89 protein-coding genes and 3 pseudogenes are annotated in these 97,534 nt (G+C 34.6%); 41 read left to right on the top strand and 51 right to left on the bottom strand.

The genetic code is table 11. The features are described 5' to 3' along the window. Positions 1 to 20 precede the first annotated feature (20 nt). A pseudogene (locus tag CJF42_RS00005) lies at positions 21 to 506 on the bottom strand (tyrosine-type recombinase/integrase); the annotation flags it as partial. A 630-nt stretch (positions 507 to 1,136) separates the two neighbouring features. On the opposite strand from CJF42_RS00005, the gene CJF42_RS00010 reads away from it, so the two are divergent. Beyond that, positions 1,137 to 3,026 carry a DEAD/DEAH box helicase gene (locus tag CJF42_RS00010; protein ID WP_095364700.1) on the top strand — a complete coding sequence of 630 codons (1,890 nt, stop codon included), beginning with the start codon at positions 1,137 to 1,139 and terminating at the stop codon, positions 3,024 to 3,026. A gap of 94 nt (positions 3,027 to 3,120) precedes the next feature. Further along, positions 3,121 to 3,411, top strand: a complete 291-nt coding sequence (locus CJF42_RS00015; RefSeq protein ID WP_095364701.1) for a DUF1244 domain-containing protein — start codon at positions 3,121 to 3,123, stop codon at positions 3,409 to 3,411. A 61-nt stretch (positions 3,412 to 3,472) separates the two neighbouring features. Here CJF42_RS00015 and CJF42_RS00020 read toward each other — a convergent pair whose 3' ends face one another. Beyond that, positions 3,473 to 4,003 (bottom strand): YehS family protein, encoded by a 531-nt coding sequence (locus tag CJF42_RS00020; RefSeq protein WP_095364702.1) that lies wholly within the window; start codon positions 4,001 to 4,003, stop codon positions 3,473 to 3,475. Positions 4,004 to 4,309: 306 nt separating this feature from the next. On the opposite strand from CJF42_RS00020, the gene CJF42_RS27055 reads away from it, so the two are divergent. Beyond that, entirely contained in the window at positions 4,310 to 4,492 is a 183-nt protein-coding gene (locus CJF42_RS27055; protein ID WP_095364703.1) for a hypothetical protein, read from the top strand. Here the strand turns inward: CJF42_RS27055 and bamJ are convergent. From bamJ to CJF42_RS00060, 7 genes are all read right to left on the bottom strand, one after another. Then, entirely contained in the window at positions 4,482 to 4,952 is a 471-nt protein-coding gene (bamJ, locus tag CJF42_RS00030; protein ID WP_095364704.1) for a BamJ family beta-barrel-assembly machinery protein, read from the bottom strand. The genes CJF42_RS27055 and bamJ overlap by 11 nt on opposite strands. A gap of 114 nt (positions 4,953 to 5,066) precedes the next feature. Further along, complete coding sequence (asd, locus tag CJF42_RS00035) at positions 5,067 to 6,179, bottom strand: aspartate-semialdehyde dehydrogenase (protein WP_095364705.1); 1,113 nt, start codon at positions 6,177 to 6,179, stop codon at positions 5,067 to 5,069. A gap of 140 nt (positions 6,180 to 6,319) precedes the next feature. Next, a complete protein-coding gene (locus tag CJF42_RS00040; protein WP_095364706.1) occupies positions 6,320 to 8,017 on the bottom strand; it encodes a sensor domain-containing diguanylate cyclase in 1,698 nt (565 codons plus the stop codon). Further along, positions 8,017 to 9,441, bottom strand: a complete 1,425-nt coding sequence (locus CJF42_RS00045; RefSeq protein WP_095364707.1) for an ABC transporter substrate-binding protein — start codon at positions 9,439 to 9,441, stop codon at positions 8,017 to 8,019. Before CJF42_RS00045 ends, CJF42_RS00040 begins: the two co-directional genes overlap by 1 nt. A gap of 326 nt (positions 9,442 to 9,767) precedes the next feature. Beyond that, complete coding sequence (locus CJF42_RS00050; protein WP_095364708.1) at positions 9,768 to 10,274, bottom strand: RNA methyltransferase; 507 nt, start codon at positions 10,272 to 10,274, stop codon at positions 9,768 to 9,770. Positions 10,275 to 10,307: 33 nt separating this feature from the next. Then, positions 10,308 to 10,817 (bottom strand): YcgN family cysteine cluster protein, encoded by a 510-nt coding sequence (locus tag CJF42_RS00055; protein WP_095364709.1) that lies wholly within the window; start codon positions 10,815 to 10,817, stop codon positions 10,308 to 10,310. Between the two features lie 28 nt (positions 10,818 to 10,845). After that, positions 10,846 to 11,130, bottom strand: coding sequence for a YcgL domain-containing protein (locus tag CJF42_RS00060; protein ID WP_095364710.1), 285 nt, complete (start codon positions 11,128 to 11,130; stop codon positions 10,846 to 10,848). A gap of 110 nt (positions 11,131 to 11,240) precedes the next feature. On the opposite strand from CJF42_RS00060, the gene minC reads away from it, so the two are divergent. The 3 genes from minC to minE are packed head-to-tail and all read left to right on the top strand — an operon-like array spanning position 11,241 to position 13,028. Then, positions 11,241 to 11,954, top strand: coding sequence for a septum site-determining protein MinC (gene minC, locus CJF42_RS00065; protein ID WP_095364782.1), 714 nt, complete (start codon positions 11,241 to 11,243; stop codon positions 11,952 to 11,954). A 5-nt stretch (positions 11,955 to 11,959) separates the two neighbouring features. Beyond that, the gene (minD, locus tag CJF42_RS00070; protein WP_095364711.1) at positions 11,960 to 12,769 is read left to right on the top strand and encodes a septum site-determining protein MinD; all 810 of its coding nucleotides are present in this window, start codon (positions 11,960 to 11,962) and stop codon (positions 12,767 to 12,769) included. A 1-nt stretch (position 12,770) separates the two neighbouring features. Beyond that, positions 12,771 to 13,028 carry a cell division topological specificity factor MinE gene (gene minE, locus CJF42_RS00075; RefSeq protein ID WP_095364712.1) on the top strand — a complete coding sequence of 86 codons (258 nt, stop codon included), beginning with the start codon at positions 12,771 to 12,773 and terminating at the stop codon, positions 13,026 to 13,028. A 53-nt stretch (positions 13,029 to 13,081) separates the two neighbouring features. Here the strand turns inward: minE and rnd are convergent, their stop codons facing one another. From rnd to CJF42_RS00090, 3 genes are all read right to left on the bottom strand, one after another. Then, positions 13,082 to 14,224 carry a ribonuclease D gene (gene rnd, locus CJF42_RS00080; RefSeq protein WP_095364713.1) on the bottom strand — a complete coding sequence of 381 codons (1,143 nt, stop codon included), beginning with the start codon at positions 14,222 to 14,224 and terminating at the stop codon, positions 13,082 to 13,084. Between the two features lie 62 nt (positions 14,225 to 14,286). Further along, positions 14,287 to 15,948 (bottom strand): AMP-binding protein, encoded by a 1,662-nt coding sequence (locus tag CJF42_RS00085; RefSeq protein WP_095364714.1) that lies wholly within the window; start codon positions 15,946 to 15,948, stop codon positions 14,287 to 14,289. A gap of 194 nt (positions 15,949 to 16,142) precedes the next feature. Continuing rightward, entirely contained in the window at positions 16,143 to 17,009 is an 867-nt protein-coding gene (locus tag CJF42_RS00090; protein ID WP_095364715.1) for an alpha/beta fold hydrolase, read from the bottom strand. 110 nt (positions 17,010 to 17,119) lie between these two features. Between CJF42_RS00090 and CJF42_RS00095 the strand changes: the two genes are divergently transcribed. Further along, positions 17,120 to 18,427, top strand: a complete 1,308-nt coding sequence (locus tag CJF42_RS00095) for an alkaline phosphatase (protein ID WP_095364716.1) — start codon at positions 17,120 to 17,122, stop codon at positions 18,425 to 18,427. 91 nt (positions 18,428 to 18,518) lie between these two features. Here the strand turns inward: CJF42_RS00095 and CJF42_RS00100 are convergent, their stop codons facing one another. Next, a complete protein-coding gene (locus CJF42_RS00100; RefSeq protein ID WP_095364717.1) occupies positions 18,519 to 19,274 on the bottom strand; it encodes a class I SAM-dependent methyltransferase in 756 nt (251 codons plus the stop codon). Between the two features lie 109 nt (positions 19,275 to 19,383). Between CJF42_RS00100 and gloB the strand changes: the two genes are divergently transcribed. Continuing rightward, positions 19,384 to 20,151, top strand: coding sequence for a hydroxyacylglutathione hydrolase (gloB, locus tag CJF42_RS00105; protein ID WP_095364718.1), 768 nt, complete (start codon positions 19,384 to 19,386; stop codon positions 20,149 to 20,151). Positions 20,152 to 20,282: 131 nt separating this feature from the next. Beyond that, positions 20,283 to 21,875 (top strand): lytic transglycosylase, encoded by a 1,593-nt coding sequence (locus CJF42_RS00110; protein WP_095364719.1) that lies wholly within the window; start codon positions 20,283 to 20,285, stop codon positions 21,873 to 21,875. A 113-nt stretch (positions 21,876 to 21,988) separates the two neighbouring features. On the opposite strand, the gene CJF42_RS00115 is transcribed toward CJF42_RS00110, so the two are convergent. The 4 genes from CJF42_RS00115 to CJF42_RS00130 all read right to left on the bottom strand — a co-directional run bounded on the left by CJF42_RS00115 (position 21,989) and on the right by CJF42_RS00130 (position 25,481). Further along, positions 21,989 to 22,327: a hypothetical protein gene (locus CJF42_RS00115; RefSeq protein WP_095364720.1), complete on the bottom strand. Its 339-nt coding sequence runs from the start codon at positions 22,325 to 22,327 to the stop codon at positions 21,989 to 21,991. A gap of 85 nt (positions 22,328 to 22,412) precedes the next feature. Further along, on the bottom strand, positions 22,413 to 23,105 hold the full coding sequence (gene tsaB / locus CJF42_RS00120; protein ID WP_095364721.1) for a tRNA (adenosine(37)-N6)-threonylcarbamoyltransferase complex dimerization subunit type 1 TsaB: 693 nt from the start codon (positions 23,103 to 23,105) through the stop codon (positions 22,413 to 22,415). Positions 23,106 to 23,201: 96 nt separating this feature from the next. Further along, positions 23,202 to 25,142 (bottom strand): DNA repair helicase YoaA, encoded by a 1,941-nt coding sequence (gene yoaA, locus CJF42_RS00125; RefSeq protein ID WP_095364722.1) that lies wholly within the window; start codon positions 25,140 to 25,142, stop codon positions 23,202 to 23,204. A gap of 120 nt (positions 25,143 to 25,262) precedes the next feature. After that, positions 25,263 to 25,481 carry a hypothetical protein gene (locus CJF42_RS00130; RefSeq protein ID WP_095364723.1) on the bottom strand — a complete coding sequence of 73 codons (219 nt, stop codon included), beginning with the start codon at positions 25,479 to 25,481 and terminating at the stop codon, positions 25,263 to 25,265. Positions 25,482 to 25,865: 384 nt separating this feature from the next. Here CJF42_RS00130 and hisG point away from each other — a divergent pair, with 384 nt between their 5' ends. The 17 genes from hisG (at position 25,866) to ilvN (ending at position 43,156) form a co-directional block, all read left to right on the top strand. Beyond that, positions 25,866 to 26,765 (top strand): ATP phosphoribosyltransferase, encoded by a 900-nt coding sequence (gene hisG / locus CJF42_RS00135; protein ID WP_095364724.1) that lies wholly within the window; start codon positions 25,866 to 25,868, stop codon positions 26,763 to 26,765. Between the two features lie 5 nt (positions 26,766 to 26,770). Beyond that, positions 26,771 to 28,072, top strand: a complete 1,302-nt coding sequence (hisD, locus tag CJF42_RS00140) for a histidinol dehydrogenase (protein ID WP_095364725.1) — start codon at positions 26,771 to 26,773, stop codon at positions 28,070 to 28,072. Next, positions 28,065 to 29,159 (top strand): histidinol-phosphate transaminase, encoded by a 1,095-nt coding sequence (hisC, locus tag CJF42_RS00145; protein WP_095364726.1) that lies wholly within the window; start codon positions 28,065 to 28,067, stop codon positions 29,157 to 29,159. Before hisD ends, hisC begins: the two co-directional genes overlap by 8 nt. 2 nt (positions 29,160 to 29,161) lie before the next feature. Beyond that, complete coding sequence (gene hisB, locus CJF42_RS00150) at positions 29,162 to 30,223, top strand: bifunctional histidinol-phosphatase/imidazoleglycerol-phosphate dehydratase HisB (RefSeq protein WP_095364727.1); 1,062 nt, start codon at positions 29,162 to 29,164, stop codon at positions 30,221 to 30,223. Positions 30,224 to 30,233: 10 nt separating this feature from the next. Then, a complete protein-coding gene (gene hisH / locus CJF42_RS00155) occupies positions 30,234 to 30,824 on the top strand; it encodes an imidazole glycerol phosphate synthase subunit HisH (protein ID WP_095364728.1) in 591 nt (196 codons plus the stop codon). 14 nt (positions 30,825 to 30,838) lie between these two features. Continuing rightward, positions 30,839 to 31,564 carry a 1-(5-phosphoribosyl)-5-[(5-phosphoribosylamino)methylideneamino] imidazole-4-carboxamide isomerase gene (locus CJF42_RS00160; protein ID WP_095364729.1) on the top strand — a complete coding sequence of 242 codons (726 nt, stop codon included), beginning with the start codon at positions 30,839 to 30,841 and terminating at the stop codon, positions 31,562 to 31,564. Further along, positions 31,554 to 32,330, top strand: coding sequence for an imidazole glycerol phosphate synthase subunit HisF (gene hisF / locus CJF42_RS00165; RefSeq protein ID WP_095364730.1), 777 nt, complete (start codon positions 31,554 to 31,556; stop codon positions 32,328 to 32,330). The genes CJF42_RS00160 and hisF overlap by 11 nt, the downstream gene beginning before the upstream one ends. Then, the gene (gene hisIE / locus CJF42_RS00170; protein ID WP_095364731.1) at positions 32,324 to 32,935 is read left to right on the top strand and encodes a bifunctional phosphoribosyl-AMP cyclohydrolase/phosphoribosyl-ATP diphosphatase HisIE; all 612 of its coding nucleotides are present in this window, start codon (positions 32,324 to 32,326) and stop codon (positions 32,933 to 32,935) included. Before hisF ends, hisIE begins: the two co-directional genes overlap by 7 nt. Positions 32,936 to 33,173: 238 nt before the next feature. Next, on the top strand, positions 33,174 to 33,374 hold the full coding sequence (locus CJF42_RS00175; RefSeq protein WP_095364732.1) for a DUF1289 domain-containing protein: 201 nt from the start codon (positions 33,174 to 33,176) through the stop codon (positions 33,372 to 33,374). Between the two features lie 93 nt (positions 33,375 to 33,467). Continuing rightward, a complete protein-coding gene (locus CJF42_RS00180; protein WP_095364733.1) occupies positions 33,468 to 35,003 on the top strand; it encodes a GGDEF domain-containing protein in 1,536 nt (511 codons plus the stop codon). Between the two features lie 57 nt (positions 35,004 to 35,060). Further along, on the top strand, positions 35,061 to 36,413 hold the full coding sequence (ppnN, locus tag CJF42_RS00185) for a nucleotide 5'-monophosphate nucleosidase PpnN (RefSeq protein ID WP_095364734.1): 1,353 nt from the start codon (positions 35,061 to 35,063) through the stop codon (positions 36,411 to 36,413). A gap of 129 nt (positions 36,414 to 36,542) precedes the next feature. Then, positions 36,543 to 37,322, top strand: coding sequence for a flap endonuclease Xni (xni, locus tag CJF42_RS00190; RefSeq protein WP_095364735.1), 780 nt, complete (start codon positions 36,543 to 36,545; stop codon positions 37,320 to 37,322). 7 nt (positions 37,323 to 37,329) lie between these two features. Next, a complete protein-coding gene (locus tag CJF42_RS00195) occupies positions 37,330 to 37,719 on the top strand; it encodes a DUF3192 domain-containing protein (RefSeq protein WP_095364736.1) in 390 nt (129 codons plus the stop codon). A 55-nt stretch (positions 37,720 to 37,774) separates the two neighbouring features. Next, the gene (locus tag CJF42_RS00200; RefSeq protein WP_212668759.1) at positions 37,775 to 39,457 is read left to right on the top strand and encodes a hypothetical protein; all 1,683 of its coding nucleotides are present in this window, start codon (positions 37,775 to 37,777) and stop codon (positions 39,455 to 39,457) included. 91 nt (positions 39,458 to 39,548) lie between these two features. Continuing rightward, positions 39,549 to 40,556, top strand: a complete 1,008-nt coding sequence (locus CJF42_RS00205) for an isocitrate dehydrogenase (RefSeq protein ID WP_095364738.1) — start codon at positions 39,549 to 39,551, stop codon at positions 40,554 to 40,556. 375 nt (positions 40,557 to 40,931) lie between these two features. Next, on the top strand, positions 40,932 to 42,656 hold the full coding sequence (locus CJF42_RS00210) for an acetolactate synthase 3 large subunit (RefSeq protein WP_095364739.1): 1,725 nt from the start codon (positions 40,932 to 40,934) through the stop codon (positions 42,654 to 42,656). Then, positions 42,656 to 43,156 (top strand): acetolactate synthase small subunit, encoded by a 501-nt coding sequence (gene ilvN / locus CJF42_RS00215; RefSeq protein ID WP_095364740.1) that lies wholly within the window; start codon positions 42,656 to 42,658, stop codon positions 43,154 to 43,156. Before CJF42_RS00210 ends, ilvN begins: the two co-directional genes overlap by 1 nt. Positions 43,157 to 43,218: 62 nt before the next feature. Here the strand turns inward: ilvN and CJF42_RS00220 are convergent, their stop codons facing one another. The 4 genes from CJF42_RS00220 to CJF42_RS00235 all read right to left on the bottom strand — a co-directional run bounded on the left by CJF42_RS00220 (position 43,219) and on the right by CJF42_RS00235 (position 48,014). Continuing rightward, positions 43,219 to 43,494: an HU family DNA-binding protein gene (locus CJF42_RS00220; protein ID WP_095364741.1), complete on the bottom strand. Its 276-nt coding sequence runs from the start codon at positions 43,492 to 43,494 to the stop codon at positions 43,219 to 43,221. Between the two features lie 774 nt (positions 43,495 to 44,268). Further along, complete coding sequence (locus tag CJF42_RS00225) at positions 44,269 to 46,338, bottom strand: GumC family protein (protein WP_095364742.1); 2,070 nt, start codon at positions 46,336 to 46,338, stop codon at positions 44,269 to 44,271. 3 nt (positions 46,339 to 46,341) lie between these two features. Next, positions 46,342 to 46,866 (bottom strand): polysaccharide biosynthesis/export family protein, encoded by a 525-nt coding sequence (locus tag CJF42_RS00230; protein ID WP_095364743.1) that lies wholly within the window; start codon positions 46,864 to 46,866, stop codon positions 46,342 to 46,344. Then, entirely contained in the window at positions 46,860 to 48,014 is a 1,155-nt protein-coding gene (locus CJF42_RS00235; protein WP_095364744.1) for a hypothetical protein, read from the bottom strand. The genes CJF42_RS00230 and CJF42_RS00235 overlap by 7 nt, the downstream gene beginning before the upstream one ends. Positions 48,015 to 48,396: 382 nt before the next feature. On the opposite strand from CJF42_RS00235, the gene CJF42_RS00240 reads away from it, so the two are divergent. After that, positions 48,397 to 51,372: a TonB-dependent receptor gene (locus CJF42_RS00240; RefSeq protein WP_095364745.1), complete on the top strand. Its 2,976-nt coding sequence runs from the start codon at positions 48,397 to 48,399 to the stop codon at positions 51,370 to 51,372. Between the two features lie 114 nt (positions 51,373 to 51,486). Here CJF42_RS00240 and rimO read toward each other — a convergent pair whose 3' ends face one another. Continuing rightward, positions 51,487 to 52,893 (bottom strand): 30S ribosomal protein S12 methylthiotransferase RimO, encoded by a 1,407-nt coding sequence (rimO, locus tag CJF42_RS00245; protein WP_095364746.1) that lies wholly within the window; start codon positions 52,891 to 52,893, stop codon positions 51,487 to 51,489. A 1,061-nt stretch (positions 52,894 to 53,954) separates the two neighbouring features. Here rimO and CJF42_RS00250 point away from each other — a divergent pair. Further along, positions 53,955 to 54,413 (top strand): hypothetical protein, encoded by a 459-nt coding sequence (locus CJF42_RS00250; protein ID WP_095364747.1) that lies wholly within the window; start codon positions 53,955 to 53,957, stop codon positions 54,411 to 54,413. Here CJF42_RS00250 and CJF42_RS00255 read toward each other — a convergent pair. Both CJF42_RS00255 and CJF42_RS00260 read right to left on the bottom strand, forming a co-directional pair. After that, positions 54,410 to 56,491, bottom strand: a complete 2,082-nt coding sequence (locus tag CJF42_RS00255; protein ID WP_095364748.1) for a tetratricopeptide repeat protein — start codon at positions 56,489 to 56,491, stop codon at positions 54,410 to 54,412. The genes CJF42_RS00250 and CJF42_RS00255 overlap by 4 nt on opposite strands. A gap of 152 nt (positions 56,492 to 56,643) precedes the next feature. Further along, the gene (locus CJF42_RS00260; RefSeq protein ID WP_095364749.1) at positions 56,644 to 57,156 is read right to left on the bottom strand and encodes a hypothetical protein; all 513 of its coding nucleotides are present in this window, start codon (positions 57,154 to 57,156) and stop codon (positions 56,644 to 56,646) included. A gap of 310 nt (positions 57,157 to 57,466) precedes the next feature. On the opposite strand from CJF42_RS00260, the gene CJF42_RS27060 reads away from it, so the two are divergent. Further along, complete coding sequence (locus CJF42_RS27060) at positions 57,467 to 57,631, top strand: hypothetical protein (protein ID WP_170940409.1); 165 nt, start codon at positions 57,467 to 57,469, stop codon at positions 57,629 to 57,631. A 45-nt stretch (positions 57,632 to 57,676) separates the two neighbouring features. Continuing rightward, positions 57,677 to 57,979 (top strand): GNAT family N-acetyltransferase, encoded by a 303-nt coding sequence (locus CJF42_RS00270; RefSeq protein ID WP_095364750.1) that lies wholly within the window; start codon positions 57,677 to 57,679, stop codon positions 57,977 to 57,979. A gap of 183 nt (positions 57,980 to 58,162) precedes the next feature. Here CJF42_RS00270 and CJF42_RS00275 read toward each other — a convergent pair whose 3' ends face one another. The 3 genes from CJF42_RS00275 to CJF42_RS00285 all read right to left on the bottom strand — a co-directional run bounded on the left by CJF42_RS00275 (position 58,163) and on the right by CJF42_RS00285 (position 60,288). Continuing rightward, positions 58,163 to 58,564, bottom strand: a complete 402-nt coding sequence (locus CJF42_RS00275) for a hypothetical protein (RefSeq protein WP_252097482.1) — start codon at positions 58,562 to 58,564, stop codon at positions 58,163 to 58,165. 322 nt (positions 58,565 to 58,886) lie between these two features. After that, positions 58,887 to 59,582 (bottom strand): alpha/beta fold hydrolase, encoded by a 696-nt coding sequence (locus tag CJF42_RS00280; RefSeq protein WP_095364752.1) that lies wholly within the window; start codon positions 59,580 to 59,582, stop codon positions 58,887 to 58,889. 52 nt (positions 59,583 to 59,634) lie between these two features. Further along, entirely contained in the window at positions 59,635 to 60,288 is a 654-nt protein-coding gene (locus tag CJF42_RS00285; RefSeq protein WP_095364753.1) for a DUF2063 domain-containing protein, read from the bottom strand. A gap of 795 nt (positions 60,289 to 61,083) precedes the next feature. Here CJF42_RS00285 and CJF42_RS00290 point away from each other — a divergent pair. Both CJF42_RS00290 and CJF42_RS00295 read left to right on the top strand, forming a co-directional pair. Beyond that, entirely contained in the window at positions 61,084 to 61,359 is a 276-nt protein-coding gene (locus CJF42_RS00290) for a hypothetical protein (RefSeq protein ID WP_095364754.1), read from the top strand. 67 nt (positions 61,360 to 61,426) lie between these two features. Beyond that, positions 61,427 to 61,960: a hypothetical protein gene (locus CJF42_RS00295; RefSeq protein WP_141235444.1), complete on the top strand. Its 534-nt coding sequence runs from the start codon at positions 61,427 to 61,429 to the stop codon at positions 61,958 to 61,960. Positions 61,961 to 61,997: 37 nt separating this feature from the next. Here CJF42_RS00295 and CJF42_RS00300 read toward each other — a convergent pair whose 3' ends face one another. From CJF42_RS00300 to CJF42_RS00345, 10 genes are all read right to left on the bottom strand, one after another. After that, complete coding sequence (locus CJF42_RS00300) at positions 61,998 to 62,237, bottom strand: hypothetical protein (protein ID WP_095364756.1); 240 nt, start codon at positions 62,235 to 62,237, stop codon at positions 61,998 to 62,000. After that, positions 62,238 to 62,438 (bottom strand): hypothetical protein, encoded by a 201-nt coding sequence (locus CJF42_RS00305; RefSeq protein WP_095364757.1) that lies wholly within the window; start codon positions 62,436 to 62,438, stop codon positions 62,238 to 62,240. It abuts the gene before it with no gap. Further along, complete coding sequence (locus CJF42_RS00310; RefSeq protein WP_095364758.1) at positions 62,435 to 62,806, bottom strand: HvfC/BufC N-terminal domain-containing protein; 372 nt, start codon at positions 62,804 to 62,806, stop codon at positions 62,435 to 62,437. Before CJF42_RS00310 ends, CJF42_RS00305 begins: the two co-directional genes overlap by 4 nt. Before the next feature lie 142 nt (positions 62,807 to 62,948). Next, entirely contained in the window at positions 62,949 to 63,134 is a 186-nt protein-coding gene (locus tag CJF42_RS27065; RefSeq protein WP_170940410.1) for a hypothetical protein, read from the bottom strand. Between the two features lie 173 nt (positions 63,135 to 63,307). Further along, complete coding sequence (locus CJF42_RS00325; RefSeq protein WP_141235445.1) at positions 63,308 to 63,721, bottom strand: multinuclear nonheme iron-dependent oxidase; 414 nt, start codon at positions 63,719 to 63,721, stop codon at positions 63,308 to 63,310. Positions 63,722 to 63,796: 75 nt separating this feature from the next. Then, complete coding sequence (locus CJF42_RS28960) at positions 63,797 to 63,925, bottom strand: hypothetical protein (RefSeq protein WP_286203456.1); 129 nt, start codon at positions 63,923 to 63,925, stop codon at positions 63,797 to 63,799. Between the two features lie 38 nt (positions 63,926 to 63,963). Beyond that, positions 63,964 to 64,416: a hypothetical protein gene (locus CJF42_RS00330; RefSeq protein WP_141235446.1), complete on the bottom strand. Its 453-nt coding sequence runs from the start codon at positions 64,414 to 64,416 to the stop codon at positions 63,964 to 63,966. Positions 64,417 to 64,614: 198 nt separating this feature from the next. Further along, the gene (locus CJF42_RS00335; RefSeq protein ID WP_095364761.1) at positions 64,615 to 64,800 is read right to left on the bottom strand and encodes a hypothetical protein; all 186 of its coding nucleotides are present in this window, start codon (positions 64,798 to 64,800) and stop codon (positions 64,615 to 64,617) included. Between the two features lie 175 nt (positions 64,801 to 64,975). After that, on the bottom strand, positions 64,976 to 65,266 hold the full coding sequence (locus CJF42_RS00340; protein WP_095364762.1) for a ferritin-like domain-containing protein: 291 nt from the start codon (positions 65,264 to 65,266) through the stop codon (positions 64,976 to 64,978). A 36-nt stretch (positions 65,267 to 65,302) separates the two neighbouring features. Then, positions 65,303 to 65,506, bottom strand: coding sequence for a hypothetical protein (locus tag CJF42_RS00345; RefSeq protein ID WP_095364763.1), 204 nt, complete (start codon positions 65,504 to 65,506; stop codon positions 65,303 to 65,305). A gap of 268 nt (positions 65,507 to 65,774) precedes the next feature. On the opposite strand from CJF42_RS00345, the gene CJF42_RS00350 reads away from it, so the two are divergent. Continuing rightward, entirely contained in the window at positions 65,775 to 66,791 is a 1,017-nt protein-coding gene (locus CJF42_RS00350; RefSeq protein ID WP_095364764.1) for a heme-binding protein, read from the top strand. Positions 66,792 to 67,026: 235 nt separating this feature from the next. Here the strand turns inward: CJF42_RS00350 and CJF42_RS00355 are convergent, their stop codons facing one another. Continuing rightward, the gene (locus CJF42_RS00355) at positions 67,027 to 68,391 is read right to left on the bottom strand and encodes an FAD-binding oxidoreductase (RefSeq protein WP_252097483.1); all 1,365 of its coding nucleotides are present in this window, start codon (positions 68,389 to 68,391) and stop codon (positions 67,027 to 67,029) included. Positions 68,392 to 68,399: 8 nt separating this feature from the next. After that, on the bottom strand, positions 68,400 to 68,558 hold the full coding sequence (locus tag CJF42_RS27070) for a hypothetical protein (RefSeq protein WP_170940411.1): 159 nt from the start codon (positions 68,556 to 68,558) through the stop codon (positions 68,400 to 68,402). 416 nt (positions 68,559 to 68,974) lie between these two features. Between CJF42_RS27070 and CJF42_RS00360 the strand changes: the two genes are divergently transcribed. The 3 genes from CJF42_RS00360 (at position 68,975) to CJF42_RS00370 (ending at position 74,483) form a co-directional block, all read left to right on the top strand. Then, positions 68,975 to 71,098, top strand: a complete 2,124-nt coding sequence (locus tag CJF42_RS00360; RefSeq protein WP_095364766.1) for a LodA/GoxA family CTQ-dependent oxidase — start codon at positions 68,975 to 68,977, stop codon at positions 71,096 to 71,098. A 3-nt stretch (positions 71,099 to 71,101) separates the two neighbouring features. Beyond that, positions 71,102 to 72,214 carry an NAD(P)/FAD-dependent oxidoreductase gene (locus CJF42_RS00365; protein WP_095364767.1) on the top strand — a complete coding sequence of 371 codons (1,113 nt, stop codon included), beginning with the start codon at positions 71,102 to 71,104 and terminating at the stop codon, positions 72,212 to 72,214. Between the two features lie 319 nt (positions 72,215 to 72,533). After that, positions 72,534 to 74,483: an FAD-dependent oxidoreductase gene (locus CJF42_RS00370; RefSeq protein ID WP_095364768.1), complete on the top strand. Its 1,950-nt coding sequence runs from the start codon at positions 72,534 to 72,536 to the stop codon at positions 74,481 to 74,483. A 277-nt stretch (positions 74,484 to 74,760) separates the two neighbouring features. On the opposite strand, the gene CJF42_RS00375 is transcribed toward CJF42_RS00370, so the two are convergent. After that, entirely contained in the window at positions 74,761 to 74,949 is a 189-nt protein-coding gene (locus CJF42_RS00375; RefSeq protein ID WP_095364769.1) for a hypothetical protein, read from the bottom strand. Between the two features lie 579 nt (positions 74,950 to 75,528). Here CJF42_RS00375 and tnpA (CJF42_RS00380) point away from each other — a divergent pair. After that, positions 75,529 to 75,768 (top strand): annotated as a pseudogene (gene tnpA, locus CJF42_RS00380) (IS200/IS605 family transposase); the annotation flags it as partial. A 232-nt stretch (positions 75,769 to 76,000) separates the two neighbouring features. Here the strand turns inward: tnpA (CJF42_RS00380) and tnpA (CJF42_RS00385) are convergent. The 5 genes and pseudogenes from tnpA (CJF42_RS00385) to CJF42_RS00405 form a co-directional block, all read right to left on the bottom strand. After that, positions 76,001 to 76,417 (bottom strand): annotated as a pseudogene (tnpA, locus tag CJF42_RS00385) (IS200/IS605 family transposase); the annotation flags it as partial. A gap of 459 nt (positions 76,418 to 76,876) precedes the next feature. Further along, positions 76,877 to 79,033 carry a YcaO-like family protein gene (locus CJF42_RS00390; protein ID WP_095364771.1) on the bottom strand — a complete coding sequence of 719 codons (2,157 nt, stop codon included), beginning with the start codon at positions 79,031 to 79,033 and terminating at the stop codon, positions 76,877 to 76,879. Positions 79,034 to 79,035: 2 nt separating this feature from the next. Beyond that, positions 79,036 to 80,187 carry an amidohydrolase family protein gene (locus CJF42_RS00395; protein ID WP_095364772.1) on the bottom strand — a complete coding sequence of 384 codons (1,152 nt, stop codon included), beginning with the start codon at positions 80,185 to 80,187 and terminating at the stop codon, positions 79,036 to 79,038. An 85-nt stretch (positions 80,188 to 80,272) separates the two neighbouring features. Then, the gene (locus tag CJF42_RS00400) at positions 80,273 to 81,037 is read right to left on the bottom strand and encodes a hypothetical protein (RefSeq protein WP_095364773.1); all 765 of its coding nucleotides are present in this window, start codon (positions 81,035 to 81,037) and stop codon (positions 80,273 to 80,275) included. Positions 81,038 to 81,090: 53 nt separating this feature from the next. Then, entirely contained in the window at positions 81,091 to 85,074 is a 3,984-nt protein-coding gene (locus tag CJF42_RS00405) for a TOMM system kinase/cyclase fusion protein (RefSeq protein WP_095364774.1), read from the bottom strand. A 197-nt stretch (positions 85,075 to 85,271) separates the two neighbouring features. Between CJF42_RS00405 and CJF42_RS00410 the strand changes: the two genes are divergently transcribed. Further along, the gene (locus tag CJF42_RS00410; RefSeq protein ID WP_095364775.1) at positions 85,272 to 86,258 is read left to right on the top strand and encodes an FHA domain-containing protein; all 987 of its coding nucleotides are present in this window, start codon (positions 85,272 to 85,274) and stop codon (positions 86,256 to 86,258) included. Positions 86,259 to 86,365: 107 nt separating this feature from the next. Here the strand turns inward: CJF42_RS00410 and CJF42_RS00415 are convergent, their stop codons facing one another. From CJF42_RS00415 to CJF42_RS00425, 3 genes are all read right to left on the bottom strand, one after another. Beyond that, positions 86,366 to 87,967 (bottom strand): N-acyl-D-amino-acid deacylase family protein, encoded by a 1,602-nt coding sequence (locus tag CJF42_RS00415; protein ID WP_252097484.1) that lies wholly within the window; start codon positions 87,965 to 87,967, stop codon positions 86,366 to 86,368. Position 87,968: 1 nt separating this feature from the next. Further along, positions 87,969 to 89,105: a M14 family metallopeptidase gene (locus CJF42_RS00420; RefSeq protein ID WP_095364784.1), complete on the bottom strand. Its 1,137-nt coding sequence runs from the start codon at positions 89,103 to 89,105 to the stop codon at positions 87,969 to 87,971. 246 nt (positions 89,106 to 89,351) lie between these two features. Further along, the gene (locus tag CJF42_RS00425) at positions 89,352 to 92,186 is read right to left on the bottom strand and encodes a TonB-dependent receptor domain-containing protein (RefSeq protein WP_095364776.1); all 2,835 of its coding nucleotides are present in this window, start codon (positions 92,184 to 92,186) and stop codon (positions 89,352 to 89,354) included. Positions 92,187 to 92,592: 406 nt separating this feature from the next. On the opposite strand from CJF42_RS00425, the gene CJF42_RS00430 reads away from it, so the two are divergent. The 3 genes from CJF42_RS00430 (at position 92,593) to CJF42_RS00440 (ending at position 95,774) form a co-directional block, all read left to right on the top strand. Beyond that, positions 92,593 to 93,474, top strand: coding sequence for a LysR family transcriptional regulator (locus CJF42_RS00430; RefSeq protein WP_095364777.1), 882 nt, complete (start codon positions 92,593 to 92,595; stop codon positions 93,472 to 93,474). A gap of 108 nt (positions 93,475 to 93,582) precedes the next feature. Continuing rightward, positions 93,583 to 94,308 carry an integrase repeat-containing protein gene (locus CJF42_RS00435; RefSeq protein ID WP_095364778.1) on the top strand — a complete coding sequence of 242 codons (726 nt, stop codon included), beginning with the start codon at positions 93,583 to 93,585 and terminating at the stop codon, positions 94,306 to 94,308. Positions 94,309 to 94,574: 266 nt separating this feature from the next. Further along, complete coding sequence (locus CJF42_RS00440; protein ID WP_095364779.1) at positions 94,575 to 95,774, top strand: pyridoxal-phosphate-dependent aminotransferase family protein; 1,200 nt, start codon at positions 94,575 to 94,577, stop codon at positions 95,772 to 95,774. Positions 95,775 to 95,954: 180 nt separating this feature from the next. Here CJF42_RS00440 and CJF42_RS00445 read toward each other — a convergent pair whose 3' ends face one another. The 3 genes from CJF42_RS00445 to CJF42_RS28965 form a co-directional block, all read right to left on the bottom strand. Next, positions 95,955 to 96,347, bottom strand: coding sequence for a GFA family protein (locus tag CJF42_RS00445; protein WP_095364780.1), 393 nt, complete (start codon positions 96,345 to 96,347; stop codon positions 95,955 to 95,957). Between the two features lie 127 nt (positions 96,348 to 96,474). Further along, positions 96,475 to 96,984: a GNAT family N-acetyltransferase gene (locus CJF42_RS00450; protein WP_170940413.1), complete on the bottom strand. Its 510-nt coding sequence runs from the start codon at positions 96,982 to 96,984 to the stop codon at positions 96,475 to 96,477. Between the two features lie 339 nt (positions 96,985 to 97,323). Continuing rightward, positions 97,324 to 97,534 (bottom strand): histidine kinase (locus CJF42_RS28965; protein WP_286203457.1); only part of this gene is annotated, 211 nt, incomplete at its 5' end.

Consider the following 97,534-nt stretch of genomic DNA (forward strand, 5'->3'; position numbering starts at 1 on the left):
TCAAAGTCATGTTATTACGCAGCAAACTTATAAAAAACATTCAGCGCTGTAAATAATGAAGAAAAACTTTGTTGACTAAGGCATTGTTCTTTATCTATAAAAGGGCGCCAATTTTCATTTTGGATTCGAGTTCCATTAATATTTTTATAACGCCATTGAACTGAACTTGCAATCCATTTATCTCCTGGCTTAACAACAAATTCTACATACTCTTCTAAGTCGACACGTTTTAAATCAAATACCGATATATCCTTTATATGCCAAGACCAAAGGTAAAATCTTTCGATTTCGCCTCTAAACCGATTAAATGTGCCTTCGGATTTCCTTCCGTATACAAACAAAAATTGATATAAAAAATTAAGATCACTATGAATATGTAAAATAGTTTTACTTTTTTTTGCTATAAACCGAGATAATTGAGGGTAGTCTAGATGAAGCGTATTATTTTCAAGGTGTGAAATTTGAAGACGGAGCTGTTTTAATGTATCAACTAATGCTATCAGCATATATTTTTAAACTGTATATTTAATTTTTAGGTATATTATATTTTATCTGTATAAATGTACAGTAAGCACTTTAAGTCCGATACCTGTTAGTACTGGACATTGGTGGTTTTACAATAATTCAAGTATAAAAATCAAACAATAAATGCAACGTTAATTTATATATTAACGATAAGCACTATATTAATAATAATTTAACACCCCATTTAACATAATATCATTTATGGGCTATAAAGGTTTGAGATAGCCAAACAACTTAAGTAAATACCATTAACAATCGTTGCATTTCATCGATCATTACTTTTATTTATTCTTGTATTTATTATTTATATCTGTATAGTACGCAATTCTCCGACAGGTGCTAGAGATTTTTTAATAATCCAACTTAAACTAAATTTAAGTTCAGCCAAGTTCGGTAAGTCATCTAACAGTTTGTAAAACGACTAGATGAGTACATAAACTGAGGTTGAAAGCATCTGTGAAAATTTATTGTTCAAATAAATTTAATTCACACTAAGACTGAGATTAAACATTTGTATGAAAGTCGATTAGACTTTTATCACGTATTTTGGATCAAAGGGATGTCTTCTCAGCTTTTGCCTCATTCTTTAGAAGAATAGATAAGAGACATACATGACTGATAGCACAAACATTACATTTGAATCATTAAATTTAAACTCTGCTGTTTTACAATCAATTACAGAAATGGGCTATACAACACCAACACCAATACAAAAGCAATCTATACCAATACTATTAGAAGGTGGCGACGTATTAGGTGAAGCACAAACTGGTACTGGCAAAACAGCTGCATTTGGTTTACCAATTATATCTAGATTAGATGCAAATTTACGAGCACCACAAATGCTAGTAGTGTGCCCTACCCGCGAACTTGCAATACAAGTAGCTGAAGCATTAACAGATTTTTGTAAGCATATGCGTGGCATGTTTGTAACAACTGTTTATGGTGGTCAATCATATACTCCTCAGTTACGTGATTTAAAACGTGGTCCACAAATCGTTGTTGGAACACCTGGCCGTATGATGGATCACATCAAAAAAGGTCGACTGAATTTAGATAACTTAAAAGCATGTGTTTTAGATGAAGCTGATGAAATGCTTAACATGGGTTTTTTAGAAGATATCGAGTGGATCTTAGAACATGTTCCAAGTGAAACTCAAATGGCATTTTTCTCAGCAACAATGCCAGCTCCTATTAAAAAAATTACACGTCAATTCTTAACCGATCCAACACACATAAAAATTGAATCTATTAAAGAAAATAAAGCAAAAATCACACAAAAAGCATGGCGTGTTGGCCGTATAGGTAAAAATACTGGTTTAGAAAGAATCGCTGAAATTGTTGATTATGATGCAATGATTGTTTTCGTCAGAACAAGAAACGATACAATCGTTTTAGCTGAACACCTTAATAGTAAAGGTTTTTCTGCATCAGCATTAAACGGTGATCTACAACAACAAGATCGTGAACGTATTGTTGATCAACTTAAAACTGGAAAAATAGATATCTTGATTGCAACAGATGTTGTTGCTCGAGGACTAGATGTTCCGCGAATTTCTCATGTAATTAACTATGATTTACCACATGATCCTGAGTCGTACGTTCACCGTATTGGTCGTACTGGTCGAGCAGGTCGTGAGGGTGAAGCAATATTATTTGCAACTGGCCGAGAAATGCGTAGTTTACACCGCTTGGAAAGAGTTACTGATGGTCAGATTGGATCTTTTGATATGCCAACATCGGAACAGCTTGGTGAAAAACGTGTTGCCAAAACACAAGAAAAATTACAAAAAATTATTGAAGATAATGATTTAGCACAATTCACTGAAATTCTTGAAAATGTTGCAGAAAAAACCCAATTGTCACCACTTGAACTTGCTTCTGCATTGTTATTTGAAAGACAAATTAACATGCCATTTTTTCCAAAATCTGACCCTGTAGAACGTGCATTTGATAAAAATGAGCGTGGTTCTAGAAATGATAAGAACTCTAGAAATGACCGTAACGGCCGAGTAGATCGTGGCGAACGTAGACCTCGTCGTGATAATGGTGAATTCAATACTTACCGCTTTAATGTTGGTCGTAGTCAAGGTGTTCGACCTGGCGATATCGTCGGTGCTGTTGCAAATGAGATTTCAATTAGCGCTAGTGATATTGGTCAAATTCGTCTATATGGTGACTTTACACATGTTGATTTACCAAAAAATATGGATAAGCAAGCTTTTGATAGATTGAAAAACGTTCAAATTCGTAGGCAAGATATTTCACCAAGTTTAGCGAGTGCAGAACAAATTCAAGAAGCCAAATCAGCTGATCAAAATAGTCAAGAGCGAAGAGGTAATGATCGCGGAAATAGAAACGATTCGCGTAGAAACCAATCACGCGGTCGTAACGATTCTCGTGGTCGCAGTGATTCACGAAACCGTGATGATGTTTGGTCTAAGAAACCTAGAGCTAATAGTGGTAATGATTCAGGTCGTATCATCCGTCAATTTTCATAATCATTTTATAAATTAAAAAAGGTAGCTAAGCTACCTTTTTTTATTGGCCTTAGTTAAAATGTTTTATAATAAATATTAGTCATATGGAATAAACATGAATAAGCAAACCCAAATTGAATTAGAAGCGGCAGCTTTTCGAAAGCTATTGTCACATTTAGATAATAATAAAGATGTACAAAACATTGATCTAATGATCATTGGTAACTTTTGTCGTAACTGCCTAAGTAAATGGTTAGTTTCTGAAGCACAAGAGCGAGATGTAAATTTAGATATGGATGAAGCTAAAGAATGGGTTTATAAAATGCCATATAAAGAATGGAAGGAAAAGCATCAATTACCAGCTACAGATGAACAAATGGCAGCTTTTAATGCTCGTAAAAAATGACATCTGTGGCATAAATTAAAGTTTAGCCTTAAAAAAGGCTAGACTAGTATCGCCTTTTTTACTATTTCTTAATCTGATTCCATGGTGAATTGTCTGAAACGACATCTTTTTTCTCGGAAGGTCTAAATTTCTCACACAAACCAATTAAGAAATTTCTTAATAATTGATCGCCACAAGGCTTAAAGTTTCGTGTTCCGCGCTTTCTAAATAGTGCGGTTAATTCTGTTTTAGAGAATCTAAATCCTGCTTTTTTCATTACATCAAGCATATCATCATCTTTAAATTCTAATGCGATTCTTAATTTTTTCATTATAATATTATTATTAAGCCTTACAACTTCAGTAGTGCTTTTAGCAGGATTTGAAGCGTTATCTTCTCTAACACCACGATTTTTTATAATTAAACCATCTAAAAATTTTTCTAATACAACGTCAGTACATTCCACAAAAGCTTCATCGTCATCTTTTTTAAGAAGGCAGCTAATCGAAAATTTAGTTATTTTATGTGCAGACAATGCGAAAATATCCACCATTGACTCTTCACGTAAATTAAGTGCATAACGTAAACGGCGTAATACTAGGTTATTAATCATAGAAACTCCAAAATAAGGTCGGATAAAATAGCATGAATTAGGAAAATAGTCATGTTTGAATAAATGAAATTATTAAATAATGCGGTCAATAATGGAATCATTGATGGTTTATAAAAAATATTTTCATGAGTCAGTAGGCGCTAATACTCCTACTATACCCAAACCACTTCAAGATGCAGGATTCAGTTGGAATTAGAAATGCTTTAGGCAAGGCATTGATTGAAGAACATGGTTATTCCTTTTCAAAATCAATAACGCTGCATAAAGTATTTATAAACCAACCTTACAGGGACTTCTGAGCAAATCATGCTCGTTGTTGCCTGCATGGATGTAGGTACTAGAGCAATGCAGGAGCATATTGCCGGTCCATCTTTTTTTAAGGGAGTAACCATTAATGCAAAGATGCGCCTAGATCATGAATTGCTCAGCAGTCCTGAATCTCACATCTTGAAGTGGCTTGGGTATAACATGAGAGCTTCTATTCAATAGCTATTAACTCTACTTCAAAAATTAAAGTAGAACCTGCAGTAATTTTCCCTGCATTACGATTACCGTATGCTAATTGACTTGGGATCACAAAACGTACTTTATCGCCCTCTACCATCAATTGAACACCTTCACTCCACCCAGAAATGACTTGGTTTAACCCAAATGAAATTGGCTGACCACGATCTACTGAACTGTCAAATACAGAGCCGTCGATTAAAGTACCATGATAATGAACTTTAACTTTACTGGTAAGAGTTGGATTGATTTCTCCTTGCCCTTTAGAAATAAATTTATACTGTAGACCTGAGCCTGTCTCTAAAACCCCCTCTTGTATCTTATTAAATGCTAAATATTCTTTTCCTAACTTAATATTTTTTTGAGATATTTTTTTTACACTTACTTTATTATAAAAATAAAACACAATAAGAATAATAGCGCTTATCGCTATAATCATTTTCATATAAAATCCTTAGAAAATCTAAATTAATTGTTAAAACTGTCGTATCATAGCTGATATTGATTATCAGTGAGTAATCCAAGATATAAAAAAACCCGATTAAATCGGGTTTTCTTATCATTGCTCAGTAATGATACGCAACATGCGTCGTAGCGGCTCTGCAGCGCCCCATAGCAATTGGTCACCAACAGTAAAGGCACTGATATACTCAGGCCCCATTGCTAGTTTACGAATACGCCCTACCGGGATATTTAATGTACCTGTCACATTTACCGGAGTTAAATCCGTTGAAGTAATATCTCTATCATTTGGAATAACTTTAACCCAAGGATTATGTCCTGCAAGTATAGATTCAATCTTTTCTACTGAAATATCTTTTTTAAGTTTTATTGTCATCGCTTGCGAATGACAACGCATAGCACCTACCCTGACACATAAACCATCAATAGGGATCGGCTGCTGTGATGAACCCAATATTTTGTTAGCTTCAACTTGTGCTTTCCATTCTTCTTTACTTTGCCCTGATGGCATAGGTACATCAATCCAAGGGATCAAACTACCTGCTAATGGTACACCAAATTGCTCTGTTGAAAGCGATTCTGATTGTATTTTTTTACTTACAATTCGATCTATTTCTAAAATAGCAGATTGAGGATCATCAAGTTTATCAGCAACACTCTTATGAACTTCACCCATTTGTTTAATTAGTTCTTTCATATGTCTTGCACCAGAACCTGACGCTGCTTGATAAGTTTGTGGACTCACCCATTCAATTAGGTCTTGTTCAAACAAACCACCTAATGCAAGCAACATTAACGAAACGGTGCAATTACCGCCAACAAAAGTTTTAACTCCTTGCTCTAAACCTTGAGAAATGACGTCTTTATTAACAGGATCAAGTACAATAATACTATCATCTTTCATACGTAGACTAGATGCAGCATCAATCCAGTAACCATCCCAACCAATTTCTTTTAGGTGTGGGTATACAGCATTAGTATAATCTCCACCTTGACAGGTTAAAATAATATCCATTTGAGCTAACGCATTTAAATCATTTGCATCCAATAACGGTCTACTGATACCTGCGAAATCAGGCCCCATCTGTCCAGATTGTGATGTGGTAAAAAAGGTAACATTTAAGTTATCAAAATCATTTTCTTTTTGCATTCTATCCATAAGAACAGAACCAACCATACCGCGCCAGCCTACAAGCCCTACTTTTTTCATAGTTAAAAACCCTAAAAATTATTCATTAAGAACCAATTACAAATCGCGTGAGTTTTTTAGATAAATTGGTATATTTGATTTGTGAATTTAGCATTGTAAAGAAGATAAAACTAGCAACAAATTAACAACTTTAATTTTTTTCATTTAAGTTTATTATGCTGTATTACGATTGTATTTTTTTGTTTTTTCGCCTTATAAAGTGCAATATCAGCTTTACTATAAAAATCTTCAAAAGAGTCATTTTTTTTAGGACTCTCACTATATATTCCAACAGAGACAGTTAAGTAATCAGATGTTGTAGATTTTTCATGCTGTATTTCTGCTTTGTGTAAAGCTAATTGTAACGATTCAATTTTTGCTTTGTGAATTTCAGCCTTAGTATTTATCATTAAAATTGCAAATTCTTCTTCCCCAATTCTATAAGCTGAATCTCCGGTACGTTTAAACACATTTTTTATTATTGTAGTGACTTGTTTTAAGCACTTATCTCCTTGCGGATGTCCATGTGCATCATTGTACTCTTTAAAATAGTCTATATTTATAATCGCTAAGCTAATTGGCATGTTTTGACGTGCATTCTTTTTTATTTCAACAGTTAAATTTTGTTTAAACTGAGCATGATTAAGTAATCCAGTTAAAGAATCTCGAGTTGAAAAGTTTTTCGCTTTTTCTACATAGTGTTTTAGTTGTGATAAAGCATCTTCCATATCTCCTAACTCGTCATCCTTATGAACTTCGATCTGAATATCGACATCTCCTTCGGATAACTTAAGTATTTTTTTTCTTATTTCAGTTAACCTAATTAAAAGGCTTTTATTGACAAAAATCCACATTAAAATAAAAGAAAGACTGATACTTAATATAATCAATATTAGAAATACATAGTTAATATTGCTTACTGTATTTAAAGTCTCTAGATTTTTTGATTCCATAATATATTGTAACTTAATACTTAAGCTGTTGGATGTTTTTCCGATTGCCTTCACGATATCTTTTTGTTGCTCAATTAGCGCATTCAATACTCCACCTAAGCGAATAACGTCGTATCGGATCTTGAATATAGAATTATTACCCGCGTATAAATCTCTTTGTTTTTCAAGCCAAGTATCTGCAAATTTTCGGTACTTATATTGCGATTCACTTGAAACTTCCATTGCGTTAAACACATTAACAGTATCTACCTTTAACGAATTAATGATATTTACATCGTTACTTGTATTTGCTTTTTTTAATAATGTTATGAACTTTATGCTATTTTTATAAAATTGATAGGCGAATTTGAGCTCAGATTGAGCATTGTCCGATGCTGGTGAAGACACCATTTTTTTTGCAAGATATTCCATTTTAACTAATAAAGTATTCTGACTATATTCAGAAAGGCTATTAATTCTTAAGTTAAACTGGTCACTGTATAGATCTGCTTGTTTTTTTAAGTAAACTTGTCTTTTAAACTGTGGTGCAAACTTTTTATATAGTGTAATTAATCGTTGTTGTTTTTGTAATAAAATATATTCTTCATTTGGAATATTTTCATTTAATATAGTGAGTATCAAATGATCTATCTTACTCCATAATATGATAATTTTATCTATACTTTTATCGAGTTTTATTTGATCTTGCTTTAGTGCCATCCCCTCTAATTCTGTAGAAACCTCTTTACTTAAAACCGACAAATTTGAAGTTTTTTTCATAATGGGCAAAGTATTATCAATCACATCTTCATATGAATGACTTACTCTGTCCACCAATAAGTTTGCTGCAAAAATACTAATAAGTACCAAAGTTAAGCTTAATAAAAGGGAAGTATTTAATTGGCTTTTAATTTTCCTTGGAAACATTAATGGAAAACCATCGCTTTTTCACCAACTTCATTTTGAGCCTGTAATATTTTCAACATTAACTCATCAACTCCTTTTTGTATTTCAATTTTTTCATTGGATATTAAGTAAGTGTAATGCTGTAATAAGGTATAAATTGTTCCCATAGCAGTGCTCATATAATGTCCATGACGCTCAATAATACCAGACCAAGCCATACTCGCTTTAAAAGTTGACTTGTATGCAGAGTATTGTGAACTTGCTTTATCTAATGCATTTGTGAGTTCTAAATTAACATCTTTTCTGGTTGAGTTCCCTCCCCCTGAAGCATAGTTTAACTGCCCTTTTTTTGATGTCATATACCGTATAAACCAAAATGCAGCTTCTGGATTTTTACTATTATACGCCACAGAAAAAGCATAAGCGCCATGATATGGTTTCCCACCAGGTGTACCGTATACAGCAAATTTTTGTTCTTTGTCAGTACTATTTTTTTCAGATGATTTAATCCACAAGTTATTATAGGCGAAGGGCCACATAGCGACTTTTCCATGAGATAATGCCTGAGCTGCCTCAATATATGCAAATTCATCATTTGCAGGTACCGCATACTTTTTTAGATCAATGTAGTATTTTGCCGTTTCATGTAACAACTCATAGTTTTCTGGAAGACTAAAATTTGCTAATTGATTATTTATATAATTTGGCTGAAACCACTTTCCCCCTTTAGCCCATAAAATAGAGGACCATTCATCATTAATATGAGGTTTATTACCGGACATTAGCGCAACACCATAAAAATCATTATTTAGTGGTTTGCCTTTAAGTAATTCACCTTTTTTTCTTGTGAAAAACAGAGCGATATCTTTGAGTTGTTCTAATGACTTAGGCGGATTCAGCTGATAATTAAAACGCCCATAAAACGCTTTTTGCTCACTTTTATCTTCAAATAAATCTAGTCTATAATGATTGCCCATTACATAAGTGTTATAAGGAATACTATATAAAACATCTTTATAACTTAATATTTCTACAAGTGAAGGGAAAAATGGAGCAAGAAAATTATTCCAATCTTTTTTTGTTGAGTCGAATTTATTAGCGAGTGTATTTAATGGTCTTGTATAACCTTTAGCAGCCCACTCTTTAGCCCAACCAGCCTCTAAAGTCACTACATCATATTTTGCACTCGCATTAACAAAACTTTCAACTTGAACTTCTAACATATCGGCCAGTTTCAATTCAATGATATTAACTTTAACACCAGTTTGCTTAGTAAATTCAGGCGCTAAGTTTTTTTTTACATATTCGGTCCAATGACCTTTTTCAAGAACAACATTTATTATTCGTTTATTTGATATAATCGGGAAATCACTTACACCAGCATGAGCTTGTAAACACACGTTCGCAAGTAGGACTGCAATAATACATTTGATAATAAAGTGCATATGAATCGATAAATAATGAGTGATTTATCGCTAAGGTTAGCAAAACTTATTCTTCAAAGAAATAAATACCTAAAAAAGAAACTCATTTATATTCCAATTGATTTATAGCTTTCAGTTTAAGTGAGAATTAGCAAATAAAAGTAACTTTGCTGTGCTAATATATCGGTGCTTCTTGAAAATGCAGGTTTCAGAGCTTGGGTTGGATACGAGTGAAAGGCATTATTTGTAATTCATGGTATTGCCTGATTAACAATCATAGCGCCGTAATCGTTTTCTACCCAAACTCCCGTAGGCCAAGATTTATCCTTGTATTAAAATATAAATAACTAAATTTTTACTTTATTATTGTTATCTCGACTTCCTCGAATCACATCGTCACCTAGCTGGATATTAGCTGATTTAGCCATTCTGTCGTATAAAACAACGTTCACTGTGGCGGCAAGATTCATACAACCTTGAGTTGGGATATAAATAACATCTTCACACCAAGATAATACTTCTTTATTTAGAGAGCCATCTTCTGGACCAAAAACATAAAAAGCACTTTTAGGGTGTATGTAATTAGTTAAAGGTTTCGCCCCTTCGATGAGTTCAATCGCAACGGGTGTGGCGCCTAATGGGATCACTTTTTTTAAATCTTCAGTACCTATCAAAGGAATGTCTTGATGTACCTTTTTAGTATCAGTAACAAACTTTTTCGCATGCTCATATCTATTACCAGTATAAAATACAGAATTTGCACCATAACAACCAGCAGCTCGCATTACAGCACCTACGTTACTTGGGCTTTTAGGATTAAATAAACCTAGACAAGCGAATCCATCTTTTTTCATGTAAATCTCTTTTATTAACTTATGTTATTGTTGCTAATCACAATCATGCTCAGGCCAATGTGAAATATAATTTTCAAAGTTCTCTAAATTAACTTCATTGTCTTTAACTACTTTACCTACAACACTTATATCTGAATCATGCATCGATTGTTTACTTCCATTATTTAATAATGGATGCCAACTTGCTAAGCCCCTACCTTCATATAACCTTCTATAACTGCAACTTTGTGGCATAAAGAAAATATCTTTTACATTCTCTTTAGTCAATTGTACGCACGAAGGGACAAATTGCGTCCGTTTCTCATATTCTGTACAAAAGCAAGATTGAGTATCTAAATATTGACAAACAATATTGGTATAGATTAATTCCTCACCTTCTCTAAGAGAGTCCGTTGGTTCGAAATCATCCTCATCTTCACTATCTATAAAACTATTTAAACAGCACTTTCCGCAACCATCACAAATAGCCTCCCATTCTGCGTTGTTCATTTGCTCAAGAGATTTACTTCTCCAGAATTGAGATTCTATTAAACTTTTATTCATATTAATTTTAATTCAACTAGATAGATTATTAAGTTAAACTATTTGCCCCGTTTTCGTTTCTAAATGTTTCTAATAAATTCTCAATTGGTGGTGGAATTTGTAAGTAATAACCTTGTTCAGTTAAATTTTCTTTTACTTTATTTATATCGGCGCCCGCTAAAGAGTCTCGTTTACTGATATTGATTAACATTACAAAAACAGGTTTTCCAAAAGTGTCTAATAACACTTCAGGAACCTTTGAAAAATCATCTCTTTTCTCCACAAAAAGGTATGTGTCAGCTTTACGTTTACTTTTATATATAGCAGATAACATTTGGTGCCTATAGAACTTGCTTAACATTGGCGCGCATTATAACATGGCATGACAAGAAAGTGAGGCGTTTTGCTGTCAGAGCGCTGATAAAGAATAATTATAAAGCGCCTATGTCTGAACAAATTTTTGAACTCAAAGGAAATCTTTTCACGTTATCTGTTTTAAACTTGTATAAAAATGATTTACAAGCCTTAGGCAAACAACTTGACGAGAAAATATCACAAGCACCCAAGTTTTTTTATGGTGCTCCCATAGTGATCAATCTACAGTCTATTTCTGAACAAAGAATAGATTTTGCTGAACTCAAACAAATATTGACTGGATTACAGCTTAATCCAGTTGGTATATGTAATGGAAGTGACAGTCATAATACCTTAGCAAAAGAGAATATGCTTTCGGTTTTGACTTATTCACAAGACATAAAACCTCAACCCAAAATACCCAAGAACTCAGCACATAACACTTCAGTTATTGAAAAAGATGTATATCTACCTGCTAAAGTTATCAATGGTACAGTAAGATCTGGTCAGCAAGTCTATGCTAAAGATCGTGATTTAATAGTTTTAGGAGCTGTCAGTCATGGTGCAGAAGTGATTGCTGATGGCAACATTCATATTTATGGTGCTCTTCGTGGTCGTGCTATAGCAGGCGCTAAAGGTAATATTGATTCACAAGTATTTTGTCAAAGATTAGAAGCTGAATTAGTTTCTATTGATGGCAATTATTGGATAAGTGATTCTCTTCAAGGAGAGTTATGGGGCAAGTCTGCAGCAATAAAGTACAAAAACGATTCGTTAGAAATTACAGCATTGGTTAAAGGATAAATATCATGGCAAAAGTGATTGTTGTTACATCAGGAAAAGGTGGCGTTGGTAAAACGACATCAAGTGCTGCTATCGGTACCGGTTTAGCACTTAAAGGTTATAAAACTGTTATAGTAGATTTTGACATTGGCTTAAGGAACCTTGATTTAATCATGGGTTGTGAACGTCGAGTTGTATATGACTTTGTCAATGTTATTAATGGTGAAGCGAACCTTAACCAAGCGCTTATAAAAGATAAACGAGTTAACAAACTCTCTATCTTACCTGCCTCTCAAACTAGAGACAAAGACGCATTAACTAAAGAAGGCGTAGAACGTGTTTTAAACGAATTAAAACAAGATTTTGACTTTGTTATTTGTGACTCTCCAGCAGGTATTGAAGCCGGTGCGATGATGGCACTTTATTTTGCTGATGAAGCAATTGTAACAACAAACCCAGAAGTATCTTCAGTACGCGATTCAGATCGTATATTAGGAATTTTACATAGTAAATCAAAGCGCGCAGAAGAAGGTTTAGATGGTGTGAAAGAGCATTTATTGTTAACTCGCTATAACCCAGAACGAGTTGAAAAAGGTGAAATGCTTTCAGTAGAAGATGTACAAGATATCTTAGCAATTGATTTATTAGGTGTTATCCCTGAATCACCATCAGTATTGAGTGCATCTAATTCAGGCCAGCCTGTTATATTAGATATAGAATCGGATGCAGGAAAAGCATATCAAGATGCAATTGATAGACTGTTAGGGGAAGATATAGATTATCGATTTTTACAAGTGCCTAAAAAAGGTTTATTAAAAAGAATCTTTGGAGGATAACATGTCATTATTAAGCTATTTTCGTTCACCCAAAATTAAAACCGCTTCATTAGCTAAAGAGCGTTTACAAATAATTGTTGCCCATGAAAGATCACAACGAGATACACCCGATTATCTACCTCAATTAAAAAAAGATATTTTAGAAGTTATCCGTAAATATGTTCCGATTTCATCGGATCAAGTTTCTGTACAGCTTGAGCAAAATGAAGATGATTTAGCAGTTTTAGAACTTAATGTTACATTGCCTGATGATAAATAACTGATATTAAAAAGGGCTATATGGCCCTTTTTATATTTAATGAACGGCTATATTTATTCCCACTCTATTAATTTACCTTTCAAAATTTTATATCTCCAACAACTTAATAGATCTGGAGTGAGTTTTTTCTTTTTTTGCTCTTTATCACATTTCCAGTGCCAGCTCAGTAATTGATTAATTTGCTTTTTACTAGAAATAACTTCTGTTGGTATCCCCTGAGTTTTTGCCACAGCATCAATTCGATGTTTAATTAATTTTACTTCTGTTTTATAACTAGGGTAATCAACCAGTCGAACAATTTTTTGTGGGTAGTGTTCTTTTTCTAATAAAGTGAATTTCTCTATGCATTTAAGAATTTCTTTACCTGACTTATTTACTGTCATAACCTCTATACCCGGAAGTTTTCTTAAAGCTGTGATACTCGCTGGTTTTGATTTTGCAATTTCAATCATATTGTGTTCTTTTAAAATAAAACCTAATGCGAGGTTTTTAATTCTTGCTTTATCACGACGCCATACCGCTAATTCTTTTAATACAGCTAAATCAGATGAATTAAGCTGCCATGCATTTTTTATCTCCAAATATAACTTTTCATCTGGTACTTGATATTGACGTTTCTTAGCCATTAAAGCACTTTCACTTAAAATAATATCCAACCAGTTTTTATCATCAATTTGTTTTTTAATAATTTCAAAACAAGGTAAAAGATGAAGAACATCTCCAGCAGCGTAATCAAGCTGTCTTTGTGTTAATGGCCTTTGCAACCAATTTGTACGAGATTCGCTTTTATCAATTTCTAATGAAAGTAACTTATTTACCATCATTGCAAAACCAACACTATTACCAAAGCCAAGCAACCCCATAGCAAACTGAGTATCGAACAATGGTTTTGGTACACATTGACCATGTTTCATGAAAACCTCCAAATCTTCTGAAGGGGAATGCAATACTTTTAATATAGATTCATCAGATAAGATTAACCAAAACTTTGATAAATCTAATTCATAACAAGGATCAATAAGTGCCAGATTTTTGCCATCATATACTTGAATCAATGCTAATTCAGGATACAAAGTTCGACGGCGCATAAATTCAGTATCTATTGCTAATATCTTACTTTCTTTAATAGCTAACAAATAAATATCTAATTGTTCTTGTGTTTTAATGTACTGATTTTCTAAGCATAAAGAATGCAATTGAATATCCTAATAATTAGGTATAAAAAAACCGGCTATGCCGGTTTTATAAAAAGTAAAATTTAACTGGCTTCTTTTAGAGCGCGCCTTAAGATTTTTCCAACATTTGTTTTGGGTAGTTCATCTCTGAACTCTACAAATTTTGGCACCTTATAATTCGTTAAATTTTTACGGCAGTGTTTTATTATATCTTTTTCTGTCAGTAAAGGGTCTTTTTTCACAACAAAAATTTTGACCTGCTCGCCACATACGTCATGTGGAACACCCACAGCAGCCACTTCTAATATACCCTCATGCATTGCCACGACTTCTTCAATCTCATTTGGAAATACATTGAAACCAGAAACAATAATCATGTCTTTTTTACGATCGACAATAAAAAAGAAACCTTGTTCATCATACTTTGCAACATCACCAGTGGCAAACCAACCATCAGTCATACACTCTGCGGTTTCGTCATCTCTGTTATAGTAACCTTTCATTACCTGTGGACCTTTGACCCACAATTCACCGGACTCCCCTACGGGCATATCTTGACCATTATCACCTACGATTCTTAATAATGTACTTGGTGCAGGTAGACCAATTGAACCATTATAACTTTCGAGATCATAAGGGCTAATAGTGACTAATGGAGCACATTCGGTTAAACCATATCCTTCCATTAATTTGCTTTTCGTCATTTTTTGCCAACGTTCTGCAACAGGCCTTTGTACAGCCATACCTCCACCAAGTGAAAACTTTAATGCGCTAAAATCTAAGTCACTGAAGCCAGGAGTATTAAGTAAACCATTAAAAAGTGTATTTACACCTGTGATTGCCGTAAATTTATTATTAGAAAGATCTTTAACAAAAGCTTTCATATCTCTTGGGTTGGTAATTAGTAGGTTCAAGCCACCGTATTTCATAAAAGTGAGGCAATTAGCCGTTAAAGCAAATATATGATACAGAGGCAACGCAGTGACAACTATTTCTTTACCTCTAACTAAAATTTTATCCAAACACCCTGACACTTGCTCTAAATTTGCTACCATATTGCCATGAGTCAATATAGCACCTTTTGAAACGCCAGTAGTACCGCCAGTGTATTGTAAAAAAGCAAAGTCCTCATGGGTTAAATTTGGTTTTCTATACTGTGATATATTTCCTTGAGATAAAACATCATTAAAAGCAATTGTATTTGGTAAATTAAAAGGTTTGACCATTTTTTTAACGTGTTTTACAACAAAATTTACCACATACTTTTTAACACCACCGCATAGATCACCCACTTCTGTCAGTACAATATTTTTAATGTTAGTTTGTGGTAATGCTTGCTCTAAGGTATTAGCAAAATTTTGTAATAAAATGATTGATTGGGTTTCGGAATCATTTAATTGATGTACTAATTCTCTGACTGTATAAAGTGGATTCACATTTACGACAACACAACCAGCTCTAAGCGTACCTAAAATAGCGATAGGCGTTTGCAATAAGTTAGGCATCATTACAGCCACTTTATCACCTTTAACTAACCCTAAATCATTTTGTAAATAAGACGCAAATTGTTTTGTAGCCTTATCAATTTCTTTATAAGTTAATTGTTTACCCATATTTGAGAATGCAGGTAAATCAGCATAATCGCTAAAGCTACGTTCAAAAACTTCAAGTAGTGAGTCATAGTGATTTGGATCTATTTCTTCAGGCATGCCTTCTGGGTACCTATTTAGCCAGATTTTGTCCACTTGTTGCTCCCGTTTTTATAATTTATTTTTATATACCAATTATTTAAATTCATAAATCTAAGTATTTTGTTTGTTCTTATCTTAAACCTTAATTCAACTAAGGTTATTTCACAACTGAGTAAATGCTCTAATCAAGAGGATATCATCACATATTTAAAATAAAGTTACAAATCTATGCTGAAAATCTTTATTTTCTACTTGATAAACTGACTGATTATTTTAGCTGCATCTTTAGGGTTTTGCATATGGCAATGATGACCCCCAGACATTTTAATTACTGTTAACTCTCTGTAATAACAAGAATATTTACTAATAGCTTTTTTTATTTGTTTAAACCCTTGATTGCCAATTATTAATTTTACAGGTACATAAACTTGCTTACAAACCATAATTGCTTGTGTTTCATTAAAACGAAAACCGGAATGATGTTTTAATTTTGGATCAATTCGCAATTTTATTCCTGATTCAGTTTTTTCACTATTTCTTTTCATTAATGACTCACAGTGAACATAATCTAAATCACTTACTGACATTCTCGCTCTAACTAAAATATCAAGCGTTTTATAATACTTTAATTTCTGAACTGAAATATTTGAGCTATTTTTATATCTATCTAAAATAGCACCTCTTAGCTGTGAAACAACTTCTTCATCAGGAGTACTTACGAGTCCTACACCCTCTATCAATACAACTGAATGAACAAGTTCTGGAAAACAGGCACAAAATAATGTCGCAGCCATTGCCCCCATTGAATGTCCTATAATATGAACGGGCTGTTCAAAGTTTGTAACAATTACTTGGTAAATATCATCTATATAATCAATAAAATAATAATGTGCTTCACTATGGCGCCATTGTGAATGTCCATGACCTGGAAAATCAAATGCTAACCAATTATATTGTGGTAGTAACTTGATTAATGGGTAAAAGCTAGCGCAATTATCTTGCCAGCCATGCAGTGCTACAATATTAACGTTACCTGCTTTATGTTCATTAACTACCCCCGCAATTGTCGGTGTTTTATCACGGACTGTTATATGTTTCAAATTATACTTATTCATATATTCCTTTCAAAAATGATTAACGTTGAGTCTCATTTATCGCAAGTTAGTACCATTAGATTTAATATTCTGGTATGTATATGTTTATATAAAAAAATACATTAATAAAAATGAAAAAATCACTAATTTTAGTATCAATTGCTATATCAATTTCAGCTTGCGCCCAACTGAATAAATATCCTGTTAAGCAAACACCAAAAAATATCATCTATATGATCGGTGATGGTATGGGACCAGCGTATACAACTGCTTACAGATATTATAATGACGATATAAAAACTAAAAAAATAGAAAAAACCGTTTTTGACACTATATTAACAGGTACTGCCCGTACATATCCTGACGATGATACCTATGTTACAGATAGTGCTGCAAGTGCAACAGCACTCAGTAGCGGAATTAAAAGTTATAATGGCGCAATTGCTGTAGATAGTAACAAAAAACCCGTAAAAACAATGCTTGAAATCGCAAAAGAAAAAGAAATGCTCACAGCTCTTGTTGTAACTTCTCAGATTAACCATGCAACACCTGCTAGCTTTACGGCCCATAATGAAAGCAGAAGAAACTATGACCAAATTGCTAATGATTACATTGATAATAAAATAAATGGCCAATTACCCGTTGACCTTTTGTTTGGAGGTGGTACTGATTATTTTATTCGAGAAGATAGAAATTTAGTAAATGAATTTATTGATTATAACTACCAATATATAGATAAATTGAGTGATATTGAAAAGATAACACAACTTCCTGCTTTAGGTTTATTTGACAGTATAGGTCTTCCTTTCACCATAGATTCAGCAAAAAACCATTTGGAAATAATGACAAAAAAAGCTTTAAACTTAGTAAATAAACAATCTAAAAATGGTTTTTTTATGATGATTGAAGGAAGCCAAATTGATTGGTGTGGTCATAATAATGATATCACCTGTGCAATGGCTGAAATGCACGATTTTGCTAATGCAATTGAAATTGCCAAACAGTATGTTGATAATAATCCAGATACCATACTAGTTGTCACTGCAGATCACTCTACAGGAGGTCTTACAATAGGCGCTAATGATATATATAAATGGGAAGCCCAGGTAGTAAAAGGTTTTAAATTGAGTGCGATGAAATTAAGTCAAAACCTTTTTAAAAAACAAAACTTAATTCAGGAATGGAATAAACATTCAAATATATCATTATCAACTGTAGAGCTTGAGTCTCTTAAAACTGCAAAGAATATTGATGAAGCTAGTCTATTTATTGCTGTTAAAGAAATCATAAATACAAGAAGTTATACAGGGTGGACAACAAATGGTCATACGGCCATAGATGTTCAAGTATTTTCTTATGGTAAGGGTTCAAATCATTTTACTGGAAATTTAAATAATACAGATATTGCGAAACAATTAATCAAATTTATTGAAGGTTAAATAAGCTAAACAGTAAGAGGCAGTTTGAATAATACCAAACTGCCTGAGCATGTTATTAATTATTAACACCGTACAATAGGCTAACATCAAATTAATGAGAGTTAGGGTTAGTATTCCCTCTTTGCACACCAACACCTTTAACAACAGGGGAGAACTGTGGGCGTGCATGCCATTTAGGTTTAATTGGGGTGAGAGGAGAAACTCTTTTACGAGCCACCAGCATATAAACACTTCCCATAGGTTTTAAATATTGCTGACAAAAACTTTGCCAAGGACCAAAACGTGACAACCTACTGCCTCTAGCCAAAGAGGAATATATAAATCTTTCATCATTAATGACTTCAAAACCAAGCAAATTAAGCCAATCTTTAACTCTTGCTGGTGTAAAAAAGCGCCCACTCCAAGGGAGTTTTTGTCTACTAAAAGGTAATAACCTTGCCATGCCACATAAACTAAATGGATTAAAACCAGTAAGAATAATATAGCCTCCAGGTAGAAGCACCCTTTGAGTCTCTCTTAAAATATGGTGAGGATCACTATAATATTCTAAACAGTGACTTAATAAACAGGCATCAACTGAATGTTCCATAAAAGGCAGTTCATCTATTTCAGCCAGTACACCTGCACGATTACATTCTGGCGCCACACAAATTTGATGTTTTATACAGCAAGCTTGCGTATTTAATTGTCCGCTTAAATCTCCTAGTTTTAAAAAATGATAACCAAACACACGGGGTAACCACTTTGAAATTTTATTTTCAATTTCTTGTTGTAGATAATCCCCATGAGGAAACTCTTGCCAACTTTGCGGTTTAGGGGCATCTCGAAAACTTAATGCGGGTTTCAATTATACAGTCCTCCCTATCTTGAAAATAGACATTAAATATTAAATGAAGTCTTAATTTATCTGATATATTGATATAATTAAAGCAAGTAAAAATAAAAACAGACAATTTATGTTAACTATATTCCCTATACAGGCATTTTCAGATAATTATATATGGGCTATTACAATTAATGGCTCAAAAGATCTCTACGTAGTTGACCCTGGTCAGTCTGAACCTGTTGTCAATTATATTGCACAACATAATTTGTCGCTCAAGGGTATTTTAATCACACATCATCATTGGGATCACACTGATGGTGTTACAAAATTAAAACAGTTCTATCCAGATATAACAGTATATGGTCCTCAAAATAGTATTTTTACCGATTCAGATATTACACTAAAGCAAGACGATAGCATTAATATTTTGGGTGTTACATTTAATATACTATCGACACCAGGTCATACCTTAGATCATATCTGTTATTATAATTGTGATATATTATTTTGCGGAGATACTTTGTTTAGCGCTGGTTGTGGTAGGTTGTTTGAAGGTACACCTAAACACATGTTTCACTCATTGCAAAAAATAGCTCAGTTGAATAAAAATTGTAAGGTATATTGTACTCATGAATATACAGAGGCAAATATTGCTTTTGCACAACAAGTAGATCCTAAAAACCTAGAGATCCAAAATTACAAACAGCTTACTAGTTCAAAAAGAAACAACCAACTTGAAAGTTTGCCTTCAACGATTGCTCAAGAATTAAAAGTTAATCCATATTTAAAAAGTTTGGATCCAAGTAACCATTTTGAAATACCAAAGCAATATATAAAAAGTATAAACAAGCCTGAATCTAACTTAGCTAACCTGAGGTCATATAAAGACAATTTTTAATAGTTAAATTGTCTTTATATGAAAAATCAATGTCAAAACAGTACCCATAACAATACTTGAGCCACACAGATAGAAAAGTTACTATCTGTTTAATTATGTTTCCTTAATAAAAAATTAATAAAAATATAAAAATGAATAAACCACATATAATTGGTTTTACAGCGCTTATGTTAGTAGGCTGTCAAATCACAGAAACTGATAAAGATCAGTTAAACCAAATACAGCAACCTGCCGAACATGCAACAGCACAACCAAACGATATAGTTGACGCATTAACATTATTAGCGCTTTCAGATAATCAAAATGAACAACAAGAGGTAGAGTCTACACCAATATTTGATGATGTGTGGCAGAGAATTAATTATCAATTGTCAATACCTGTTCCCCAAAATCGTGCTGTCGTTACTGAAAGAAATTATTACGCTAAACATCAACGATATCTAGATAGAATTTCAACACGAGGTGCCCCCTATCTATATTACATAGTTGAAGAAGTAGAAAAAAGAAAAATGCCAATTGAACTTGCGCTACTACCAATTGTAGAAAGTGCATTTGACCCATTTGGATACTCCCATAGAAGTGCTTCTGGTATTTGGCAATTTATGCCTGTTACTGGAAAACGTTTTGATTTAAAACAAAACTGGTGGTATGACGGCCGTAGAGACATAGTACAATCTACTCGCGCGGCTCTGGATTACCTTTCCTATCTTCATAAAACATTAGAGGGAGATTGGCTAAATGCCATTGCTGCTTATAATTCAGGAGAAGGACGCGTATTAAAAGCGATAAAAAAAAATAGAAATAAACATTTACCAACTGATTTTTGGTCATTAGACTTACCTGCAGAAACAACAGCTTACGTACCTAAACTATTAGCACTTGCAGATCTACTTAAGAATCAAAAAGAATTTAATGTCACCTGGAAAAAAATTGTCAATGCGCAAGTAATAGACAGTGTCGATATTGGTTCACAAATAGATTTGGCACTTGCCGCACAAATGGCTGATATCAATATTACAGAGTTATATCGTCTTAATCCTGCTTTTAATCGCTGGGCAACAGATCCTGATGGACCATACAATTTATTATTACCAATCGATAAAATTGATGGTTTCAATAAAAAATTAGCTAAAACTAGTATGAAAGACCGTATTAGATGGCAAAGATACCAAGTTCAAAAAGGCGATAGTTTATCTGTCATTGCTAATAAATTTAGTACAAGTACGGACTCAATCAAAACATTAAACAAACTAAATTCAAATATGATCAAATTAGGTCAGCAATTATTTGTTCCTTTAAGTAACGACCAAATTGATAATAAAAACTTATCAAGGAAGATGAGGTTTGCTTCTAAAAGCTCGGATAAAAAGACGCAACAAAAAAGTACTTATATTGTGCGTAAAGGCGATACTCTTTGGGATATTAGCCATGCGCAAGGTGTCACGATACAGCAACTCAGTAAATGGAATAAACTAAAAACCAGTGCAATGATAAAACCAGGTCAGAAATTATTAGTTTATAAAAAACAAAAAAATATAAGTACATTAAAAACGGTTAATAGAACTATCACATACAAAGTCAGAAGTGGTGATTCATTAGCTAGAATTTCAAATCAGTTTAACGTATCTATCTCAGAAATCATAAAATGGAATAACATAAGTAAAAATAAATACTTACAACCAGGACAGAAGCTAAAATTAATTGTAGATGTTAAAAAAACATAGCAATTATCATTAAATAAGATTTAACATGGATGTTAAAAAAACTAAAAAGAAAAACTGTATGTTGTTATTTTCACACTTTCCTATTGTATTAAGTTTTACGACATATATATCTTTTAAGCAAAAGTATCAATTCCAATCAAATTTTGTACTTCGTTTCTTCGCTCTTGATGGGCTAAAGTATTATATGCAGCAATTGCATTACTGGTTTTGTGGTTGGGCTGATCATAAATCGTGCTGTACTTTTCATTTTTTAAACTACTTTCAAATACTTTTATCGCTTCTTTACTGTTAATAAAGCGCGTATCTGATTCATTTCGGTTATTAATAGATCGTTGAGCAAACAATGTTTGCTCAGTTAGTTCTTTTTTAAAGTATTGATTCGATGCTACTTTTAATGGCTTAGAGTATATTAAGTTATCTAATCCATTATTGAATCCGTTTATTACTGACATTGACACCTAACTTATACATGTTTTAAACAATTTTAACTATAATATTTTTTAAGTATATACCTTACACTGAAAAGACTCTAATATACTACCCTTTACGAGGTAGTTTTTTCCAAGTCACTGTATCACGTACATACATAGGTTGTGCTTGTGACGCACTAACACATCCACCTTTGTTATACATATCTGACGCTATTTTTAACATGTACTTGGCATTTGGTAGCGTAATATCAGCTAAAAATTTAATATTATCTGCTTCGTAAAGCTTAGGATAAGTCGCAAACCCAGTACCAACTGCAACAACTTCACTAGAATCTAGCTTTAATAGTTCAGGTTTGATCACAATTTCTTTATCTATTAATCTTGCAATTCCATTTTCATCAGCACAATAATACGCAAAATAAACCTCTGACATACGTGCATCTATTGCAGCATACACATTTTTAGCACCTGTTTCATCAATCGCTTGTTGCGCCATAGTTTGTAGAGTCGAAATCCCAACAACGGGAAGGTTAGCTGAAAATGCTAACCCTTGTGTAATTGCAACACTGATCCTAACGCCAGTAAAACTACCTGGACCACGGCCAAAAGCGATGACATCAAGATCTTTAAGTTTTATATTATCTTTGGTTAATAAAGACTCTATTAATGGTAATATCTTTTGACTGTGTTCTTGTGGGCAGACTTCAAAGTGGCTTACTATATCTTTATTTCTGTGTGCTGATATTGCAGCAGAAAGTGATTCTGTCGCCGCATCAAGAGCTAGTACTTTCAAACTCATTAATTTATTCTCGCTATATTCTTTACTATGTGTGTATTAAAAATAATCATTTATATTCAAATTACACTATAACCTTCATTTAACTTACACTGAATTTTAATCTATATGACTTAAAAACTCAGCTGCTTTATTTAAATCTCTTGTACGTGTCATGTTCGGTAAACTCGATATAAAAACTTCACCATAATTTTTAGTTACTAGCCTATTATCGCAAATAACTAACACACCTTTATCTGTATGGTCTCTTATTAACCTACCTACCCCTTGCTTTAAAGTGATGATAGCTTGAGGTAATTGGATTTTTTCAAATGGGTCTTCGCCTACTTGTTTACACGCTTTCATTTTTGCTTGTAATAAAGGATCATCAGGCGAAATAAATGGTAATTTATCAATAATAACACAACTTAGTGTACTACCTCTAACATCAACCCCTTCCCAAAATGAGGCTGTTCCTAGTAAAACAGAGTTGCCATGGTGAACAAATTTTTCAAGCAGAATACGTTTTGAAGTTTGGCCTTGAACTAAAATTGGATAAGCTACAGTAGAAGCAATTCCTTGGGCAACTAATTCCATCATCCGATAACTGGTAAATAAAATAAAACAACGCCCTTTTGCTGCTTCAATTAATAGTTTAGCAACTTTCACTAAAGCGTGTGCCATATCTTGAGAATTAACTTCCGGTAAATAACGTGGTAAACACAATAAGGCTTGTTTTTTATAATCAAACGGACTTTGTACTATTAAACTTTGTTTAGGCTCTAAGCCTAATGAATTATTAAAATGTGATAATGACTCATCCACTGATAAAGTTGCAGAGGTAAAAACCCAAGATGCATCTAGTTTGTTCATTAAAGCATTAAATTTTTCGGCAACATCTAGCGGTGTAATGTTAATGCTGACATGCATTCTCGTAGTTTCAAACCAATAGCTTAACCCTTTATCATTGGTATCAAACATTAACTCTAATAAAGCTTTAAATGCAATACAACGCTCGAAACAGTGCTCAATTTTAGTGCTTCTTTCTAGGGCAAGTTTAATCACCTGATATAAAAAGGTGATATCGTTAATAATACGATCAGCCGCAAATTTAACACCCGAATGTTTTAAAATTTGGCACCAATCCCCTTTTCCTGAACCTATTGGAAACTCAAGTCTAAAGTCTTTTAAACTAGATTCTAATTTATCTATAGCTTTTCCTAACTGAATCATATCAAATAATTCGGATCTATATATCAGGCGTAGATCTTTTATAAGTGCTAATAAAACGCGCGTACTGACACTTTGACCAAAATAATTACTTGCGATTTCTGATAATTGATGTGCTTCATCAAATATATAGCCATCGGCTTTGGGCATCAATTGCGCAAAACCACTATTTTTTACAGACATATCTGCAAAAAACAAATGGTGATTGACTACTATTACGTCTGCTTCCATGGCTTTCATTCGTGCTTTTTTTATATAACAATCATCATAATCAGGACAAGATTGTCCAAGACAATTATCCGAGGTAGAAGTGACATATGGTAAAACTTTTGCACCTTCTTCTATACCAATACAGTCAGCCATATCTCCTGATTGAGTATTACTGGCAAATTTTGCAACCATTGCAAGTTGATGTAATACATCGGGATCATCTGTTGGTACATGTGATATGTGTTGGTTAAGTCTTAACGGACATAAATAATTCGCTCTACCTTTTAATAAAGCTGTTTTTTTTCCAATTTTTAAGGCCGATAGTACATTGGGTAAGTCTCTATGGAAAAGTTGCTCTTGTAAAGCTTTAGTACCCGTTGAAATTATAATCTTTGTGATGGATTGTGAATTTTCATGCATTAATGCAGGAACAAGATAAGCGAAAGTTTTACCAATACCAGTACCTGCCTCTATCACTAACTGGGATTTATCTTTGAGTGATTTTTCTATTTCGGTAGCCATTTCAATTTGTGCTTCGCGTGGTTTATAACCATCAACTTTGGCTGATAAAGGACCATCTTTAGAGAAAAATGACGATACTTTACTAATTGTTTTTGACATGAAATTACCCAAATTGATTTGAAATCACATTTTACATTTTTTCAGATCAATATCAGATAAAAAATTAATATTTTAGAAGATTAAATGTGAATTTAGCATATTCAATTTTGAATTATTAGTTTATGCCCATGTATCGAGTATATTTTCATCAAATCCTGCTTCTGATTCGCCTTTTTCCGAATTTTCTTCAACTGCATTTACTTTATATTCATTTATTGTTTTATTTTGGTCATTTAGAGACTTTATTTTTGCGTCTTTAATCCCTGCAACATAAATCAAACGCTTTTTTAACGGTTCAATATGTGCAATCCTTGGTAAAAATGGTAGTAAATTATCCATATGCACCTCTACAATAGCATCTTATATAAGCTTATTATCGGCAGGAATAACTTATTCTTTATAATGTAATAAAAAATACTTGTATACAATTACGTTCCATGTTTTTATATAAACACTTTTAAAAAGGAAATATTTATTCAATATTATCCTTAACATAAATTGAATTGGAAAAATTATGCTTTTAATAAACCTGAACATTATTCATCATCATACGAACGAATAACCTTTCAGGTTTTCGCTGGAAGGGTATTCCTAAAAGGAACCCGAGGCGAATAAACACTATATTCATTTTCTCCCCGAGGTCTCCTCGGGGTTTTTAGTTTTAAGCCCCTAAACTTTTTGATATATCGCTTAACAAATACTAAAAATTAACGGGAAATGAAAATGACAGATCAAACTCGCTTACGCATCGCAATTCAAAAATCAGGCAGATTATCTACTGACTGCCAAAACTTATTTAAACAACTTGGTATTAAACTCAATTTAAGAGAGCAAAAATTAATAGCACACTCTACAAATATGCCAATTGATATTTTACGTGTTCGTCACAATGATATTCCAGGGTTAGTTATGGATGGTGTTTGTGACTTAGGTATCGTTGGTGAAAATGAATTAGTTGAAATGCAAGCAGAGCGTGAACAGCAGTCTTTGCCATTTGAAACAAAAAAATTAGCACAACTGGATTTTGGCTATTGTCGTCTTGCACTTGCTTGGCCACAAGAACTAGGCACGGTTGATTCGAATTGGTTTCAAAATAAAAAAATTGCCACAACTTACCCTGCAATCTTAAGTCATTACTTAAAAAGAGAAAACATAAATGCAAGCTTAGTTAACTTATCAGGCTCTGTTGAAGTTGCACCAAGAGCAGGCCTAGCAGATGCTATTTGCGATCTGGTATCAACAGGTGCCACCCTTGAAGCAAACGGTTTAAAGCAAGGTAAGACTATTATGGAGTCTTATGCCTGCCTAATACAAAATCCAGCATTAGATTGCCCAGATAAAGCAGCATTAATTGAAAAATTATTACCTCGCTTAAAAGCGGTCAAACAAGCAAAAGAAAGTAAATACATCATGCTTCACGCGCCAAAATTACGTTTAAAAGAAATATGTGATTTATTGCCTGGCACAGGTCAGCCGACGATGCTCTCTCTAGCTGGCTCTGATGAATTAGTTGCTTTGCACATGGTGAGCCAAGAAACCTTATTTTGGGAAACAATGGAATCACTTAAATCATTAGGCGCTAGTTCGATTTTAGTAATGCCTATTGAAAAAATGATGGAGTAAAGCACGTGTTTAATTGGAATGAGGAAACATGTGCTTCACAAGAATCTATTTTACAACGCCCTGCAATTGCGATTAGTACTGACATCAAATCAGCGACTCAAGCAATATTAGAGCAAGTAAAATCAGATGGAGATGATGCACTCATAAAATTAGCAAAAAAGTTTGATAATGTATCAGAGCTTGATTTATTAGTGACAAGTAATGAAATTAATCAGGCTGAGTTTTTGCTTTCAACACAATTGAAAACAGCAATTGATAGCGCATATAAAAATATCTTAGCTTTTCATGAAATACAACAACCTAAAGATATCATGCTTGAAACAGTACCAGGGGTTTTATGTGAGCTTAAATACCAGGCGATTGAATCTGTTGGTATTTATGTACCAGGCGGAAGTGCGCCATTACCATCATCAGTATTAATGCAAGGAGTACTTGCTCAATTGAGCGGTGCTAAAACAGTTGTATTAGCAACCCCGGTAAAAAATGAAAATAAATTGAACCCTGCAATTTTATATGCAGCAAAATTATGTGGTATTAAAAAAATATTAAAATCAGGCGGTGCAGGTGCTATTGCAGCACTCGCATTTGGTACAAAAAGTATCCCGAAGGTAAATAAAATATTCGGTCCAGGTAATGCGTTTGTCACTATGGCAAAACAACTGGTATCACAACAAATACCTGGACTAGCAATTGATATGCCTGCGGGTCCCTCTGAACTAGTTGTTATTGCAGACCAAAGAGCTAATTCTGACTTTGTTGCAGCAGACTTGTTATCTCAAGCTGAACACGGAGCAGATTCTCAAGTTATTTTAATATCTAATTGTGAGCAAACAATTGAAAAAACAAAAATCGCATTAAGTGAGCAATTAAAAACGCTTTCCAGAGCCGATACTGCAATGGCAGCGCTTGAGAATTCAGCTTTTATTCTAGTCGATTCTATTACGCAAGCCTTCGAAGTATCTGCTAATTATGGCCCTGAGCACTTAATCTTACAATTAGGTGTTTGTGATGAATATTTATCATTAGTTAAAAATGCGGGCTCTGTTTTTGTCGGTGACTATAGCCCAGAATCAGCAGGCGATTATGCCTCTGGAACAAACCACGTATTACCAACATACGGGTATTCAAAGGTTTACTCTAGTTTAAATTTATTAGATTTTTACCGAACTTACACAGTGCAAACAATTACTAAACAAGGATTAAGTAATTTATCTTCAGCAATTTTGCCTATCGCAGAATCTGAAGGCTTAGATGCACATGCCAGAGCTGTCAGTATTAGATTAGAACAAGGAGAAAGTAATGTCTGAATTAATACCTGATCAAACAACTAAGCTATTACCTGATTATATTGATAAATTAACAGCATATAGCTCAGCAAAAAGTGAAAAACTGACTGGTACTACTTGGTTAAATGCCAATGAAAATCCTTATGTAAAAAATATCACGCTAAGTGTTGATAATTTAAATCGATATCCAGAACCACAACCTGAAGATGTGATATCTCGATATGCTAATTATGCTCAGGTAAATACAAATCAAGTTTTAATGACCCGTGGCGCAGATGAAGGTATTGAATTATTAATTCGTACCTTTTGCAGGTCAAGAAAAGACAGTATCACGATATTTCTGCCTACTTATGGAATGTATAAAGTCAGTGCTCAAAGCCACAATGTCGGCTTAAATTCATTAACGCAAGATGATTTACAAACAAGTACAATCAGCCAATTAGTTGAAAAAATCGGTCATTCAAAATTAGTCTTTATTTGTAACCCTAATAACCCGACAGGAGCTTTAGTCGGTACGAAGAGAATAGAAATGTTATCAGATGCATTGCCTACTAATGCGATTTTGGTTATTGATGAAGCATATATTGAATTTTGTAGTGATTATTCAAGTACGAAATTAATAAATAATAACAGAAACATCGTTGTTTTGAGAACATTATCTAAAGCTTTTGCATTAGCGGGACTCAGATGTGGATTTACTTTAGCCTCACCGATTATTTTAGCTGCGATAAAAAAGGTATTAGCGCCCTATCCTGTTTCGACCGTTGTCGCTTTGATTGCAAAAAATGCCCTTGTGAATGACGCTATTACCAGTATGCGTCGACAGGTTAATATATTAAATAAACTAAAACTTGAATTAATCGATTGGCTTGATTCCTCACCTCAGGTTGACAAGGTACTCGTTGGCTCAGGTAACTTTGTTACTTTAAAACTTAAAAGTGCAGAGTATATTCAAGTCGCCAGTGAAATAGGTTTGATCATGCGGCCTTTAAACCTGTTTGATAGTGATACATGGTTAAGGATCAGCATTGGCAGTAATACTGAGTTAGCTCAAGTAAAAATTTGGCTTAATACCATAAATAATAACAATTTCAGTAGTAAGAGATAATCATGCAAAAACCATATTTATTCATTGATCGTGACGGTACTTTAATTGATGAACCGAAAGAAGATAAACAAGTTGATACACTTGCTAAAGTGAAATTAGAGCCAGGAGTCATCACAGCTTTACTACAACTGCAACAAGCTGGATATACTCTTGTCATGGTATCAAACCAAGACGGCTTAGGCACTGATAGTTTTCCAACAGCTGACTTTGCCCTTGCACAAGATAAAATGATGGAGATTTTTACAACCCAAGGCATTACTTTTGAATCAGTATTAATTTGTCCACATTTTAATGATCAAAATTGTGACTGTAGAAAACCTAAAACGGGCTTACTTACCAACCTAATGCAATCAGGAAAAGTCAATTTAGCGAAATCCTTTGTTATTGGTGATAGAGAAACAGATACTGGACTTGCTAAAAACTTATGTTGTAAAGGCCTTCTTTATGACGGAGATTGGCCAAAAATCGTCACACAATTAACGACCTTAAACCGTAAAGCGAGTATTAGTAGAGATACTAAAGAGACACAAATTTCAGTTAAGTTAAATTTAGACGAAATTGCAAAAGGTAATATAAACACTGGCTTGGGCTTTTTTGATCACATGTTAGATCAAATTAAAACTCACGGTAACTTTATGTTAGATATTCAAGCAAAAGGTGATTTGCATATAGATGAACATCACTTAGTAGAAGATATTGGTATTGCGTTAGGGCAAGCACTTAAAAAAGCATTAGGTACTAAGTCTCAAATTGCCAGATATGGCTTTGCACTACCTATGGACGAATGTTTAGCACAAGCACAAATTGATCTATCAGGTCGTGCGTCATTTGTATTAAATGCCAACTTCAGCCGTGAAAAGATCGGTGATTTAGATGTACAAATGGTTGAGCATTTTTTCAAAAGCTTAACTGATAACGCAAATTTAAGTTTAATTTTGAGCGTCAGTGATGGAAATTGTCATCACCAAGTCGAAGGTTTATTTAAGGTATTTGCTAGAGCGCTACGTATGGCAATAACAACAGATAAAAGTCAAAGTTTAGCTAGCTCTAAAGGCTGTTTGTAAGGAGATGTCAGTGTTAGCAATTATAGATACCGGATGTGCCAATATAAATTCCGTCAGGTTTGCCTTTGAACGTTTAGGTGTCACACCCAAAGTGATCACAAACGTAGATCAAGTTCAAAGCGCTGAGCGTATTATCTTACCGGGTGTCGGTCATGCATCAGTTGCTATGGATAGATTAATATCTGGAAACTGGCTTGATGCCATAAATGAATTTGAGCGCCCAATAATGGGTATTTGCTTAGGTATGCAATTACTATGTGAGCAATCATCTGAAGGCAACATAAAAACCTTAAATAAAATTAAAGGCAACGTTTCACAGCTAGATGTAGGTCAACTAACTAGCCCACATATGGGTTGGAATAATTTAAATGTATTAAAACCACATGCTTTAACAAAAGGCATTACAAGTGAAGACCAAGTTTACTTTGTACATAGTTTTGCACATCAGATAAATGAGTGTACTTTCGCAACAACTAAATATGGACAAAGTTTTTCAGCCATAATTGCGCAAGATAATATCGCTGGTATGCAATTTCATCCAGAACGTTCAGCTAAAGTCGGTGCACGGCTATTACAAAACTTTTTAGATTGGCAAATATAGGCTTATAAAAAATTATGATTATTCCAGCATTAGATGTATTACAAAACAAAATTGTACGTTTATATCAAGGTAAATATGAGACTGCGCAGTTCTACCCTTTTAAACTTGCACAGCGATTAAAACAATATGCAGGTTCAGGTGCACAACAATTACATTTAGTTGACTTAGAAGGTGCACGTGATCCGAGTAAAAAACAATGGCAACATATACAAAACGCATTAAAAGAGCTCAAAGTACCTTTTCAAATCGGCGGCGGTATACGAAGCGAATCGGATATTTTTACTTGGCTAGACGCAGGAGCATCCCAAGTTGTGATTGGCTCTATGGCTGTAGAGAAACGTCAAATAGTCAGTGAATGGATAGCTAAGTTTGGTGCAGATTGCTTTGTTATTGCATTAGATGTTAACAAAACAGATTTTGGTTGGTTACCCGCAACACATGGCTGGTTAGAGACATCAAAATATAGTTTATTTGAATTAGTTGCCTTTTACTTATCAATTGGGATTACTCACTTTCTATGCACGGACATCAGTAAAGATGGCACTATGACAGGGCCTTCTTTTGCACTATATGAAGATCTACTCAATGAGTTTCCCCAAATAAAAGTCCAAGCATCTGGTGGTGTTAGTTCACTCGAAGACATAAAGAAACTCAATGCGATAGGTGTATCTGGTATTATTTTAGGTAAATCATTATTAGATAATGCCTTTACCGTTGAGGAGGCGATTGATGCTAAGTAAACGCATTATACCTTGCTTAGATGTAAAAAATGGTCAAGTAGTTAAAGGCGTTAAGTTTAAAGGTCATGAAGTGGTTGGTGATATATTAGATTTAGCTAAAGCCTATAGTGATGCAGGCGCTGATGAATTAGTATTTTACGAAATCAGTGCTAGTGTAGAACAGCGCCTACTTGATTTAACTTGGGTCGAGACTATCGCAAAAAATATTGATATTCCATTTTGTGTTGCTGGAGGCATTAAGTCTGTTGAAGATGCAGGAAGAGTTTTAAAGCAAGGCGCCGATAAAATTAGTATCAATAGTCCGGCAATTGCCAGGCCTGAGCTCATTACAGAACTACATGATGAATTTGGTAAGCAATGTGTTGTTGTGGGTATTGACAGCTTTTATGATGAAGTAACAAACGAATACCTTGTTTATCAATTAACTGGTGACCCAAATGCAACAAGCAGAACGCGTTACAATACATTAGACTGGGTAAAAAAAGTGGTAGACTTAGGTGCAGGAGAAATCGTTCTTAACTGTATGAACCAAGATGGTGTTAGAAATGGTTATGATATTGCGCAATTAAAAAAAGTCCGCAATATTTGCTCATTACCTATCATTGCATCAGGAGGTGCAGGTTCAGTGGTTGATTTTAAAAATGTATTTGAGCAAACCAATGTTGATGGTGCCCTTGCTGCCAGTGTTTTTCATAAAGACATTATAAAAATCCCGGAACTTAAACAATATTTGGCTCAAAATAAAATAGCGACAAGATTATGTTAATAAATACGAGTAATACAAAAGAAATAGATTTTACGAAATGTGAACTTATTCCAGCAATTGTGCAAGACAAATATACGGGTGTGGTTTTAATGCAAGGGTTTATGAACTATGAAGCATTAGAAAAAACATTGGCATGCAATATGGTTACTTTTTACAGCCGTTCAAAAAAAAGGTTATGGACAAAAGGCGAATCATCAGATAATTATTTAATAGTAAAAGAAATTCACACAGATTGTGATTTTGATTCAATTTTGATTTTAGCTGAGCCTAAAGGGCCAACTTGCCATTTAGGCTCACAGAGTTGTTTTGAAAATGCAAAACCTGATCTCGCTTTTATTGCACAACTTAATCGAGTTATCTCCAAGCGCAAAAAAGATGATCCTAATGAAAGTTACACGGCATCTTTATTTGCAAAAGATATTAGCCGCAGTGCTCAAAAAGTTGGAGAAGAAGGTGTTGAAGTTGCCTTAGCTGCGGTGAAGCAAAATATAGATGAACTAAATAATGAATCTGCTGATTTAATATATCATTTATTAGTATTACTTCAACACAGTAAAACTGATATTAGTCAGGTAGTCCAAGTATTAGAACAACGACATAAATAGCTTTTTACTTAGCTAGATCATAAAAGGCATCAAGTTTGATGCTTTTTTGTTATTTATATCCAAGTGACTTGGTATACATAAAAGGTATTCTTATTTAGCAAAATTACCAAGCAAAGGTTGAATAAATGATATTAACCAAATTAGTCGTTTGATATTTCCCTTTAATATATTATAACTCTCTTAATAATAATGATAACATAATCGTTAATTATGTAACTCAGATAACAGTTATTATTTCATGAAATCACACACTGCAAAAACTAAAAAAAAGCAGTACAAAACCGCGTGCATTGGTCAATGCCATCGTTTAAAAGGCTTTTGTGAAGGATGTGGAAGAACTATCACAGAAATACAAGATTGGATTTTGTTAACTCAAAAAGAAAAAGAGACTATACTAAACACACCTATTTTTTTTGATAAACCGAAATTAGGGAATTAATGATAATTTTTCTTTGATTGTTCAATTTTTATTATTTTACGTACACTATGATGCAATCATTTTGTCAAAGTTAGAAAAGGAAGACATAAGTTAGTGACAAATCAATTAGAAATCTTACAAAAGAAACTAAATAAAGCAATCAAAAACAGAGATCTTATTGAAACAACAAGACAATCTCAACTTGGTGCGCTAACACAGTTTGTAGCAAAACTTTCCTTAGTTTGTAAAGGACAAGATTTGGAGCTTGATAATAAACTGGCTAAATTCCGCGCTTTGTTAAATAAAGGAGTTGACTTTGAAATTCTATTCCCTTTTATAGATGAAATTACAAATATTTTAAAATCACAAGAAACAAAACAAGATACAAATATTCGTAAGTTACAGCAAAGTGTGAATAATGCAGGTAAAAAATTGCAACAAACAAAAGGCGTACCTGATGAACTTCGCAGAAGTTTAAGGAGCATCTTATCAAAAGATTTACATGGCATAAAAGCAACTTCTGACTTCATTCCTTTATTATCTAAATTAGTCGAGATTTACCATAAAGTATTAAATAATAAAAATGATAAATTAAACTCTTCTGGATCAGACATAGCACCTAAACTCGCTCAGGAATTATTAAATTTAACCAGTGAGCTTGCATTTGAAGGTGAAAATGCAATATTTTTTGAGGAAATAAAACTACAGATCAGTAAAGACTTTAAACTTGAAGCTTTACTAGATGCTTGCATAAATATTATTCGAATAATTATATCGAACATTTCTCAAGAAAGAGATACTGCTCAACAATTCCTGGTAAATGTAAATGAAACACTTAATCTACTTCACCAAACACTTTTAGACTCAGTACAACGCTCAAAAGACGTTGGCCATAAAATGGCAAGTCTAAATCAAAAAATTGAAGATAAAATCTCACAACTTGCAAGTGAAACTGAAGAAGCTTCTACGATAGATTCTTTAAAAATTGTAGTTGGACAAAAACTTGAAGCATTAACTCTTGATATTAAATTTAAAGAGGATATTGAATTATCTGAAAGAGAATCTTTAGCCAACACATTAAAAAAAATGCAATCTCGTATTAATTCTTTAGAAAGTGAAACTAAAAACTATAAAGAAAAATTGGCAGAGCAAAGATTTAAAAGCCTTCAAGATAGCTTAACTAAATTACCTAACCGTGCAGCTTACGATGAAAGAATCGCTTTAGAATTTAATACATTTGAACGAAGCCAGCACGACCTATGCCTCGTTGTCGTAGATATAGATCACTTCAAACGTGTTAATGATACGTTTGGACATAGCGCTGGAGATAAAACTCTGCAAGTTCTTGCAAATGCTCTTAAAAAGTCAGTGAGAGTGACAGACTTTATTTCACGATTTGGTGGTGAAGAGTTTGTTATTATTATGCCTAATTCAGATCTAAAACAAATTTTAGGTCCACTTGAGAAAATAAGAAAAACAATTAAAAGTATCCCTTTTAAATTTAAAGACAAAAACATAAGAATTACAATTTCAATAGGCGCAAGCCAATTTAAAAAATCAGATAGTATTCTTGAAGTTTTTGACCGTGCAGATTCAGCCCTTTATGAAGCTAAAAATTCAGGTCGCGATCGTATAATTTTAAAAAAATAATCGCATTTATTAAATTAAAAACTATATTTAAATTATATAGTTATTTAAGGAATGCTTATGAGTACACAATTAAACCCAATTGGAATTTTAGATCTTCTTTCTCAATTAGAAGTTGACTCACTAAAAAAATCATCTACGAGTAATCTCTATCATTTATTTAGAAACTGCTCACTAGCCGTACTTAATGTGGGTAGCCATACAGATTCCAGCTCTGAAATATACGAGAAATATAAAAGTTTCGATATCAATTTATTATGTCGTGAACGTGGAATAAAAATAGAGCTACATAACCCGCCTGAAACAGCTTTCGTAGATGGAAAAATCATCACCGGTATCCATGAACATTTGTTTTCCGTTATACGTGATATTCTGTTTATACAAAGTAAATATGATAATAATCGCATTAATTTAACAGATTCGAACCATATTACTCATGTTGTATTTGACATGTTACGTAATGCAAATGCCTTACCTATAACAAAAGAACCTAATATGATAGTTTGCTGGGGCGGTCACTCCATTGCAGACAATGAGTATAGATATACTAAGGAAGTTGGTTATCAATTAGGCTTAAGAGGACTAAATATTTGCACTGGATGTGGACCTGGAGCAATGAAAGGGCCAATGAAAGGTGCTACGATCGGGCATGCCAAACAAAGAATACGTGATAATAGATACGTTGGACTTACTGAGCCAAGTATTATTGCAGCAGAGCCGCCCAATCCGATTGTAAATGAATTAACCATTTTACCTGATATAGAAAAAAGATTAGAAGCTTTTGTCAGGATCAGCCACGGGATCATTATTTTTCCAGGAGGTGCTGGTACTGCGGAAGAATTACTATATCTTCTAGGGATTTTGCTCCACCCTGAAAATGAACAACAATGCTTGCCTGTTATTTTAACTGGCCCAAAAGAAAGTCAAGCTTATTTCGATGAAATATCACTGTTTATTCAAAAGACACTAGGAGATTCGGCGTTAAGTAAATTTAAAGTTATTATTGACGATCCAAGTGCTGTCGCGGCGTATTTTAAGCAACAAATGATTAAAGTGAGAGAATATAGAAAAGAAAAAGGTGATGCCTACCATTTTAATTGGACATTAAAGATAGAGCCTGAATTCCAGCTGCCTTTTGCACCAACACACGAAAATATGTCGAGCTTAAATTTACATTTATCTCAACAACCACAACAACTTGCTGCCAATTTGAGGCGAGCATTTTCAGGTATTGTAGCTGGAAATGTTAAAGACGAAGGTATACAAGAAATTAAACGAAATGGTCCATTTGAATTACAGGGTGATGTTGATTTAATGAAATTTATGGATACTTTGTTACAAGCTTTTGTAAAACAAGGACGAATGAAATTACCTAGTTCAACCTATATCCCTTGCTACAAAATTAAAGTCTAAAATTATTATTAAATAAATTGTATAGGTTTTACTGTAAAAATAGTTAAAATGATAAGTAAAGAGCTAAAAACTAGCCCTTTACTTATCACATTAATATTATTCATCATAATGAAGGCTTAATATAAACTGATGTCAACAAATGTATTATTAATAGACGCTTTAAATTTAATTCGGCGCATCTATGCTGTAGATAGTAATCATAAACACTTAACAGATGAGCAAATTATTAATTCAGCCCATCAACGAGTTGTAAATGCAACAAAGAAGCTTCTAAAATTGTCACAAGCAACACATGCAATTGCAGTCTTCGATGGTGACAAAAGTTGGCGATATACTTATTTTGAAAATTATAAACAAAATAGAAGTGAAATGCCCATAGCACTTAAAAATGCATTAAATACTTTTAAACAAGGCTTTAATGAATCTGGAATAATGTCATTTTCTCCCGAACAAGATGAAGCAGATGATATAATAGCAACACTTGCGAGTAAGATATCTAATCAAGATATTGCGTGTACGATTGTGTCGACTGATAAAGGTTTTTTACCTTTACTTAATCAGCATATCACTATTTATGATTATTTTTCTCAAAAAAGAATAACGCCTGATGACGTACAAGAAAAATACAATTTGCCAATTAATAAATTAGTAGAATTTTGGGCTTTAGCAGGTGATCATACCAATGATATCCCTGGTGTTAAAGGCATTGGTAAGAAAACAGCTTTAAACATATTGACTAACAATGCTTCTGTAGAAGCCGCCTTAGCAAATAATGACCTACCAGAGAAGGTAAAATCAAAACTAACCTCATCAATATCTGATTTCATAACGGCAAAGGTTCTAGTGACATTACGCAATGATATTAATTTAGGTTTTTCATTAAAACAATTGAGAGTGAAGTTGAGTTAAAACACTTATGATAAAAAAAATATTTCACTATATATTATTGGGCTTAGGTGTCTATGCCGTTTTAGCTGCATCTGTAATCCTTTTTTATAAAGATGATCCTGCAACGATGAATTGGCAAGATCGCCAGTCATATAATAAACGCTTCATATCTAATTTAAAATTAAAAGATCCAAGGTATTTCGATACAGTTATAGAAAAACTGGGCTCACCAGATCTTACCTTTGCAAAAAAAACACCCACTGATACATATCAAATACTTTATTATCGAACGCAACACATGAAATCAGATGGAATTACCACAGTAGATGAATGTACAGGTTTAATGTTTAAGAATAACTTACTAATAGCTTGGGGTCCTGAAGCAGATAAAACCTACGAAATAATATCACATGAATAAGTTATCAGCACAAGATTTTGCATCACTAGTCAGTGATACGCAAAAATTACTCAGCTTGTATTATCATAAAGATAAATGGAAAAGTATATTTCCTACTATTAGTCATTTATCTGAAAGATATGATGATTTTTACCAAATAAAGCCTAATGCAATGCAAGCTCAGCTTTGTTTTTATCTTGAAAAACAAGGGTACACTACAAACCTTGTAATAAACCAAATCATTATAGTTCTGTCTATTAGCCATAGTTTAGGCATTAACAAATTACTGCGACAACAATTAATTGCAGCATGTTTATGTCAATATATATGTATTCAAAAAGAAAACAATGCAATTGCATCTCAGCAAAAGCTTTCTCCTCAAAGCGTAAAGTTATTTAAAATGCGGTATAGTTTAACTCTAAGGTTATTAGATTATGGTCAAGTACCCAATGGCATTATTCAGGATATATTTCGAAATATAACTTTATATACTCAAATTACAATGGGCAAAAAACAGGGCATTTTAGTTAATAAAAATACGCTAATAATTAGTATTGCAACTTATTTAGCTAAGCAAATAACGATAGCAAAAAACCATAACGCAAAAAGTTTAGCTTCATCAATCGCTACCCTCTATCTAGAGTGTAACCAATTTAACGTACAATTCTTGTTAAAGAAATTGATTGGTTACTTACCTGAAGTTTTACCGGGTACTATGTTAAAAGGACCCCAAAGTACTTATTACATAGGTACATATTATAAAAATGAAAAACCATTATACTTAAACTTCAACATCCCCCTAAATCATAATTCTAGTAAAGGAAGTTTCTCTTTAGCTAAACTTCAAAATCTAAACAATAAGCCCCAGCAAATATGCCAAGATCAAGGTATTATTTTTAAGATATGGTTTCAGCCACTTTCAGATATTTTGTCAAAAAATGAGTTGATATCAAATCAAATGGAAAATTTATCAATTGTAAATGATACACTTGAACTACTTGAGAGTAGTTTAAAGGCAAAAAATCATCATTCTATTGAGGATTTATGCCAGCTATTAAGTCCTTATCAGGAGATTTCAGAAGAATTATGTAAATTAGCTTCAAATGCAAATCGAACAGAACAAAGTATACACTCAGTGCGCCATGCCATTATGATGCTAGGAGCCATTCGCACACCTCTTCTAATTCAAAAGTTAATCTTACAAATGCAATTAGAAGAACTTGGAATTTCACAGTGGTTTTTATTAAAAGCTAAAGTTAATTCTCTTGTATCTGCAGCTGAAAAAGCTGCTCAACAAATATATGATTTTCTACCAGAGGAAGCGGGTATATGTATATTACAGTATTGTTTAACTGTTTTAACAGAAACTAATAAAATACCACTCAAGATCACCAACTTTGATACCAAAGCAGTGCTAGGTTCTCCTTTTTTAGCGGAAAGTCTTTTGGGTATTGAGCAACCAATTGACGTTACAAGTAGTAACATGCATGAACACCTTTCTAAAGAGTGGTTAAGTGCGATTGAAACCTTGCAAAAAAAATCAATAGATGTAACAACTCAGTTATTTTCTAATCACATTTATTGTCTAGGCATTGCTCTTCTTACGACCAATAAAATATATAAACCAGAATATAATTTTGATGCCTATACTAATGATTTTATTTCGAAAGCACTGAAAAATTTAAAACTGACAACTTTGGATAATTATTTACATAGTTTATCAGAACTACATTTCAATAATTACATTAATTTCAACTAAACAACACTTATGACAGGTAAAAAGTAGATAAATCACTGTTAAATTGATATAAATACACTTTGAATATTTATTCTAAATTTAAGGAAATTTAATGGCTAAGCGAACCATTACAGTTATTAAAGGCGACGGCATTGGCCCAAGTATTATTGATTCAGCTTTAGAGATACTTAAAGCTGCTGGTTGTAATTTTGACTATGAATTTGTAGATGCTGGATTAGCGGCCCTTGAAAGTACAGGTGAACTTCTACCTCAGAGAACACTTGATGCAATCGTTAAAAATAAAATCACATTAAAAGGACCTTTAACCACCCCTGTTGGAGAAGGCTTTACTTCAATCAATGTCACTTTAAGAAAAAAATTCAATTTATACGCTAACGTAAGGCCTGTAAAATCATTTATTGGTACTAAAGCACGTTATGACAATATCGATATTATTACAGTACGCGAAAATACACAGGGCATGTACTCAGGTTTAGGGCAAACAACTTCAGAAGATGGTTGTGAAGCACAAGCGATGTCAATGATCACACGTGAAGGTGCTGAAAAAATTATTACATTTGCTTATGAACTTGCACTTAGGGAAAATAGAAAAAAAGTCACAACTGTACATAAAGCTAATATTTTAAAATCTACCTCAGGTTTATTTTTAAAAGTTGCACGTGAAATCGCACAAAAATATCCACAAATAGAATCAACTGAAATGATCGTAGATGCAACATGTATGAAGCTAGTCATGACACCAGAAGAGTTTGATGTCATTGTAACGACTAACCTATTTGGCGATATATTATCGGATTTATGTGCCGGTTTAGTTGGCGGTTTAGGAATGGCACCAGGCGCTAATATAGGTGAAGATGCTGCAATATTTGAAGCTGTACATGGTAGTGCCCCAGATATTGCAGGAAAAAACCTCGCAAATCCAACATCTGTGATCTTGGCTTCAATTCAAATGCTAGAGCATTTAGATATGGCGGATACAGCACAGCGGATTAGAAATGCCGTCGCTGACGTCATTAAATCAGGTGATAGGACAACCCGAGACCTTGGTGGAAAACATGGCACAAATGACTTTACTCAGTCTGTAATCGATAGATTATAAATTTATATAGATTAACCCTTTATTTCATACATAAAGGGTTATTCCAATTAACAACACTCAATTAAGCATAAACAATCTAATTGTTTAAAAATATATATATAATTTAAAAACTTCATCTCTTTACTGTGAATTTAATGCATTATTAATTCATTTAGAAATCTTTCTTGACATTTAACTTGAAAAAATATAAAAATAGATTAATTAAATTTTAATAGTATTTAAACATGAAATTAGCATTTATCCTTGTCAATCTATTCGTCCTGGTCACTTTGGTGTTACCTGAGTATTGTTGATGTGAAAAGCTAATGAATAAATAAAGCCTCCGCATCTAACGGAGGTTTTTTTTTGCCTATTTTTAGGGAATGAGGAAACATAATGAGTAATCAAAAAATGTCAGGGGCGGCGTTGGTAATTAAAGCCCTAAAAGAATTAAAAACAGAGTATATTTTTGGCTACCCTGGCGGGTCTGTTTTAGATATATATGATGCACTGTTTGTTCAAGATGATGTAAAACATATTCTAGTACGTCATGAACAAGCAGCAACACATATGGCTGACGGCTACTCACGTGCAACTGGTGAGGTAGGTGTTGTTCTTGCTACTTCAGGCCCAGGAGCTACAAATTGTGTCACAGGCATCGCGACGGCTTATATGGACTCTATCCCTATGGTTGTCTTATCAGGTCAGGTTCCTACAAGTTTAATAGGAGATGATGCCTTCCAAGAAACGGATATTGTTGGTTGTTCACGTCCTATAGTTAAGCATAGCTTCAATTGTAGAGATGCAAAAAAAATACCGGAGATAATTGCAAAGGCATTTTATTTAGCCAAATCAGGTCGCCCAGGCCCAGTTGTTATAGAACTGCCTAAAGATATTTTAAATCCTGAATTAAAATTTGATTTTATTATGCCGCAAAAAATAAAAATGCGTTCATATAATCCGACATCGAAAGGTCATCCAAAACAAATTAAAAAAGCAATTTCAGCAGTACTAAATGCAAAAAAACTGGTGATATATTCTGGTGGTGGTGTTGTATTGTCAGATACTGCAGAGCATTTAACACATCTAGTAGAGTCACTCAACGCCCCCATCACAAACACACTAATGGGTTTAGGTGGGATTGCTGGAACACATCCTAACTTTATTGGTATGTTAGGTATGCATGGTTCACTGGAAGCAAACAAAAGCATGGCTGGTGCCGATGTTATATTAGCGTTAGGTGTGCGATTCGATGACCGGGTAACTAATAATGTAAATAAGTTTTGCCCTAATGCTACAATCGTACATGTGGATGTAGATCCCACCTCAATATCAAAAACAATCCAAGCTCATGTTCCCGTTGTTGGTGATCTAAGAACCGTATTTGAACAACTACAAACCGAAATAGATAAGAGTGAAATACAAATTGATCGTGCAGCACAAGAAGATTGGTGGCGCCAAATAAATAACTGGCGTGATCAAAAGTGCATGAGTTATTCAAAAGATTCTGACAAAATAAAACCTCAAACAGTCATTGAAGCTTTATATAAAGTAACTAAGGGTGAGGCATATATCAGTTCCGATGTTGGGCAACATCAAATGTTTGCTGCTCAGTATTATCCATTTGCAAAACCAAGACAGTGGATCAATTCTGGTGGATTAGGCACTATGGGGTTTGGTCTACCCGCTGCTATGGGTGTAAAACTGGCTTTTCCTGAAAAAGAATCAGTTGTTGTTACAGGCGATGGTTCAATACAAATGAATATACAAGAATTATCAACATGTATGCAATATGGGCTACCAGTAAAAATTGTATCTCTGAATAACCGCTCACTGGGTATGGTCCGTCAGTGGCAAGATATGGTTTACTCGGGCAGACATTCTTTTTCATATATGGACTCTCTTCCAGACTTTGTAAAATTAGCCGAAAGTTATGGACATGTTGGTATGCGCGTAGATCATATTGATGAACTGGATCCGGCTTTAGAAAAAGCAATGTCAATAAAAGATACATTAGTATTTATTGATATTAATATAGATGAAACAGAACATGTATACCCAATGCAAATAAAAACAGGTGCTATTGATGATATGTGGCTTAAGAAAGGAGTTAAAGCATAATGCGTCGTATTTTATCCATTATTTTAGAAAATGAGCCTGGTGCCTTATCACGTATTATCGGCTTGTTCTCACAACGTGCATATAATATTGACAGTTTAACCGTTGGTACAACTGATGATAAATCAATTTCTCGTATTACTATCACAACTCAAGGGAGTGAAAAGGTACTAGAACAAATCACAAAGCAAGTTAATAAGCTTGTTGATGTGTTAAAAATTATTGATTTAACCGAAGTCAGTCATATAGAACGTGAATTGATACTCATAAAAGTGATTGCAGCAAATGAAAAGTCTAGAGCTGCTGTAACTCGCGTAACCGATGTTTTTGGGGGCTCTATTCTTGATATGGGAAAATCAACTTATACTTTACAGCTTGTCAGTAGCACTGAAAAACTGGCATCTTTTATAGACTCACTGAAAAATGAAACTGATATTATAGAAGTTGTTAGATCTGGTGCTCTGGGTTTGAACCGTGGTGATAAAGCTTTAAGGGTTACTTAAACACCCTATGTTATTATAAAAAGGCTTGATTCTACCAAGCCTTTAAAATTAAATACAAAAAATTAAGTGTTAACTGTATCTTTTAATGTTTTACCAGCTTTAAACCCAGGAACATTTGCAGCTGCTATTTGAATTTCAGCACCTGTTTGTGGGTTACGTCCTGTTCTAGCTGCACGTTCTTTTACTGAAAATGTGCCAAAACCGACTAAAGCAACTGAGTTACCTTCTTTCAATGAATCAGATACAGCGCCTGTAAATGCATCAAGGGCTCGGCTTGCCGCTGCTTTTGAAATTTCTGCGTCTTCTGCGATTTTATCAACTAATTGTGATTTGTTCATCTTAGAGTTCCTATCTTTATTATTTTAACCTTTTGTTGAACCTATATTTATGTATTTTTAAAGAGTTAGCAATAGCTAATGTAAACTTTTTCGATGAAATACAAAATTTAGTTACATATTTTCTCTAAAATAGGGAAACGTGCGTGAAAATAATACTCTAGTTAGCTCAATCCCCATATAACACCCCACTAAGCTTATTACTGGAAGCATCTGTAAAATAAATAAATATGTAACATTAGCCATAGAAATTCCTTTCAAAATTTAGGTACATAAATCAATATTGATAATGTTTTAAAATATCAATATATACTTAGTCGTAAATTTTATTTAAAAGGTTTAAATTTCTGATTTGAATGCATCATAAATGGTGCTTGAAGCTAATTTTTGTACCCTATTCATAGATAGCGTCCTTATCTATTGGGATCGCTTTTATACCAAAGACACTTCAAAATGCGTGTTTCAGTACTGCTGAGTTAGACTCATCTTTGTATCAATGGTTGCTCCCTTAAAATAAGATGTACCGGCAATAAACTCCGGCATTGCTCTAGTACCCGCATCCATGTTCGCTCAGAAGTCCCCGATGGGTTGGTTTAGAAGCGCTATAAGCTGCGTTATTGATATTGAAAAGGGACTAACCATTCTCTGCAATCAATGTATTGATTAAAGCGTTTCTAATACCAACTGAATCCTGCATCTTCAAGTGGTTTGGGTATATAACTTTCCAGAGTTTTTTGTCTTCACCATGATGTGGAATGCTATTCATAAGCTTGATAATCAATATGCTCTTTTAGTTGAGCCGTAATAATAGTTTTGTTTATCATATTTGACCCGATTCAAAATGACACCATTTATCTTTGTATCTGATTGATTTAGTAATTCTAAATCATGATTTACTTTAGCTACTGAGTTTTTTTGAATATCAACAACAAGTATGAGCCCACCTACATGTTTACTTATCATAAGCGCATCACTCACAGAAAGAATTGGAGGGCACTCTAATATGACACGATCATACTTATTTTGTAGTGCTTTAAGTAAATTTTCGAATCGTTTCATAGATAAAAATAATAATGGGTTCATAGGTCTCAATCCAGAAGCTAATACATCTACGTTAATATTTTCATCTTTAAATATACATTCATCAAAAGTATGCGTTTGCGCTAATATATTTGTTAAGCCTGGTCTATGCCTTGGTTCATTAAGCGCTACCGCAATAGAAGGATCTCTCAAATCAGCATCTATAATAATCACATTTTCTAATTCTGAAAATGACTTAGCTAACTGTAAACAAGTACTTGATTTCCCCTCATTAGGAGTTAATGAACTTACTGCAATCAATTTTTGTTTATTAAGCTCTCTATCTAAATAGATTTTAGTGCGAATAGAGCGGATACATTCTTCGTAAATTTCAAATTGTTTACCATTACCAGAAATAATAGGAAGTGATTTATTTTTACCACGACGCTTAACCTTAGGGATCTCACCAATAACTTTATAGCCATAATGATGTGCAATTTGGCGGAACTTTCGATGCGCATCAGCAAAAAAATGTAATATAATCACAAGCAATACCGATAACATAAAACCCATAACTAAAGATAATACCGATAATAATGCTTTTTTAGGTTTTATAGGATGTCTAGGTGTCACAGCCGGATCAACCACAATGATCCCTCCTCCTCTGTTTATATCATTTAATAATTCAGCTTCTTTTTGTTTTGCTGTTATAGATGCGAGTAGTGCTATATTAGCATCTATATTTCTTTTAATTTTATCAAAGTTAATTCTTTTGGTAATTGCTAGTTCTAGCTTTTCATTCGCTTTTTGTATTTTTAAATTAATTGCTTTTATTAAATGCTCAACTTCATCCATACGAATTGTATACTTATTGATTACAGTCTTTATTTCTGATTTTATCTGCGCTTTTGTGTCAAATATTTTATTTTCAATAGCTTGATATTTCGGGTGCTTATGTAAATATCGGAGTTTTATTTGCGATAATTTTGCTTGCTGTGTTGACTCTTGTTGTGTAAGTAAGATAATCATTTTTGAATTTGCAACTTCAAAAATGTTCATTATTTGTTCATGATTACTATTTGCAAATAGCAATTTATTGCCAATTCTATTTAGTTTTTCATGCTCTAATTTAAGTAGACGTAATTCTTTATATAATTGACTAATTTCAAGTTTTGATAATTCGACTAAACTTGTGATATCAACGACATTATTCTTAGCTCTATATTGCTTTAGGTTATCTTCTTCTTGCAGTAATTTATTTTTTACATCTTCTATTTTAGAATTGATCCAATCACCACTTTTCTCATTATCGTGACGCATTAAATTTGCTTGATAACTTACAAAGTTATTAGCAATTGTATTTACAACCAGTGCAGTAAATGAAGGAAACTCACTTTCATAAGAAATTTCCAACATATTAGTTCTAGATACAGTGCTAATTTTCAAATTTTTCAGGAGTTGAACTTCATCCCATTTCTGCTGGCTTGAAGCATGTAGTAATGCAGACGTATCATCAAGTAACAGAATAATCTCTTTTGCAAATTGTTTAGATTTTAATAACTTAATTGTCGTGTCTAATTCTTCGTTTGATGAAGAAGCACCTGACATAATAGATTGCAAAGGGTTACTGGCTTTATCTCCTTTGACCATAACTGTTGTAGATGCAGTATAAACTTCAGGCATTTCATCAATAACAACAAAACCTGCAACAAATGTCGAAAACGTCACAATCAAAATAAACCATTTTTTCATCCAGAAAAGTGAAATAAGATCGGATAGATCTATTTCATCATCTATGGGTTTAAAGTTGCTTTCTTGTTGCAGCATATATTAAAAAAAACTTTTTTCTATTTTAATGACGTCACCGGGTAAAATGATTGTTGAATATTTAGCTAGAAATGTCGCTTTATCTATACCTCTTTGAATTGTCCACTTTTTACGCGAGGCCCTATCTTTTAATCCACCTGAAAGTGCAATAACTTGCTCTAAAGTAATATCTGGTTGGTATTTATAACTGCCAGGATTTCTCACTTCTCCATAAATAAAAAAAGGTCGATAACTTGATACTTGAATAGAGACACTTGGTGATACAAGGTAGCCATCTTTGAGTCGTTTTTCTAAATGAGATTTGGCTTCTTTTTGTGTTAAGCCACTTAAGTTAACACTGCCTAAAAGAGGAAAGTCGACTATACCTTGTTGACTGATTTGTCCTGAATAAGCCAGATCATTTTCTTGATAAACCGAAATAGATAAACTATCGCCAGGACCAAACTCGTATCCTTGAGAAATCCCTAAACCATAGCTAGGAATAGCAATAAAAAAGCAGAGTGAAAAAAGTAAAATATAATTTACCATGTGTACTCCAACACCATATTGAGACTTAATTGGTCAACTTTAATATCGTTATCTTTTATATTACTAAATGTGGTTAAATAATTGCTGATCTTCTGAAATTGAACATCCGATTGAAATTTCATGCCTTCAATAAATAACCAAGTCCAAGATAATGAAACCAAGTCTTTGTTATACTCACGAAATTTTTGTTCAAATTTTTGTTTTTTTCTTTTTAAGATCAGATTTAACAATTGATTTTTCGATAATTTATGAGACCAATTAATTTGGTATTCTGTATTTAGCTGCGTCAAGGTTTCATTAGCAAATGAAATTTGTGAACTTTGCGAAGTAGATATGCTCACCTGATTCTGCTCTGATATCAACCAAGTATCGGATGCTCTCCAAAAATTACCATCGCTTATTTCATCTCCCTTTCTTTTATAAATACCCGCAATAACATTGAGTTTGTGAGAACCTCCTAAATTGTTAGAAAAGCCGAGGCCAAATTCCTGTAAATCAGTTTTGTTGCCGGCTCTGTTACCTTGACTCATTTTAGCATTAACTAGAAAATAGGTATCCTCACTCACACGATGCCCATAAGTAGATGAAATCATTAATGTATCATTTTTTGATAACTCAGATTCTTTAAATTTTTGTGAATTGTTAGTAAATGCAAAGCTTAAATCAATGAATCGGTTTTTATGATCTCTTCCGAAGTTTAAATTAAATTGAGCGAGTTCGTTATTTAAAGTAATTAATGAATTGTCAGGTTCAACAAATTCAGCGCCTTCTTGGCCAGAAAAGGTTTCATTTTTAGATTTCTTTAAAATGAAATCTACAGAAGTTTCATCTGAAATAAAAAAGTGAATATTAGGAGTGATAGAATAATCTATTGAGTTTAGTTGTGATTGCTCTAAATAAGACTCTTGAATTAATGTTATAGGAAGAGAAACAGCAAAGCCTTCAAACAATTTTAATATATGATAATTTGCGCTCATACGGCCCAAACTATCAGTAATTTGATTTGTAGTTTGATTATATAAATTATCTGTATGCTCTATTGAATAAGAAGTTTTAAACTCATTGATTTCCTTATCCCAAACGACATTTGCTTGGACTAAACTACTTAACAATAAAATCCAAATACTACATGCTGCGAATAACTTCAAAATACTCTCTTGCAATGTTAGAACTTAAAAAGTGTGTAAAATATCATTATGTTACAAGTATAATACATTTGAGACTATAAACATACTAGGTGTTACCGCCAAACATACTAGGTGTTATCGCCAAACATACTAGGTGTTATCACCAAACATACGCCACAAATAATGATGCCTTTAATAATACTCATGATTTTAAAAGAAAATATATAAAATCATTCTTTCCTTGTTTTATATTTCAATTAATAAAAATACAGCAAATAAAAACTCATTCATTATAAAAAACACAAAAAATCTTTACTTGTTACCTCATGGTAACATATATTCACATTTAAATATATTGTATACAATATATTTAAATGTGAATTTTATTTAGGGAAGCTTAAAAATGAAAAATAATAATTTTAAAATAAAAGCAACTGCATTAGCTGTTGCCACTGTATTATTGGTTACCCCCTTATCGACATTAGCTGTGGATGCATTTAATGGTGTTGTTAAAGGAAGTATTAATACAAGTAATAATCAAATGGCTGCAGGCGCTATTATTACTCTAAAACATAAAGGCAAAGGCATAACGCGTAAAGTTACAGTTGAGCAAGACGGCAGTTATGTTTTACGTAAGTTACCAGTAGGCCATTGGACTATGTCAATTGAGAAAGATGGTTATCAACTCATTCAAGAACAAGATGTACATGTAAAAATTGGTTCTAATTTTATATATAACGGTTTATTAATACAAAGTGGCACTGATATTGAGAGAATAGCAGTATCAGGAAGTAAAATATCAAGAGTAAATACATCATCTTCAACTAGTGGTATTACAGTGACAAGTGATGAGTTAGCATATTTACCGGTTGATAACGGTTTTGAAAATATCGCTTTACTCTCTCCTGGGGCTGGCGCAAACTCAGAGTTCGACGCTGCAAGTATTGGCGGCGCATCTTCAGCTGAAAATGGCTATTACCTTAATGGGTTAAACGTAACTTCTATCCGTCGTGGTATCGGCTCCATAGATCTACCATTTGAAGCAATTGCACAAACAGAAATAAAAAATGGTGGCGTAGAACCCGAATTTGGTGGTGCGATGGGTGGCATTGTTAATACAATTTCAAAATCTGGTAGTAATGAATTTGAATTTGGCATGCAGTTAAGAACAGATCCAGACGTTACAAGAAGCCAACATAATAATTTAATGTTATCTGATGGGACTATTGCAGGTTATGGTGCAAGTGAAGATGACAAAGAAACTTACAATGAAGCAAGAATTTGGGTTAGTGGCGCATTAATTGACGATAAATTATTTGCATATGCTTTATTTTCTCCTCAGAGAAATAATTATGAAAATGCAAAAACGACGACATTAAATGATGGTAGAGAAGATTCAGATCAATGGTTTGCAAAATTAGATTATTATATTAATGATAACCATTCTATCGAATTAACAGGTATTAACTTTGAAAATAATGGTTCAGGTAAATCTTACACATACGAATCTCTAGCCAGTACTCAAGGTGAATATAAAGGTGATTACAAAGAAAAATCTGGTGGTCAAGTATATGGTGTTAAATATACAGGTTTATTAACAGATGATATCTCTATTGATGTAATTGCAGGTAGAACAAAAGAAAATGACTACAACAGTGCAACTAGCTCATTACCTTCAGTAAATGATGAACGAAGCGGCTCATCAGTTACACTAAGTGATCATACTTCAAGTACAATTACTGATGGTACTTATATTCGAGACCAGTTCCGGGTTGATTTAAATTGGGACCTTGAAGATCACTCCTTAAAATTTGGTTTAGATAGCTACGATATTAATGTGAACTATGCAGAGACCCAAAATGGTGCCGGCGATGCTAAAGGTTGGTGGACTATTGCAACAGCAGGTGAAGCAGATCGTTCAGGTCAAATGAGCAGCGAAGATTACGTAGAACAGCGTATTCGTACAACTTTCACAGATTCTAAAGTATCTTCAATGGCACTTTACGCACAAGATTCATGGCAAGTTAATGATGAATTAGTGCTTAACTTAGGTGTACGTGTATCAAATATTTCAAATACAGTATCTGATGGTCGTAAATATGTAGATATCAAAAACCAAATCGCACCCCGTTTACAAGCAATTTATGATGTATCAGGTGATGGTACTGCAAAAGTATTTGCAACATTTGGTCGCTACTTTCAACCAGTTTCTGCCAATATGAATATTAAACAAGGTGCCACGCAAAGAGAAACTTTGGATTATTATGAATTAGGTGAGGTAGATGCGAATGGTACACCTATTTTATTAGCGGATGGTTCACCATCTCGTGGTGGTGCTTTACGCGATACATTTGTGCGCCAAGCAGGTATTGATGATCCTAACCTGATTGTTTCTGACAATTTAGATAGCATGTATTCTGATGAATTTACTTTAGGTTACCAACAAGAAGTGTTTAACGGTGATATGACATTAGGTGTTCGTGCCACTTATAGAGAACTAAAACGCTCAGTAGAAGATACTGATGTAGGTCCAGTGCTACGTAAATGGTTTGAAGAAAATGGTGTAACTGATGAAGTTGGCCAATGGGGTTATTATGTTTTATTAAACCCTGGCGCAGATCTAAATATGATTTATGATTTTGATCAAGATGGTACAGCTGAAAATATTAACATTTCAGCATCTGAATTAGATTTACCAACACCAAAAAGAAAATATGGTTCACTTGAATTTACATTAGACGGTTCAGTAACTGAAGATTTAACAATTAACTCTTCTTATACTTGGTCTCATAGCTGGGGTAATACAGAGGGACTAGTTAAAACGGATAATGGTCAAGCAGATCCTGGTTGGACAACATCATACGATTACGGCGATTTAATGGATCACAGCAGTGGTGATTTACCAAATGATAGACGCCACTCATTTAAAGTAAGTGGCTCATACCGTATTACTGACGATTTATCTTTAGGTTTTGCAAGCAGAATTAACTCTGGTACACCTGTGAGTAAATTAAGCTGGCATCCATTTGATCAAGGTCGTTGTACTGAAGGTAATATCTGGGATTCATGTATTAGTTACTATTACGATGACGCGTCTTTCTATGATGCAGATGGTAACCCTGCGCCTCGTGGTTCAGCTGGCCGCACGCCTTGGACAAAAGAAATTGATTTATCATTACTTTATCAAACAGAAATATTTGATGGTAATTTAAGCCTTAAAGCATCTATCTATAACTTATTTAATGAAGATACTGCGACTTCGTATATCCAAAAACATCAGGCGAATTCAGACAGTAACGCAGTTAATGCTGAATGGGGCACTACAAATCGACGTTTAGCATCACGATACATGTCTTTAACAGCAAGATATATTTTCTAATATTTCCCATATCATTTGTTGTCAAAGCCCCCGAAAGGGGGCTTTTTAGGCTCAGTAAATAATAAAAAAACGGCCAATAATGACCGTTATTTATAATTCACTTGCTGAGTTTAATTAAACTAAGTCACCCCATAAATCATATTCATCAGCATGTGCAATTTTAACAGTAACCATATCACCAGCTTCTAGTGTTGTTTCACCGTTTAAATAAACAACACCATCAATTTCTGGAGCATCCGCATAAGTTCGACCAATTGCGCCCTCCGAATCAACTTCATCGATTAATACTTGCATGGTTTGTCCGATACGCTTTTGTAATTTAGCATGACTAATAGCCTGCTGTTTTAGCATAAAGCGTTCAAAGCGATCTTGCATGATGTCTTCAGCGACAGGATCAGCAAGTTCATTTGCTTTTGCACCTTCAACTGGCGAGTATTTAAAACACCCTACCCTGTCTAACTGGGCTTCATCTAAAAAATCTAATAACATTTGGAAGTCTTGTTCGGTTTCACCAGGAAAACCCACTATAAAAGTTGATCGGATCACAAGTTCAGGGCAAATTTCTCGCCATTTTTTAATACTTTCTAATACACGTTCAGCTTTACCTGGGCGCTTCATCATTTTTAAAATACGTGGACTTGCATGCTGAAATGGAATATCTAAATAAGGTAACAGTTTACCTTCAGCCATTAAAGGGATCACATCATCAACATGCGGATATGGGTATACATAATGTAAACGCACCCAAATGCCCATTTTAGATAGCGCTTTACACATGTTTAACATGTCGGTTTTAACTGGCATACCATTCCAAAAACCCGTTTTTGATTTAACATCTACACCATAAGCACTAGTATCTTGGCTGATCACCAATAACTCTTTTACGCCTGCATTTTTTAAACGCTCAGCTTCAGATAGCACATCACCTATCGATTTTGAAACAAGCTTGCCACGCATATCTGGAATAATACAAAAAGTACATTTGTGGTTACAGCCTTCAGATATTTTTAAATAAGCAAAATGTTTAGGCGTAAGTTTTACACCTTGATCCGGCACTAAGTCTGTAAAAGGGTTATGTTTAGGTTGTGGCGCAAATTCATGCACATGATCCATTACATTTTCATATGCATGTGGTCCTGTAATACCTAAGACACCAGGGTGAACTTCTTTTATCTCATCTTCTCTAGCACCTAAACAACCTGTTACGATTACCTTACCGTTTTCTTCAAGTGCTTCACCAATCGTATCTAATGACTCTTGAACGGCACTATCTATAAAACCACAGGTATTTACAATAACAACATCTGCGCCATCATAACTACTAACAACCTCATAACCTTCAGTACGAAGTTGCGTTAAAATACGTTCTGAATCAACTAAGTTTTTAGGGCAGCCTAACGATACGAAAGAAACACTAGGAGCGCCTTCTACTTTTGGAGCTGTAAGCATGTTTGATTGTATTGTTTTAGAGGGAGTTTCTAAAGTTGTAGTCTGCTTTGGTGTAAATGTATTTACAGTCATCTTGCCTGCTAATTTAAATTAAGTAACGGTTTATTTTCGGATTATACAATAAATATAGCATAATTACATTTAAGCAAAAGTTGCCAGTTTTTCATAATATTTTGAAAAATATAATCAAAAAATTTCAATGTAAATTCAAGTGATACCACAATGCTTACATTATCCTGAAATATTTTTTATTACCTTTAATTACTTACATACCGTGTCATTTTAGGCTCATATATCATATAACTCTTTATGTAGACCTGGACATTGTATTAGATTCGATGACACGCAACATTAACCACTTGAAATTAATTATAAGTCAATGTTTTATAGGGTTTTTATAAAAATACCGACAGTTTTACTCGAAATACACACTAATATATAATTCAGTTTACTTACCTTTGCAGATACTATTTAAATGTGGCTCTGCTTGCCTTTTATTAACAAAACTAAAACATCGCTCATTGTGCCTGCGGGTTCTTTACATGAGCAGCCTTATTTACAAACACAAGCCAACATTTTTCCTCTGAAACTGATTGTTGACTCAAATCAAGTTTACTGGCTGAGAACTTTACGGGTTTTCCAAAGTGATTTATTGTGTTAACTAAGGCTATTAACCCAATTTTTTTACCTTATCTATTATTCGACTGTTCTCTGATTTCAATTTCGATAAATGAATTAGCCCTGTTGTGCGTATTGATATTCAGTGTTGCTAAATCAACAAGTGAGTTGCTTACACTCTACCATTAGCACTTTTCACATCATCAACATTTTTATTTAAATTCTATGATGTCAATATAGACAACAATATAATTGGGAACAGCAAAATATTCCATAGGGATAGTGGAATGTTAAATATCAAATAAAAATGGTATACCCATGTTACTTCAAAATGCATGTTCCTAAAGCCTGTTTAATTCTCGTTGAAATCGCACATTTTGAGGTGTTATGGGTATATATTCCTGATTTATATATAATAAATTTTCTTTGCCCTATTTTTACCCAAACAAAGTTTTACAGTTTTTCAATCAAAGGCTAGGGTATCTAGCAGAATAAAAAAGTGTTAGGAAAAAATGATGAAAAAAAACTATTTAATATTAATGACAGGGGCATTTATGGTCCTCAGTAACTATATCAGCGCCCATGAAGAACCTATAGAAAAGCAATGGTGTCAAGATGGTCACTTGGTGATATTTGGTGAATTTAAATTAACACCTAGGTATTTAGAAAGTTTTGTACAAGGTGATGATTGTGATTCTCAACTAGGAGGAGTTGAAACAAAAAGTTGTGGTCAGTTTGATGATGATTATTTTGGTGCTCGGGCTGCGGCAACACATTTATGTCATTCACTTTCCAGAAAAAGTGATGACGTGAGTCGGGTATCTTACTCTGACAAAGATACCATTAAACCTATTTTTAATGGTCCTGAAAGCATCAGAAATAGAAATGAAAACCATCACCAACTGTATTTGATCCAACAAGGTGTCAGTTTTTCCTGTGCTAAATGTATTTATGTATCAGATAAAACCTTTTAGAGTAAGGCTTGTGCCCTTAAATGTTGGCTAAGGGCAGCAAGCTTATCGTTTAAGGATAACTTGCATTCATCTGATAAGGTACATTCGGCAAGCACAAAGTGTGCAGTACGGATAACTTCCCGCCAACGAGGCTTTTTAGGTAAGGTTTTGAGCATTAAATATCTGTCCATGGAGCGGGTCCGTAAACGACCTTCATCTATTGATACTCGCCAAATGCCACTTCTTTCAGCTAATTCAATACGATTGCTTTTTGTCGCCAACTCCCATGCTTCAAGGCTGATTATCATTAAGTCAACTAGATGTTGATGAAATGTATGCTCACTCATAGCAGAAGAAACTAAAATATGTTCGTTTATATTATTTAAATTAAAGGCAAATAGGGTCAAATATTCATCATAATCGATAGTGGTTACCGTTAAATCTATTCCAGAATCGACATTATTCAATTTTACTTTTGGATAAAATTCATTATTAAATTCAACACCGCTATGCCAAACTTGCCAAAAATCTTGATTTGACTCCTGGATCAAGTCATCCATGGTTAAATTGATGATGTTTTTTTTTTTGATCTTGAGTAATTTACAGCATGCATTATTAATAAAGATGACTTGTTGGCTATTATTGATGATTAAAAGTGCTTGTTTTAACTCACCAAAAGCCGCACTTAACCTTCTATGATTAACACCTAATTTAGCAAATTGAGATCTATGCCAGTTTATTTCTGTATGCAGATTTTTTTCAATTAAGGCTCTTTTGTGTTTTTGCCAGAATATGAAACTGATACTGGTGATGGTAAATAATAAAAATATTATACTCAACAAAGCAAACTTGGCTCTTTGATTAATTAAAGTAAGTTGCTTTATTTCATTGTTTTTATTCAATAAAATTATTTTTTGTGTTTGTTGATCAAACTCAAATCCAGCTCTAGTGGTCACTAATTCGTTATTAAAATTCAGTTTATAATTAGCTAATGCCGCAGTGGTATATAGTGCTTGGTATTCAAAAGCAGCCTTAAATTGATTGAATTTTACGGCATTTTCAATTAATGCATGGTAAAGGGCCAAGGTATGTATAATATCATTTTGTTCTTTAGAAAATTTTACTCCTGCCAATAAAATCGCCTGGGCTTGCTGGTATTGGCCTTGTGCACTGAGTAAACGGCCTAAATTTAGTTTTAATGCGGTAGAGTGGGCTGAAGGCCCCAAAATCAAATCTATTGCCTGAGCTTGGTTAAGGTACTTTGCTGCAGCGGCGAGTTTGCTGTTGTTTATTTGGGTTTCAGATAATAATAATAATAATCTGAGACTTGCGACCTGATTTTTTTTCTGTTCGAAAAAATGAAAAGACTGAATAAATACATTTAATGCAGCGTCATAAGATTTATCCGCTAAAAATATCAATCCTAAATTTTCTTTAGAATGTGCCATTCTGGCTGGTAAATTTAATGTTTCATAGATATTAATTGCCCTTTGATAAAAATCCTGAGCTTCAGGCCATAGCTGCATCTTACGATAAACGGAACCTAAATTATTTAAGGTCACGGCAATACCTTGCTGAGAACCTAATTTTTTTTTAATTTTTAAACTTTTATTATACGCCAAGATCGCTTGGCTGTATTTTGCCATAGCTAGGTAAGCAGTTCCGATATCGGCTTGTATTTTTGCAAACATGGCTTCATGGATGTCGCTTTTAATTAAAGCGGCTGCCTTTTTGAAAAATAATAATGATTTAGGAAAGAGTCCTTCTCGGTAATACAAAATACCCAAGCGACGTTGTAGATTAAAGTTTTGTTGGTAGGTTAATGTATCCGCAGAATAATGCGTCATACTGGCAAACAATTTGTGGGCGTTTTCATAACTTCCCTGATGTGTATACAGTGCAAGTAATTTTAATCTAATATTAAAATCAGCTTGAGTAGAGTTTTTATTAATTTTTAGTAATTGTTCACAATTTCTAATTTGATTATTGATATTATTATTTAAGTGTAAACAATCTTCAGAATTTGCCAAACTTGGTGCTGAAGAGATTAAAATAGATAAATATATAAAAAAACTTCTTAAATATCCGGATGAAAACATAATTGATACGTTTTTTATTCTTTGTATTAACAATGTATCATTTTGTCGGATCTCATGCGAGAGAAGAAATGCTCTAAGTGCATGATATGCCGCTTATATCAATAAACGGCATATGATTTATAACTCTTTAATATTAAATTGATATTGCTTTGTTATTTACGTTTATCATTTTCGTTGGGTAACCAAAAATATTCAATATTTTTAATTTCACTATATGGTTCAAAAATAATACCTCCGACATCAGGCTCAAAGCGCTGTAATTCTTTATGGTGTGTCATAGGCGGAATGGTATAACATTTATTGAGTTTAAATTTAATGCCTTGACTGGTGAAATAATAACCCGGACCTACCATGTTTGTATAAGTATAGGGTGCATAAGGGTGTACACTTACTTGACCTGAACCTGGTACAGAGTAACCGCCAAACCCACCACCTCCACCTGCAAACGTATTGGCGTAATTATTTGTTGCCATTGCAGTAATATAATACTGAGGATCTGAAACACCACCTGGAATACTGCCAGTATAATTAGCTAAAATTTGAGCTTCACTCCAAGATACATTCGCTATTTGTACGATTGTGCCGCGGTGACACCAGGGAACAGCCTCTGCGACAGCAGATAAAAGTAAAGTACTACCCGCAATAGCCATTAAAATTTTATTCATATCATTTATCCTTCTCATTATTTTATTTTGCACACTTTAAATAAGTGTATTTTGAACAAAATGACTATTAATCAAAAAATAATAAGGGGGAATAAAAACACAAGGAGAGATAGGGAAAATATAAATATCTACCCATTTTTACCCGCTTTTTTCTTGTATACCCAAACCACTTCAAGATGCAGGATTCAGTTGGAATTAGAAATACTTTAGGCAAGGCATTGATTGAAGAACATGGTTATTCCCTTTTCAAAATCAATAACGCTACATAAAGTATTTATAAACCAACCTTACAGGGACTTCTGAGCAAATCATGCTCGTTGTTGCCTGCATGGATGTAGGTACTAGAGCAATGCAGGAGCATATTGCCGGTCCATCTTTTTTTAAGGGAGTAACCATTAATGCAAAGATGCGCCTAGATCATGAATTGCTCAGCAGTCCTGAACCTCACATCTTGAAGTGGCTTGGGTATAGGTAAATTGTCTCTAAAACATTTAAATGGTAACTCATATATTTATTTGAATTGGTATTAGCAGGAGCAAGCGAACTAAAATATCGTGAATACTCAGTATATCCGAATTATAACTATTGGCTAGACGGTATTTACGTACCTATAAAAGATTGTGGGAAAGGTATATCAACAGCATTAATCGAGTTTGCTAAAATAAAGGCGTTTGAGTTAAAAGTGTCAGCTATTTATCTTCGTTGTGAAGGTCATCTGGTGAAATTTTATGAAATCCATGGTTTTCAGGTTTTTTTTGGAGAAGAAACAAAGTTTATTATGGAGTTTAAAATTAACACATTACGAGAAGCCGGAGATCTTTAACCTTCACACCACTCATCATGCGCGTCCGTAATGTGGTCAAAGTGAAGCATACAAAGTCTCAAAAGTGATGCAAACCCCTCTATGTTTTGATCCATGTAACTAAAAATGCTTTACACTTTTTACGTAAAGTAACAACCGAAACGGGCGAATCTTGCTCACCTAACTTTTCAGCTCCCACATAGGTTAATTAAATCCTGAACTTATAGATAAAATTGGAAACTTATTTTCACCAAATGATACGGTGACTGTTTTCATTTCATTTGCTGTAAAATTTAATTTTAAAGCGGTAGGATTTGAACGCTCACCATTTGCAAATAATGCTAGTAAATGAGTTCTTTCGAGTATGCGATTTCCTGTTGCTTGATTTTTAACTGTTAATAAAGCCCACCGCTCACCTAATTCGTTACTCATAATAATATAATTGCGTAATTCAAAATCGCTTTGTTTAGGTTTTTCATTTTTATCATTGTCAAATGCAAACTCGACAGTATTTGATATAACACGATCTACTGTTAAAACTTCAGCTTCGTTTGCAAAACTTGAAATAGATAATATAAATAGTGATAAAAAAAAGGCTTTAAGCAAAATAAGCTCCATAAAATGCTATGTTGTATGTATTCAATATACACTTTTTCAAAATTTTTAATTCAGAAACAAAATTTACGCGCGTGTACGCGTCTATACGCGTCTATTTAATACGCGTCTATTTAATGCTATTTGTTTAGTTTAATCAACAACAATCCGCTGATAACTAATTAAACACCTCTAATTTTATCTGTATTGGAAATAATTTTCATCATCTTACTCATTAAATTTTGATACATAAAATGAAGTCACTTTTTACGGAGTAACAATTACTGAAACATCGATTATAAATAATGTAGTTTACCTCAAATAGTAGTAATTATCATTCTACTAACCAGTTCTCTATGTAGCCTTTTAATAATAAAGGCTGCTCTAACGGTAGCATATGTCCTGAACCAATCTGTTTTATTACTTTGGCGTTATCATTTAATTTATGGTAATTAGCTAACCATACTTTATTTATTAAAGTATCATATTCACTGAAATAAAATGTAATATCAATTTTTGTATTGATAAGTTTATTTGTTAAGTCAGCCCTGTTAGTTGTAACCAAAATTTGAGATAAAAATACTGACTCGCCTAATTGTTTGTCCATTGCTATAATTTTTTTAATTACCCGCTCATCTTGTTGATTCTCATCAACCATATTGGCTGCTTTTTTACGACTTATGCCAGAGTAGCCATATAGTTTTAACCATTCAACTGCGGTTTCTCTTTGTTTTAATTCATTATCATTAAGTTCACATGGTGTGTTTGAAATAATAAAGAGCTTTTTTACCCTATTAGGAAACTTTGTAGCAAAATAACAAGCAATATACCCACCCATTGAAAAGCCGATCAAATTCACTTTTTTGTTAGGTAATACACTTAGTAGTCCATCAGTTATTTCATCTATAGTGTCACCTGACGGCAGTTCAATATGATTTAGAGTGACTTCATCACAGATAACGTCTTGTAAATCATGCCATAACATTTCATTGCACATAGTACCTGGTAGTAAATAAACATCTGCTTTCATATGATTCCAATATGCACAGTTCCACTTCTGAATAAATTTATTTATAATTTAGCTAAAATGACTTTAACAGTCCTTGTGCTAACCAGCTATTGATATATTCAATTAAAATAGGTGCAATTTTTTCAGACGGTTGATTATTTACTAAACTTTGACATAACGCACTAAAATTCTGTTTTTGCTTTATCAAATCAAGTAAATCAAACTCTTCTTTTTCTAAGGCTTTATATTGGGTAACTTTATTTAGTGCTCGCCAAATAAGCCAAAAGTGAGGTTTATCAATATATGGACTTGGTGGTGTTGATTCATTTTTTAATGCTCGAAATGATTCAACTGCAGAGGTATTAAATTTAACTAGTTGAACACTGGAATGTAAATTTAATACTAACAAAGGCCAATCTGTTTGGGCTAAGTTTTCTAATTGTTCAGTTGTTAAAGTGACATCATCAGCTGCATCAAAAGCCATTAATAATAGTTGTTCAAACCTTGCGATATCTGCCAAAATAACATGCTCTTTAAAAGGTGCTTTATGAGATAAAAATAGTGGTAAGTTTTCAGTAAACCCTCTTAAAGAGTTATTTAAAGACGGATAATCAACCAAATAACCTTTGACCATTAAATCAAATAAATCGTCTCCAATATATTTCCCTAATTGTTGATGATCTTGTTGTGCTACCTGTTCAGCGAAAGCATTTGGTATATTTTGCAATAAATCCCAAACAGGGGTTTTGTTAACACCCCTCGAAATTAATCTTAAGGAAATTTTTTAATCATTCATAAGCTATGGTAATGAAAAATAACCAGAAGAAGGCCATCATTTTCGCTAGTCCAACCACCAAACGCATTAAAATACTCAATGAATCTTAAATAAATGAACTTTACGCCCTTGCAAATTTTAATCAAACAGACAGAGAAGATTACTTTTCCTTGGATAATGGGACTCAAAACAAGAGCTGGTAGCCCTTTAACACTTTATGAAAAAGTGCATCCTAAATCCGAATTAAATGCAGAGTATGCCCATCAGGAACGGTTGAATAACCTGGATCGATGTTTACCTGCATATTACCAACCTATCATATTCCGATGCGCTTTTTAAAACGTGGTGGTAAATCGTAATTTCCAAGAGATAAGAACTAACAGTAGAAAGCGAAAGATCCATGGTTACTCATCTTATTTACGTTTACAACCAACTCTCAGAGCTGGCTGTAAAGTATGAGGATTTAGGGGGAATTCGTGGAACTCCCTCAGCTATAAACCTATTTTTTCTAGTAAAATATGTCATTAAATTATTTATAAATTTAAATCAAATAAGTACAGACTGTGAAACCATAAACATAATATATCTTTTGTATATGTCTCTCTCAAAATTAAGTGTAATACCCGTGTAATATTTTTTCTTTCGTTAATCTTTTAGTCTGTGTTTAGTACTTTGGTGGTCTAACTTAGCCATAAAAAATATTTACCGAGTAAATGCTTATATAATATTTATTAATAGGAAATTAATATGAAAAATCAATTACCAGGCGGATTCAGTCAATTTAACTGCAAAATAGATGAAGAAGCAAAAGCGTCTTTTGCTGATGCATTTGAGCATATCGTAGGTGTAGATTATCAGCCAATAGCTGTAGCAACTCAAGTTGTTGCAGGTTTAAATTACGCATTTTTTTGTAATGCTACGGTCGTATACCCAGGTGCAGTTTCTTATCCTGCTATAGTACACATATTCAGATCATTAGATGGTAAATCAGCTATTACTAATATTCAAAGAGTTGCTTACTAATAATATCCGTTTTTCAAGTAAAAAAGCGATCGTGCTCGCTTTTTTACTTTTTGAACAGGTTAATAAAATGAATGAATTTTCTTTAAATATAATACCTTATATTATCGTCTTTACGCTAGGTTGCGCTACGAATGCACAAACTAGCAATAAGATAGAGCGCAAACGAAAGCAAGATCCTTGTGATATAATCAATGAATTGAGATACCGTTTAAAACAAACATCAGCTTTGCTTAGCAATGCCACTTTTATCAACAATGGCACAGTCGTTTGCTCTGATGTTGACTTTGATGCCGGACGTTGTTTTGCCGCAGCCTGTGCGCCTTGTAACTTAACTGCATTAAATACAGCTAAACTTTGTACTGATCCGGGACCATTAGGTACAGGTAACTTATGCCTAGTTGGTAAATATGGAAAACCAACAAGCAGCCCATGCTGTATAAAAGATGGCGCAAGTTGTCAAAGAAGTCAACCAAACAAAAACTTTTATAATGTACTCAAAGGTGTAAGTGATAGCAGCACACCGGACAACTATTCGCTGTTTGAACCTTTAGAGGATCGCCACTTTGATGATAAAACCAAACGCTGTCTTATACGCAAATAAGCCTGTAACCTTATTAAACTGAGGTTGATCTATATCCTTAGCATTTATTAATAAATACTCCGGCATCAAACCAACGGTCCCTAACCTGCCCGCTCTGCCGCCAAGCATTTGTAACTAGCTCAATATCCAAACCAAGTTGTTCGGCAACACACTTCAGCGCTTGCTGTACAGAATCTCCTCGCTGCATAGCAGTTAAAAATACATAATGTGCATCAGTTAACCTTATTATACTGGTGTAATAATCTTTGCGTATCAGAGCAATACATGTTGTGCACATTCACGGTAATACAGGTTTTTCACCCTGTCTGATAGCATGGTAATAATCTGATATCGCAAATCTGTAATACCCCAAAGCAAAACAAGGCTGAAGCTGAATTTTGCTATCATCTAAAGTTGCATAGGTATAGCCTTGCCCTTCTGCACCGGTTGCATCAAACAGTAAGAAAAGTTGACGCTCAAAGCTTGCCATATCTATCATAAAATTGATGCATACCTCTTGCTTTGCCAGAGGGAGACACGATCTGGGCGACTATTTTCAAGATAACTAGCAAAGCAGCGGCCTAGTTCATACAAGGTATAAGAGTCTGATGGACAATCAACTAAATATTCATGGGCAAAACTGTTAAACAATTCTTCGCCCAGAGCAAAACATAACGCCGGAAATTGTTCACGCATACAATTTAATAATCGGGCATAATAGTTTCTTTGATAAATATCGATATGCTCACTAGCGCTCAGTTTTCCAAATCCCACCAATGCATCTGCGTGAGCTGGTTCATCTCCTTGAAATATCAAACAGTCTTGTAGCCAAGCTTCTATATCGGGTAGCTCAGTTGGAATTGGCATTATATTTCTTTCACCGATTGCATTATATCTGGAACTAAGAAGTTGATAGGGGTTGATAAACTTTCAACTGAAGGTGACTCTGAGCAGATCGGTAGCTTATTAAACTCACCTTGCATATAATGTTTCGATTTATGTAATTCAGCTAAACACAAATCAAATTTTGGGATATATACCCAAGCCACTTCAAGATGTGAGGTTCAGGACTGCTGAGCAATTCATGATCTAGGCGCATCTTTGCATTAATGGTTACTCCCTTAAAAAAAGATGGACCGGCAATATGCTCCTGCATTGCTCTAGTACCTACATCCATGCAGGCAACAACGAGCATGATTTGCTCAGAAGTCCCTGTAAGGTTGGTTTATAAATACTTTATGCAGCGTTATTGATTTTGAAAAGGGAATAACCATGTTCTTCAATCAATGCCTTGCCTAAAGTATTTCTAATTCCAACTGAATCCTGCATCTTGAAGTGGTTTGGGTATAACTATCCCACTCTAGCAAACTAGACACACCTTTTGTTTTTTTGCCAAGCCAGACTAAACAGTTCCCATACCTCAGAGCTAACCGTTTTATCGTGCGCATCAATAATATGACTGCCACAATGTGTGTGACCTGCTAAATACATTTGAGCCACGTTTTGCCATGGGAAGTGTTTAAAATAATCAATTGGAGCTTGCTCCGCATTAAAACAACTCACGTAGACATTATTTACATCTAGCAATAAACCACATCCAGTACGTTCGCTAATATGGTCAAGATTTTCTTCAGTTAAAGGTACAGGTAACAGATCATGAGAATTAACATCGTTAATTCCGGTCCAACACAAATGGTCACTTATCCATACTGCATTAACTGATTTTCCCAACGATTTAAGCTTGCGTAAATAGTCAATATTAATCGGGTCACTACTGCCAATCGATAATGATGATCAGTTGCCGTTGAGCACAAGCCCTGTCCGGCGCATTCGTTAGGACCAAATCGGTCTTGACCTTTAATTTAATCCCATACAGGCATGAGAAGTAGTGCCTGGGGTTTGAGGTTGTACAGATGACGGAAACTTAGGTACATCTTTAAATGATTCGGCTGCTTTTGCAGCCGATTGTTTGTTTAAATTGCTCATTAAATTATCCTCATTATGCATCAGGTATGGTTAATAAATTACTCATGTATTGTCGTTGGCTTAGGGAAGTCAGCAACATTGGGTAAATGCATACTTTGTGAACCACTCATTTTATTAACAGCGGTATCCACGTAATTTTGAATATCACTATGGTTTGGATCTCCAACACTGGCAGCAATTGCAACATTACCCAGCACTTTTAGCGCCTCGAATGAATCGATTCGTGAACCCAAATCAATAAATTCAAACGTTGGCTCCAATACCTGTGGTTTACCATTATCAGCAAGTACCGGTTTACCATCCGCTCCTTTTAATTCAATCTTACGCATAACCTGAATATATTTATCCAATACCCAGATCGTTGAACGATGTAAAGCAACATTGAAATACCATTTTTGTGACTGAATTTCTTCGTTATGGTATTTACATTTTGGAGTACTATCAGAAGCCACACTTGGCTGTGCTGCTACATTAAATATCGTCTCCTTCATGATCAGCATGTATTGAAATAAGGCATTGCAGAAATTGGCGATCGATTTTTCTGAGCTCTGTTAATAGTCAGCTACTTTAGGTTTCTTCGGGAAGTTATAAATCATACCTTTAAAAAGCAGATCGGTTTCATTCATTGTTGACGTGATCAACTCTGGTGGTGAGAGCTCTGACGGTAACTCTTCAACCCTGTGTTTATATTACTCGAGCTGCGCCTGCATAGATAAAAATTTATAATAGTGTGATTCTTCCTGCTGGGCCTGTATATGAGCCAGAACTTTCAAAGCAACAAGCGCATCATGTGCAACTTTTACTTCAACGTCTGCTAAATTACGTATATTGCAGGCATCGATAATAAGCTCTAGAGACAGATAAGCTTGCTCCAACTCTTCTCCCGTAAGTGCATCTTGTAATAATAAGGCTTTTAAAATGGATAATGCACCTTGGCCTTCTACTGACTTTTATAATTCCAGTGCTTCTAGGGTCCAGAGATTTACTACCTCAAACAATTTTAACAGTGTTTGTTGATGCTGTTTAGCTAGACTATCATAAGGACTATGATTAAATCCTTGGTGCGTGATGATATAACGCTGGTGATTCACCAAACATAGCGTAATAAATGTTAGCAGACAAAGACATATGCAGCATTTCCTCAACTGCCACACTCATAATATTGGCAGCGACATTATTTATAAACAGCGACTCAGATGTTTGTTGCAGCCCATTAGTTACATCCTCACTGCGTTTTAACGAGTAGTAAATAAATAAGTAGATCGGAATGGTAGCTAGTTCTATTTCACAGGCAGTTTGCATATCTGTTTTTAACCTAGATAAAACGTCTTCTCGTGACATTTTTTCAACACAATTGTGAATGCATTTTTTTCATTGTCAGTCAATCGCGTATGGGGGGTCAGCTCCCTCAGCTTCAGAATTCAGATCAAAAAGTTCTTTATATGCAGAGTCAGCTTTATTTTTAATAGCAGCTCCAAATTTTTCTAAATTATCTGCAAATGCAAATTCTTCCAGTCCAGCACCAATTTCTTCTAAAACAGCTCCGGTTCTTGTTAAAACAGATCCAATAATACCAGACATAAGATACCTCCATTATTCATTACAGTTATTAAGCCCACACACTATGCAAATTTTAGATCTTCAGCGAGTAATAAGATATACCGCACTGAATTTGTTATTCCCGTCGGAATGCATTAAATATGGCATAGTAAAAGAGAAAAAATATTACAGCGTCATTACACGCCTCTCAGCCGGTAAAGTGTAATGGTGCTGTAATATCTATTTTTTATCTCTTATTTTAATCTCCTTTTAAGTTCATACCGTCACCACCTATAAAGGAAGCAAAGTAATGACAAATAAAATTGTAAGTAACGCGTGCCCAGTGTTTGGAGCGCTTATCGGAAACTGGAAAAATATCGCGATACCTGCCGAAAACAATGAATTATTAACGGGAAGTGAAGCCAACCCCTTGTCTTATAATATTATGCCATTACCTCAAAAAGGGGGTAATAATGTGGGTTTTATTCTTAAGAATTTCACCTACTATGAAACACTTAAGATTAATAATGAAAATGATGTGGCAGCGCCAGCAACAGCACCTAACCGAGAAGGAACATATCAACAAGATGTGCAAGCTTGGTTTTACTCACAGCAAGTCCGTTTTGCCGAAGGGCCAGATACAAATAAAGTGATCCACGAAGAAAATGGTGCTTGGCTTGACCTTACAACCAGGGGGCCACAAAAAATAGGTCCCTATGAGAAAGGCGAAAACCTTTCATCTTCGAGTGATGTGCCGAAACAACCTGAAGATATCGGTATCGCCAAGCAAATGGCGGTACCTCATGGTAATTCAATATTATCTTTAGGTCAGATATATGATGTCCAAAAAGGGGCACCTGAGATCCATAATGCTAACGCTTATCCAACTAATATTAAAAACGGAGAAACTCCAGCAGATTTTAAAGCCATTTATAATGAGAACCTCTCTAGCTTAAATGATTATCAAAATCCAAATACAGATTACACCCTAAATCCTAATAAGCCTATTCAGGACGCTGCCAGTTTAATCAAACCTACTCACTACAGAAAGTGGCATGTGACTACAAAGAAACTGGAAGATGGTCAAGGTGCAATAGTGAACATTCCTTTTACTAAAATAAGTACAGATGTTGTGCAATATGAAGCGACTTACTGGTTACTTTCTAATGATGGTGGCATCAATTATGATTATTTATTGTATACACAAAATATAAGCATGATAATCAATATAAATGAAGGTGAAAATAAAGGTGAATATAATTTTCCTCATATTACCTGTAACGCACTCACCCGTGAAAACAGTAAAAGCATATCCGCTAAACTATAGTTTTTTATTTAAAATAGTTAGAAAATCAAGCTTCGAAACAGCACGAAGCTTTGACTTTTGCTAGTAGAGTACAGCTAAAATGTCACTTAATATTTCTAATGTCCTGATCTCGTTATTTGGTTGTGCCCTCACCCAACAATGACAAATTACTATCTGTAGATAAAATAAGAAAACGATATATAAAGAAAAATTTTTGTCCTGTTTTGTATATCGTTTTTATCTTCTAATATTACCATTAAATAATGGTTTTACGGCTACGTAACAGGCATTTCTCATCTTTACTGCTCGTCAACTTAGTATTAATTAACGCTTGATAATTATCACTAAAGTAATCTTTTGTAGGCACTGAAGCATCTTTAAAGCTAATAAAAGAACCACTGGTATGTGGAATATGAAATTCTCGACAGGTTTCTATCCAATCTTGTGCTCGATTTTCATGGAAACGAGTGGGGATCTTTTGTTCTTTTGTCTCAGGACTCATTTCACAATACTTACCAGAAGATTGGTTCCACCATGCCTGATATTGAATGGTAAAAGCTCTATCTTGATAAGGAAAGGAAATTTTTATCCGTTCAGGCTCAGGCAAGTTTTGCTTTTCGGCATAAAACTTGCCACTTATGGCACCAAGCGTAATATAGGCTTCAATACTGGTATCTTTGTCATCAGTAGCCGAAAAATTACTAGGCTCACATTTGTTCACATTTAATAAGGTTGATTGTAAAGATCGCACTAATTGCTTACGACTTGTTTCATCCCATTTTGGAGTTGGCATTCTTGATGTAAGTTTATGAGGGGCGGGGCAATCCACTTCTAAACTTAGGCCATTATTAAGACGCCGATCCCAAGATTCAAAAATGAAAGGGTATCCTTGAGTGTTTTTTACAGTCACAGATGTTTGTATATTGATATTGGATGGATTTAATATTTTGACTACTTCTTGTTTGATATCTTTTATCATCACATATTTTTGTGCATCATCATAATAAGGATTATTATTAATCCTTATTATGACTGACTCTGCCCAATCGTTAATCATTTTCTCAAATTCACCGCGAGTACCACCAAAGTGACCGTTAAATTGCCAGTCTAAAACTGCATCATCTGAAACATCTTCATCACATGCAACGCCTTTGGCAATCACTTGCAAATTTGTGCCTATTAGGTGTGGATTATTATGTGGTTCTATGACTTTTTCCCACGCAGCTATAATATCAATGGCTTTAATTTTCGTAATAAAGTCTGTACTTTTTATAACAAAACTAGTCGGAAATTCAGGAAGTTTAAATGGAATGAAAAAGAATTCAGTGACAATACCGTAGCTTAAACCGCCACCCCCACGAATAGCCCATAACAAATTATTGTTTTGTTCATCATTATATTGGCTATTCTCATTATGGTATATTGCACTTGTACCTAAATATCTAATGGAACCATCCCCCAGCACAATAGTTGCACCCGCTAAACGTTCACAACCCATGCCATGAAGCCGAGTCCATGGCCCCCAACCACCACCCATAGTGTAACCAGCAATAGCAACTGATTGACAGGTACCATGTGCGATCCCAAGGCCTGTTGGGTAGTTGGTATTTTTACTATCCAAGATAGGTTTTATTTGTTTGAATAAGGCGCCAGGTTGAATAATAGCCTGCGTGATTTGGTATAATTGGCATTTTGTTGTGTATTACATGGTTGTAATACTTCCGGAGCATTTGGCATTTCATCCAATAGTTTTATTAAATCAGCTATGGTTTGTTGTTCTATTGACATAAATTCATTCCTCAGTTTAAGTTTTTTTCGTGTTATTTAACCGCGGCAAGCCTAAAATATTTTTATAATAAAAAATATTACGTATCTATTACACTTTGAAATCTGTTAATTTTCCTTTCTAAAATTAAAAGAAACATGAGACTTCAAAATTAACAGCATAATCTAAAAAACAGACTACCCTTAGTACCTGTAAAAGAAACTTTGAGTTTTTTCCAAAATAACAGTACCATGAAGTCAAAAAAGAGATTCAAAATGACAACTAGTTTAGAGAATGAATACCATAGAGTACTTCCCTTCGTACAATATCAAATTAGCCAAGACTAAAGTCTGCTTGTGCTTTTTTGGGCTGTAATACCATTTTCTATTTTACTTTTTATAGTTGCTCTGCGCGATCATCAATCAAAATAAGGAATATTATGAATAACACTATCACCCAATATTATATTTATCCTGCAATAGGGATTGCCCGAGTAGGCAACTCCGAAACCGAATTCTATATTGGCCCTGAAGCACCGGAACAAAAGATACCTACAGATTTTAAATATAAAGATGTCGAAGGAAAGGTCAAGCGACAGGCTGCTCGCTTTAGAGTATATGGTTTAAATGCTCAAGGAGAAGTTGTTAAAGAAATCACAGACTCTCCTGATGTCAAAATTGAATGGCAAGTCCATTTAGCAAACCGTAAAGCTATTAACTACCAGTTTAATAATGCCATGGATTTAGGAAGCTTATCCATAGACAGTAAGTTAAGAAATTCAGATGTGACCATCTTGGAAGAACGAGAAAAAAAGCTATTAATAGACTCTGGTATACGCACAATTCAGGGATGCAATGAAAAGAATAATACAAAATATCAATTTGATTCAGGTAAGTTTTATGCTGGTACGGCTTACCAAAGAGAGGTATATTTAGGAGAAGTACAAACAGACGATGACGGACGTCTATTAGTATTAGGTGGCCGTGGAGAATCTAATAGTTTTGATGGCAGACAGGCTACAACTTTTGCAAATAATGAAGGTTGGCATGACGATGTGAGTGACGGTACCGTTCGTGCAACTATTAATGTTAATGGACAATCACATACGGCTCAGCCGGCCATGGTGGTGGTGACACCACCTAATTTTGCACCTGGCATACGAGGTGTGGTTACCATGTATGACGTTATATCAGATCTGTTTTATAGTGAAGACCTGATCACACAGCCTGGAGGTACCGAATTTTATTCTGATATTTACCCTATTTTAAAAAGTTTAGTAGATAATCAAGCCGTTAATTTGGGTTTCTATATGATGTTTGGCGACAATGCGCCTGCTAATTTCACAGAGCCTGAGCTTTTGGCAAGACTTGCTTGTTCAAGTGAAAAAAATAGACCATTAAGACAAGCGCTGTTTAAACAATTTAGATTGCCAGTAGAACAAACTAAAGAGCAACGTATTGAAGAAGTAGGTAAAATTAGCATACTCGAACATCTAGGTGAACATGTAAATTTGGCAAATAGTCAACTATCCAATAGCCTTAATAAAGCTGTGGCGCAGGTACAAACAGATTTACAGGCAGATAAGCTACCTCCTTATTATGGTGACGCTTATGGTGATTATACTGACTCACCTTTAGTAGGACTCAGCTTAACGCAAACTCAGTATATTCATCTTGAAAACTGGGCAAATGGAGATTTCAGTCAAGGGGAGCAACCTAGGTCTGTTTCTGGCCTAGAGTCTATTGATTTGAATTGTCAGCCACATGCTTTAACAAAAGCAAATCTACAGGAATGTTTAGGTGGTCCATTTCATCCTGGTATTGAACTTACCTGGTTTTTACGCCGTATTTCTATGTGGAATACGGCAGATCCGATTGACAAAATGCGATTAAATATTTTACCTACAAACATACCTGTAAAGGATTTTTATGGTCCGATATTAACACCTAATGTCGCACTTGAAAGTATGTTCAATGCCAGTGGTCCTGGCACATTAACTCGTTTTATGGGAGTACCTTGGCAAACTGACGAAGGCAGTTGTCGTTCGGGCCAAGATTATGACCAAGCTTATTATTTACCTACGCCAAGTTATTGGTCTGCCAGAGTGCCAAATCAAGTATTAAGTCAGCGTTCATTAGATCGTATCAAAGACACTCAGCTATCTGATCTGCAAAGGTTAAAGCACTTTGACTATCGCCAAGACTGGCTTAGATTTTTGCGCGAACATAAACAAGATCCAAGATATTCTATGATCACAAATTGGGATAAAGTGGGTATTGTTAGCAAGCAGAGTATTCCTCCAATAAGTATTGGTAAAACAGAGATCAACTCGATTTGGGTGGAATCAGAAGTGAATGAAAAATATTTAGTCAATGATCCCAGTTATCGCCAAATGCTAAATATGGAATCCTTAGTGCGTTTTGAGCATGCAACAGAGCAAGAAATTAATAAAGCAGAAGAAGAGTTTAAAGAAAAGATCAAGCAATTAGAACGAGATGATATAGCCGCTATAGAAGGTAATATACCGCCAAGAAAAATAAAATCACGGAATGAGTTGTTATAACCAATGAAATGCACAAACACTGATTATCATGTTGTGATTGTGGGTGCGGGTGTCGCGGGTTTAACCGCGGCACTTGTGCTAGCGAAACATGGGTTACAGGTCGCTATTATTGAAAGTAAAAATACTCAGACAGCTAAAATGGGTGAATGCATACAGGCGTCAATATTGAATACTCTTGATAAGTTGGGTTTGAGGAAGCAGTTTGAGCATGACAATCACTTTCAATTACAGGGATATAAAGTGCACTGGGATGTACATGGCTTATATGAAAGAAACTTACTGGCTACACCGTCAGGAACCGGCTGGCTGCTTAACCGCGAGAAGTTTGACGGTATGCTAGTTAAGGCTGCAAGGCTTGCCGGAGTTGATATTTACTGTCAATCTAAATTAACAGCGTTAGATGAAGTTAAAAATTCTGAACTTGGTTATCAAAATAGCTGGAAATTAGACATTGTCAGTTCAGAGAAAAAGTGGCGGCTAGAAGTACCTTTTATAGTAGATGCGACAGGTAGAGCCCGCAACATTACAAGGCAGCTTGATACCGTAACGCAAAAATCAGACAACCTAGTAGCCTGTTTTTGTCGAATTGAACATAGTCAATCCAGTACTTTGACCAATCAGCAGGCGGTGATACAAAGTAGTGAACAGGGCTGGTGGTATCTGGCACCCTATTCAGCTCAACATGCCAGCTTATGTTATTTCACTGATCCCGATTTAACCTTACCTAAATCAGCTGAACAGATCTTTAATATGGCAATGCAAAACAAAGAATTAAAACACCATTTAACAGGTTGTGCTGTGCCCTTTGAACATAATTTTAAAGTGATCCCAGCTTATTCATCCTGTTTAGAATCGTGTGTTGAAAATAACTGGCTTGCGGTGGGCGATGCAGCTTGCAGTTACGACCCTTTGTCTTCTTATGGCATAACATCGGCTATGGGCAGTGCTTTTTATGCCGCTAAGGCCATAGTGAAAACATTTAATGATCAGCCAGAATTTATGCAGACTTACCAAAGTTTAATGAAGAGTAATTTTAAACACTATTTAACAGAACGTAATGCCGAATATCAAAAAGTGACACAATTTAATTCATTATTTTGGCAACGAAGACAATAATGAAATACTTATAATAACTAAACCTGAATCTAACTTAGACTTACTTTTACCTCAGCATATTAAAAAGCGATGGACTTATTTAAGTTTGTATTAAACCAACTTATATTGCAAATTCGTATTTTTAAATTATGTCATTTATACGAACAAATAGATCAACTGAAGGTTTAGTGAAAATCTGAGCTTATTTTATTCAAATAACCGACTGTAATACCCGTGTAATAGTTTTTTATTTAACTTAGATTATATTTATTGCTTTAGGTACATCCACAATATTCTAATTTTTTGTGATTTGATAATTTAAACTTAATAGGAATTATATATGCCACATTTTAGTCACAACGCAGCTTGCAAAACAGCGATCCCAGTAAGTACCGATGTTGTTGTTGTCGGTGCAGGTATGGCTGGATTATTTGCTAGCTGGCGATTGCTTAATGAGACCAATTGCCAGGATTTGGTCATTATAGATGGTGCCAATCGCACAGGAGGTCGTTTGGACTCAGATTTAGTCCGGTTCAAGGATGGTAATACGGTTAAAGAAGAAGAAGGCGGCATGCGCTTTACCTTTAAATACATGGATAATTTAATGGCCTTGTTTTGTAAACTCGGTATTACTAAAGATATAGTGCCTTTTCCTATGAATAGTGGAGGCAATAATCGCCGATATTTTCGCGGTGAAAGCTTTAATGTCAGTGAGTCAGAAGCTGATAACTACGCTATTTGGTCAAAGTTGTATAATTTGAAAAGCTCGGAAAAAAATATCAACCCTAGTACTATGATAGATACTGTGTATAACCGCATTTTGGCTGCAAATCCTGCATTTACAAAAAAATGGGATGTTAATGATTTAACTCCTGAATATTGGCAAGCACTGCGACTAGATTGTTCCTGGCAGGGCACTGGGTTAAATCAATGGTCGTTATGGGACTTATTTATGGATATGGGTTATAGCAATGAAAGTGTAACCTTACTATACCGCCTTACTGGTTTTAACGGTACTTTCTTATCTCGTATGAATGCCGGTGAAGCTTTCCAATTGTTAAAAGATTTCCCAGATGATCCGCAATTTAAAACTCTAAAAGAAGGATTTAGTACGCTTCCTAATACTTTAGTTGATCAAATAGGTCGAGAGAAAATTTTTCTTAAAACGCGGCTAGAAAATATCGAAATAAACGATGACCCCAATGCCGGAAAAAAATACAAGCTATATTATCGTCAAACCGGTATTGACGGAAAAATCACAGATAGTGTGATTGAAGCAAATAAAATTATTTTGGCTATGCCACGTTTAGCATTAGAAAAATTGTTTGTGAAAGCTAATGTTTTTAATCGACTTGAAGAAAGTCAAAGTAGCTCCTTATGGGACACTCTGTCTACTTCCACCAATCAAGCTTTGCTTAAAATCAATTTATATTATGATAAAGCTTGGTGGGATAAAGACAAAACAGCTTTTCCAACGGTTGAATTTGGTCCTAATTTTTCAGATCTGCCAACAGGATCAATTTATCCCTTTTATAGTTTAGATAACGAATTAACTGCAGCGTTAGAAGCGCAGCGCCTGGCTAAGAAATATGGCATCGAATTTAACGAACAACAGCAGAAAAAAATTGATGAGATCAACCAAAGTAAATATGATAAGCCCGCCGCATTAACGATTTATTGTGATTATCTAAATATCAACTTTTGGAGCGCATTACAAAATACTGGCCCTGAATTTAGTTCAGATATGCAGCAAGAATCGAATGAAACCAAGCCGCAAACTATTTATGCTGCATCTCAAGCCGTAGTAAAACAAGCCAGTACTTTCTTTAAGGAAATATTCAATACCAGTTATATCCCAGAACCCGTATTCACGTCAGCAAGAGTCTGGCAAGGCAGCACGACATTTGATGTTAAAGACAGCGAACAATTTGGTTTTGGTGTGCATCAATGGGGGATTGGTGCCAATGACAGAGAGGTTATTGCACGTTTGGCACAACCTTTTGGTGATGATCAGGCCATATTTACGTGTAATGAAGCGTATTCCGATTATCAGGGTTGGGTAGAAGGATCTTTGCGTTCAACGAATGTCATGCTGGAAAAAGGTTTTGATCTGGATGCTTATGATAAAATATTTAAGGCTGAAAACTCCGGTATCAGTGCCAATGCAGCAGCAGAAAGCCAATATGATGATAAAGTCAAAGAAATGGTCATTCAATATATCATTGATGAGCAAACAACAAAGACACCGGTAATTGACTTGAAAAAAACACAGGTCAAAGTGAAATCATAAACATTTTATAAATCAAATGAAGATAAGACGAGTTTTTCGTCTTATCTTCATAAGTAACAAGGCTACACTGACAAAAAACAATCTCAAAAACCTTTTATTGATATCAATTCATTGTAGCTTTTATTTGTTCTAAAAAGAAAAGTTAATAATTTGTCCTGCAGACAAATAATATCCCCTCCGCACAGTATAAGCTCAAAACTAAACTTAGATTATAATACCTCACCCATATACTTTATTATGTTACCCAATATCAATTTCTATGTCGTTGTGAAATAAATTAACGTATTTTGAATATTGTTAAAATGCTATCTTTCTCATTAACCGCTTCATTTTGATTTTCTTGTAGTGGCGAAATTTCATTAGTTATTAAGTCATCAGTAATATCTATGGATTGTTGTGCTTGAGGCACCGGGTAATATTTGCCATTTAAATTATCCAGTTGGTTTTCTGTTTCAAGTTTCGCCAAGAGTACTTACAGATTACTTGATACGTTAAACAATACTATTACAGCGGTTTTAAAGGGGTTTGATACTCAGATGCGATAATTAAAAGTATGGATCTTATCTGGGCATAGTAATTACAGTAACGCTGGATAATATAAAAAATTTGCTTAACATTAGAGTATAGTTAAACAACTAGGCGCTATTTTTTCAAAAGATCTAATTTTAAAACGTTAAGTGAAGAAGAGATACAAACGGCGGTTTACAAACTAAATCACCGTCCAAGAAAAGTACATTTTGAATTTTAATAAAATTTGAACGTTTATTTATTGATTAAACAATTGAGATATTCACTCAAAATAGCTAGGCCTGACATAGTTCTAAATAATTCAAAATTCAGGAGGGATCCCTAGTTAATTTACATAATATTGACAGAGACAAAAGCGTACAAACAAATCCCAATCTCAATACGCGGGCATAGCTGTTTCACTGTTAATTAAACATTGATAAACCCCCAGCTCTGCTGGGGTGACTCGCATAGGTTTAACCGTGACAAGGGTATATGTAATCTCTTTGCTCGACCAAAAGTAAAGAGGAAACAACCTATGCGAGATTATAAAAGTTTGACCCATACAAGATGGGATTGTAAGTACCATATCGTTTTTATTCCTAAAAAACGTCAAAAATTGATATATGGAGCAATAAGAAAACATTTAGGTGACACTTTTCATGAATTAGCAAAACGAAAAGGCGTTATTATAGAAGAAGGACACTTGATGAAAGATCATGTTCATATGTGTATTAGTATTCCACCAAAATTTTCAGTTTCCAAAATAATGTCGTTTAACACACTTAACATACGTCGTGTAAACTCAGCTACGTATTGACCATTTGATGGCTTTTAGGCAGATCCAGTGCGAGGATCTGAATCTGTTTTGATCATTTTTTTTAATGTCTCCCAATAACCCTTATTTTATGCGGCCTACAGGGGCTTCATTGTTTTTACCCTAACTTGCTAAGTAGATAGTGATATTATTATCAAATACTGCTAAAAGAATCGGCCGCAAGCGACCGAGTTTAAAAGAGTCCTAACTGACTTCCGTGAACTTCTTTTTTATCTAATTCAAGCAATTGGTTTTGCACATATTTACGAATTGTATCTTCTGTTGCATTTCTAATTGTTTCTACAAAATAACTTTGAGTCCAAAGCTTCCCACCCCAAAAATAACGTCTTTTAATATCTGGATATAATTTGAAAAACTCTCTTGCTGAAATGCTTTTTATCACATGCATGATCTGGCTAGGTGACATTTTTGATTCACTTTTTACGACCATATGGATATGATCTTCTGGTATTTCTAATTCGACTATATCTATGTCGTAATCGTAATCAATTTTTTGAATTATAATTTTCATCGCTTCACGATAAGGCTCATAAAAAACTTTACGTCGATACTTAGGTATCCACACAAAGTGATACATTAATCTGAAAACATTATGAGAATTTCTTTAAAGTTCCATGTGCTGGATAGTGTATTGTCAAGCAAGCGAATTGACCCCTTTTTTATTTGATTAGCAACAGATGCAATATTGGGCATGTTTGCAAAGTATAAAAAAGTAACTAGAAAGCACTACGTTCAGTTTGTTCAGCAAGGTAAAGGTAGCTAAATTATCAAATCAAGTATTTTTGGGAGATAAAAACTTGATGGAAGAACATTTATATCTGTTGGGTGAACAAGAAGGCAATTTATCTGAAATTACAAAAAATAAAAAGCGCCAAATGGCAAAGAGTCTGACACAATATGATTCAGAATAATCACATCGAAATAATACAATGTCAGCAGCTTATTCATCAGGCGATTTTACATTAAAGAGCTGGAGTCACATTTTGACTGACACTATTCTCGAGTAATTCGAATAGTAGAAAAAGGCAAAACCTGATCCCACTGGTTCCTAAATATATAGTCCTTGCTGGTTAATGGTCTGCTCATTTTTAATTTGAGACTGTGTTATCCAGTTCATCTTTACTGGCATTTGGTATAAACGGTTATTGCCGAGCTCCGGCCATATGTTGCAAAAACCGGGCACAACTACTCTGACTGTTTTTACCGGTAAATCGTTTCGACTATAGTCCAAAACTAAGGTTTCCAGCCCAAGGTGTGATAATCGCTCTACGATTGCCATTATGTTGTGACTTATATCATTACAATATACTAAGGTACGCTCGATGGCGGTGGCTTGTTCATCGGGATACAAATGGGGCTCGGCTGCAATTTTATCAAAATCGAACAAGGACTTATTAGCACTGCGATTGGGATAGAGTTGGCATAATTCTGTCAGTGCGCGCTGAGCTGCTAACACCGGGTTGAGGTGACAACCTAAGCCAATAGTAAAGCCTTTATTTAATCTGTCCTGGGCTACGGCAACCATCGCAGATACCTGGCTGTTGTTAGTCACATCTAACACCCAAAAATCCATGCTATCGGGCAAGGTCTGTTTAACTTTAGTGATCAGTTGTTTCGGCAACCGATTTAGATCAAAGCTCGGTCTTTGAATTTTGTTGTACCACCATATTGCAACCGCATCACGTTCGATCAATTCAAGTAGTGCTTGCAGTATAGCTTCTTCTAGGTTGTTACCCGCCGCACAGCCGTTTGAATGCCACAAGCAATAGTCTTCATCATTGAAAGGCGTATTGGAAAAACAACATGCCAATGGTACATAAACCTTTTGTTGTCGGGTTAACGACCAGGACGTTAGCCAATGGATACTTTGGTTTTGATAGCGCTTTTTTTCACGTTTACTTTGATAAAAATTATGCCCTAGCTGGTTGAAAGAGTGATATTGATGTTCGCTGTAAGGGGTTAACTCATGAGGGCTATAACTGGATCCGTCCAAGCGTGATTGGGGGCTTATAAACAGTGGTTCATTGCCTTGATAAACGGGGGCATACCGTTCTAACGCCTCACACAGCGCACTAACCTTTGATTGGGTTGGCGATACGCCTTTACCTGCGCATGCTAGTGAGAAGTCGGCCAATGAGAGTTTTGGCAATTGTCGCTTGGTTGGTGTTTTTGAAAATCGTGAACAGTAAATTTTGAGTTGATTGTTTTTTTCAGGCTCAATTTCAGCGAAATAATTGATAACCCCGGTGATCGGGCTAACCAGTGCTTGTAGTCTGGTCAATGTTTGCTCGGGGGTAAAGCAACGCGCACCACCATCTTGGTCAAATTTAATGGTTTGGCTTGTCAATTTAACCGGTTGCTGAATTTGTCGGCCAAAATCTGTGTCACTATAGATGCAAATTTTCTTAAATGGATGATAGCTGACCTGTGCACTTTCGCGTATCAACAGACACAGATTATCACTTTCTTTTTGAACTTGTTTGCTCAGAAGTTGTGTCAGTTGCAGTTGTAATTCAGGTTCTAATTCAGCCAATTGCAAAAACGGGACTTGGGTTGATTGCTGAGGATATAACCTAGCGACCAATTGTCGCTCGGGCTGGTTAGTGTCGATACGTTGTTTGATCAAAGACCAGTTCACTTGCTGATCTTCAGTATTGACGACCATGGGGCTTATCCAAATGCGCTCTCCGGTTATTTTGATTAACATCCAGAATTTACAATGTGCGATCACTTCATCTATTGCCCGATGAGTAAAATCGTCAAGCAATATCAAGGTCACTGGACTGTTATAATTTTCCAATATTCTTGTTACGTCTTCACTTTGTATAAGTGCCATCCAAGCCTCCAAATAACTGGACTGTGCTGTTGATAAATTGATAATTTTCAGATGTTTGCAACTTAACAGGGTAACCGGCTGCGTCAATTTTTTCTGACAATATTTAGCGGTTTGTGAAGAGGCTGTTTTACCATCAAGGATTATATCTTGTTTGGCCAGGCGGCTACTGTAGTGATTAAAGTAAGAGAGTTGATGATAATCGCCCCGTTGGATGAAGTATTGCTCAGGTGAATATTGAGAGCCGATCAATTCCAGCCCTGGATGCGTGCCATAGTTGAAGTAATAAGACAGCACTTCACCGATCAACAAAACGCCGCTGTCTTCGAGGTTAAACTTCAGAAACTTGGGGTGCCATTGAATGGTTTGCATAGCTAGTAACCAAAAAATTGTTTTGGATTATGTTGCAAAATGCAGTCAAGATCTGGCGGTTTGATGTCGCTGTTTTGCTGTTCCAAATGCTTAAAATCAAAGTGAAGATGATCTGGATGAGGAAAGTCAGTACCAAAGAGCAGCCTGTCATGACCAACAATATCGATAACTTGTGCCAAACACGGCTCATCCATTTCAATTGCAATCCAGCATTGGCGTTTAAAATACTCAGAAGGCAGCATTTTGATCCTGTTTTTTACCAGACCCGGAAATTCCGGATAGCAAATGTTATCTAATCGCCACAACCAAGCGGGTAACCAACTTGCACCGGCTTCGAAAAAGCCTAATTTTAGTGTGGGGTATCGTTCCAGCACGCCAGCATCTAACAAAGACAAAAAAGCCAGCTGGATCTCGATATAATGTGAACAAGCGTGGAGCGCAAAACGGCTGCTATATCTCTCAGTGCCTGCGGTCGGTGCTTGTAAACTAGTGCCACCATGAAACGCAATACTGATCCCTTTATCTTCACAGGCTTGCCAAAATGTCTCATAGGCCGGGCTACCCAGGCTATGCCCGGCAATGATGTCCGGACGTAGGGTGATACAAGTCCACCCCAGCTTTTCAATGGCCTCTAGTTGATTTACCATAGTGGTGGGATCATGGCGGCTGATCAAGCCCAAACCATGAAGACGCTCGGGGTCCTGGCTGCAATACTCATATAACCAAGTGTTGTATCCTGTGGCATAGGCCTGTGAAGCTTGAGCACTGATATTTTTGTGATTAACGATATAATTGGCAACGTTAGGGAACAAACTGGCACTGTAGATATGACTGTCATCCATATCTTGCAACATCGTCTCGGGAAATGCCGCTTGTTTACGCTTATCGGTACTTTTTTGAAAAACCTTAGCACTTTCAATATTCAGGTTTTCATCCCAACAATTTAACATTGGATGTTCGCCAAGCTTTAATATCGGTGGCAATACAACACCTGCGTGTTCACCAAGGCGCATTATTCGCTCATTTGCTTTTTGCTTAGTATCATAAGTCAAGTTGTATTCAAAACCTTTAATCTTTCTCGGGTCGACATAATCACGCCAAATATCAGGTGTTTCTATGACGTGGCGGTCGGAATCATGGATAAGTATTGTCATGGATTATTTTATTTTTCTCTTTTGTTAGTCAGCTAGGGCTTAACCTAGCTTCCGTCTTGAGTTCATTAACGTGCTTATTGAAAAACTATAAGCCCGTAGCATTGGTGAATTTGCAGTATTCACTGATGGCCACTGCTTGCTCAAGATCATCAGGCATACATGGAGGATGGTAAGTAAAGCTGTTTTTAGGAATATTTTCAAAATGACTCAATTGTGGTACGTCATTATCGTAATGAAATTTGAAATTAGGATCTTCTTCAAAAATAAGGTCGACATCCCAAGGTAAATCTTTCTGCAAGAATTTTTCAATCAAGGTCTTTCCGCTGCCTGGCTCTTTTGAGCTATAAACTTGCCAGAAGTAGCGTAATAGTCGCTCTTCTTCAGGCATATGAACACTTTGCTTTTCCGGTAAATCTTGCGCGGCCCAAGCCATCGTTATTATGGAACCTGTATATTCTCCAAGGGCCAGCCAACCCATATCATCGATATCTGTGTAAGGTTTATTTTCGGCCACTAAACCGAGAAAGGTGGGAAACAGTGCGCTGTAAACGGAAATCGCTAGAGCTTGCTGTTCCAATAATTCCGGTTTCATAGGTACTTTTATGGTGACAGTGTTAAAACCGCCACACCAACCTTTGGAAAATTTGGGATTCCAAACATATTGTGACTTGTCACTTTCAGTGTTAATAATAAATTCACAATGGGGTAAAATATCTTCAAAAGTTGACAATTTACCATTGTCGTTAAAGGTTAGTGGACTACCACTAGTTGGCATTTTTTCCTTAGTATTCCAATGTGCAGCCACAAATACACCATAGGCGGTAACCAGTTTTTGATAAACGTTTTGCATAATGCAGTTTTCCGTAAGTTGTGTAGTTTAATAAATTTCCAGAATGAATGAGTTCAATAAATAAAGGTTTTTTTTTCAATATCGGTATACGGCAGTTTTACTGATAATTGCTGCGTTTTTTCGATGTAGAGTTGATTAAAACGTTCATATTGTGCGGAATTACCTTGTTTTAAATAGCACCTTGATTTTAACCACAGCAATTTAGGCAAAAAGAGGTCTTCATTAAATCGTTCTGTTTGTATGATAGATTTATCAATGATCTTTAAGGCCTCATCCCATAGGCCCTTTTTAAGTTTAACTTCCACCAACATTCCGTGCCATAAGCCATGCATTTGTTTTGCACCTATGGCTTCCAACGCTTGGACTGATTGAGCTATTCTATCGCCATCATCTTGTAACCACCCCTCCATTGCATCAATGATACCAAACCAATTGATGAGGTTACCCTGCTCACATATTACTTTTGATTCCTCTAACTTGACGCGAACTTGGGCTCTTTCATTGAAAAAATAGAAGCCACCAGCGGCGTAAATTTTAACTAAAACAAGGCAGTGACTGCTTTTTAATTGCTTAGCTAAATTTTCTGCTTCCTTTATGGATTTATGGAATTTCTTACAATCACCCAAACAAGCGTAGATCAACGAAGCAATACTCAGTGCCCAAATATTGGTATCTTGACCATATTGAATAGCATGTTCACTGTGCGCTATAGGGTCATACAATCGTCTAGCCTCGGCTACACAATCCAAGCCTTGATGCAATTTTCCGGCACGCCATAGTGCGTGCGATTTTACAGCTAGAAGTCCAGCCCGTTGGCCCGGATCTTCTGTTAATTGCAATGATGAATCTATGATATTCAATACTTTTTTCACATCGCCCACAACATTAACGTGATTTGCCAGCTGAATTGCAGTGTCGATAGATTGGTGACGCTGCCCCAAACTTTCCAGCAATTGTTGTGAATATTTGATCAGGTTTTCGACTTTTGAAGATGCCCAGCCGACAACCATCATTGAGACAGTAGTTAACAGTTGATTGACCTCTAGTTGAGTTTGCCCATCAGCGTTTATTTTTTTTAAGGCACTCAATGTTGCCTCCGCATAGTGTATGCTTTGTTCATAAGCACTTTTTTCTATAGCAGACATCGCTGCTTTTTTTCCGAAATGTGCAGCTTCGCTATAGGACTGACCGGCTAGGTAATGATAATGTAGAATGCCCGAAGAGTCCTCTGGGTTGACGCCGAAGCCGTTACTTATGGCCGTAGCAATAATCAAGTGTGCCTTTTTTTGTGTCGCTTGGGCCATACTTTCATAAGTCGCATCCCTTACCAAAGCATGCTTAAATATATAATTATCCCCATCCACTTTACGCTGCTGGTAAATAATTTCTGCTTCAATGAGCTCATTTAGATCACTTTGTACCTGGCTTTCATTATTCTCTGATACTGCTACCAGTAGGTCATAGTCAAATTCACGGCCTATCGTTGCTGCCAACTGCGCTGTTTCTTTAGCATGTACCAATGAATCTAACTTTTGTTGTAAAGAATCTCTCAGGGTATTAGGTACTTCATCCAATTTATCTGGGCTGACAAAGTCAATCTTACCTTCAATTTGATGCACTAGTTCCTTCTGCTTCAGCATATTAACCAGTTCTTCAATAAACAGGGGAATACCATCGGTGCGTGATACTAATACATCCAGCACATTGTCTGAAACGGCTTCATTTTCAAACAAAGAGACAATAAATTCAGATGTCGCAGCAGGTGTGAGTTTATTAACTGCAATAGGCTCAAAACCAAGTTCATTTAAAGACTCTGGCAAGGCTTGTCGAGAAGTACTGATAAACACATCTCTGCTAGGCTTTAATGAAGTCACAAATTGATTGATAAATTCTAGACTAGTAGGATCGGCCCAGTGCATATCTTCAAATATAAATAAATTGCGCAGCTCTATTGTCACTCCCTGACTATCAATACTTGGGCTTTCGCCTTGATGTGTTAATAACGCATTCAGTACAGTAAAGAGATGTTGTTTTTGACTATCTGGTGGCAAGGCACTAGGTTGTTGGTTCTCCTTTAAAGGTAAATTTAACCAAGCAGATAAAATAATCAGTCCCTGCTCTTTATTTATATTTTGATGAGATTCTAATAATTGTACAGCGTGGTTGAGTCGTTCGGCCGCATCTGATGGTGAAAGTGAATCTAGTGAATACTGATATTTAAGAATATTCAATATAGGATAAAGCGCATTGTGTTGATGTTCTGGCAAACACTGAGCCACATTATGTGACATTTTTTGTGCTTTATTCCTCAGTTCAAATACCAAGCGGGATTTACCTATACCGGCCTCCCCATGCACATGCGCCAAATTTGCGTTATTGTTTTGATTATTATTAAGCTCTTTACTACTCAATAAAGCAGAAAGCTGATTTAACTCCAGATCACGGCCAATAAAAGCATGATTTTTTTGCTTGCCTCGTAAAAAACCAAAAGCTTCAACATGGCGCTCTGCTACCAAATTATACAGCGCTGTCATTTCTGAGCCCATACCTAATGTACACGTTTTTACATGTTTAAATTCAGTATGAGTATCTAACATTTTTCGGCTGAGATCAGAGCATAATATCTGCTCTTTACCCGCCATACGTGCAAGTTTCATCGCAATATTAGAGGTATCTCCTTCTGGAATCGCATCAGCATAACAAGTTACTAAACCTGTGTGCATACCTAACTGAACTTCAAACTCTATGCCCTGACTTTCTCTGAGTATGGCATTTCGTTTATTTAAATTACTGACAATATCTAAAGCAGTACGGGCACATAACCTAATATCATTGTCACTTGCTACAGGATAGCCAAAATAAAATAATAAAGAGTCACTTAACGACCCTACATGGCAGGCTCCATAACGAATGGCGGTATCTATACATTGGTTTTTTTGATCTCTATGTAATGCATCCATCACCTCATGATCTAAACTATCTTGAGCAACCGCTTGTATATTCAAACAAATACTTAAGGCTGTTATCTGCTTACGCTCAATGAGTCCGGTATAAAACTTAGGATTATAGTTAGTGCGGGTTTCCTGATCTTCATGAATATGCTCTGTAGTATTAAATCTAATTTTTTGCTCTGCTTGGGAAGCCAGCATACCTACTAAGTTAGAAAAATTTATCTTCAGAAGCTCCTGATATAACTCTACAGCCTTAACATTACGCTCAAAGACTTTCTTTTGTAATACGCGTCGTAATAAGGCTCCAACTGGATGACCAACGATTGATGCAGGCAGAGGCACATTTACATCACTCAATTGTTTATGAAAAACAGACGCTAAATTAGAGCCTGATATTGCGACCTGCCCGGTTAAACATTCAATAAACAATAACCCCCAAACATAGAGATCCGTTTTTGTGGTGGGTGGTTCACCTCTAAGCTGTTCAGGGGCGCTGTATGAGGGAGTTCCTAAAGTTTCATGTGTGAGCGTAATACTTTTATAATTAAGCTGGCGCGCTTCATTAACTAAAGTGCCTATGCCAAAATCCAATACCTTAACATGCGTTTTAGCACCTACTTTAACCAACATAATGTTAGCAGGCTTAATGTCTCTGTGTATTACTCCTTTTTCATGAGCATGAGCTAAAGCATCTAATACTTGAGCCATTATTTGAGCGGTTTCTAAGGCCCCCAATGCACTTGTTTCAGCTAAAGTTTGTTTTAAAGTTTTACCATCAATATATTCAAATACGGCATATAATAGATCATCATGACAACTACCTTTATCTAATAAACGTACAATATTTGGATGTTGTAGTCGGCTTCCTAAAAGTGTTTCGCGTTCAAACCTTTCTATGTAACGTTGTTTTTTTTCGGTATCAAATTCATCACTAATAGCTAAAAATTTAATGGCTACAATTTGACCTGTATTAATTTGTATTGCGCGATAAACACGGCCAAAACCACCCTCGCCTATTTTTTCGAGTAATTTATATACCACAGAGTCAAACAATTCTGATATTTTATTTTCTATTTTATTATCCACTAAACTATCACATTAATGCTGTACCCTAATTAAATACTACGATATAGTGAAACAATGAGCAACCCCTAATTTACGACTATTAATTGAGTAAGTTTTGACCTCACAATACATTTGCAATCTAGGTGTAATATTAATCATTTTAATTCTCGTTAATATTGAATTTTAATACTTAAATAATTTGAGGGTAGGAGATTTTTATGGCGAGTTTAACCCCAATTAATTCAAGTTATGAGTTATATTTAAAGCCTTTTCATAGATTTGGCCGTTTATCTGATGCGGTAGATACCCAAATAGAAAGTCGAGAAATATCAAGAATACATACCATAATTGAATGGATTGATAACGTTTGGTATATCCGAGATATCAGTAAAAACGGAGTTTGGCTCAATGGTGATAAACAGCAAACAAATAAGTTATATAAATTAAAACTAAATGACAAAATCTGTTTGGCTAATAAAACACAAATTACTTTCATTGTAACCAATATTTCACCACCACAAGATGTACTGATCCCGTTTAAAGAACATGAAAATAACACTATTGTGGCTAAAGAACCTATATTATTAAAACATTATCATTTTTTACCCTCGGAAGAAGATCCCGAAGTGATCATATTTTATGATACGCTCAAAAAATCTTGGTATTGTGAAAAAGCGCCTGAATTTAGTGTAGTTCGTATTTCAGATGGTGAACTGATAAAATTTTCAGATTCTGTTTGGCAATTAATTAAAGTTGCTGATATATTCCAACAAGAAACGATTGATATTTGCGATAATTCCAACAACGACCCGACCTTTATTTTTAATCTGAGTCAGGATGAAGAAGAGACAGAATTTCGATTGCAAAGCAATGAACAATTAATTGATTTTGGCTTTCGCAGTCATCATTATCTGACCCTATTGCTTGCAAGATACAGAAATCAAGATAATACCATTGATATAGAGGAAAGCTTGAAAGGTTGGGTATCCATCGACAGACTTATTAAAGATTTAGGATTAAATGAAAGCCACATTAATATTCAAATTCATAGAGCACGAAAACAATTCGCTGATAAACTACAAGAATATAACCTGCGTGGTTCCATGTTAATTGAGCGAAAAAGAGGACAAGTAAGATTTTGCGCAACAAAATTTAAAATATTTAAGGGTAAACAAATTGAAGTCGATGCCATTTCAGCATGCTAATGTTCGTCCTTGAATATTAGCAAAGCTCATATACTTTTTGTTTGTAACTGTGCTGCTATTTTTAACGTTTGGTCATTTTTTAGTGAATAACAAAAACAATTTACGATTTAATGAACTACTTTACCACTTAAAACCTGAGTATATTGGTTATTTTCTATCGTTAATGAACCATTTACTAATACAGTTTCTATGCCACTTGATAAAACATTCCATTTCTTAAAAGTAGCGTTATCAGAGTAATTTTTTTCATCAAATATAATAATATCAGCATAGTTACCGAGTTTAATTTCGCCTCGTTTTTTTAGATTCAAAATCTTAGCTGTTTGGTAACTGCTTTGTTTTATAAATTGGCCTAAACTTAACAGCTTTTGTTCTTTAACATATTGACGATACTTTTTAGGAAAGCTCGCATATTTTCTAGGATGGCCATTTGTACCGTCAGAAGAAGTCACAACCCAAGGTTTAACCATAAAATTTTCAATATCATTTGATGACATATTAAACGACGCAACACGAATTTGTGGGCCTTGTACAAGTTCAATAACTGTATCTGTTTCAGTTAACGCTTTTTCAATTGCAAGTTGCTTAAGTGTTTTTCCTACTAAGTTCTGATCTTCAGTGACTGTCACTAATAATGCTTCACCGCCACCACGACGTCTAATGTTTTCAGTAATTTCAGTTTTAATTTTTGGTAAAAGGCTTACATCATTCAATCTTTGATGAAATTTTTCCTTAGAATCTGCCATAACCCATTTAGGGATTACTGCACTGGTTAACATAGTACCAGACGCGCGCCATGGATATTGATCCGCCGAAATACTAATACCATGTTGCTGAGCGGTTTCAATTTGTTTGATTACATCTTCACTTTGTCCCCATACATCAACACCTAAAGCTTTGATATGCGCAATATGTAAGTGAATATCAGCTAATTTAGCAATCTCAATGGCTTCATCAACAGCAGCTTTAAAGCCAATATTAAAGGTACTTTCATCTCTTAAATGGGTATCATAAATACCTTTATAGTTTGCAGCCGTTTTAGCTAAAGCGACTACTTCATTGGTATCAGAAAAAGCACCAGGCACATAATATAATCCGCTTGATAAACCAATTGCACCTTGTTGCATCGCAGTATTGAGCAAAGATTTCATTTTATCAATCTCTTCTGGTTTCGCAACACGCTCTGCTCTACCAATCACTTGCGTTCTTAACTTACCATGGCCCACTAATAATGCAGTATTTGTACCTATACCATTTTGTTCAAGCTGTTGTTTAGTTTTTAAAAAATCAACAGGACCACCACCATCATTACCATTAACAACTGTTGTTACACCTTGCGTTAAATAATTTAAGTTACTATTTTTATCTTCACTCATTAATTCTTCTAAACTATGAGTATGGGCATCAATAAATCCAGGACTAACAATTTTACCTTTTGCATCTATGGTCTTTTTAGCAACAATACTTTTACTATTTGAAGCATAGATCCCACAGATAACTTGCTTACAGACCGCAATATCGAGGTTTTGTGCTTTATTATTGCTTCCCGTATATACGGTACCTGATTTTATTAATACATCTACTTTAAGTTCAGGGTCAATATGTGATGACTTAGCGAATAGAGAACTGTTAGTGCATGCTATAAGGCTTAAACTTAAAACTGCAACAACTGATAATTGACCGCTTTTAACTGCCATAGGTAAATTCATTTTATTTTCCTGTTATGGGGTCGCTATTTAAAAGTGTTGTCATTAATGTATTTGCAGCACTCACAGCTAAAGTATTAATAAAGCGCCTATCAGTATTATCACCCATTTCATAAGTGATGGCATGGGCATTATATTTATCAGTAAAATACTGTTTGAAAACACCTTTACCTGGGTTGTTGCCAGGCTGTTGTATCACATTAAAATCAGGGTATTGTTTATCTAAGCTATTAAGCCAAGTTTCAACTAAGTATGGCTGTTCCATGCCGTAATCTGACGGCATAGTGTAAAAAATATCTTTTTTAGTTGAGTGAAAATCTACTGCCATACGCATTTTCTGGTTTTTACCAACAAGGGATGATAAATAATCATCTACATGCTTAGATTCAACTTGATCAAAACTTTTCCAGCTACGGTTTAAATCTATACCATTAGCATTATGACGCCAGTTTCCTAATTGTACGCCATCAGGATTCAGGTTTGGGATCACTAATATGTTAAACTTTTTTCTAAACTTGGAAGCAAGTTTTGAGTCGGAAAGTAAAGTTTCTGTAAATGGAAAGATTGCTAAAGCGCCCGTAATTTCTGGTGGATGTTGGCGTCCTAGAATAACTAACCAATCTTTACCTTCGCCCTTTGTTTCAATTTTATAGATTGGGCGGTCTTGTGTTGAGTTTCCCAGTACTTCTTGGCTAATATATTGCTGTTGTGCTAAATATTTACCCCATTGATAGTATTGTTCATTTGTCAGAATTTCTTGTGCTGAAATCCAAGTTGGTTTTTCACTTACTTTCAAGTGAAATGACAATTTATTTTTTCTTAATCTATATTTTTGTAACTGCCAATTTTGACCATCTAGGCTTATTTTTGGTGGGTATCTATGATGGCCATCAACGACTTTCATGATCACTTTAATATCAGTAGGCTTATCTGCTACTACTTTAAATGCATACCAAGGACTATCGTTAATAGGGGTATTTTCGGGGATTAAAGTTAATTGATATGTTGAGTCATTAATTTGTTTACACTGGTCTAATCTTGCTGCAGCAAAATCATGTTCAAACTTCACAGATGAAAAATCACAAGCTAATGAGCCAAAGCTAGAAAGTGCACATAAACTAGCAAATAAAATACGTTTCATAAAGTTTAGCTCTTTATATTTATTGATATAAGGAATGTTAGTCAAAATACGAGCCTAAATTTAGGCTCGTATTATGCGGTATATACCCAAGCCACTTGATAAATTCCCTACAGGCGGGTTTTAAATGGTCAACTACCGCGTTATTTATGTTGATAAGGGAATAACCATTACCTGCAATAAATGTCTTGTATTTGACCATTTAAACTCCTGCTGAAATCATGCATTTCCAAGTAGCTTGGGTGTAAACTAAAAAGTTTTACTGAAACTCATGTGGAAGTAACGACCACGATTAGAGTGTAAACTACCAAAGTAACCATGTGCTAATTCATCGGCTAGTGGTGGTTGCTCATCAAACAAATTACGTACACCTACACGAATTTTGCTATTTTGTAATACCGTTTTTCCTTCAAAGCGGTAATCAGCATAGAAGTTAACAGTTGAGTAACTATCTACTGGTAGCTTAATCACTACGTCATCAATTTTTGCTGTTGTACTTGTATCTTCAACCTCGCTGACATAGTTACCGCTTAGGCCTGCACCCCATTGGTTTAAACGCCAGTTAAGTGAACCACGGATGCGCAGCTCTGGACGGCCATTTTGCTTAAGTAAGTTACCCGCACCAGCAACGGTTCTGTCAGCTGGTACCGAAGGATCTCCCGCTTCTTGCGCCGCGATTAATAATGCAGAAATGGGATCCGCTGTTTGTTCAAACTTAGTTAATTTAGCAGCGTTGAAAGTAAACTCCCAGTCACCAAAACTCGTATCCAAATCATAGGTAACACTTAAGTCCATACCTTCAATATTACGAACATTTAAATTCATGTAATCATTGTTAATTTGAACGACTTCATGCGTATTCGGATCACGTATTACAGCTTCATTTTTAGAGCCCTGACTACGTAACAATGAATCATAAAGTAAGTGAGAAGAACCCGGTAATATACCTACTAAATCTTTTTGTTTAATTTTCCATGCATCTAAAGTAACTGTTAATTGTTCAGTTGGTTGGAATACAAAACCTAATGATGTATTTGTATCATCTTCTGGGGTTAAATCTGTAGTACCACTTCTGATATCAACAATGCCATATGTATCATCTAAAACAGGGTCATATAAACTATTACTACGTGGAACCGCTTCAGCTGTTACTTGTGGTAAACCGGGGGCACGGAATCCACCAGCATAAGATGCGCGAGCACTCATCCAATCAGCTGGTTCCCAAAAAACGGCTATTTTAGGTTTTAGTGCAGAACCTACATCTGAGAAGTTTTCATACCTTGCTGCAAGTTGTAGCTCAACATAATGTGAACCGTTATCAATTACTGGTACTAAAAACTCAACAAAAGCAGAGGCAACATCACGATCACCTTTTGAATCTGGTGTTGGGCTACTGCCAAGTACATCACTACCAGAAAGTTCAACACCTGTAATTTGATCAACAAATGGGTTGTTACCATCTAATAAGTCATCACGATCATCTTCAAAAGTTTCATGTCTAAATTCGACACCAACAGCAACACCAACACTACCAGCGGGTAAATCCCAAAGCTCATCATTGCTCATTTTAAAATCAACTGAAGCTAAGCTGGTTTTTGAGTCTCTTGTTACATCGACCATAAATTGATCGATAACGCTTTGTGGATTTAAACTTGTATCACCAAAGTTTGGATTATTGACATCACCGCCAGTGAAAATATTATAAGCTTTTGATGGATCAGTACTATTGATAGCAGCTTGGAATTTACTTGCTTGTATACGATTTGCCATATCATTGGTTTCAGCTTCAGTATAAAAAGCAGCTGTTTCCCAATCCCAATTACCTGTTACGCCACTGAGGCCTACAAGTGCACGATAGCTGGTATCATCAACTTGAACATTTCTTGGTCCTGTATCAATTGCACGATAACTTCTTAATTTAACTTCTTCATTAAATGGGTTAAATGCAGCATCAGCTGAGATCATAAACCTTTGAGCTGTTAAATTATGTGTTTGTTCTCGGACTCTTTTAGCTGTTGCACTGTAATAAATGGCTTCACCAAATAACTCTAAATCATTACCTAAATCATGTGTTAAATAAGTATAAAAATTTAATCTATCAACGTCAGATACTAAAGATCGTGTTGTACCGCGGTCAAATCTATTATCTCTTGGAAAACCACCGCTATCGGCACATACACCGCCAGATAAATCAACTACACAGCCACCTTGTGTATCTGGTTGTAAATGAAAACGACCTAAAGATTCCGATTGGAAATCACCCCAAGGCGTTGCAGTTGATCGGTTATCTAATTGCGTATCACCAATAAACTCTTCTGGTAAACCAGGGTATTCCCGTAAATCATGACTGGCTGAATAATCGCGCTCACTTGCCATCATGCCATTACGTTCATAATAAGTCGCTGATGCAGTAATATGTGTTTTACCACCATTAAGATCAAAACCTGTTAAATAGTTGAATGATTTTTCGTCAAGCGGTGTGCCTTCTGAACCACCGTAAGAAACACTAATTTTTTGACCATCGTAATCATCTTTAAGTTGATAATTAATAACACCTGCTACAGCATCTGAGCCATAAATTGCTGCTGCGCCATCACGTAACACTTGTAAAGAACGTAAACCTGATACAGGTAAAGTATTGGCATTAACAGTAGAAACAGGAACGAAATTTTCTGATTGTGTGCCAGGGTGATTAACTAAACGTCGACCGTTTAATAGTGTTAATGTATTGCCGGAACCAACACCACGTAAATTAATAGAAGATACGTCTCCGCGAGCATCGTTAACACCACCATTACCGGTAGCTGCACCAAATGCAACCTCACCAATTTGTGGTATTGAACGTAGCAGCTCATCGCCTGTCATAGCCGCTGCATCTTCAATATCTTTTTCTGTTAACATAGTAACAGGTAATGTACCAATATCTGTTGCACGTTTAATATTTGAACCTATGATACTGATTCTTTCGATTTGTTTATCGTCTGGTTTTGTTTCAGCAGCTTGTACTAGCTGAGGTGATAAAGCCGCTATAACACATAAACTAAGATGCGCAAGCTTATGGTGACTTGTTGTATTTTTGATCATGAGATTTCCCGTTGTCATGCCCATTTATAATTAATCAGATTTATTTTAGTTTTTACCTGATCATCAATTTCCATACTTATTCCCGCTACTTTAATTCAATTAAACTAAGCGGCTATCCTCAAACTATTTCTAATTGCCCAATAAGATAAATAGCTTGCTTTTATAACCATGAATAAAAATAGAGCATTTAACAATTGACACTTAATAACAAGACTATAACCTTTGGTTATACCTTGTAACATTTTAAAGAAATTACAATTAATTAATTAACTGTTAAATTCTATTTAACGACGATAATTAAGTGTAAGTATGGCAATAATTAGCTGTTTGATAAATAGACAAAAGAACAAACTCAAGGGCATGTTAATGCTTTTAATAATAACGAATCAAACTTAAAGGCTTTCATATGAGATTAAGACATATTGAGATTTTCCATGCAATTTATATGACGGGTTCGATAACTAACGCAGCCCAATTCTTACATGTATCTCAACCTTCGGTCAGTAAGGTTTTAGCCCATGCTGAAATGCAACTTGGTTTTGACTTATTTCAACGAGTAAAAGGCAGGCTCATTCCAACTGCAGAAGCGAATATGCTATTTAATGAAGTTGATAAAGTGTATAAACAGATACGCTCAGTTAGAAATACCGCTGAAAATATCAAAAAAAGTAAAAAAGGTAATATCAATATTGGTTTAGCACCCGCATTAGGATTTGATTTAGTACCAAAAGCAGTCGCTGAATTTAAAAAAACACATCCTGATGTGAATATTAATATTCAAACTATGCACAATGAACAAGTACAGCAAGCTTTACTTGAAAGAAAAATTGATTTTGCTTTAATGTTTTCACCACCTCCCTTACCCGGCATTACACAAAAACTCGTTTTACAATCACAATTAATGGTGGTTTATCCAAATAAATTTTTTCCGGAACAACCCCAATCTATGAATGTAGAGCAGCTAATAGATCAAGAAATTATTGGGATTTGGGATAGTGGACCATTAGGAGACATTGTATTTAACAGAATTACTGATCAAGACATCGAAATGAAATGTAATATTCAAGTACAAACATATTTCATTGCAGCCAGACTTGTTGCACAAGAAATGGGGGTGTGTATTATCGATGAATACACAGCTAAAGGTAATTTATGCCATAAAACTTCAATAGCAACATTATCACCTTCACTACATTTTAATCTGCAAGCACTTCATCTAACAGATCAACAACTATCACAAACTTCTAAACATTTGTTAGATGAAATACATAATGTTGCAAATATCTAACATTTCATATCATAACTTTTGGTTATAGTGTTGTTAATAGATGTTACTTTAAACAATCAGTATGATGATTTAGTTTAGCTATGTATTCAGGTAGCTTAAGAGGTCATCATGCAAAAGCAATTTTACCCTACATTAGAATTAGCAAAGCAAGGTGCATTAAGTCACAATTTTACAAGTTCTATTGATTATCATTGCAGGCGGCCTCTTTGTGATAGTGCTCTACCTTCAAACCCTCAAAAATTTTATCGAAATCAATGGGTAAGTTGGTACGATTTTCTAGGGACACAACCAAATACAAGTAAGCTTTATCAAAGTTTTGAAGTTGCTAAAACTATGGCTAAGTCATTTAAGTTTAAATCAATTAAAGATTATAAACTCACATGTAAAATGAAAGATAAGGCTTTATCTATATCGCCTAATGAAAAATTTAAAGTAAACTGGCGCAGTTGGGATGATTATTTAGGGCTAAACGAATGCGTAATATATAAGGAATACAATGAGGCACAAAATTCGGCTAAAAACCTTAAAATAAAAAGTTCTATTGAATATGCTGTTGTACGTAAATCTTTCGATTTAAGGTTGCCATCATCTCCTGAGTTGGCATATAAAAACCAATGGATAAACTGGTATCAGTTTTTAGGTACTCAAGATCCTGCGATAAATTTATATGCCAACTATTTATCTGCAAAGCTTGCCGCTAAAAAATACAAGTTTACCTCAGCTACCGATTATGCAATGAGGTATAAAGCATTAGATAACAAGCTGCCGAGTACACCCAAACGTAAATACAGACATGACTGGGTTAGTTGGCAAGATTTTTTAAATATAAATTAGTCAATGAGTGTATTTTGTAATGCTAATTAAAATGTAAAAAATTATGTAATTTAATTGATGTTAATAATTCAAAAGTTGAATCCTAAAAGTAAAACTTTAACAAAATATATAATAATTAGATCGATATGAAAAATGATTCCGTATACAAGTTATATTACCTTTAGTATTCATATTTTTATATTTATTCTAAATAATCAATTACCTGTTGTATCACATTGTGATACGATTTTTACTCATCTTTTTTTAATATTAAATAAGCTATAAAAATGAAAATCGCAGTGCCTGAAATTCAAACTCTTGATCATATTTTACCAGAAGAACCTTTATTAATGATGGGAGCAGGACCTGTACCAATTCCACAAGCTGTTGCTAATGCCAATGGGATCGTGATCAACCATTTAGGTGAAACTATGGGAAAAATAATCCATCAAGTTAAGTCTATGGCAGGTTATATATTTCAAACTAATTCTCCCTGGATAGTGGGTGTTGCTGGACCTGGTTCTGCTGCAATGGAAATGGCAGTAGCTAACTTAGTATGGAAAAATACTAAAGTTTTGAGTATTTGTAATGGTTTTTTTTCTAATAGACTTGCTCAAATGGCGCAAAGATCCGGAGCAGAGGTTGAGCAAGCTTCAATTATTGAAGGCAAGAGTGTTGCTCCAGTCGAAATACGTAAGTTAATTGAAGAACATAAACCTGAAGTTATCACAATCGTCCAAGGTGAAACTTCAAATACAACTTATAATTACGAATTAGCTGAAATAGGCAAGTTAGCAAAAGAATACAACTGTTATTTAATTGTTGATGCTGTATGTACTTTAAGTACCATGACGTTAAAAATGGATGAGTGGCATATAGATGCGGTGATCACAGGTGGTCAAAAAGGTTTAAGCTCAATCCCTGGTGTATCATTAGTCGCTTTTTCTGATCGTGCTTGGCAGCGTATCAGTAACCGCGTCATTCAAATCCCACAATGGACGCTAGATGCCATGCTCGCTTCAAATTTTTGGCATAAAGATTCATACCATTATACTGCACCTGTTTCGGGTTTACTGGCATTACATGAAGCTATGCGTTTGATTTGTAATGAGACATTAGAAAAAAGATTTAAAAGACATTTAACCTGTTCAAATGCCCTTCAAAGTGCTATCGAAAGCTTAGGACTAGATTTATATATTGAAGGTAAAAGTAGACTAAATTCTGTGATTGGTATTCGTTTACCAGAACAATTGGAATCCAAAACTGTTTGTGAGCATATCTCAAGAAATTACCGTGTAGAGATTGCAGGCTCTTTTGGCCCACCGATTGTACGTATTGGTCAAATGGGCGAACAATGCCGTGAGCATAATCTATTTAGAACCATACATGCTTTTGGTTCAACATTTAAAGATTTAGGTGTAAAGGTTGATGTCCCTGCGGGAATGGCTCAGCTAGAAAACATGTTACAAAGACAAAAATTCATTTAATTTTAATCAAATTCATTTTACTCAAATCAAAAAAGACCAAGAATAGTATGGTCTTTATTAATTTCTTCATCTAAAGGAATAAAGCAAACGAAGTAAGGTAATAAAACAAGAAATAAGGGAGATTCATTAACAAAGCTCTTAAAAGTAGGCCATTTTTTAGGTGCAAGTTTGGGATTTTAGTTAAGGGTATGTTTTATGTTGTGGTAATTCATCATAAATAGCACACCAAGTCGGTCTAGATTGTGTCCAAATATGCATTTTAAGTGGTGGAATATAACCATGATCAAGTACACCAAGCGGAATTGCAATTGTATTTGGATACTCTAATGATTCAAACCAGAGAGGAGATCCGCAATGAGCACAAAAACACCTTAATCCCCGACCTGAATTAAATTTAGAAACGCTATTATTCGCGCTTTGAATGACAAAATCTGATGTTTGGGCCATAGCCCAAGCTGCAGGTGAAGTGCCTGAAAATTTTCTACAATTATCACAATGACAGTATCTTCCAGAATGCAAGTTACCATTTATTGTAAAAGTAACTTCCTTACACAAACAAGATCCATGAATCATAGTTGACCTCTAGCGCTTTGTGCTAAAAATAACAAAATTTTATTTTTTCTTATAAGAAATAAAATCATTATTATTTTTATATCCAACCACTTAAAGTAATTAATATTCACATTAATGGCTAAGCAATTTAATTTGAGTATAGATGATCTACAAAAATATTTTTTATCATTATCAGTGTATTTGACATACTATCAGATGCTAAGAAATTGAAATCCATTTTCTTATATACTTTAACCGCCGAATGATTTGTCTCTTTAACTTCTAACATGATTTTATCAATGTGTGGGATGTTCAAAACATAGTGTGTAACAGTATCAATTAAGTTAAAACATATATTATTACCTCTAAATTTTGGCGTAACATACATCTGAATTAGTGTACCTGCTGAAATAACATCATGATTGTTATAATCTACAAATGCACAAATACCCACTAGTTCACCCTCAAAATAAGCTCCTGTCACAAACTTACTAGCGTCATCTTTTTTAATTATTTTTTCAAAGTGTAACTGAGGTTCTGTTAACGCTTCTTCATAATCAGATTCAAAGGCCTCGGGATTCAACTTTAAACTTTCTAAACGTAAAGAGCGATAGTTAAGATAGTCATTAGGAGGGATTTTTTTATAAATTAATTTCATAGTTTTCTTGTAATAAATCAAATTCATTTTTTTATTGTCAAACCAGTTTAATCTCTTGTGGTTTTTACCTCAAGGATTACATTTTCATTATGGCTTTTAAGCGTTCTAAACTTATTTTAGAGTAAATCTTGTGCTGCTGCTTTAAAAGATTTAACCTCATAGCGTAAATCTCGGTGGGCTTCCCCAGTCGGTGTTATCCCAGCTTTTGGTTCTTTGAGTATTTGTGACATTATCGTAAAGCGATAATGTCATTAACTCTTAAAACCCGGTCGCTTGCGGTCGAGATTTTTATCACTGTGAATGTCTGATAAACTAACATGATTATTATCTACACCATGTTTAAATGCAATTTTCTAATAATATAACTAGTAAAACTGGTGCAATTTCGTATGATTGTGCTTCATCAGCTTTTATAAGTGTGAGTGCATATAAGTTATTTAAGTTATTTAAGTTATTTAAGTTATTTAAGGTATTAAATAGGAAATGTGGGTTTATCTGCTGTTGTAATAACTTTAATTCTGTTTGAATTTGTTGTTTCGAAATTTCGAGT

The organism is Pseudoalteromonas sp. NBT06-2 (assembly GCF_002276045.1).
Classification (GTDB): domain Bacteria; phylum Pseudomonadota; class Gammaproteobacteria; order Enterobacterales; family Alteromonadaceae; genus Pseudoalteromonas.

Bases quoted from the DNA above. Each gene is read 5' to 3' on its own strand.
- CJF42_RS00110 (WP_095364719.1), top strand. From the start codon at position 20,283: ATGAATAAACCACATATAATTGGTTTTACAGCGCTTATGTTAGTAGGC.
- CJF42_RS00055 (WP_095364709.1), bottom strand. From the start codon at position 10,817: ATGAATAAAAGTTTAATAGAATCTCAATTCTGGAGAAGTAAATCTCTT.
- minC (WP_095364782.1), top strand. From the start codon at position 11,241: ATGTCTGAACAAATTTTTGAACTCAAAGGAAATCTTTTCACGTTATCT.
- CJF42_RS00395 (WP_095364772.1), bottom strand. From the start codon at position 80,187: ATGACAATACTTATCCATGATTCCGACCGCCACGTCATAGAAACACCT.
- CJF42_RS00280 (WP_095364752.1), bottom strand. From the start codon at position 59,582: ATGAAAGCAGATGTTTATTTACTACCAGGTACTATGTGCAATGAAATG.
- minD (WP_095364711.1), top strand. From the start codon at position 11,960: ATGGCAAAAGTGATTGTTGTTACATCAGGAAAAGGTGGCGTTGGTAAA.
- CJF42_RS27070 (WP_170940411.1), bottom strand. From the start codon at position 68,558: ATGTCAATAGAACAACAAACCATAGCTGATTTAATAAAACTATTGGAT.
- CJF42_RS00115 (WP_095364720.1), bottom strand. From the start codon at position 22,327: ATGTCAGTAATAAACGGATTCAATAATGGATTAGATAACTTAATATAC.
- CJF42_RS00410 (WP_095364775.1), top strand. From the start codon at position 85,272: ATGGCGAGTTTAACCCCAATTAATTCAAGTTATGAGTTATATTTAAAG.
- minE (WP_095364712.1), top strand. From the start codon at position 12,771: ATGTCATTATTAAGCTATTTTCGTTCACCCAAAATTAAAACCGCTTCA.
- CJF42_RS00210 (WP_095364739.1), top strand. From the start codon at position 40,932: ATGAGTAATCAAAAAATGTCAGGGGCGGCGTTGGTAATTAAAGCCCTA.
- CJF42_RS00430 (WP_095364777.1), top strand. From the start codon at position 92,593: ATGAGATTAAGACATATTGAGATTTTCCATGCAATTTATATGACGGGT.
- CJF42_RS00360 (WP_095364766.1), top strand. From the start codon at position 68,975: ATGAATAACACTATCACCCAATATTATATTTATCCTGCAATAGGGATT.
- CJF42_RS00425 (WP_095364776.1), bottom strand. From the start codon at position 92,186: ATGATCAAAAATACAACAAGTCACCATAAGCTTGCGCATCTTAGTTTA.
- ppnN (WP_095364734.1), top strand. From the start codon at position 35,061: ATGAGTACACAATTAAACCCAATTGGAATTTTAGATCTTCTTTCTCAA.
- CJF42_RS00130 (WP_095364723.1), bottom strand. From the start codon at position 25,481: ATGGATAATTTACTACCATTTTTACCAAGGATTGCACATATTGAACCG.
- CJF42_RS00345 (WP_095364763.1), bottom strand. From the start codon at position 65,506: ATGTCTGGTATTATTGGATCTGTTTTAACAAGAACCGGAGCTGTTTTA.
- CJF42_RS00365 (WP_095364767.1), top strand. From the start codon at position 71,102: ATGAAATGCACAAACACTGATTATCATGTTGTGATTGTGGGTGCGGGT.
- CJF42_RS00350 (WP_095364764.1), top strand. From the start codon at position 65,775: ATGACAAATAAAATTGTAAGTAACGCGTGCCCAGTGTTTGGAGCGCTT.
- CJF42_RS00450 (WP_170940413.1), bottom strand. From the start codon at position 96,984: ATGAAATTAATTTATAAAAAAATCCCTCCTAATGACTATCTTAACTAT.
- xni (WP_095364735.1), top strand. From the start codon at position 36,543: ATGTCAACAAATGTATTATTAATAGACGCTTTAAATTTAATTCGGCGC.
- CJF42_RS00090 (WP_095364715.1), bottom strand. From the start codon at position 17,009: ATGAATAAGTATAATTTGAAACATATAACAGTCCGTGATAAAACACCG.
- CJF42_RS00040 (WP_095364706.1), bottom strand. From the start codon at position 8,017: ATGTTTCCAAGGAAAATTAAAAGCCAATTAAATACTTCCCTTTTATTA.
- CJF42_RS00435 (WP_095364778.1), top strand. From the start codon at position 93,583: ATGCAAAAGCAATTTTACCCTACATTAGAATTAGCAAAGCAAGGTGCA.
- CJF42_RS00400 (WP_095364773.1), bottom strand. From the start codon at position 81,037: ATGCAAAACGTTTATCAAAAACTGGTTACCGCCTATGGTGTATTTGTG.
- CJF42_RS00240 (WP_095364745.1), top strand. From the start codon at position 48,397: ATGAAAAATAATAATTTTAAAATAAAAGCAACTGCATTAGCTGTTGCC.
- CJF42_RS00045 (WP_095364707.1), bottom strand. From the start codon at position 9,441: ATGCACTTTATTATCAAATGTATTATTGCAGTCCTACTTGCGAACGTG.
- CJF42_RS27055 (WP_095364703.1), top strand. From the start codon at position 4,310: ATGCTCGTTGTTGCCTGCATGGATGTAGGTACTAGAGCAATGCAGGAG.
- CJF42_RS00390 (WP_095364771.1), bottom strand. From the start codon at position 79,033: ATGCAAACCATTCAATGGCACCCCAAGTTTCTGAAGTTTAACCTCGAA.
- CJF42_RS27060 (WP_170940409.1), top strand. From the start codon at position 57,467: ATGCTCGTTGTTGCCTGCATGGATGTAGGTACTAGAGCAATGCAGGAG.
- CJF42_RS00440 (WP_095364779.1), top strand. From the start codon at position 94,575: ATGAAAATCGCAGTGCCTGAAATTCAAACTCTTGATCATATTTTACCA.
- CJF42_RS00370 (WP_095364768.1), top strand. From the start codon at position 72,534: ATGCCACATTTTAGTCACAACGCAGCTTGCAAAACAGCGATCCCAGTA.
- yoaA (WP_095364722.1), bottom strand. From the start codon at position 25,142: ATGTCAAAAACAATTAGTAAAGTATCGTCATTTTTCTCTAAAGATGGT.
- CJF42_RS00445 (WP_095364780.1), bottom strand. From the start codon at position 96,347: ATGATTCATGGATCTTGTTTGTGTAAGGAAGTTACTTTTACAATAAAT.
- CJF42_RS00260 (WP_095364749.1), bottom strand. From the start codon at position 57,156: ATGAATAAAATTTTAATGGCTATTGCGGGTAGTACTTTACTTTTATCT.
- CJF42_RS00330 (WP_141235446.1), bottom strand. From the start codon at position 64,416: ATGAAGGAGACGATATTTAATGTAGCAGCACAGCCAAGTGTGGCTTCT.
- CJF42_RS00305 (WP_095364757.1), bottom strand. From the start codon at position 62,438: ATGATAGATATGGCAAGCTTTGAGCGTCAACTTTTCTTACTGTTTGAT.
- CJF42_RS00225 (WP_095364742.1), bottom strand. From the start codon at position 46,338: ATGCTGCAACAAGAAAGCAACTTTAAACCCATAGATGATGAAATAGAT.
- CJF42_RS00295 (WP_141235444.1), top strand. From the start codon at position 61,427: ATGAATGAATTTTCTTTAAATATAATACCTTATATTATCGTCTTTACG.
- hisG (WP_095364724.1), top strand. From the start codon at position 25,866: ATGACAGATCAAACTCGCTTACGCATCGCAATTCAAAAATCAGGCAGA.
- CJF42_RS00095 (WP_095364716.1), top strand. From the start codon at position 17,120: ATGAAAAAATCACTAATTTTAGTATCAATTGCTATATCAATTTCAGCT.
- CJF42_RS28960 (WP_286203456.1), bottom strand. From the start codon at position 63,925: ATGAGCAATTTAAACAAACAATCGGCTGCAAAAGCAGCCGAATCATTT.
- CJF42_RS00175 (WP_095364732.1), top strand. From the start codon at position 33,174: ATGAAATCACACACTGCAAAAACTAAAAAAAAGCAGTACAAAACCGCG.
- hisF (WP_095364730.1), top strand. From the start codon at position 31,554: ATGCTAAGTAAACGCATTATACCTTGCTTAGATGTAAAAAATGGTCAA.
- CJF42_RS00250 (WP_095364747.1), top strand. From the start codon at position 53,955: ATGAAAAAAAACTATTTAATATTAATGACAGGGGCATTTATGGTCCTC.
- CJF42_RS00255 (WP_095364748.1), bottom strand. From the start codon at position 56,491: ATGTTTTCATCCGGATATTTAAGAAGTTTTTTTATATATTTATCTATT.
- bamJ (WP_095364704.1), bottom strand. From the start codon at position 4,952: ATGAAAATGATTATAGCGATAAGCGCTATTATTCTTATTGTGTTTTAT.
- CJF42_RS00020 (WP_095364702.1), bottom strand. From the start codon at position 4,003: ATGATTAATAACCTAGTATTACGCCGTTTACGTTATGCACTTAATTTA.
- asd (WP_095364705.1), bottom strand. From the start codon at position 6,179: ATGAAAAAAGTAGGGCTTGTAGGCTGGCGCGGTATGGTTGGTTCTGTT.
- hisB (WP_095364727.1), top strand. From the start codon at position 29,162: ATGCAAAAACCATATTTATTCATTGATCGTGACGGTACTTTAATTGAT.
- CJF42_RS27065 (WP_170940410.1), bottom strand. From the start codon at position 63,134: ATGCTCGTTGTTGCCTGCATGGATGTAGGTACTAGAGCAATGCAGGAG.
- CJF42_RS00310 (WP_095364758.1), bottom strand. From the start codon at position 62,806: ATGCCAATTCCAACTGAGCTACCCGATATAGAAGCTTGGCTACAAGAC.
- CJF42_RS00300 (WP_095364756.1), bottom strand. From the start codon at position 62,237: ATGTGCACAACATGTATTGCTCTGATACGCAAAGATTATTACACCAGT.
- hisC (WP_095364726.1), top strand. From the start codon at position 28,065: ATGTCTGAATTAATACCTGATCAAACAACTAAGCTATTACCTGATTAT.
- rimO (WP_095364746.1), bottom strand. From the start codon at position 52,893: ATGACTGTAAATACATTTACACCAAAGCAGACTACAACTTTAGAAACT.
- ilvN (WP_095364740.1), top strand. From the start codon at position 42,656: ATGCGTCGTATTTTATCCATTATTTTAGAAAATGAGCCTGGTGCCTTA.
- CJF42_RS00340 (WP_095364762.1), bottom strand. From the start codon at position 65,266: ATGTCACGAGAAGACGTTTTATCTAGGTTAAAAACAGATATGCAAACT.
- CJF42_RS00420 (WP_095364784.1), bottom strand. From the start codon at position 89,105: ATGAAACGTATTTTATTTGCTAGTTTATGTGCACTTTCTAGCTTTGGC.
- gloB (WP_095364718.1), top strand. From the start codon at position 19,384: ATGTTAACTATATTCCCTATACAGGCATTTTCAGATAATTATATATGG.
- CJF42_RS00160 (WP_095364729.1), top strand. From the start codon at position 30,839: ATGATTATTCCAGCATTAGATGTATTACAAAACAAAATTGTACGTTTA.
- CJF42_RS00010 (WP_095364700.1), top strand. From the start codon at position 1,137: ATGACTGATAGCACAAACATTACATTTGAATCATTAAATTTAAACTCT.
- CJF42_RS00230 (WP_095364743.1), bottom strand. From the start codon at position 46,866: ATGGTAAATTATATTTTACTTTTTTCACTCTGCTTTTTTATTGCTATT.
- CJF42_RS00415 (WP_252097484.1), bottom strand. From the start codon at position 87,967: ATGAATTTACCTATGGCAGTTAAAAGCGGTCAATTATCAGTTGTTGCA.
- tsaB (WP_095364721.1), bottom strand. From the start codon at position 23,105: ATGAGTTTGAAAGTACTAGCTCTTGATGCGGCGACAGAATCACTTTCT.
- CJF42_RS00050 (WP_095364708.1), bottom strand. From the start codon at position 10,274: ATGAAAAAAGATGGATTCGCTTGTCTAGGTTTATTTAATCCTAAAAGC.
- CJF42_RS00060 (WP_095364710.1), bottom strand. From the start codon at position 11,130: ATGTTATCTGCTATATATAAAAGTAAACGTAAAGCTGACACATACCTT.
- CJF42_RS00205 (WP_095364738.1), top strand. From the start codon at position 39,549: ATGGCTAAGCGAACCATTACAGTTATTAAAGGCGACGGCATTGGCCCA.
- CJF42_RS00195 (WP_095364736.1), top strand. From the start codon at position 37,330: ATGATAAAAAAAATATTTCACTATATATTATTGGGCTTAGGTGTCTAT.
- CJF42_RS00220 (WP_095364741.1), bottom strand. From the start codon at position 43,494: ATGAACAAATCACAATTAGTTGATAAAATCGCAGAAGACGCAGAAATT.
- hisIE (WP_095364731.1), top strand. From the start codon at position 32,324: ATGTTAATAAATACGAGTAATACAAAAGAAATAGATTTTACGAAATGT.
- CJF42_RS00015 (WP_095364701.1), top strand. From the start codon at position 3,121: ATGAATAAGCAAACCCAAATTGAATTAGAAGCGGCAGCTTTTCGAAAG.
- CJF42_RS00290 (WP_095364754.1), top strand. From the start codon at position 61,084: ATGAAAAATCAATTACCAGGCGGATTCAGTCAATTTAACTGCAAAATA.